Source organism: Pseudomonas vanderleydeniana (assembly GCF_014268755.2).
In the GTDB taxonomy this organism is placed as follows: domain Bacteria; phylum Pseudomonadota; class Gammaproteobacteria; order Pseudomonadales; family Pseudomonadaceae; genus Aquipseudomonas; species Aquipseudomonas vanderleydeniana.
Genome location: NZ_CP077093.1, coordinates 341,180 through 456,522, shown reverse-complemented (window position 1 = coordinate 456,522; position 115,343 = coordinate 341,180). Strand labels below are relative to the sequence as shown.

Below are 115,343 nucleotides of genomic sequence, written 5' to 3'. Positions count from 1 at the left end.
GGAAACGATCAGCCGGCGCATGCGCCAGGGTGAGGTCGAGGTGCAAGGCGTGGTGCGCCAGGGTGCCAAGCGCCTGCGCCTGGGTTTTGCCGGCGAGGACTTCAGCTACGCCATTTCCCTCGGCCTGCCGGAACCCAGCAATTCGTGGTTCTCCCTCGATCCGCAAATCAAGCGCGAATGCATCTGGGCAAGCCCGGTGTATCGCCCGGCCAGCCTGCTGGTGGATCGTTCCGGCCCCATGGTCAAGGCTCGCGGGGAGCCGGGTTGGGAAGTGCTGGCGCAGCACACGCCGAGCTTCGACAGCCTGTTCGACCAGGTCGGCAACCTGCGCAGCTCGCCGGAAGTGCTGTTGCTGCGCGAGCATATTCGCGGCTGGCGCTTCTACGATCACTTTCGCAGCGATGCGGATGCGCCGGCGCGCCAGCCCCAGTTGGGCACGCGCACACCGGTGCTGCATCACGAGGGTCGCGACCTGGCGGCCGCCCTGCGCACCATCATCGAAATTGGCGATCCGCAGGCGCTGCAGGAGGCGATCAGCGATGCCTTCCCCGGCTCACGGCTGGGGATTGCGGTGTCGCCGGGCGCCCGCTTCGCCATCGAGTTCCACCAGGATGGCCTGCTGCGACCGTTGTCCGCCGCCGAGCTGTCGGACGGCACCCTGCGCTACCTGCTGCTGGTGGCCGCCCTGCTGACACCACGGCCACCGACGCTGATGGTGCTCAACGAACCGGAAACCAGCCTGCACCCCGACCTCCTGCCGGCGCTGGCGCGGCTGATCGTTCGTGCATCGCACAGTTGCCAGGTGTGGGTGGTGTCGCATGCCAGCCGCCTGATCGCGGCCTTGCAGCAGGACCCGGCATGCAATGCCATCGTGCTGGAGAAAGTCCTCGGCCAAACCCGGATCGTCGGCCAGGGCATGCTCGACGAACCGGCCTGGAAGTGGCCGGACTGACTGGCCGGTACTGCATTTGCCGGATGCTCGCCGGGGGACTATTTCCTTGCAGCGGGTATGGATCTTTTCCCCGTAGCGACGTTCCAACCACGGACGAAAACGGCCAGCCAAGTGGCCACCCATAACAAGGAAGACAATATGGCCCAGATACAGGCGCCGCAAAGGCTCAATCCCAAGGACATCGTAAAACTGCTGGTGGCGTTGCGCCGTGCGGTGAACGACCAGGCAGGTACCCGCCTGGCTTCGCGGGGCGCCCTTCGCGGATAAACCGGGGCGCCGGACCGCCTGCTCCCCCAGTGTGTCCCCAGGAGAGCAGCGCTGCATACCGTGGGAGCCGGCGGTCCGGCGCCCCGGTTTATCCGCGAAAGCGTCCTTCCAGCCACTACAAAAGTAACGCCTGGCACTTTTGCACAGGCCATAAAAAACGCCGACGCTAATCGCTCGTCGGCGTTAAAACCTTGAAGGGGTTTCGGTCAATCAGAACGCCGGCAGTACCGCGCCCTTGTACTTCGAGTCGATGAACGCTTTCACTTCAGGGCTGGTCAGGGCCTTGGCCAGCTTCTGGATGGCGTCGCTGTTCTGGTTGTCAGGACGGGCCACCAGGAAGTTCACGTAAGGCGAGTCGGCACCCTCGATCAGCAGGGCATCCTTGGCCGGGTTCAGGCCGGCTTCCAGCGCGTAGTTGGTGTTGATCAGGTCCAGGTCGACCTGGTCCAGCACGCGTGGCAGCAGGGCCGATTCCAGTTCCTTGAACTTGAACTTGTGCGGGTTCTTGGCGATGTCCTTGGGCGTCGACAGGGCGTTTTTCGGGTCCTTCAGTTCGATCAGGCCCTTGCTCTGCAACAGCAGCAGGGCGCGACCGGCGTTGCTGCCTTCGTTCGGGATCGCGATGGTCGCGCCGTCCTTCAGCTCGGACAGGCTCTTGACCTTCTTCGAGTAGCCACCGAAAGGCTCGACGTGCACGCCGATCACGGTCACCAGGTTGGTGCCCTTGCCCTTGTTGAAGCCATCCAGGTACGGCTTGGTCTGGAAGTAGTTGGCATCCAGGTGCTTCTCGGCGACCTGGGTGTTGGGCTGTACGTAGTCGGTGAAGACCTTCACTTCCAGGTCCACGCCTTCTTTGGCGAGGGTCGGCTTGATCAGCTCGAGGATTTCCGCGTGCGGGATCGGCGTCGCCGCCACTACCAGTTTTTCCCCAGCCTGGGCCAGGCCGGCGGTCAGAGCAGCCGCCAATGCGGTAAACAACAGAACCTTTTTCATGCAGTGTCCTTATCGAAAATCACGGTCGTCACCGACGACAGCCTGGAGAAGAGAGGTGCAAGCAATTTGATATCGCTTGCATGGAATGGAAGATACCGGGATTTTTTATTCCCGAACAATACCTTTTATTCATCTTCATATTCCATTTTTCTCATACAACCTTCCCGCCTTGCACCACACCTGTAGGAGCGTGGCTTGCCCGCGAACCGCCATCAGCGGCCATTCAAAATAGTTTCGGATGGCCGCCTGCGGCGGTTCGCGGCGGTTCGGCGCCCCGACAAGCCACGCTCCTACAGGGATGAGCAAGCCACAGGGAACGCACACGCCGCAGGAGGAATGAGCGCTCCACAGCATAGACGTTCGATCAATCCAGCAAGCGCTTGAGCGCCGCCCGCTCCTCTGGCGAGCTGCCGGCCAGCAAATGTTCGATCACCGCCAGCGGCTGCGGCAGGTTCAGGTGCTCCGGCAGGATCTCGTCGCCGCTGCTGACCAGCAGGGCGAAGTGGATGACGTTCTCCAGCTCGCGGGTATTGCCCGGCCAGCTGTGCCGCTCCAGGGCGCGCTGGGCGCTTTCGCTGATCAGCGGCACCGGCAGGCTCAGGCGCTGGCTGTAGATGCCAAGGAAGTATTCGGCCAGGGACAGGATGTCGCCGACCCGCTCACGCAGCGCCGGCAACTCCAGGCGCCCTTCGCTGAGGTAGTTGTAGAGCCGCTCGTGGAATTTTCCCACCGCGACCGCCTGCGCCAGGTCGATGCTGGTCGCCGCGACCAGCCGCACATCCACCGGGCTCGGCTGGTGCGCGCCGACGCGGGTGACCTCGTGGTTTTCCAGCGCGGCCAGCAGCTTGACCTGGATCGGCAGTGGCAGGTCGCCGATCTCGTCCAGGTACAGCGTGCCACCGTTGGCCGAACCGAACCAGCCGGCGCGGCTGCTCACCGAACCGCTGTGGGCTCCGGCCGCATGACCGAACAGCTCGGCATCGGCATAGGTCGGGCTGATGGCCCCGCAGTTGACCGAGACGAACAAACCGCCGCGATCACTGGCACGGTGAATATGCCGGGCCAGCAGCTCCTTGCCGCTGCCGGTCTCACCACGGATCAGCACCGGCAGCGCCCTGGGTGCCAGCTGTTCGAGTTCCTCGCGCAGTTGGCGCGAGCGCGGGTCGACGAACACCAGCGCCTTGGCGCGGATGCTCAGCGGACTTTTTTCCGCGTCGGGAAAGGTCAGCAATGGCTGACCGAAGGTTTCATGCAGGCTCATGACAGACTCCCGCCCGGATCCGCCGGGCGGCGGGGGCGTTGAACGAAGAAAAGAATTCAGGCGCGGCGCAGGGAATGTTGTTCCATGCGGGTTTGCAGGCGATACAGGTAGGCGAATCCCTGCTCCCAGCGCTGGTGGCCGGACTTGACGTTGATATGCCCGGCGCCACTGATGATGCCGGCCTCGGCGCCCCACTGGCGGGCCAGTTCCAGGGCACGCGGGGCACTGACCGCCGGGTCGTTGTCGGAGGCGACGACCTGGCTTGGGAACGGCAGCGCCTCGCCGGGGATCGGCGCGAAGTTACGCAACGCTGGCGCGCAGGCGGGCCGCTCGACATCGGCCGGGGCGACCAGCAGCGCACCGTGGACCTGGTGCAGCAGATGTGCCGGGGCGGTGCGCGCCCAATGCGCGACGGTGATGCAACCGAGGCTGTGGGCGATCAGGATCACGGGCGTGCTGTCGGCGGCAATGGCTTCGGCCAGTGCCGCAACCCAGTCTTCACGGCGTGGCGTCAGCCAGTCGGCCTGTTCCACCCGCGCGCTGTTGGGCAGGCTGTTCTGCCAGTGGGTTTGCCAATGATCCTCTGGCGATCCTTGCCAGCCCGGCACGACCAGATAACGAATCGACTCGTTGCGCATGGGGTACACCTCCTCCAGCGTTTGCGTTCCTGATCGAGTATAGGGAGGCGGGACATATTCGTTAAGGAATAAGAAGCTATTTATTAATATCAATATGAAATATAAGAACATCCCCCTGTAGGAGCGTGGCTTGCCCGCGAACCGCCCTTCGGGCGGCCATTCAAACCGTTTCTGATGGCCACCTGCGGCGGTTCGGCGCCCCGACCAGCCAGGCGCCCACAGAGGGAATGCGTCAGGAGCAGAAATAAAAAAGGGCCGCACCCTGCCAAGGAGACGGCCCGAGAAACACGAGGATCGGTTGTGCTCAGCGTGCGGTGATCACCGACAGCTTGGTGATGCCGGCCCGCTCGATGGAAGCCATGGCCCGCGCCACTTCGCCGTAGTTGACGCCATTGTCAGCCTGCAACTGCACGCGCAACTCCGGATCCTTGGCCTTGGCCGCCTGCAGGTTGGTTTCCAGCAGGTCGGGCTGGATCTCGTCCTTGTTGAGGAAGAACTTGCCATTGCCGTCGATGCTCACCACCAGCGGGTCCTTCTGCTCGACCGGCGCCACGGCTTCGGTCTTGGGCAAGTTGATCGGGATCGCGTTGGTCAAAAGCGGCGCGGTGACGATGAACACCACCAGCAGCACCAGCATCACGTCCACCAGCGGCGTGACGTTGATTTCGCTCAGCACTTCATCGCTGTCTTGAGTGGAGAAGGCCATGTCAGGACGCCTCCTTCACTTTCTGCGCCGAGCCCTGGGCAGCGGCCTTGTTCGCGGCCGGGTGCACCAGCACGCGGAACGCGCTCTTCTGCGCCAGGCTGTAGAAATCGTGGGCGAAGTCGTCGAGGTCGGCGGCGGTGAGCTTCAGTCGGCGCAGGAAGTAGTTGTAGACCAGCACCGCCGGCACGGCGACGGCGATCCCGACACCGGTCGCCACCAGCGCGGCACCGATCGGCCCGGCCACGGTTTCCAGGCTGGCGGAACCGGCGGCGCTGATGCCTTTCAGGGCTTCCATGATCCCCCACACGGTGCCGAACAAGCCAATGAACGGCGAGGTGCTGCCGATACTGGCGACCACCGCCAGGCCGGTTTCCAGCGAGCGCCGCTCACGCACGATCTGTTGGCGCAGGGCACGTTCGAGACGATCCTGGTGATTGATCGCCTGGCTCAGGTCGGCGGCATGACTGCCGTCACCGACCTGGATTGCCGCATAGCCGGCCTGGGCCACGCGGGCAGCGGCGCCGGGCTGGGTTTCGCTCAGTTCGGCGGCCGAATCGAGGCTGGAGGCCGCCCAGAACTGCTTGTGGAAGCGGCGATCCTGGCCCTTCAGGCGGCCGAACTGCACGGCCTTGAGCAGGGCCAGGCCCCAGGTCGCGACGGAGAAGACCACCAGCAGCCAGATCACCGCGCTTTCGATGGATTGGAGTGGAGATGCCAGTAAACTCATGATGTGTTCCCTCTTGAAAGCGATTAGCGCGTAGGCGGCCGGTCAGTGGATCTTGAAGTCGATGGGCACGCTGACCCAGCCGACCTGGGCGACATCGCCCTGTTTGGCAGGGACGAAGCTCCAGCGCTTCACCGCTGCCAGGGCAGCGTCGTCGAGTTGCTGGCGACCACTGCTCTTCTGAATCTGGATCTCGCCCGGTTTACCGCTGGCCAGGACCTGCACCCGCAGTACCACCGTGCCCTCCCAACCGCGACGCTGGGCCAGCGACGGATACTCCGGCGCCGGGTTCTTCAGGTACGCGGCGTTGGCCGAAGCCGGGGTCACCGGAGCGGGTGCGGGGGGTGCCGGCGGCGCAGGTGGCGCAGCCGGCTGTGGCGGTGCCGGTGGCTGCTCGACCGGCTTGGGCGCCGGCTTCGGCTCGGGCTTGGGCACCGGTTTCGGCTTGGGTTTCGGAATCGGCTTGGGCGGCGCAGGCTTGGCCGCCAGCTCGTCGACCACCGGGGGTGGCGGCTCCACGACCGGCGGTGGCGGCGGTGGCGGAACCGGTGGCGGCGGTTCGACCACAGGCGGGGCGGGCTGGGAGAACTCGATGGTCATTGGCGGAATTTCCGGCGGCACCACCGGCAACACCGGGGTCTGCTGCTGGCTCAGCCAGTAGATCACCGCACCATGCAGCACCAGGGCGAACGCCCCGAGCAATACCGCCTCGCGCCGGCTGAGAATGCCCTTGGGGGCTTTCTGCAGGCGCAGTTGCCCCAGCGGCGCACGGTGCGGCCGGCCGAGATCGACCAACTCGCCACCCGGTGCCTGGCGCCAGGGCACCTCGTGTGCACTGGCAGCGGTCTGGACATTGCCCATTGAATCACTCCTGCGGTCTTCAGCTAAAAATCGTCGCGGCGCACTTTGGCGACGTCGAGGTGCCGATGATCCCCGCAGGCTGCTTAGTCCTTAAAGTAATCTTTGAAGTTATGGATATACCCGAAACGAATATAAGTTTTCCCCAATCCGCGCAAAGCCACGTGTTTCAAGGGCTGTAGCCGATCGACGAAAAACCGATGCTTTTCAGGCATGAAAAATATTCCCGAAAGGCATGAAGTCGAGCCTCGAAAACCCCTGCGACGGGCAAAGGTAATGTGCACGACAAGTATTGGCAGTTGGGTACTCAATACCGATGGAAATAATCGAGGAGGGGAAAAGGGGGACAGGAACGAGTTAAAAACAGCAAAACCTTATTTTGCATCAGAAACAACAAAACATACCGCCGACGTCGCCACCCGGCAAATGGAAAGTTCCACTTGCGCGAGGACTTCCCCGGCAGTATGTCGTGGTGCTTTTATTACTGTTTGACGAACTCGCCACCCAGGCCGACCACTTCACCGTCAAAGGTGGTTCGCGATCCGCTGGCTCTCAGTTTCGCGTAGTTGTGGTCCGGCGAGAATGCCGCGAAGGTAACGTAGCCGTGACCATCATTGTAGCCGGTGAAGGCGATGATCGTAGGCTGGCCGGTGCTGTTCTGGAAGTGGTAGTGCCCGGTGACGTTGTAGTTCACCCCCGCCTGGGTGATCTGTCCACTGAAGGAACCGTTGGCGTCGTTGCCGTCGGTAACCACCAGCTTGGCGTTCGAGTTCGAGTTCACATAAGTTCCATTGATGCTCGACATGATGCGTGCTCCTTATGTCGTTAATACACTCTTCCGATGAAAGTGAGTCTCTCCTGAAACTCACGGATTCCAGAATGGTCGGACTTGTAGTTTCTGTCCAATACGCCACCACGTTATTTTCCAATCGATTGGCTATATGCACTATTTAAGTTGCGAATAACTTATTGCCCTGCGTTGTTTCATGACAACCGACATGCGATTGCGCTGGATCAGAAGTCATAACGCCCGGTAACTCCGAGGGTCCGCGGCGTACCGAGCAGGCCCTCATAGCCACCGTTGCTGGCGGTCCAGAGGGTGGTGTAGTAGGTCTTGTCGAAGGCGTTCTTCAGCCACAGCGAGACGTCCCACTGGCCCTGGTTGAAATCGCCACGCAGGCCGGTGGACAGGTTGACCACGGCGTAGCTGGGGATCTGCCCATAGGCGGAGTCCTCGACCGTGCCGACCGCCTTGGAGCGGAAGGCGTAGCTGGCGGTGACATAGGGTTCCAGGCCGTTGTCCAGGTTCCACTTGTACTCGCCGTTGGCGTTGGCGATCCATTTCGAGGCACCGACCACCTGGTGCCCGGTGAGGTCGCAGGAGGCCGGCGCGCCCGGGCGCAGGCTGACTTCCGGCGGGCATGGCGCATCCTTATAGGACAGGTACCGCACATCGTTGTAGGAACCATTGAGGTTGAGCGTCAGCCCGCGCACGGGGATCAGCGTGCTCTCGACTTCCACCCCGCGTGAGCGCACCGAACCGGCGTTGGTCAGGTACTGCACGCGGTTGGCGTCGTCATAGGCGTTGGTCTGGTAGCCGTTGACCTGGGTCCAGAACAGGTTGGCGTTGAGCTGCAGGCGCTTGTCCCACAGGGTGCTCTTGAAGCCCAGTTCGGCGTTGTTCGCCCGTTCGGTGCCGATCAGCAGCGAGTCGGCGCCAGCGGTCGGGGCCGAGCCCACCGCCAGGTTCACCCCGCCGGACTTCTCGCCGTGGGACAGGGTCGCGTAGCCGAGCAGGTCGTCGGTGAAGCGATAGCTCAGGTTGAGCAGGCCGGACGGGCTGGTACTGTACTGGCTCAGGTTACCGGAGTCGTAGGCACCGGCACGGGCACGTCGGGCGTTGGCGGCGGCACCGGTGACCGCATCGCCGCCAATCGGTGCATCACGGCTCACCCAGGCGCTTTTCTCCTCGTAGCTGCCGCGCAGGCCGGCGGTGAAGTCCAGGCGCTCGGTCAGGTGCCAGGTGCCCTGGGCGAACAGCGCGAAGCTGTCGGTCTCGATATGCCCGTTGCCGATACTGGTGACGTTGTTCAGCGCGCCGGTGGCGGTGCCGTTCCAGATATCGGCCTGCGGCCCATAGTAGTTGAAGCTCTTGTTATCGAGCTTGGAGCCGAAGTAGTAGGCCCCCAGCACGTAGTCGAAGAAGCCGCCGGTGGGCGATGCCAGGCGGATCTCCTGGGACCACTGCTTGTCCTCCACCGAAACCCCGGCGTTGTAGTACGCGGTCGTGTTGAGGCCATCGTCGTTGCGCGGGGTGAAGTTCCACCAGCGATAGGAACTGACCGAGGTCAGGGTGAAGTCGTTGGGCAGGGTCCAGTTGGCCTCCAGGGAATTGCCGCCCTGGAACACCGTGACCCGCTGCTGGCCATTGAGATTGACCTTGCGGTCCGCGCCGTTGACCAGGGTCGCCCCGGCGGCAGTGGCCCGCGACTGGTAGAGGTTGACGCCGTTGATGGTCGGCCCGGTGCTGTACAGCACGCGGGTCCCGGCGCTGGAGTCCTCCTCGTTGTAGTCGCCGATCCAGCGCAGGTTGAAATTCTCGTTGGGTTTGAACAGCAGTTGCGCACGGAAGCCATCGCGCGCGCCGCCGTTGAGGTCATGACCGTCGTACTCGTTCCTGATGTCGCCATCGCTGCGGGTGCGGTAGACCGACAGGCGCCCGGCCAACTGGTCGTTGATCGGCCCGGAGATACTGCCCTTGGTCTGGAAGTAGCCGTCCTCGCCCACCGAGGCCTCGATGCTGCGTTCCGGAGTGAAACTCGGCGCGCGGGTGTTGATGTTGATCACCCCCGCCGTGGTGTTCTTGCCGAACAGCGTGCCTTGCGGGCCACGCAGCACTTCCAGCTGTTCGATGTCCATCAGGTCGAACACCGCCATGCCCGGCCGCCCCAGGTAGACGTTGTCGATGTACAGCCCGACGCTGCCTTCCAGGCCGTCGCTGGCCGGGTTGTTGCCCAGGCCACGGATCGACACGCTGGACTGGCGCGCATGCATGTAGGCGACGTTGACGCTGGGCACCAGTTGCTGCAGGTCCTGGATGCGGTAGACGCGCTGGCTTTCCAGGGCCTGGCCGCTGACCACGCTGATCGGCGTCGGCACGCTCTGCGAACTTTCCTCACGCCGACGGGCCGTGACCGTCACGGTTTCCAGCCGGCCGCTGTCGGCCTTGGCCTTGCTGGTGCTGCTGGTCGCCGGTGCCGCCTCCTGGAGCGTCTCGCTCTCGGCAGCGTGGCCCAGCGACCAACTGGCGCTGCCGGCCAGCAGCAGGGCCAGGGGCAAGCGCTTGAGCCGTCGTGAAGGGTGATGCACTGCAGGATTGGGCGAAGTCATGGGCGGCTCCTGATCAAAAAACATACGGAACGTATATTCTTTAAAGTTATTTATTTATGTTTTCTAAAAGATTTACTGCATAAGAGATTGCCTTTATAAGGAGTTGAGCGGATGCATAGCCAATGCATTTCCCCGATATTTTTTATGTGAAAAATGCATATCGATCTGCGCCAACTTCGCCACTTCATCGCCCTCGCCGAGCACCGCAGCTTCGTCGCCGCCGCGTTGACGGTGAACCTGTCGCAGTCGGCCTTCAGCCGCAGCATCCAGGCCCTGGAGCACAGCGCCGGCTGCCAGCTGGTGGACCGCGGACGCAAGGACCTGGCGCCGACCAAGCAGGGCCTGGTCCTGCTCGAACACGCCCGGCGACTGGTCAGTGGAGCCCAGCAGTTGGCCAACGAGATCAGCCAGTTCAACGGCCTGGAGGCCGGCGAACTGCGCTTCGGTTGCGGCCCGGCTCCGGCCTCGGGATTGATCCCGCGGGCCATCGGTCATTTCATCGGCCGCTACCCCAGGGCGCGGGTGCAGTTCCAGGTCGACGACTGGCAGAGCCTGGGCAAGCGCCTGCTCAGCGACGAGTTCGAATTCTTCGTCGCCGATACCCGCCATTTCGAGGCCAACCCGGACTACCAGACCCAGCGCCTGCGCCCGCGCAAATGGCATTTCTGCTGCCGCGCCGGGCACCCGCTGGCAGAGCGCGAGAGCGTGACGGCCGAACAACTGCTGAGTTATCCACTGGCCTCGACGCTTCGCCCGCCGAACCTGCGCAAGGTGATCGCCGACCTCAGCGGCCGCCCGGACTTCACCCCGCAGGTGGAGTGCGAAAGCGCCTTCAGCCTGCTCGGGGTGATCCTGCGCTCGGAGGCCATCGGCATCTGCGGCGAGAACAGCGATGCCTGGGAATATGCCCGGGGTGGGCTGGTACGGCTGAAGGTCGACGGCCTGGCCGATGACCGGGAGGAGCTGTACACGCGCTACGGCATCGTCAGCCGCGCCGGCTATCGGCTGTCGCCGCTGGCCGAGGCGATGGTCGAGCAGATCCAGAGCGAAGATGCGGTGGAGGTGGGTGAGGTGTGCAATCTGGAGCAGGTGGCTGTCTGAGATGGCCTATTCGCGGGCAAGCCCGGCTTCTACATACGGTACGTGAACCCTGTAGGAGCCGGGCTTGCCCGCGAATAGGCCCTCATGCCCCACCGCCATGCACCGGATGCATGAAAAACAGTCACCGAATGCACTTGTCGAAATCCGCCCCACCCCGCGAAATCGCCTACCTGTCTTCCACTGCGGTGAATTCCCATGCCTCATGTGCGCAACGTGCTTTACATCATGTGCGACCAGCTACGTCGCGATTACCTGTCCTGCTATGGCCACCCTCACCTGCACACGCCGAACATCGACCGCCTGGCCGCCGCCGGTGTGCGTTTCAGCCGCGCCTACACCCAGGGCACGATCTGCGGCCCGTCGCGGATGTCGGCCTACACCGGGCGCTACGTCAGCAGCCACCAGGTGGCCTGGAACGCCGTGCCGCTGCCACTGGAAGAATTGACCCTCGGCGACTACCTGCGCCCCCACGGCATCCGTACCGCGCTGGTCGGCAAGACCCATGCGACGCCCAATCTCGATGCCCTGCAACGGCTCGCCATCGACCCCGACAGTCCCCAGGCCGAGCCTCTGAACGAGGTCGGTTTCGAGCCCTGGATGCGCCACGATGGCATCTACCCCGACAGTCCGCTGTTCGCCGACAAGCGCGAGTCGGCGCCCTACACCCATTACCTGCGCGGGCTCGGCTATAGCGGCCAGAACCCCTGGCACGACTGGGCCAACGCCGCCGAAGGCAGCGACGGCGAAATCCTCAGCGGCTGGAAAATGCGCAACGCCCATCGCCCGGCGCGTATTCCCGAGCAGCATTCGGAAACGGTCTACACCACCGACCGGGCCCTCGACTTCATCAGCGAACAGGGCGAGCAACCCTGGTGCCTGCATCTGTCGTACATCAAGCCGCACTGGCCGTACATCGCCCCGGCGCCCTATCACGCGCTGTACGGACATGAGCAGGTGCTCGCGCCGATACGCCCGCAACCTGGCAAGGCCAGCGATCACCCGGTGTACAACGCCTTCCGCCAGCACGAGGAGAGCCGGAACTTCTCCCGTGACGAGGTACGCCTGAACGTGGTGCCGACCTACATGGGCCTGATCAAGCAAGTGGACGACCAGCTCGGACGGCTGTTCGATGCCTTGCAGTCGAGCGGACGCTGGGACGATACGCTGATCGTCTTCACCAGCGACCATGGCGACTTCCTCGGCGACCACTTCCTTGGCGAGAAGGAATTCCTGCTCGAGCCGGCGGTGGGTGTGCCACTGATCGTCCGAGATCCGCGCGCAGCGGCGGATGGCACCCGGGGTACGGTGGACGAGCGACTGGTGGAAACCATCGACGCACTGCCGACCTTTCTCGACGCATTGGGGCTGCCGGGAGCGGAACACCGGCTGGAGGGGCGCTCACTGGTGCCGCTGTTGCACGGTGATCAACCGGACTGGCGCCGCTACGCCGTTGCCGAGTACGACTACGCCTTCCAGGCCCCGGCGCGGGAGCGGCTGGGCCAGCCGATCGACCGTTGCCGGATGACCATGGTCCGTAGCGAACGCTGGAAGTACCTGGCCTACGACGGCTTCCGCCCGCAGTTGTTCGACCTGCGGAACGATCCGCAGGAACTGCACGACCTGGGCGCCGACCCGGCGTTCGCCACGGTGCGCGAGGAACACCTGGGCTATCTGCTCGACTGGCTGCGTGGCCTCAAGCGCCGGACCACCATCAGCCACGAGGAAATCGACCTGCGCGGGCAGCGGTTCCGCTATGGCGAGCCGGAGACGGAGAAGGTGGTGCAGATCGGGGTTTGGTGACTGAACAAACGAGTCCTGGCTCAACAGGAACCTGTGGCGAGCGGGCTTGCCCGCGCTGGGGTGCAAGGCACCCCTGAAACCAGACATCGTGATATATCCGATAAAACGCGGTAGCAGGTTTTGGGGACGCGTTGCGTCCCAGCGCGGGCAAGCCCGCTCGCCACAGACCGATACCACCACAGTCGGCATCCCTTCGGGTTCAAGCCCCGCGCAGGGTCTGGCTACGCTGCCCCTGCACCCCCACCGGCACCTCGCCCTTGAGCGTCACCCGGCGCACGATGCGTTCCTGGGTGCCGTAGTCGTCCACCGCGTAGTGCTGGGTCGCGCGGTTGTCCCAGATCGCCACGTCACCCGTCTGCCAGCGCCAGCGCACGGTGTTCTCCAGGCGTGTCACATGGCTCTGCAGCAGGCCGAACAGGTGCGCCGAGTCCGCGGGCACGTACCCCTTGATGCGCTTGACGAAGTGCCCCAGCAGCAGGCTGCGCTCGCCGCTGATCGGGTGCACACGCACCACCGGGTGTTCGGTCTCGTACACGGTGGAGGTGAACACCTGGCGATAGCGCTCCTGTTTCTCCGCCGAAACGTTCGGCCGCAGCCCGGCGTAGTCGTACTCGTTGCTGTGCACCGCCCAGAGCTTGTCCGCCAGCTCGCGCAACTCCGCCGGCAACTCGTCGTAGGCCGCCGCCGTGTTGGCCCACACCGTGTCGCCACCGGACGCCGGGGCCAGCACCGAGCGCAGGATCGAGGCTTTCGGATAGGCGTCGACGAAGGTCACGTCGGTGTGCCAGGAGTTGGCGCGCTGGCCCTGGGTGCCGTCCAGTTCCATCAGGTAGCGGGTGCCATCGCGCACCGGCACCGTCGGGTGCGCCACCGGCTCGCCGAGCAATTGGGCGAACGCCTCCTGGCTCTGGTCGTCGAGGTGGGTCTGGCCCCGGAAGAAGATCACCTTGTACTGCAACAGCGCCTGCTGGATCGCCTCGATGACGCTGGCATCCAGCTCGCCGGAAAGCGCGATCCCACGGATCTCGGCTCCGATACGACCGGCCACCGGATGAATGTCCAGGGCGTGTACGGCAGGTTTTACAGCAAGTGCGGCATTGCTCATGGAAGGACCCTCGTCGACTGCTTACGGTTTGAGCCGCAGCGAAACAACGCTCTATCTATATTCAATTTAGATCTAATAGATATTCACATGCTTCGTTGACGGAATAAGAGCTTGCATTTAAAACCTCAAGCCCAGCTCGTCGCAAATACCTTCGAGCTATTTTTCGGATGCCGGGAAAGCATATGGATCTTCGCCAGTTGCGTTACTTCATCGCCCTCAACGAACACCGCAGCTTCGTCCGTGCGGCGGACGCGATGGGCATCACCCAGCCGGCCTTCAGCCGCAGTATCCAGGGCCTGGAACAGGAGTTCGGCTGCGTGCTGGTGGACCGTGGCAACAAGGACCTGCGCCCCACTCCCGAGGGCCAGGTGGTGCTGCAGCACGCGCTGAGTCTGGTGCAGGGCGCGGCGCTGCTCAGTGCCGAAGTGACGCAGATGACCAAGCTCGATGCCGGCGAACTGCGCTTCGGCTGTGGCCCGGCTCCGGCGGTGAAGCTGGTGCCGGAGGCGGTGGCGCGGTTTCTCAATGCGCACCCGAAGGTCCACACCCGCTTCCGTGTGGATAACTGGGAACGGCTCAGCCGCAGCCTGAGCCGCGAGGAGATCGAGTTCTTCATTGCCGACATTCGCCATTTCGAGGCCGACCCGAACTTCCAGACCCAGGCACTGCGGCCCCGTGGCGGCGTGTTCTTCTGCCGGCCCGGACACCCGTTACTGGCCAAGGAGAGCCTGTCGACCAACGACATGTTCGATTACCCGCTGGCGGCCACGCTGATTCCGCCGGGTATCCGCAAGCTGTTGGCGAACCTGAGTGGTCGCATGGACTTTTCGCCGAATATCGAGACCGAGCATTTTCCGGCGTTGGTGAAGATCGTCCGTCGTTCCAATGCGATCGGCCTGGGCAGTCGCGAGGCCTTCGAGGAGGATGTGGAAAAGGGTTCGCTGGTGCAGTTGCACTGGCGCAACCTGCCGCAGAACATCGAGAACCTGAGCGCGCGCTGCGGCATCGTCAGCCGCACCGGATTCCGCTTGTCACCGGCGGCGCGGGCGATGATCGAAACGCTGGTGGCTGTGGATAACCTGGAGGAGCGGGTGGCGGTCTGAAGACCCCTTTCGCGGATGAATCCTGCTCCCACAAGGTACTGTGCCGACCACAAATCTTGTGATCGACGCAAAACTGTGGGAGCCGGCGGTCCGGCGCCCCGGTTTATCCGCGAACAGGCCCTAGGCTGTGTACGAAATTGTTTGAAACGCAGGTTAGGCAAGGCAAAAACCGGCGAGGAACGCCCGGGGTCGCGCCCGACTTGACTGGTTGTCAATGAGCATTCCGAGCCGGTTTTTAACGCCGCATAACCAAGTTTCAAGCGATTTCGTTCATAGCCTAAAGAACAGCGCTGGTCAGAGCCCCGCCGCCGCCAGGTTCGGCGCCACCCAGTCCGCCACCTTGAACGGCTTGCGAATCAGCTTCTGCTGCGCCGCCAGGTCCACCGAGTCCTGCAGCTTGCCGAGGAACACCGGGTCGAGCTGCGAGGGGAAGATCTCGCTCAGTTTCTCGTCCTTGAGGTCCTGCTGCAGAATCAGCTGTGGATAACTCGCCAGCCCGGACACCAGCTGGACATAGGCGTCCCTGTTGCTCTCCTGCGTCAGCCAGTCCACCGCCTGCTGTTGCGCCTTGAGCAGCTTGGCGACCAGCTCCGGATGGGCATCGACGAAGGCTCCCGAGCCCAGCAGCACGCTCTGGATGCTGCCTGCTCCACCCAGGGTCCTGGTCGTCACCGGCAGCTCCGCCAGGCCCTTGGCCTGCAGCGCTGTCAGGTTCGAACCGCCCCAGGAGGCATCGACCTGTTTCGCCGCCAGTGCCGCCACCGCCGCGCTGAAGTCCAGGTTGATGACCTTGATGTCCTTCTCGCTCAGGCCCTGGCTGGCCAGCGCGGCATCGAAGGACAGCTGGCAGGCGGTTCCCCGGAACACCGCCACGCGCTTGCCCTTGAGGTCCTGCAGGGAATTGATCCCCGAACCCGGGACCACGCCCAGGTACTGCTTGATTCCACGCGCGGTGGCACTGAGCAGCCGTGTATCCAGCCCGTTGGACTTGCCGATGATGGCTGCCAGGTCACCCAGGTAGGCGAAGTCCACCTGGCCGTTGGCGATCGCCTCGTTGATCACCGGGCCCGCTCCCTTGAAGAAATTCCACTGGATTTTGATGCCCTGGTCGGCAAAGGCCTTTTCCAGGATCTGCTGGCTGCGCAGCACATCCACCACGCCACCGCCGCTGTGCTGGGTACCGGCGCTCAGGTCGGGCACCGCGATACGGATTTCCTTGACCTCGGCGGCGGCTGCGGTCAGCGACAGGCAGCCGAGCACGCCAGCCAGCGCGGTGCTGGCGAAGAGCCGGGTGAGGCGGCCGTTGAACAGGGTTTTCATCGTGGTGCTCCTTGGCGAAAGGCTTCGAGGCGCTGAAGGTAGGCACAGTTCGAACCAACAATAAAATACTAATAATTCACATTTTAGTAACTTTTGGAAATATAAGCAGTGAAACCGCCACCCTGCGGGGATATGCGGGAAATGCATGGAAAATATTCTCCGAATGCATTGGATGCCGGCTCCCCACAGGCCTTAAATGGCTTTTTCTTATCTCCCAATAGCATCGATAAGATTATTTATAGATCTAACAAGCATATAGATCCTGACGCCGTGCATCGCCCGGAAAACCGACAACGGAGGTCTGCCATGGCCCGTGTTTCTCTCCTCAGCCTGCCGCTGACGCTGCCACCCGACGGGAACCGCAAACCGTGGCCCAACCTCGGCCAGCGTCTGTTGCCCTGGCTGCTGCCCCTGGCCCTCGCCGCCCTGTGGTGGACCGCCAGCCGCCAGCACTGGATGAGCGAGCAGGTCCTGCCGTCACCGGCGCTGGTCGCGCAGAGTGCCCTGGAGCTGGGCAGCGGCGAGTTGTGGAGCCACTTGTGGATAAGTCTGCAACGGCTGCTGTACGGGCTGCTCGCCGGGGTCGGCATCGGTGCGCTGTTCGGCGCCAGTCTCGGTTTCAGCCGCCGCGCCGAACGCCTGGTGCTCCCCACCTTCAACGCCCTGGCGCAGATTCCGACGCTGGCCTGGATTCCGCTGTTCATGGTGTTCTTCGGCATCGGCGAACTGCTCAAGCTGGTGGTGCTGATCAAGGCCATCGTGGTCCCCGTGACCCTGCACACCCTGGTCGGCGTGCGCGATGCCCAGCCGCGCCTGCGCGAAGCGGCGGTGGTGCTGCGGCTGTCGCCGTACCTGCTGGTGCGCCGGCTGATCCTGCCGGCCGCACTCCCCGCATTCATGGCCGGCCTGCGCCTGGCCCTGGCCGCCGGCTGGACCTCGCTGCTCGCGGTGGAACTGCTGGCCTCCAGCGAGGGTATCGGCTACCTGATGGTCTATGCCCGCCAGTTGTTCATGCTCGACATCGTCTTCGTCTGCATCCTGGTCATCGGTGTGATCGGCGTGCTGATGGATCGCGGCATCGCCCTGCTCGACCGGCGCCTGGTGCACTGGCCGCACCCGGCCACCGCGCAGATTCCCCGCGGTCCGCGCTACCACGGCTGGCAACGCCTGCAACCGTGGCTGCTGCCGCTGACGCTGCTGGTGCTCTGGCAACTGGCGAGCGAACTCGAGTGGGTCGACGGCAGCATCCTCGCCAGCCCCCTGGCGGTGCTGCATGGCACCTGGAGCGGCCTGCTCGACGGCAGCCTGCCGGGCAGCCTCGGCCTGAGCCTGAAACGCACCTTCGCCGGCCTGTTGCTCGGCGGTTCGCTGGGCCTCGGCCTGGGCTTGCTGCTGGGGCTGTCGAAGACCGGCGAACGCCTGCTCGGCCCGAGCCTGTCGGCACTGCGCCAGATCGCGATCTTCGCCTGGGTGCCACTGATCACCGCCTGGTTCGGCCTGGGTGAATGGGCCAAGGTGGTGTTCGTCGGTCTCGCGGCGTTCTTCCCGCTGTTCATCGCCACCCAGCGCAGCGTCGCCCACCTCTCGCCCCAACTGACCGAGGCGGCCCGGGTGCTGCGCCTGGGCCTGTGGCAGCGGCTGGGCAAACTGGTCCTGCCCGGCGCCGCGCCAGGGATCTTCGCCGGGCTGCGCCTGAGCCTGATCTATGCCTGGCTGGGCACCCTCGGCGCCGAATACTTCATGCCGTCCAACGGCGGCATCGGCTCACTGATGATCGGCGCCCAGCAACTGCTGCGAATGGACGTGATCATGGCCGGCATGCTCGTGGTCGGTCTCACCGGCGCCCTGATCAACCTGCTCGGACAACGCCTTGAAACCCGCGCCACCCGCTGGAGACACGCATGAACGCACCCTTGGTCAGCTTCAACCAGGTCGGCAAATCCTTCGACGTCGACGGCGCCGAACTGCAGGCCATCGACAATTTCAGCCTGGACATCGCCGAGGGCGAATTCGTCGCCATCGTTGGCTCCAGCGGCTGCGGCAAGTCCACCCTGCTACGCCTGCTGGTCGGCCTGGACACCGCCTTTCGCGGCGAGATTCGCATCGACGGCCAGTTGATCGACGGCATCGGCAGCGAGCGCGGCATCGTCTTCCAGGAACATCGGCTGTTTCCCTGGCTGACGGTCGAGGACAACATCGGCCTGGGCCTGGTCAACGAAGCGCTGGGCAACGACGAACGCCAGCGACGCATCCGTGACTTCATCCAGTTGGTTGGCCTGGCCGACTTCGCCCGCGCCTACCCGCACCAGCTGTCCGGCGGCATGGCCCAACGCGTGGCGATCGCCCGTGGACTGGTGGCCAGCCCGCGCATCCTGTTGCTGGACGAACCGTTCGGCGCCCTCGACGCACTGACCCGCCAGCAGATGCAGGATGAGCTGCTGGCGATCCGCGAGCGCGCCAGCATCACCACGCTGCTGGTCACCCACGACGTGGAAGAGGCGATTTTCCTCGCCGACCGGGTGGTGGTGATGGAGCCGCGCCCCGGACGGATCAAGCGCGTGGTCGAGATCGCCCTGCCCCATCCGCGCCAGCGCAGCGGCTTCGACTTCCATCGCCTGCGCGAGGAACTGCTGCACGAGCTGACCCGCGACGATCACTACCAGCCGCCTGCGCCCGAACAGATCCGCGACCTGCCCCTGACCTTCATCGCCTGCTGAGAGGAACCCCGACATGGCGCAACGCCCGAATTTCCTGGTGATCCTGGCCGACGACCTCGGTTTTTCCGACCTCGGCGCCTTCGGTGGCGAGATCGCCACGCCGAATCTCGATGCGCTGGCCCATGGCGGCCTGCGCCTGACCGACTTCCACACCGCACCGACCTGCTCGCCGACCCGGTCGATGCTGCTGACCGGCACCGACCACCATATCGCCGGCATCGGCACCATGGCCGAGGCGCTGACCCCGGAGCTGATCGGCAAGCCAGGCTACGAGGGCTATCTCAACGATCGCGTGGTGGCGCTGCCCGAACTGCTGCGCGAGTCCGGCTACCAGACCTGGATCAGCGGCAAGTGGCACCTGGGCCTGACCGCCGAACAGGCGCCGCATGCCCGCGGTTTCCAGCGCTCGTTCTCGTTGCTGCCCGGTGCCGCCAACCACTACGGTTTCGAGCCGACCTACGACGAGACCACCCCGGGACTGCTCAAGTCGACCCCGGCGCTGTACATCGAGGACCAGGATTTCGTCGAGCAACTGCCAGAGGATTTCTACTCCTCCGACGCCTTCGCCGACAAGCTGCTGCAGTACCTCAAGGAACGCGACCAGAGCCAGCCGTTCTTCGCCTACCTGCCGTTTTCCGCGCCGCACTGGCCGTTGCAGGCACCGGCCGAGGTGGTCGCTCGCTACAAGGGCCGCTATGACGCTGGCCCTGAAGTCCTGCGCCGGGAGCGCCTGGAAAAACTCCGGCAGTTGGGGCTGATCGACAGCGAGATAGAACCGCACCCGCTGCTCGGTCTCACCGCCGAGTGGAAGTCGCTGAGCGAGGAACAGCGCCAGCGCTCGGCGCGGGCGATGGAGGTCTATGCGGCGATGGTCGAGCGGATGGACTGGAACATCGGCCGGGTCGTGGATTACCTGCGCAAACAGGGCCTGCTGGACAACACCTTCATCCTGTTCATGTCCGACAACGGCGCCGAGGGCGCCCTGCTGGAAGCCTTTCCCAAGTTCGGCCCGGAACTGCTCGGCTACCTGGACCGGCATTACGACAACAGCCTGGAGAACATCGGCCGGGCCAACTCCTACGTCTGGTACGGCCCGGCCTGGGCCCAGGCGGCCACAGCGCCGTCACGGCTGTTCAAGGCCTTCACCACCGAAGGCGGCATTCGCGTGCCGGCCTTGCTGCACTATCCGCCGCTGACCCGGCCCGGGCAGATCAGCCATGGCTTTGCCACGGTGATGGACATCACCCCGACCCTGCTCGACCTGGCTGGCGTGCGTCATCCGGGCAAGCGCTGGCACGGCCGGAATGTGGCGCCGTTGCGCGGCAAGTCGTGGCTGGGTTTCCTGTCCGGCGAGACTGCGCAGGTCCACGACGAGCACACCGTTACCGGTTGGGAGCTGTTCGGCCGCCGGGCGATTCGCCAGGGGCACTGGAAGGCGGTGTACATCCCCGGCCCGGTGGGCCCGGCGACCTGGCAACTGTATGACCTGAGCCAGGACCCGGGCGAGATCCACGACCTGGCCGAGGTCCGGCCGGAGCGGCTGCAGGCCCTGATCGGGCATTGGCAGCAATATGTCGAGGAAACCGGGGTGATCCTGAGCGCCTCGCCATTCCAGCCGGATTGAGCCTTACTCCTGTGGCGAGCGGGCTTGCCCGCGTAGGGCTGCAAAGCAGCCCCAAAACCAATCCATGCGTAGCATCAGGTACACCGTGCGTGCCGACTTTACGACTGCCTTGCAGTCGAGCGCGGGCAAGCCCGCTCGCCACAGGTAACCAACCACACACTCAGGCCCGAGCGCGGCTCACCTCTTGTACACTGCCCCGATCCTCGCGCACAAAGCGATTCGCCCGGCCAAACGTGCCGAAATCATTGAAGCGCACGCCCATCTCGGCCATCACCTGGTGCGCCACCGGCGCGGTCAGTTGGCGGATATAGAACGGTTCCTTGACCACGAAGTGATGAATGCCGTGGGTGCTGCCGAAGTTGAAGCAGAACGCCTGCAACGGCCAGAGCCACCAGGGGTTGAGCACCTGGGTCTGCTGGATCACGTTGCCCGGCTCGACGTCACCGTAGTAGTGCATGTTCGAGCTGATGAAATGCAGGCAGAAGGTGCGCAACACGTTCGGCCCGATGATCACCACCGCGGCGATGTCGATCACCCGCATCGTCGCCAGGGTCCCGGCCGACCAGTCGATCGAACCGCCCAGCAACGCGGCGACGCCGTTGGCGCCATGGAAGCCCAGGAACACATACCACGCCCCCCAGTGCAGCAGCGCCAGCGGTGCATAGACCAACGCCACGCGCTTGAGGATGCTGCGCCGGTGCGCCCAGGTCTTCGCCCGCCCCGCGCGGATCAGCGCCGACATGACGTTGTCGCCGACCATCAGCAGCCGCGCCAGGCCCCAGGGTTCGCCGTTGGTGATCGCCCGTTCCTCCATGTCGGCCTCGGTGCCCGAGACCTTGTGATGGTTGAGGTGCAGGTGACGGCGCACCCACGGGTTGATGGTGCTCGGCCGTGCCAGCCAGACCAGCGCCAGCATCAGGTTGTGCGGCACGCGCTGCTTACGGAAATACATGCTGTGGATCAGGTCGTGCTCCAGCTCGTGGGTCAGCGAAGCCAGGAAGGCGTTGATCAGCAGGCACGCCCACCACGCCAGGTAACCCTCGATGTAGAGCGCCGCCGAGCCGATCATGCCGGCCAGGGCAAAGGCCAGGATGCCCGCGCCGAGGGCGTCCTGGTGGTTGAGCAGCGGGTAGCGCCGGCGCAGCTCGACGCCACGGGCCAGCACCACCTCACGAATGCGCGCGGAACGCTGCTGATCGTCCATGGCCTGAATATTCGCGGCCTGGGGACTTGCGCAAACACCTTCCATGATTCCATCCTCTGGTCATTGATGTTCGCATCTTGCGCCGTAGCATCCCTGGAGGCCGTAGCCGCGAACGCCAACCCGTTGACCGGACGCGCCAACATGCCTGAACCGACCTCGCTTTCCAGCTGGACCCGCGCCCTGCGCAAGCAGCTCGACGCCCTTGGACTCGACAGCGCATCCCTGTGCCGCGAGGCCGGGGTCGACCCGCAGCTGATGGACGATCCCAACGCCCGCTACCCGCTGTCGGCCACCACCCGCCTGTGGCAACTGGCGGTCGCAAACAGCGGCGACCCGGCAATCGGCCTGCGGGTGTCGCGGTTCGTCAGCCCGACCACCTTTCATGCCCTCGGTTATGCGCTGGTCGCCAGCGGCAGCCTGCGCGAGGTATTCGAACGGATCGTGCGGTATCACCCGGTGGTCAGCGACGCCCTGGAGCTGGAACTGAGCCGTGAAGGCGAGCGCTACTGCTTCTACCTGCGGGTCCCCAAGGACAGCCCCGAGCCGGCCCCGGAAGCCATCGACGCGTTCGCGGCGATCTACGTACGCACCTGCCGCAACCGCCTGGGCCGCGAATATGCGCCACTGGCCGTGCACTTGCGGCGCACCGAACCGGCCGATCCCAAGCCCTGGCACACGGTGTTCCGCGCACCGGTGTACTTCGCCGCCGCCGAGGATCGCCTGGAGTTCGCCTGCAGCGACTTCGACAGCCACCTGGACGACGCCAACCCGGAGCTGGCCGAACACAACGAGGCAGTGCTCAATCGCACCCTGGCGCAGCTCAAGCCGCTGACCTGGGAACGCAAGGTGCGCCAGGCCATCGAGGCGCAGTTGCCGGAAGGCGAACCGTCGGCCGAACGCATCGCCCAGGCCCTGCACCTGAGCCTGCGCAGCCTGCAGCGGCACCTGGCCGACGAGGGCTGCCGCTATGACACGCTGCTCAACGAATGCCGGGAGAACCTGGCGCTGCTGCACCTGCGCGATCCGCAGTGCTCACTGAGTGAAATCAGCTACCTGCTGGGGTTTGCCGATACCAGCAGCTTCAGCCGGGCATTCAAGCGCTGGACCGGGCTCACGCCGGGGCAGTTTCGCGACGGTTTGCGTTGAGGCGCTGGAGCCTTGGCAAGGCTCAGGGACGCCTTCGCGGATAAACCGGGGCGCCGGACCGCCGGCTCCCACAGTTGTGGTGTGCACAGCCTTTGCGAAAGTCACGAACCTTGTGGGAGCCAACTGTCTTTAGCCCGCAACTGATGAGCGGCAGAACAGTCTCCCAGGAACTAAGGCAGACGCAGCAGGACCGTGGGAGCCGGATTTATCCGCGAATAGGCCCACAAAGCCTGCCCACAACCATGGAACCTCCACAGATCAGCTTTCAGCGGCAGCCCGCAGGCGCGCCAGGTCGATGATCTCGATTTCGCCATAGTTCAGGTGCACGATGCCCTCGTCCTGAAACCCCTTGAGGATCTGGTTGGTCGTCTGCCGCGTCAGTGACAGCATCGAGGCCAACTGGTCCTGGGACAGCGGGATCAATTGTCGCGAGTGGTTGAGCTCGCCATAACCCTCGGCGATCTGCAGCAGCCGGTGTGCCAGCCGCGCGCGGGCCGGCAGCAGGCTCAGCTGCTCCAGGCCGATGAAGGTCAGCCGCAGTTTCTGGCTCATCAACAGGGCGAAATGCCGCCAGTACTCGGGATGTTCATCCAGCAGTTGCAGCAACACGCCCTGCGGCACCTGCAGCAGGATGGTATGGCCCACCGCATAGGCGTCGTGGGTACGCGGCAGGCCGTCGAACAACGAGATCTCGCCGAACCAGTACGGCAACTCGATCACGCTCAGCAGGGCTTCCTTGCCCTTCTCGCTGACCGCACCGACCCGTACCGAGCCTTCGAGCACCGCGTAAAGGCCGCAGGGCGGGTCGCCGCGCTTGAACAGCCGCTGGCCAGGCGTCAGGCGCCGGCCCTTGGCCGCCGCCAGCAGGCTATCCTGCAAGTGAGCCGGCAGATTGCTGAACCAGTGACCCGTCAGCAGGCGTGAACGCCAGGCAGATACTTCCATGGGAACTCCGAGACGATTGTCGGGTAGCCGACAGCGCAAAGTTTTCGAGCAGGGCATGATCCCATCACCCTACAGGAGGAATAACAATGAAAAACCTCGTCGAGCATCTCAGTCAATATGCGGCGTACCACCGTGATCCGCGGAATATTGCCAGCCATTTCATCGGAATCCCGCTGATCGTGATCGCCGTCGCGACCCTGCTGTCGCGCCCTGGATGGCCGGTGGCCGGGCTCTGGCTGACCCCTGCGGTACTTCTGACGGTGGCTTCGGCATGGTTCTACCTGCGCCTGGAAGTGGCCCTCGGGGTGCTGATGACGGTGCTGCTGGGCCTATCCGTTTGGCTAGGCCAGACGATCGCCGCACAGAGCACGATGGTCTGGTTGAGCGCCGGGATCGGTCTGTTCGTGGTCGGCTGGGTGATCCAGTTCATCGGGCATTACTACGAGGGACGCAAGCCGGCGTTCGTCGACGACATCAGCGGGCTGATCGTCGGGCCGTTGTTCGTGGTCGCCGAGCTGGCGTTCCTGCTGGGGCTGCGCAAGGCGCTCAAGCAGGAGATCGAGGCGCGGGCGGGGGTGGTGCAGTTGCGCGAGAAGCGCGCGGCGGCCTGATTGGAGCGGTAACCGGGTTTGTGGGGAAAGGCTCTCTGTAGCAGAGGGCCTTCTGTGGCGAGTGGGCTTGTCGGGACGCCGCACCGCCACGCTGGGGCGCGAAGCGCCCCTAAAGCCAGGCGCCTCATTCTGTCTGACACAACGCGATCACGGGTTTTAGGGCCGCTTCGCAGCCCAGCGTGGGCAAGCCCACTCGCCACACAAGACCACTCGTCTCAAGAAGGTGACCTGCCCCAAATACCGCCCAGCGCCCTGTCAGACGCTGGCCAGCTTTTGCCAGACCTTCGGCTTGAAGAACAACGTCTCGCCCCGCGCCAGGCCGATCAGACTGTCGTGGTCCTTGACCACCTCGGCCTCGATCAACTCGCTCTGGCCTTCCACCTTCAGCGTCACCCGGGTGGTCGCGCCCAACGGACGGATGTCGCGCACTTCGGCGACGTGGTGATCCTCCAGCTCATGCCGTGACAGCGACACCTCGTGCGGGCGGAACAGCACGTGGTTGTCCTCGCCCAGGTGCAAGCGGTTGGAGTCACCGAGGAAGTGGTAGACGAAATCGCTGGCCGGGTTCTCGTAGACCTCGCCCGGCGAGCCGATCTGCTCGATCACGCCCTTGTTCATCACCACGATGCGATCGGCGACTTCCATGGCCTCTTCCTGGTCATGGGTCACGAACACCGAGGTCAGGTTGATGTCTTCGTGCAGGCGTGCCAGCCAGCGGCGCAGTTCCTTGCGGACCTTGGCATCCAGCGCACCGAACGGCTCGTCCAGCAGCAGTACCTTCGGCTCCACCGCCAAGGCACGGGCCAGGGCGATCCGCTGGCGCTGGCCACCGGACAACTGCTCCGGATAGCGATCGGCCAGCCAGTCCAGCTGCACCATGTTCAGCAGTTCGTGCACCTTGGTGGCGATCTGGCTTTCGTTCGGCCGTTGGTTTTTCGGCTTCATGCGCAGGCCGAAGGCGACGTTGTCGAAGACGGTCATGTGGCGGAACAGCGCGTAGTGCTGGAACACGAAACCGACGTTGCGATCACGCACGTCGTGGCCGGACACGTCTTCGCCGTGGAACACGATGTTGCCGGCATCCGGGGTTTCCAGCCCGGCGATGATCCGCAGCAGGGTGGTCTTGCCGCAGCCGGACGGACCGAGCAGGGCCACCAGCTCGCCGCTGCTGATGTCCAGGTTGATGCTGTTCAGGGCCTTGAAAGCGTTGAAGTTCTTGCTGACGTTACGGACTTCGATCGACATGACTTATTCCTCCGCGGCGCTGGCGCGCAGGCGGTTGATACGGTTTTCGCTCCACTGCTTGAGCAGCAGGATGAAGAGCGCCAGGATCAGCAACAGGCTCGCCACGGCGAACGCGGCCACGTGGTTGTATTCGTTGTAGAGGATCTCGACGTGCAGCGGCAAGGTGTTGGTCACCCCGCGAATGTGCCCGGAAACCACCGACACCGCGCCGAACTCGCCCATCGCCCGCGCCGTGCAGAGCACCACGCCGTAGATCAAGCCCCACTTGATGTTCGGCACGGTGACATGCCAGAACATCTGCCAGCCATTGGCGCCCAGCAACCGGGCGGCCTCTTCTTCCTGGGTGCCCTGTTCCTGCATCAGCGGGATCAGTTCACGGGCGACGAAGGGCACGGTGACGAAGATGGTCGCCAGGACGATGCCCGGCAGGGCGAAGACGATCTGGATGTCATGGTCGACCAGCCACGGGCCGAACAGCCCCTGGGCACCGAACATCAGCACGTAGACCAGGCCGGCGATCACCGGCGAGACCGAGAATGGCAGGTCGATCAGGGTCACCAGGATGCTCTTGCCGCGGAAGCTGTACTTGCTCACGCACCAGGCGGCGCTGACGCCGAACACCAGGTTCAGCGGCACCGAGATCAGCACCGCGATCACCGTCAGTTTCAGCGCCGACAGCGCATCGGGCTCGAAGATCGCGGTGAAGAACGCACCCAGGCCGAGCTTGAGGCCCTGGGACACCACGATGAACAGCGGCAACAGCAGGAACAGCGCGAAGACCAGCCAGCCGAGGCTGATCAACACGAGCCGCGAGGTGGCGCTGCCACGCCGCGCGGCATTGGCCGAGGAAGCGGCCGCAATGGACGATTGGGACATGTTCGCGCCTCCTTATGGGGTTTCGATACGCCGCTGCAGCAGGTTGATCAGCAGCAACAGGACAAAGGAAACCACCAGCATCAGCACGCCGATGGAGGTTGCGCCGGTGTAGTCGTACTGGTCGAGCTTGACCATGATCAGCAGCGGCAGGATCTCGGTCTTCATCGGCATGTTGCCGGCGATGAAGATCACCGAACCATACTCGCCGACGCCCCGGGCAAAGGCCAGGGCGAAGCCGGTCAGCCAGGCGGGCAGCAGCGCCGGCACGAGGATATGGCGGAACACCTGCAACGGCCTGGCACCCAGGCAGGCCGCAGCCTCCTCGACCTCACGAGGGATGTCGGCCAGCACCGGCTGGACCGTGCGGACCACGAACGGCAGGGTCACGAAGGTCAGCGCCAGGGTGATGCCCAGCGGGGTGTAGGCGATCTTGAAGCCCAGGTCGGCGGCGAACTGTCCGACCAGCCCGGTCGGGGTGTACAGCGCGGTCAGCGCGATACCGGCGACGGCGGTGGGCAGGGCGAACGGCAGGTCGACCATCGCATCGATGATCTTGCGACCGGGGAAGGTGTAGCGCACCAGCACCCAGGCCAGCAGCGTGCCGATGATGCCGTTGATGATCGCCGCGTACAGGGCGGTGCCGAAGCTCAGCTTCAGCGCCGCGATCACCCGTGGCGCCGAGATGATGTTCCAGAACTGGTCCCAGGTGAGTTGGGCGGCATGCACGAACATCGCCGCCAGCGGTATGAGCACAATCAGGCTGAGGTACACCAAGGTGTAGCCCAGCGTCAGCCCGAAGCCGGGTATGACGGGGGAGATACGACGCGACATAAGAGTCCTTGGTTTTGATGCACGAAAGCCCCGAATGCAATCCGGGGCCCTGAGCTTGGCTTATTTCAGACTACCGATCCCGGTCACTGGGCCTGGTAGATCTTGTCGAACACGCCACCGTCATTGAAGAATTTCGGTTGGGCAGTCTTCCAGCCGCCGAAGTCCTTGTCGATAGTCACCAGTTGCAGTTTCGGGAACTGCTTCTCGTACTTGGCGGCAACCTTCTCGTCACGCGGACGGTAGAAGTTCTTCGCGGCAATTTCCTGACCGGCCGGGCTGTACAGGTGCTTGAGGTACTCGGTGGCGATCTCGGTGTTGCCCTTCTTCTCGGCGTTCTTGTCGACCACCGCGACCGGTGGCTCGGCGAGGATCGACAGGGACGGCACGACGATGTCGAACTTGTCGGCGCCGCCGTCTTCCTTCAGTGCCAGGAAGGCTTCGTTTTCCCAGGCCAGCAGGACGTCGCCCTGGCCGTTGTTGACGAAGGTGATGGTCGAGCCGCGAGCCCCGGTGTCCAGGACCGGCACGTGCTTGAACAGCTCCTTCACGTATTCCTCGGCCTTGGCTTCGCTGCCGCCGGATTTCAGGCCGTAGGCCCAGGCCGCGAGGAAGTTCCAGCGGGCGCCGCCGGAGGTTTTCGGGTTCGGGGTGATGACCGACACGTCTTTCTTGATCAGGTCGCCCCAGTCCTTGATGCCTTTCGGGTTGCCCTTGCGCACCAGGAACACGATGGTCGAGGTGTACGGGGTGCTGGCGTCCGGCAGGCGCTTCTGCCAGTCCTCGGGCAGGGTCTTGCCGAGCTTGGCGATTTCGTCGATGTCGCCGGCCAGGGCCAGGGTCACCACGTCGGCGCGCAGGCCGTCGATCACCGCGCGGCCCTGTTTGCCGGAGCCACCGTGGGACTGCTGGATCTTCACGTTGTCGCCGGGATGGGCCTGCTTCCAGAAGCTGGTGAATTCGGCGTTGTAGTCCTGGTACAGCTCACGGGTCGGGTCATAGGACACGTTGAGCAGTTCGTAATCCTTGGCAACGGCGGAACCGGCAAACACGGCGCTGGCGAGCGCGGCCAGGGCGTAACGGCGAATCGACGACATGGTGAAGCTCCCGAAAAATATGAGGTATTGGCTTTTTCTTATGGCGCATCAGGTCCGCATTCGAGCCTGAACGCTGCTGTCTTTCGTAGAGGGGGGGCATTGAAGGATGCGCCCTCTGGTTGACCAGTCGGGCCTCTGAGGGCTCAGAGGGTGTAGCGATGTTCAGCTGGGCTTGTTGCCGGGGTTCTGCAGGCGGAATTTTTCCTTGCGCTCGATCTGCACCACCTGGGCGTTGTGCACGGTGATCTCGACCGCGCCGAAACGCAGGTCGCGCAAGGCGCTCTGAATCTCACGCAGAATGGTTGCTTCGTCCTGGCCGTCAACGCTACGCAGAGATGCGCTCATGGTCGTGCTCCTGAAATGAGAGTTGCCGCGGCAGTGGCGGCACTGCTTTATGGCGTTGGAGCAATCTTAGACAGGCGTAGTTATTCTTAAAAATACTATTTAAGAATTTTGATATAACTGAATTCACCTTACGAAAGGGCCGGCAAAACGAAGGGGCTGAAACATTCCGTGCAACAGGCGAGCTCTCGTGGCGAGGGGGCTTGCCCCCGCTGGGGTGCGAAGCGCCCCTGAAATCAGCGACCTCGTCTTTTCAGGTAAACCGCAGCGACAGATTGACGGCTGCTTCGCAGCCGAACGGGGGCAAGCCCCCTCGCCACACCAGTCAGGCGATAGCAGGCGAGTGTTGCCAATCGAGCCTCGGCGCCGGCACCGGCCGGCCGAACCAGTAGCCCTGCCCCAGGTCGCAACCCTGTTCGAGCAGGAAGCGCGCCTGCTCCTGCTGCTCGATACCTTCGGCGTGCACCTGCATGCCCATGCTCTGTGCCAGGGCGATCACCACCCGGACGATCGCCGCATCGTCCTCGTCCCACGGCAGGCCGGCGACGAAGCCCTGGTCGATCTTGAGCTTTTGCACCGGCAACCGCTTGAGCCGCAACAACGAGGAATACCCGGTGCCGAAGTCGTCGATCGCCAGGCTCACGCCCAGCTCGCGCAACCGATGCAGTTGTTCCAACGCCACTTCGGGATCGTCCATCACCGCACTTTCGGTCACTTCCAATTCGAGCAGCGCCGGGTCCAGGCCGGTTTCGTCGAGCACCTTGGCCACCTGCTGGTACAGCTCGCGCCGGGCAAACAGGCGGCTGGACACGTTCACCGCGATGAACGACAGCGCCAGCCCCTCCTGCTGCCACTGGCACATCTGCCGGCAGGACTGCTCCATGACCCAGGCATCGATCTCGGCGATCAGCCCGGTACGCTCGGCGATCGGGATGAACTCACCAGGCGAGACCAGCCCGCGCTGCGGGTGCTCCCAGCGCACCAGCGCCTCGACCCCGACCAGCCGGCTGCCCCGCAGGGCGTGTACCGGCTGGTAGTAGACCCGCAGCTCGCCCTGTTCCAGCGCCCGGCGCAGTTCGCCGGCCATTTCCACGCGGTGCTGGGCGTGGGCGGTCAGCTCCTCGGTGTACAGCGCGTAGCCTTCGCGGCCGGCGCTCTTGGCCTTGAACAGCGCCGAATCGGCGTTGCGCAGCAACTGCTCGGCGTTCAGCGCATCGCTGGGGAACAGGCTGATGCCGATACTGGCGTTGATGAACAACTGGTGGCCATCGAGCTGGAACGGCTCCCTGAGGCCTTCGATCACCCGCTGGGCCAGCGCCGCGGCCTGGACCACCTGCGGGCAGTTCTCGGCCAGCACGGCAAACTCGTCGCCGCCCAGCCGTGCCAGGCTGATACCCGTGCCGAACAGCCCCTGCAGGCGTTCGCCCACGGCCTTGAGCAACTGGTCGCCGATGTTGTGGCCGAGGCTGTCGTTGATGATCTTGAAATGGTCGAGGTCGATCAGCAGCAGGGCGCAACCGCGCTTGTGCACCTGCGCCGAGGCCAGGGCCTGGGCTGCCCGGTCGGAGAACAGCAGGCGGTTGGGCAGGCCGGTCAGCGGGTCGTAATGTGCCAGCTGGCTCAACTCCTGCTGCGAGTTCTTGATCGCACTGATGTCGGAGAATACCGCGACGTAGTGGCTGAGCTGACCGTGGTCATCACGGATCGCCCGGATCGTCTGCCATTGTGGATAGATTTCGCCGCTCTTGCGCCGGTTCCAGATCTCGCCACTCCACTCGCCGCTCGCTTCCAGCGCCTGGTAGACCTTCTGGTAGAACTCCGCCGGGTGACGCCCCGACTTGAACAGGTTCGGGCGCTGGCCCAGTACTTCGGCCTCCTGGTAGCCGGTAATGGCGACGAACGCCCGGTTGACGTGGACGATCAGCCCCTCGCGATTGGTGACCAGCACCCCTTCACGGGTGCAGTCGAACACCGCCGCGGCCTGGCGCAGGCGCTCTCGGTCATCACCGGCATCCGCGGACTGCTGCTCGCGGGCGGCCTGGGCGAACCGCTGGTAACGCGCGTGAATCAGGAAAATCAGCACCGCGCTGACACTGACCCACAGGTAGCCACGCACGATCTGCCAGCGCACCAGTTGCTCTGGCTCATCGAAAAAGCTGCTCAACAGCTGCTGGCTAAGCTGGATCCAAAGGATCGATAACAACAGGTACAACACCCCCGCCTTCAGGGCGTTGCGGTATGAAGTTGTCATAAGCGGTGCTAATTCCCTCTAGAAATGCCAAATTGCCCTACAAACCGGCCGGAATTATAGAGTAAGAAACATCCCGGCACTCTTATCTGAAACGGCGACTGGTTTTCTCTGGTGGCTCGGTGATAATGCAACGGCTGTTCTTTACTTTTTCGAGGGCCATACAGCCTATGTGGTACAACGGTTTTCTTGACCTGTCAGCCTGGCAACTGGTGGCGGTCACTCTGTTGATGACCCACGTGACCATTGTCGGCGTCACGGTTTATCTGCACCGCTATTCGGCCCACCGCTCCCTGGAGCTCAACGGCGGCCTCAAGCACTTCTTCCGTTTCTGGCTGTGGCTGACCACGGCACAGAATACCCGCGAATGGACGGCGATCCACCGTAAACATCACGCAAAATGTGAAACCGTCGACGATCCCCACAGTCCGGTGATCCTCGGCCTCTCGACCGTGCTGCGCACCGGTGCCGAACTGTACCGGGCCGAAGCGGGCAATGCCGAGACACTGCGCATCTACGGCAAGAACTGCCCGGACGACTGGATCGAACGCAACCTCTACAGCCGCTACAAGCTGCTCGGCGTGGCCCTGATGGCCGTCATCGACCTGCTGCTGTTCGGTGCCATCGGCATCACCATCTGGGCGATCCAGATGATGTGGATCCCCTTCTGGGCCGCCGGCGTGATCAACGGCCTGGGCCATGCCGTCGGCTATCGCAACTTCGAATGCCGCGACGCCGCGACCAACCTGATGCCCTGGGGCATCCTGATCGGTGGCGAAGAGTTGCACAACAACCACCACACCTACCCCAACTCGGCCAAGCTCTCGGTGAAAAAGTGGGAGTTCGACCTGGGCTGGGCCTGGATCAAGGTTTTCAGCTTCCTGCGCCTGGCCAAGGTACAGCGTGTCGCGCCGATCGCCCACCGGGTCGAGGGCAAGGGTCACCTGGACATGGACACCGCCATGGCGATCCTCAACAACCGCTTCCAGATCATGGCCCAATACCGCAAGCTGGTGATCGGCCCGCTGGTGAAACAGGAGCTGGCCAAGGTCGATCATTCGGTACGCCAGAAATTCCACCGGGCCAAACGCCTGCTGTCGCGGGAAACCAGCCTGCTCAGCGACAAGCACCACCTGCGCATCGAGGGCATGCTCGAACACAGCCAGGCGCTCAAGACAATTTACGAGAAACGCCTGGCCCTGCAACAGATCTGGATCAAGACCAGCTCGAATGGCCACGACATGCTGGCCGCCATCAAGGACTGGGTCCACGAGGCCGAGGCCAGCGGCATCCAGTCGCTGCGCGAATTCGCCAGCCAACTGAAAACCTACTCCCTGCGCCCCACCACCGCCTGACACCGCTGATCGGCATGCCTCGTCCCGGGGCGTGCCGATTGGAACTTAGCGCCCATTCCTCTATCTCAAATGCACTTCGCCAATCTGGCGGGTTGTCAGTGTCGTCGTGCCCGATCGGGGCGCGACCTACCCTGTGAGATGTGTGCCGATGGTGATAAAAAAACCCAAACCGTCCTTGCTCAAGCAGTGGCCGGAAGCCGCTGAAACCCTGCTCGCACTGGTGCATGCGCAGGGCGAGGTCGCGCGCCTGAGCGAGCGCGAGCAACTGTTCAGTTCCCTGCTGGTCAGCGTCAACGCGGTGCTCTGGGCCTTCGACTGGGAGGCGCGGCAGATGCTCTATGTCAGCCCCGCCTACGAGCGCATCTTCGGCCGTTCGGCCGGGCTGCTGCTGGCCGACTACGACGAATGGCGCAACAGCATCTACCCGGACGACCTGGAGTACGCCGAACGCAGCCTGGCCGAGGTGCTGGAAAAAGGCGCGGTGGAAGATCGCGAGTACCGCATCATCAGCGCCGATGGCGAGATCCGCTGGCTCAGCGACAAGTGCTTCATCAGCCGCCAGGCCGAACCGGGCCAGCGGGTGATCGTGGTCGGGATCGCCGAGGACATCACCGAGAAGAAGGTGCTGGAGGACGAGCTGCAACGCCTGGCGACCACCGACGTGCTGACCGGCAGCAGCAACCGCCGGCACTTCTTCGAATGCGCCCACCGCGAGTTCGAGCAGGCCCGGCTACAGGACTCGCCGCTGGCGTTCCTGCTGCTGGATATCGATGACTTCAAGCTGATCAACGACACCTACGGCCACCCGGCGGGCGACCAGGTGCTGCAGCGGATCGCCGAAACCGGCCGCTCGGCGCTGCGCAGCGGCGACCTGTTCGGCCGTATCGGTGGCGAAGAGTTTGCCGCCCTGCTGCCGGGCTGTGCCCCGGACATGGCCCTGACCATCGCCGAGCGCCTGCAACGGGAGATCCAGCGCCTGGGATTCAGGCACGACGGCGAGAACTTCGGCGCCACCGTCAGCCAGGGGCTGACCAACCTCACGGGGCAGGATGAACTGCTCGACAACCTGTTCGCCCGGGCAGACGGGGCGATGTACAAGGCCAAGCGCCAGGGCAAGAACCAGATCGTGCTGGCCTAGTGGCCGCCGTCAGTTCTTGCGCAGGCGCGCCAGCTCCGGCAGGCCGACCTTGAGCAGCCGGGCAGCACGCGTCTTGACCACGTCCTCGACGCCCTCATTGGGCGTCAGCCGCGCCAGTTGCGCCGCCAGGTTCATCGCCAGCGCCTCGCGGGAATACACCCCGCCACCGAGCTGGTAGATCGCCGCAATCAGCTCGCGCAGCTCCAGCGGCAGGCGCCAGCGGGTACGCAGGGCGGAGCCGTAGCCGGCGCCCTGTTCGAAGAGCGCCTCGCCGATCAGTTCCTCGTCCAGCTCGCCACCGGCCTGGCGCCACTCCTGCATGCAACGCAGCACCGCCAGGTCACCCAGGCGGTGCAGCAGGCCGGCGCAGTAGCAGAGCTCCTGGTCCAGGTCGAACATCCGCGCCAAGGTGCGGCCGAACTCGGCAGTGTGCAGCGACAGATCCCAGTACCGCTCGGCGTAGTCGGCCAGTACCGCATCGCTGAGCTTGGCACAGCGCTTGAGTGCCAGGCCGAGGATCAGGTTCATGCTCTGCGCCGAGCCCAGCCGGTGCAGGGCCTGGGCCAGGGTCTGCACCGAGCTGCCGTGGTGCTGCGCCGCACTGTTGGCGGCAGCGATCAGCACGGCGGTGATCTGCGGGTCGGTACCGATTTCCTGTTCCAGCAGTTTCAGGTCGAGACCGTTGGGGTTGAGGCTGCGTTTGACCGCGACCTGCACGTCGGCCATCAACGGCGCGCCTTCGGACTCCTCGCGGCGCCGCTCGAGGTAGGTCCGCAGGTCCATGCCCGGCGCCAGCGCCGGAATCTCGCAGGACACACTCTGCCCGGCATCGAGCAGCAGGTCCTGCAGGCGCTGGGTCAGGCCTTCGATATTCAGGGGTTTGGTCAGGTAGGCAGTCGGTTGCAGCGGCAGCGCCTCGCGCACACTGGCCACGTCGCTGCGCGAGCTGAGCAGGATGAACGGCAGCAGCGGGTAGCGCTTTTTCTGGCGCATGCTGTACAGCAGGCTCAGGCCGTCGACACCTGGCAATTCACGGTCGGCGATCACCAGGTCGAAAGGCTGCTCGTTGAGCTGGCGCAAGGCTTCCTGACCATGGGCACACAGGGCCAGTTGCGCGTCGCAGCGCACCGTCAACAGCACCTGTTTCAACAGATCCCGCGCCCAGGGATCCGCCTCGGCAATCAACACGCGGGGTACGGCAGGCAAATCCACGGCCATCATCTTGCACTCTCCCAGAGCAGTCCTGACACCTTAGTCAAAACAGCCCTCCAGATACAACCGGGAACCCTCATTGCCCGGCCCTGAAACAAAAAAACCCGCCAGGGGCGGGTCTTTTTGTCTAGCTCATCGCGAGACTCAAGCCAGTTCGGCGAAGCACTCTTCGATGATCGCCAGGCCCTTGTCCAGCTGCTCGTCCGGCGAAGTCAGCGGAACCAGCACGCGCAGGACGTTGCCGTAGGTGCCGCAGGACAGCAGGATCAGGCCTTTTTCACGGGCCTTGGTGACGATCTGCGCCACGGCGGCGGCGTTCGGCTTGTGGGTGTCGCCGTCGTCGAACAGCTCGACCGCGATCATCGCGCCCAGGGCACGCACGTCACCGATCACCGGGTACTTGGCCTGGATCTTCTTCAGGCCGGTCACCAGACGCTCGCCGACTGCCTTGCTGCGGTCCAGCAGCTTTTCTTCCTCGAACACTTCCATCACGGCCAGGGCCGCGGCGCAAGCGATCGGGCTACCGGCGTAGGTACCGCCCAGGCCGCCTGGCGCGATGGCGTCCATGTACTCGGCCTTGCCGCACACACCGGCCAGCGGGAAGCCGCCGGCGATGGACTTGGCGAAGGTGGTCAGGTCAGGCGCGACGCCCATCTGCTCCATGGCGAAGAAGGTACCGGTACGGCCGGCACCGGTCTGTACTTCGTCGGCGATCAGCAGGATGCCGTGCTGGTCGCACAGGGCACGCAGGCGCTTCATGAACTCTTTTGGCGCGACGTAGAAACCGCCTTCGCCCTGCACCGGCTCGATGATGATCGCGGCGATGTCACGTGGCTCGGCGTCGTTCTTGAAGATGCGCTCGATGCTGGCGATGGAGTCGTCGACGCTCACGCCGTGCAGTTCGTTCGGGTACAGCGCGCGGAAGATGCCGCCTGGCATCAGGCCCATCCCGGCCGAGTAAGGCACGACCTTGCCGGTCAGGCCCAGGGTCATCATGGTACGGCCGTGGTAGCCGCCGGTGAAGGCGATCACGCCGGCACGGCCAGTGGCGGCACGGGCGATCTTCACGGCGTTCTCGACGGCTTCGGAACCGGTGGTGACCAGCAGGGTTTTCTTGGCGAAGTCGCCTGGAACGCGGGCGTTCACTTTCTCGCACAGTTCCACGTACGGCTCGTAGGCCAGGACCTGGAAGCAGGTGTGGGTCAGCTTGTTCAGCTGCTCGGTCACCGCGGCGATGACTTTCGGGTGCACGTGACCGGTGTTCAGTACGGCGATACCGCCAGCGAAGTCGATGAACTCGCGGCCTTCGACGTCAGTCACCGTGGCGTTCTTCGCCGAGTCGGCGAAAATCGGGTGGATCTGGCCGACACCGCGTGGAACGGCAGCCTGGCGGCGTTGCATCAGGGATTCGTTGGTCTTGCTCATATTGTCCTCATTCACCGCTCATCGGGCGGCGTGGTTCAAGGATGACGCGGCAGGGAGAGCACTGCGCCAGCATACGATGATCGACTGGCACAGGGTACCGGCCACATTGAAGTGACGTTTGAAACGCGACAGGAACAGCGCTCTCGTGCCCCTGCCGCCGAAGCATCCGACCGGGTTAGACGCCCAGGCAGAGGTATTTGATTTCCAGGTAGTCTTCGATGCCGTACTTGGAACCTTCGCGGCCCAGGCCCGAGGCCTTGATACCGCCAAACGGCGCGACTTCGTTGGAGATCAGACCGGTATTGACGCCGACCATGCCGTATTCCAGGGCCTCGGCCACGCGGAACACACGGCCCAGGTCACGAGCGTAGAAGTAGGAAGCCAGGCCGAACTCGGTGTCGTTGGACATCGCGATGACGTCGGCTTCGTCCTTGAAGCGGAACAGCGGTGCCAGCGGGCCAAAGGTTTCTTCCTTGGCCACGGCAGCGTTGTTCGGCACGTTGATCAGTACGGTCGGCTCGAAGAAGTTGCCTTCCATCGCATTGCCGCCGGTCAGCACGGTGGCGCCCTTGCCCAGCGCGTCGGCGATGTGTTCCTTGACCTTGGCCACGGCTTTCTCGTCGATCAGCGGACCGGTGGTGGTGCCTTCTTCCAGGCCGTTGCCGATCTTGAGCTTGGCGACCGCCGCCTTCAGCTTCTCGGCGAAGGCATCGTAGACACCTTCCTGCACGTACAGGCGGTTGGCGCAGACGCAGGTCTGGCCGTTGTTGCGGTACTTGGAGATGATCGCGCCCTCGACCGCCTTGTCCAGGTCGGCGTCGTCGAACACGATGAACGGCGCGTTGCCGCCCAGTTCCAGGGATACCTTCTTGATGTCCTGCGCACATTCAGCCATCAGCTGGCGACCGATTTCGGTCGAGCCGGTGAAGGACAGCTTGCGCACGATCGGGTTGCCGGTCAGCTCGCCGCCGACTTCGCCGGCGCTGCCGGTGACCACGTTGAACACGCCTTGCGGGATGCCGGCGCGCTGGGCCAGTTCGGCCAGGGCCAGGGCCGAGTACGGGGTCTGCGAAGCGGGCTTGAGCACCATGGTGCAACCGGCGGCCAGGGCCGGGCCGGCCTTACGGGTGATCATCGCGGCCGGGAAGTTCCACGGGGTGATGGCGGCGGTCACGCCGATCGGCTGCTTGATCACGATCAGGCGCTTGTCTGGCTGGTGGCCAGGAATCACGTCGCCATAGACCCGCTTGGCTTCTTCGGCGAACCACTCGAGGAACGACGCGGCGTAGGCGATTTCGCCCTTGGCTTCGGCCAGTGGCTTGCCCTGTTCGAGGGTCATCAGGCGAGCCAGGTCGTCCTGGTTCTCGATCATCAGTTCGAACCAGCGACGCAGTTTGTTCGAACGCTCCTTGGCGGTCAGTGCACGCCAAGCCGGCAGGGCCTTGTCGGCCGCTTCGATGGCACGGCGGGTTTCGGCGGCGCCCATTTTCGGCACGGTACCCAGGATGTCGCCCGTGGCCGGGTTGTTGACCTTGATCGTCTGACCATTGTCCGCGTCGGCCCAGGCCCCGTTGATGAAGGCTTGCTGGCGGAACAACTGGGTATCTTTGAGCTGCATGTAGGCTTTCCTTAACAGCACCGCGCACGCGCGGAGCGAATTATTGATTGTAGAAAGGCGCCTTGGGGGCTGCCGTCAGGAAATTCATTCACCGGGCCGAAGCACATAAATAGCGCACATGCGATCGATGTGCGGTTCAGCACCCAGACAGGAGCGTTTGAAATCTCAAACGAATCCTAGGAGCAATGGGGTCAAAGGACAATAGTCTGTTCGAAAAAAAGAACGAGAATAGACCACTGGCGAGGGCTTTTTCTGATCAGCGTCACCCTGGCCCCGCGCTGCGCCTGGTAGCACGGGGCCAGCTCGGCAATCACTTGGACTGGAAGGATTTCAGCACGGTCAGCAGGCTGGTGAGGTTGTCGGCGACCCCGGCCTGCGCGACCTTCTCGGTAGCGCCTGCGGCAGCGGTGGTATCCATGCTGTAGATCTGCATTACGCCCTGGGTGGTGGCGGCCTGGGCCAGGGAGTTCTGCTGTTGCTGGGCACTGACCGCATTCTCGAACAGGATGCCGGTGGAATGCGCCATCGACTGATAGACATTGCCCAGGGCCATGGCCGGGGCTTCGCCCACTACCTTGACGCTGGATTGGGTCACCGCATCGGTGATCTGGGGGTTCACTTCGGTCATGTGCTGACTCCTTGCGCGGGACGATGGGACAGGTTGCGAATATCGATCACTCGGACGACGTTCGCTCGGAAAGATGCGCGCTGAAGCGGGCGATACTCTGGTCGATGCGTTCGATCGCCCCGGTCACGCTCTCGGCATCCAGCACCCCGGTGGCTGCGGCCACCGCGGCGGCGCCACTGACCAGCAGATGGGTGTTGAGTGCACCCAGGGCACTTTCATTGGCGGCCGTGAGGTCATCCTTGAGGATGCTCTCGGTCATCTGCCGGAGCAACACCCCCTGGGAGGCCAGGGCCAGCTTGGTGACCCCATCGAAATAGCTGGCCGCCGACTGCGCGACCAGGCCGCTGGCCTGGCGAGTCAGCAGCTCCGGGCCCAATGCCGACAGCGCCGGTACCTGAGCCGCCAGTTGGGCATTGATCAGGTTCACCGCCTCGACGATCTGCCGGTTCAGGGCCTCGTTGCCGATGCCGGCAGCGGCCTGCTTGAGCAACTGTTCGTTGAGTTCTCCCAACAACGCCGCGGCCGTGGCGGCCGGGTCGCCCGCCGGTTGCTCCGGGGCGGTAGCCTGGTCGTCGCTCATGTCCGTCCCCCCACCGCGAGAATCTGCTGCACGGCGGAGGCCACCGTCGCATTGCCGATGATGTTCAGCGCCTGCTGCTGGCTGACCGCATTCTGCAGGGCCAGGCTGACCGCGTGACTGCTGACCTGGCACAGCGAAGCGATCGCCGTGGCCGGCGCGCTGCCGACGACCTGGACGTTCGACTGGGTAACGGCGTCGGTGATTTGCGGATTGACGGTGGACATGCATCTCTCCTTGAGACGACGACAACGAGGAAAACGCTCGGCGAACCCGTAGCAGGAGAACGATAGATCAGTTGCGTCAAAGCGCCAGAAAGCCCTTTGCCAGGGAATCCGCGCCAGCGGCGTGCAGGAAAACGAGCCACCGGGACAGGGTAAAGTCAGCGGCTTAAAACCGGCGTGGACGCCCAGGGTCTAGATAGGTATGATGTCGCCCGCACAAGCACTCGTAGCTCAGCTGGATAGAGTACTGCCCTCCGAAGGCAGGGGTCGTGGGTTCGAATCCCGCCGAGTGCGCCATCTTCGAAAAATGCCCCGGATCGTCGATCCGGGGCATTTTTGTTTTCAAGGTCGTGCAACTGCCGCTAGAAATTGTCCATGGCATTGCACATCGAAGCCTTCGCCGTCTGCGGCGCCCCGACGGCCTGCAACTGTCCCTCACTGCCGCGCAGTTCATCCAGTTCGATCCGGCACGCTCCGGCCGTGGTTGCCCGCAGCAGGTAATCCGCGCCGGGACGGGGTACGAAGGTCAGGGTGCTGAAGCACTGCCGGGCGTAGTGCTGCTGGGCCAGGAAATGCAAGGCGATGGGTTTGTTCGCCGCAATGACCAGCTCCGACGAAACGGCATCCACCAAGCGGGGTGCCACACCTGGCATGCCCAGACGTTCGCCGTTACGGTCGGTGAAACCGGACTGCGCCGAGACCATCACGCCGGCGCCCGGGCTCGTCCAATCCAGGCAGTTGCGTCCGGGCACCGCCCGCACCATACCGTCGCTGACGACGCGTAGGCGGGCCGTTTCACCCACCTGCGGCGAGGTATAGGCGGTCGAGAACGACCGAACATTGGACAACTGGCCACAGCCGCTCAGCAGTAGCAGAAGCATGGCAGGGGCAATACGTAGAGTTTTCATGGGCAAGCGACTCGCTGAGTGCCTGTTCACGGCCGGTTGCGTTCGGCTCACACGCCGTAGCGCACCCCAGCGGATGAGCAGGCTTGAGAAAGACAAACCTGTCAGGGCTGGCGGCAGTTCTGGTTGACCGACAGGTTCGGCGCCGGCTCGAAGCTCACGCGCTGCAAGCCATCGGCGCCCTGGAAGAGGAAATACTTGATGCGACAGTCCTTGAACATCGGCGAGTAGCCTTCGGCCCTGAAACCCTCGCCCTTGACCTCCCTGGTCACGGTATTGTTGCGGCTCACAACGGCGAGCACCTGTGGATAACTATCTCCCATCTTCACCCCCGGCTCGCCGGTGGTGGACATCGACGAGGCGCAGCCGCCGAGCCCGAGAGCTGCGCAAAGTGCGATCGCAATCAAATAACCATGACGTGCCTGGTCGACGTTGTTCCTGTTGTTCATTGCCCACTCTCCATCCATAGAATCTTTATCGACGACCTTTGCACACCGGCAGTTCGGCAACGCGTTCCATCTTGCAAAGATCCAAGTTGTCCCGCCGGGAAAAACCGGCGTCCTTCATACAGTAGAAGCGCGTGAGTTGTACCTCAATAGGGTCTCTGTCCCCCACTCCGTCGAGATTACGGTACCCGCAGGCACGCATGGCGCTCTTGACTGCCTCGACGGATACGCCCTCTTTCCTCCATTCAGTAAAGTCTGGTGGTGGCGGTTGAAAAGGTGTGCAGCCGACAAGCGTTAATGCGCCCAAGCAGAAGAGCAAGTTGCCCCTGGTCATAACGCTCTTCCTCAAGGTTTGACTTTGACATAGTGTGCCCTGCCATCAGGCGAGTCCCCCCAGTAGACCCGACATTCAATGCCGCCGTTGCCATAGCAGTTGTGAACCGTATTGTCGCCGCCCAGCACTCTCGGTACTTCCCAAGCAGCATTACTGCCAGGCGGTATCGTGCCGCAGCTATGACCGTCGACGTGCAAGCCGCTCTGCCCGAACTGGGCCATACAGTACTTGGTCTGCTGGGTTGCGGTGGACAAGCCTGAGGTCGAGGGTATTGGTCCCAACGAGTTCACGATGGTTGATCGCCGCCAGCCAGCCGGGCATTCGTCGCCTCTGGACCTCAATCTCGGTGTCGTCGATGAAGTTGCTTGAGGTTCGGCTCCAGCACTGTTGCCAATAGCCGTAGGGCACCGAGTGATGCAGGGTGCCCCCCTGGAGCCGCGATCACTACTCTGTCCGCCGCCCAGGTCATGGTTGAGGCTGATGTAGAAGAGGTCGTTGAGAGTGGCCAGGTTGTCCAGCGACTCGGCCACGCTGCCCTGATAGTTGCCGGTCTGCCGGCTTCCGGGGATCATCGACCGACAAGCTGACTCGCACCGGCAGCGCCTGCTTCCAGGCGATCACTACGTCACTCTCCATCCACTTCTTGCGCCGGAGTGATCTGCACGTCGGCCTCGGCGGTCGGGTAACCCCATCGGCAGTAGAGCATTGAAAGACATTTCTCATCCCTGTGAGTGAAACTTTTCCTGCAAGCGGGCGGTTGGGCAGCACAAGGATGAGAAAGTGCAAAATGAAAATTCGAAAATGTGACGCGGTAGACACGGGTTCGCATCTGGCAATCGACACTCACTGTACCCGGATAAAGAACACCACGATCCGCTGCGAATCCGGCACCCGCTGCAGGCCGGCGACCAGCTTCACCAGCCGCCCCTGCTCCAGCGCCGCCCTGGCCGGTTGCAGCCGGTCGCTGTGGCTGATCGAGCGGGTGTCGACCAATCGGCGCAACCAGGCATCCGACAACTGTACCGGCGCGCCGCGGGAACGGAAAAACTCCAGCGCATCATTGCGCGTCCATTTGAGCAGGAGCAGATAACGGTACTCGGACGCCGGATGGGTGCACTCCAGGTTGACCGAGAGGAAGGAGCGCCCCTTGGGTATCTCGTTGACCACGAAGCCATGCTGCAGAAGGATGTCTCTCACCGCCCGCTCGGTGTGCAGTGACAGGTCCATGACCCGGTGCCGCCCCTCGACATCGAAGAAACGTGGATTGATCACGTGGGCAGGCTCGAAATCCAGCCGGGAAAAGCCTGCGCTCCCCTCCGGCAAACCGATGCGAAAGTAACGCTGGGCAGCCCGGCCATCCAGTTCCCGCAACAGCACATGCAGGTCGACACCCCGTGAACCCCAGGTTTCCAGCGTGCGCTTGAGGGCCACCATACGGCTGGCGGTCACCGCCGCGCTGCCGGTCTCGGAGCGCTCGATCAGTCGATTGAGCGTGCGGGTTCGGCTGCCTGCGCTCATGTGCCCGGTCAGTGGTTCGAGAAGCTGCGGTCCGGGCACCTCGAACAACGGCGCGCGGGGCGTCCAGACGCCGCTCCGTGGATCGAAACTCACCGGCAGTGGCTGCTGGTCCAGGTGGGACCACCAGTGTTCGAAATCGCTCAGGGCCAACTCGGCCAGCGGGCCGGGACGCCTGAGGAAAACGATCTCGGACTCGATATCGGAACCATCGGCCAGCAGTTCGAAGTAGCGGTCATCGAGTTTCAACAGGCGGGCATTGCTGCTCCGGTTTCGATACAGGCCCCTGCCTGGCGGCAGCTCCACCACTTCGCTGTCTGCCAGTGCCAGCCCCCAGGCTCTCCAGTGGGAGGATGAAGCAGCCGGCCGACGGCTCATCCACTCCAGTCGCGACATGGCGACCGGCGCCGTTGATGGCGCAGGTACCGCCTCCCAGGGGCGGTGGAAGAAGCCGCGACTGGGGCCCGGCTGCGGCTCGGGAGCATCGGCACGCAACAGGTGCTCTCCCGACTCGCGGATGTACAGGATCAGCTCATTCGGCTGTTCGGCGGTTTTCTTCAGACGCAAGGCCGACTCGCCCTTGGGTCGATAGACCTCGTAGCGATGGTGGCCATCGCTGATGAACTGCACACCCTCCTTCACCTGGCTGCCGGCATTGACCGGACCGTGTAAAGGCACAGCACCCTCCCCGGCGATGTTCGCGGCATAACCCGGGAGGGCAAGCGCGGGGCGAGCCGTCGTGTTGAACTTCGCCAGGGCGCCCCGGCCCTGCAGCAGACGCCTGCGGCTGATACTTTTCAGGGCCGCACGTGCCCAGGCCCCCAGGGCAACCCGTGCCGGCCGAGCCGCCATGGCGACCGGGTAGAGGGTCGGTGCAATATCCACCAGGGCCATGTGCATCGCCTTGAACAGCTCGAAGGCATCACGCGGATCGCCACTGCGGGAGAACTGGCGCAAGGCCACGGCACTGTCGCGGATATTGACGGCAACACTGATACCCGGCACCACCGACAGCACCCTCAACCAGTAGGCCGTGCGCTGTTCACGCTCATGGGTCTCGCGCTGCTGCGACAACTGTCGGTTGGACTGGGATACCACCCTGGCACGTTGCTGGGCCCGCAACACCAGGGCATGGGCAAGGATCAGCGTCAGGTCCGAACGCCGGGTCCTCTCCAGGCGCAGCCAGTGCCCGGGGTTCTGCTCGATCTCGCGTCGCACCTCCTGTTTCAGTGCCTCAGGCCCCGGAAATGGCTGCTCCACCTCACTGTGCCACCAGCTCTTGATGAGTTTGAACAGCCAGCCGGGCTTGGCCGCCAACAGCGGATGGGTCAGCTCAGGTACCGGCTCCGGCAGCTGATCGGCTGGCGGACAGGTCATCGAGACAGCCGGTTCGGCGGGATACTCCTCGATGACCTGCGCCGCCCAACCCACCGACAACCGTTGCGCAATGTCCTCGATCCGCTGCAACGCCTGCTCGTGGTCGACCAATCCCTGCTGGGCCGCTGCCAGGCCGGGATACTCGGTCAACACCTGGGCATGCGGGGCACCTGGCAGATAGACCAGCGTCAGGCCGGACACCTTGTCGCGGATCGCCACGGCATTGCCAACATGCCGGGCCTTGGCGAACGCCCGCCCGGCGAAGGTGAGGAAGTACAACTCCGGTGCCGGACCGTCATTGCGCGGTTGCAGGCCGCCCCCCTCGTCCAGCGCCCGCTCGAACAACCGCGCGGCCTGCTCGCCAAGCCCCTGTTGCCGCGCACTGAACAGCTCCAGGCGGGCCCGTTGACGTACCAGGCGCGCCAGCAACTGCCGTTCGAAAGCCGGTACGGCTTCACCCCGGGGATCGTCGATACCGTAGAAGGCCTGGTGGATCAGCGTGTCGTATTGCCCGCCCAGGTCAAGGTTGGAAATGCTCGAAATCAGGTAGTCGGGCGTCAGGCGCTCCTGCCAGGCCGGGTCCAGGATCCGCCCATGCTGCAGCCGCAGCCGGGTGGCGGGGGCATGCGGGTCGAGGTTCTCCAGGGCCAGTTGCAGGAAGCTGTAGCGCCGGCGTTGCGGACTGACCTCCGTCTTTGCGGTGGAGCCACCGGCCGGACTTTCCGGGTGCCCGACCCACACCCGCTCGACGCGCTCGGGCAGGTCGAACAGCGGCTTGTCGATCTCCAGGCCGGGATGAAAACCGTCCCGCTCGAGCCGCTCGATGAGCTTGGCCCGGGCGAAGTCATCCAGGTCCGGCAGACGCTGCTCCAGGCGTTGCGTCAGGGCCTGCACGCTCAACAGGTAATGCCTCAGCAGGCGGGCATAGCGCTGGCGCAGGACAAGCGGCGCCTGTGCCAGCCACTCGGGCAGCTCGCGGGCCTGCGCCGCAGTCAGTTGCAGGGCAGCCAGGTTCTCCAGCGCCCGTTCACGGGCGTCATGCCCGGGAACACGCAGGTTCTGCTCCAGCTCATGGGCAAGCATCTGCAACGAGCTGCGGGCGTCACCGATTTCCGAGAAGGGCCGCAGTCCCCCCTCGATCGCCCGGCAGATCCGCAGGTGTTCCTCGATCTGCTGTTTCACGCCTTGCTGCCAGGCGTCCTTGGCAATGACCTGATAGTGCACCGGGACACCCGCGCCCGGCGCCAGCTCGCGCAGCCAGTCACGCAGCTCGCCGCGCCGCTCGCGGGCAATCAGTGGCCAGAGGCTTTCGCATTCGGGGTCAAGCAGGGTCAGGCCGACTCGCTGTGACAGGCTGTCGAGGCTCACGAACGCCTCGAGGCCGCCCAGGTCCCCCGGAACGAACAGCAGTGCCGCGGTATTCAGCCGAGGGTCGGCCAGCGCCTCGCGGGTGCAGATGACACAGGCTCCCGTCAACGCCCAGGGCGCTCCCCGGGGCCCCACCGCGATACTCGCCACCTGGGTCTCGGAGACGACACGGGGTTGCGCCAGCAGCGCCGCAGGCAGCACATCGAGCAGCCGCTCCAGCTCGGCTTGCCCGAACAACCCGAGCTGGCGCTGCATCCGCGCCTCATGCAACAGGGCCTGGCAACGGCCATTGGCAAGCCGGTCGGCCAGCTCGACACCCAGTTCGTCCTTGCCGCTCCAGAAGGATGCGCGGGCGTAGCCGTCCCGATCGACCAGCAGTTTTCGGACCTTGTCCACCTGCGCAAGCCAAGGCTCATGGTCATCCAGCAAGCCCTTGGGCGGCGATGCCTCAATCTGCCCAAGCAACCCCAACAGGCCACGCTCCTGCTCGCGAACCTTGTTGTGGCGCAAGCGCAGGGGGATGCCGGCGGCCAGGCTGCCAAAGGTGATCGCCAACATGCCGCGCCGCTCATCGCTGCGCAGCAATCGCGCGAGTAACGGCCGAATCGCCGGCAGGTGGGCCAGGGCGCAGCGCGTCTGTTGCATGGCCTCCACCGCCTGCAACGGCATCAAGCGCCCGACCGGGCTCGACTGCCGTGGCAACAGATAGGCCGTATTGATCAGCAATGCCCCGGCCCATTCGTTGGCCAGCTGTGTATCCAGCCGGCCCAGAGCGCTGTGGGCCAGGGCATCGTCGTCCAGCGGAGCACACGCCAGGAAGCCATATGGCAGGGCGGCCGGGTCCGCCTGGCCGAACAGTTCATGCCGTTCCTGCACGGGCAGCAATTGCCAGGCCGCATAGTTGCCCGGTGCGTTGAGGTGCCTCGGGAGTTCACGCTGCAATTCGGCAAGGCTGCTGAACTCGAAGAACTCCTCGGCAACGCCCGGCACGAACACCACCTGCCGACCCCGGGCATCACTACCGGAGCTCCACAGGTGCAAGGCACCGCTGAGCACGGGGGCGGTCGGGCCGATACCTGGCCAGGCCAGTTCCGCCACCAGCAGTTTGGCCCAACGCCCGCCGGCCAGCCCCCGGAGGTGGGCAGACGGCGCGTCCAGCAGTCCCATCAGCATCGCTGTCGCCGTGGCGGACAGCACACCTAGCCCCTGTGCCAGCAAGGCCTTGTCGTGAAACATCAACCTGTGCAGCTCGACCACTCGCTGCCGACGGGAAACGTGGCAGCCATCGGCCGGCTGCTGCCAGTAGTCGTGCAGGGTGGTAGTTATCCTGGAGGCCAGTCCCAGCGCCTTGAGGCGCTCCAGCATCTGGGCGGGGGTCAGCGCCGGAATGCCACCCGGCTCGCCAGCAGGGCTCAGCACCACTCCCGATTCCAGGGACAGGAACGGATTGCGCAGCAACGCCAGGGCGACCTGCACCAGATTGCGGCTCGTCGGTTCGTCACTGTCACCCGCCGGCACGCCGAACAACAGGTGCTGCGGGTCATGCCCGAAGGTTTCGCGCAGCAGTTGCCCGAGCACGACACCGATCCGTGGCGCCCGCTCCAGCAGGCGCTTGAGCTCGCGTTGATGGTCGAGTGCACGGTTCAACGCCTCCTGGAGCCGATTGAGCGAAAGGCTGGGATGCGGCGAAGTGGCAAGGTGCTCGAGCAGTCGCTCTTCGAAACGCTTGAGCAGTACGCTGTCGGGCGCAGGTAATATGGCCGCTGCCCCGCCGTTGTCCGGGGCCTGCTGGAGGCTCTCCATGAGCTTTCCCTCTTTCCATGGAAAAGGGAGAAGCCTAAGACGCTAGCGCCCGCGGCCAGGCACTAGATAGTTAGCCTTGCGGCTTGCCATCACCCTCCGACGGCAGGCGGATCACATGGGGATGGGCCGGCGGTGCCAGCGGCGACGGCTGCTCGCCCGGGTCGACCCGGTACAGGTGGGTGATCACCTCGCTCACCCCGCCATGCTCGTCGTTGTGCACGATCATCGAACCCGACTCGCGCATCCGCGCGAACTTGTCCTCGCTGAGCCGGAAGCTGCGGCTCAGGCCATCATCGCCGACCACCGGCGGTGCCAGGCGGCGCTGGGCGAACCCACGACTCTTGCGCTGCTGGTAACGGGCCCAGGCGATCAGCAGCGCGGCATTGAACAGCGCCACCCACAGGTAGATCTGCAGGGTGTCGAGGGCCTTGAAGAACGAGATGTCGATGCGCGGCCCCGCATGCCCGTCGAACAATGGCACCAGGCCTTCGATCAGCAGGTACAACAGTCCCGCCCAGGCCAGCAGGGTGAACAGCGTGTCGATGATCACCATGAGCGGGTGCTGGCGGGTCTTGATGATTTTCATGATCACACCTTCTGCTTGTCGCCATCGAACGGCTTGATGCCCCGGTCCGGACTGACCCAGCGGGCCCGCTTGCCACCCTGGCCGAACAGCACACGGGGGAAGCTGACCAGGGTGGTGAACAGGCTGATGAGCCAGAACACCAGGGGGTACCAGACCACCCAGAACATGATCTTCCACAGGTCTCGCTCGTAACGGCGATCAATCAGCACGCTGACCGCGAACTGCCCCAGGCAGACCACCGCCAGCAGCAACCCGGTAAAGGCCGGGGGCAGGATCCGCTGCACATTGATCGCCGCCGGCAGCTCGATGAACAGTCCCAGCACATAAAAGATGATCGACAGCACGAAGGTGAACGCCCAGCCGGTCGACAGGCAGTACTCGAACAGCAGCGGCCAGAGGTAGCGATGGCGCCAGTGCCAGATACCGCGCACGTTCTTGAACAGCACCTCAGCGCCACCCTGGGCCCAGCGCAGCCGCTGTTTCCACAGCCCGCGCAGGGTTTCCGGCATGAGAATCCAGCACAGCGCCCGCGGTTCGTAGAACACGCTCCAGTGGTCGAGCTGCAGTTTCCAGCTGATGTCGATGTCCTCGGTGATCATGTCCGGGCTCCAGTAGCCGACCCGGTCGAGTGCCGTGCGGCGGAAGGCACAGACCACCCCGGAAACGGTGAAGATCCGCCCGAACACCCGCTGCGTGCGCTTGATCAGGCCGATGATCGAGGAGAACTCGCCGACCTGGACCCGCCCGACCAGGGTCGAGCGGGTACGGATCCTGGGATTGCCGGTGACCGCGCCCAGCCGAGGGTTCTGCAACAGTGGCGCCACCAGGTAGGCCGCGGTATGGGGCGCCAGCAGCGCATCGCCATCGATGCACACCAGGTACTCGCTGCGGGCCGCCACCGCGCCCATGCTCATCGCTACCGCCTTGCCCTGGTTCTGCGCCAGGTGGATGACCCGCAAGCGCGAATCCTTGAGCGCCAGCTCGTCGAGCATCTGCCCGGTGTTGTCGCTGGAGCCGTCGTTGATGGCGATCACTTCGATGTTCGGATAGTGCTGGGCCAGCGCCGCGTCGATGGTCTCGACGACATTGTCACCCTCGTTGAAGCAGGGGATCAGGATCGAGATCAGCGGCTCGCCCGGCAACGGCGGCGGCAGGGTGTCGGCCTCCCATGGCCAGTGCCGCTCCCAGTGCAGCCAGAAATACAGGCCGCCGGCCATCCACAGGCCCGACATGAACAACGGGTAGAAGAACACGAAGTCCATCAGGAATTGCCCGGTGACCAGGAAAATCACGCCCAGGGGAAAACCGAGGACGAGTGCCAGGACGATCAATGCCAGAATGCGATCGATCATGATCTAGGGATTCCACTTGTTGGAGAGTGCCGGGCGCACGACCTGCAGCGATGGACGGCCATCGAGGAAGTTGTCCGGGTAGTAGCCGAAGCTGGTCACGCCCTTGCGCTTGAGCAGCCCCATCCATTGCACCAGTTGTTCGGCCTCCAGGTCCTGCGCCGGCTGGTTGCGCCAGTCGCGCGCCTGCAGTTCGAACACCGTGCGCTCGAGGGCACCGGGCCGTTGCCTGACCTTGTCGGCCAATGCCTGCAGCCAGTCGTCCGCCTGTCGCTCGCCCTGCCCCTCCATCAGCGGCATGGCCATCGGGGCGGTCCAGTCGTAATTGGCGAGGAAATCGTCGAGGTTCTGCGCGAACCAGGCTTCGCTCTGTGGGTCCAGCACCGGCTCGGCGAACAGGTTGCGCGCCGTCTGCACCTGGGGCCCGCGAATGGCCCGGACCTTGGCGGTCAGCTCGCGGGTGAAGTCGACCAGGTAGCGGCTCTTGAAGCGCGTCCAGCGCTGCAGCGTGGCCGGGTCATCGCGCAGGGCACCGATACCGCCGGGCAGGCCGGCGCCGGCGTAGGCCTGCAGCGCCCGTGGGCTGGCGTCCTCGAAGTCGGACAGCACGGCATCGTCGTGATAGAGGATGCCGTCGACCGAGGTCAGCCGGGCCAGGTCCTCGTAGATCTCGCCAATGATCCGCCGTACCTCGGGGTCGAACGGCGACAGGCGCCGGTATTGCTTCGGATCGACCGAAACCTGGCCGGTGGCCGGGTCCCAGCGGGTGACCCGCGGCAGTTTCTCGTCCAGGGCGAAGCTGAGCACCGGCATCCAGGCGAATACCTGCACATGGGCGCGAGTGCGCAACTGCCAGGCGACCCGGTCGAACAGGTCGGCGCGCACCGGCAGGTGACGGTTGGGGAAGTACAGCGAACGGGCCAATCCATCGCCCGTCGGATCGGCGAAGGCCTGCAGGAACACGGTGTTGGCACCCAGGTCGGCCATGCGCTGCACCAGCCGGCCCAGGTTGGCCTCCTGCTGGGCAGGGTTCGGATCGTAGACGTTGTCCAGGTCGACGTGCACCACCCGCATCGGTACATGGGCCTGTATCGCCACGACACTGCCGGCGAAATGGACAAGATCCGGATCGGAGGACACCAGCAGGCGCGGGCTGTTGAGCAACTGGTCGAGGCTGTCGATACCGTCGTCCAGGGTCAGGGCGATCTGGTAGCCCTGGCTTTCGATCACCTTCAACGCCGTGCCATCGGCGACGCCGTAGGGCCAGACCCAGACCCGCGGCGAATAACCGGTGGCCGCGCGGATCTTCTTCGAGATGGCGACCACGTCGGCCCGCAGGCGCGCCTGGAAGTCCGCCTCGCTCTCATAGCGGCCGGTCTTGGCGTCATAGCGACGGGTCGCCGCCGCCGGTTGCAGATTGCCCTGAGGGTTGGCGAGCACGCCCTGGTGGCTGGCGTCGGTGTGGGCGGCGATTTCCACCAGCCCGGAGGCCGCCACTTCGCGGACCTGGGCCCAGGTGAGGAACTGCGAGCGCGGGCGCAGTTGGCCGGCGAAATCCACCGGCTTGTCCGCCGGGGTATCGATCCACACGCCGACCGGCGCCAGCACAGCCGGCCAATGGTAGCTGCGCAGGATCGGCATCACCCGGGTATAGAAGCTCGAGTAGCCATCGTCGAAGGTCAGCAGCACGGCCTTGGGCGGCAACTCGGGTCCGCCACTGCGCGCGGCGAGGATCTGGTCCACGGTCACCGGCCGGTAGTGGTTCTCGCGCAACCAGGCCAGTTGCGCAATCAACCGTTCGGTACGGACCGCGACGACTTCCTGGTCGGGATCGCGGTCCTCGATGTCATGATAGGTCAGGCTGAGGAAGTGGTTCTTCGGCCACGGTGCCTCATTGGCCGGCACCGGTCGCTGCGCCGGGGCGACGAACTCGGCCGGTTTCTGTGCACAGGCGCCGACCAGCAAGGCTCCCAGCAACAGGATGCAACGCGTGATCACAAGCATCATCCACCTCGGCTAGAAGCGGTAGGTCAGGTCGAAGATCAAGCGCACGTCGCGCTCGCGGTTCCCGTCATAAGGTCGGCTGATCCAGCTCAGGTTGGCCCCGGCCTCGAGTACATCGTTCCACATGAACCGCTGGCCGTAGCCCACCAGGGCAACCCCGCCCGTGGAGTAGCCACGCTGGCTGTAGCTACCGGCACCGATCTGGAACTGTTGGCTCCACCGGGTTTCGTAACGGTGATACAGCACATGGTTGATGTTCACCGTCGGCAGCACGCTGAAGTCGGACTTGGGATTGAAGTACGGCACGTCCTCGCTCTTGCTGTTATGGCTGGCGCCGACTTCCAGGCCCAGGTCCACTTGCACGTGGGCGTTGCTGTAGAGGCCCTCGCGCCCGGTGAGCAGGTATTCGGTACGGTTGTTGCCATCGCTGAAATGCGATGGGGTGACCGCCACCTTCCACTCACGGCTTTCATTGGCGCGCCAGCGCAGGAAGGCACTGGCCGAGTTGGCACTGATGTCGTTCTTCAGGGCCCGCAGCGGGGTCGCCGCGGCCAGCCGCTCGAGGCTGCCGCCGTACTGCCAGTGATCGTCGATATCGAAGGCCGCCGCCACGCGCGCACCGAGCTTGTTGCCATAACCGTAGGACTGGTTGGAGATCTCCGCCTGCAGGGTCATGTCGCGGGAACGGTTCTCCACGCCCAGGCGCTGCCAGCGGCGCTGGGCGTCGCCTTCGGTGAAACGGCCGAAGGCATAGCCGGCGCCGGCGAACAGCCGCCAGTTGTCATTGATCGGCGGGCTGTAGAGCACGCTCTCGATACCATAGTCACGACTGCCGGTGACCGCGCCAGCCCCACTGCTGCCACCGCCGAAACTGCGGCCGGTGTAGCCCTCGACCCGCAGCTCGGCCATCTCGTGGACCTGCCGCTCGCGGGCCAGGCGCTGGACCTGCTGGCTCTCCGGATACCGCGCGACGACGTCGTCGGTCAGCACATCGAGCTGGCGCCACTCCTGCAGCGCCAGCGCGGTGTTGGCCTGGGAAAGCTCCAGGCCCAGGTCCCGTGGTGACGCGCTTTCGGTTTCCTTGTTCAGGCTCTCCGCCCGCCGTGGCCAGCTGCGGGCCAGGTAGACGTCGGCCTGGGCCACTCTCACGCCTACGTTACCCGGTGCCTGCTCCGCCAGGGCGTCGAGCTTCTGCTGGCTGCCGGGCAGATCGCCGTTGTGCTGGCCCATCTGGGCCGCCAGTTGCTGGGCGTCGACCCACTCGTCATTCGACACGCCGACGGGCTGGCCCTTGAGTTCGAGCCGGGCCTGGGTGGTACTGGCCAGGTTGTCGGCAACCTCGCGGGCCTCCTCCGGCCGGTCACTTTCGATCAGGGCATAGGCCAGTGCGGAAGTGTCGTCCACCCGATCGGCCGGATCGGCGTCAGGTGAGGCGAGTACCTGGCGGTAGAGTTCCGCCGATTTCTCCGGCTGGCGCAGCCCCAGGTAGGCCGCCGCTACCCAGCGCTGGGCGTAGGTCGGGATCGTCACCCCTTCATCGAGCAGTTTCTGCTGTTCGCTCAGCACCTCGGCGTTGCGCGAACGGGCCTTGAGAGCCCCGAGGCGATCAAGGCGCCAACGCACCCTGTCGTCATGAGCCTGGGGGTCTGCCGACCAGGCGGCAAACAGGCGGTCATAGTCGGCCAGGGCCCGATCGGCCAGGTCGAAGCGCTCCCGCTCGGTCCGGCTCGGCCGTTCGGCCAGGCGTACTCGCTCTGCCGCCAGTTCGCCTTCGAGGCGCCGGGTCGCGGCCGCGTCGATCAGCCCGGGATGCCGCTCGGCCAGGCGCAGGGCCGGCTCCGGCAGCCGCGCCCGCTGCAGGGCGAACACGTATTCACGCAGGACCTGGGGTTTGTCCGGAGCCCGGGCATAGGCCTGGTCGTATTCGAACAGGGCGTCGCTGTCCGCGCCCGAGCGGGTCAGGGCATAGCCCAGCGCCATGCGCCGCGACGGATCGCCGGGCTGGCGGGCAACCTGTTCGCGGGCACGGCGGATCGCGTCCTGGGGATTGCCGTCATCGGCCTCGGTCACTGCCAACCCCAATTGCAGGTCGGCATTGCCCGGCTCGCGCTCCAGCGCCTGGCGGTAGACCCGTTCGGCATCATCCCAGCGCTTCAAATTGCGATAGGCACGGGCCACGGCGCCCAGGGCCTGGGACGGCAAGGCGCGGTGCACGCCCTGGGTTTCGTAGACGCTGACCACCTCGGCATCCAGTCCGGCCCAGCTGGCGATCTGCAGGTGATCGCTGACCTGGCCAGCCGATTGCTGTGCCGGTGGCACTTGTCGCAGGAAGGTCAGTGCCGGCGTATAGCTGCCGTCACGGGCCTGGCGAATCAGTTGATCGTAGGAAGTATCGGCCAGGGCGGTGAGCGGCCAAAGCAGTTGGCTGCACAGTGCCACGCCCAGCAGCGGGCGTAATCTGCCACCTGGGCAGAACAGGGCATTACGCGGCATATCGTTCAATTCCCGAGTGACAGCCGGATTCCAATGCTCCTGCCTGAACCAGACACGCAGGACGCAACCTCGCGACAGCGACCGGAACGAACAGTTCCGCTGTCTTTCAGGAAGGGTAGACGAAAAAAAAGGATGCAGGATCCGAAGTGGAGTGGGCATCGACCCGGGCGGTCGATGCCACGATTGGAGCGTTACTCGGCCGCTTCCGCGCCACCCAGGCCACCGGCCTTGGACATGATCAGGTTGATGAAGTCTTCCAGCGGCATCTTCTGCCCGTTGAACTCCACCTGGCCTGCGGCATAGTGCAGCTTGGAGACGATGTCCATGCCCTCGACGGTGGCCATTTCGGTGGACAGCGCCATGGTGCCGGCCATCTCACTGGTCATCGAGGCCTGCTGGGCGATCAGCTTGGGATCGGTCTGGCCTTCGAGCTGTGCCTGCACGCCCGCGAGGTCGGCAATCATCGGCTTGGACAGCGACAGCTTGGCGTCCAGTTGCGAGACCAGTTGCTTGCCCAACTCCAGCGGTGGCAACTCGGTGGACGACGGGTTGTCCAGGTTCACCTGCAGGTTGAAGCGGCTCTCGCCATTGGCGGTCTTGAACGAAAAGTTCTCTACCGCGATCTGCGGTTTGCCGGCCAGCAATTTCTTGATGTCGGCCTGGGCCTTGATCTGCTGCTCGGCGCTCAGCTCGGGCACCGCCGGGACGTCTTCACCCTGGGCGGAGGCCTGTTGCATGGCCTTCAGCTCGGCCTGGTACAGCTCGGTCAGGGAACGGACCGCCGGGATATCCAGGTTCTTCGCGCTCAGGTTCAGTTTCGCACTGCCCACCGACTTGCCGTTGTAGCCGATATCACCGACGGTGTAGTCCAGGCGGCCAGCCAGGACGTTGCCATTGGCTTCCAGCAGGTCTTTCTGCTCGAAGTCCTTGACCGTCACCACCACCGGTTGTTCACCGTAGGTGACCTTGGCGTTGCTCAGTTCCAGGGTGTTGCCGCCCAGGTAGAAACCGAAGTCGCTCTTGGTCAGGTCGCTGGCCACGGTGAAACCACCGAGCTCGACCGAAACCAGGCCGTCTTCCTTGGATTCGCCGGAGATCTTCAGGCTGTTCATGTAGCCGTTGGCCTTGATCTTCGCACCCTTCTCGGTGCCGGCCACGTTCAGGTTGAGCCCGGAGAACTTCACCGAGCTCTTGTCATCCGGCGCGAAGTCCAGCGGGATCAGTTCGATGTTGCCATCGACCGCACGATCGTAACCCAGGGCGACCACGCCCTTGAGCGGCGCGGCGCCCTTGGCGGCCTCGAACCACTTGGCGGTCAGCTCGTTCTTTTCCAGCTCGTAGTTGCTGTTGAGCATCACCGGCGCCAGCTTGAACGACTTCAGGCGCGACAATGGCAGCGGACCGTGCTCGATGTGGTCGACGAACAACAGTTCGACGTCCTTGTTCTCTTCGCTGAGCTGCAGGTTCTGCAGCTTGAGCCGGTAATGCGCAGTGCTGGTGAACAGGTTGCGCTCCAGCGACACCAGTTCAATGCTCGCACTCGCGCCGCCACTGTTCATGGCTGTCTTGAGTTGGGCGTTGGCCTCCTGGATCGAGGTGTTCAACACACCCTCCAGTTGATTGCCGGTGTACCAGGCACCGGCGGTGCTCACCGCACCGACCACGACGACAAACCCTAACAGCAAGCCTGCTGATTTATTCATGAATGACCCGATCAGATATCCGTTGTGTTGAAAAATGCTGGTCTTCCCTGAACCCTTGACCGGGTTCGGCTCGACGGCGCCCCGAAAGCGCGCAGAGTATCATTTGCACCAATACGGACGCACCTGCCCGCCCCACGTCGACATGTGACACAGAGAGCAAAAATGCACGGAAAGCGGCCCGCCACCGGGCGGCGGCGGGCAGAATGGGCAAGTGAGGACTCAGGAGTACTGGTGTTCCATCTCGTCCAGTTGATGGTCGAACGTCTTCAGCCGGGCGGTCCAGGTGTACACCAGCACCTCGAAATCGCGGTTGATCACCACGCCATCCGGCGAGTCGTTGCGCGGGTCGCAGACATCCAGCTGATAGCGCTCGCGGGCCATGGCACTGGCCACGTCCGCCAGCTCGCGGGCGTTGTTCAACCAGTGGCGCTCGTCATGGGCGACTTCCCGGTCGAGCTTCAGGCATTGGCTCTTGAGGGTCTCCAGGCTTTTTTCCAGGGGGGTACCGGTCAGTTCGCCCATGACCTCCTGGAAGGTCCGCCCGGGCTGCCAGTAGCTGCCCCAGAAATAGCGGTCGAACACGGTTTCGACCCGCCGCAGGGCGACCTTGGTGTCCCAGACCAGAACCAGGGTCTTGCTCTGCGACAGCTGTCGTTTCTTGATCTGCTGGGTCTGGTAGGTAGCCCAGGCCACCACCACGATCGCCATCACCGCGATCAGGGCACTGACGCTGTCGAGGAACACCAGTGCCTTGTCGATCTGGTGGGCGAGCATCACGCCATAGAAGTACGCCGCCGACAGCAGCACCAGGGCGACCACTGCACACCAGAAACCGGGAGCATAAGGGTTTTTCATTATTAGAATCCCCATCAGGCCACGCCGGCCGCGCCAGGGGATTCACCCGAAGCCCCGAACCAGCGGCGGCCAGCCGCTAATTCAGAGCATAGCAATGGACTCAGGGTTTGGCGGGTTGCGCAGGTGGCGTTCGTCCGCTTTCCCAACCACCGCCCAGCGCCAGGAACAGCTCGATCTGACTCATCGCCACTTGGGTGTTGGCCGAGGCCAGCTGCGCGCGCATGTCGGTGTAGGTGCGGGTGGCCTGCAGGTCGGCGAGGAACGAGGCGCGCCCGGCGGTGAAGAAGCGGTGAGTCTGCTCCGCCGCCAGCTTGGCCGACTGTTCGGCATCGGCCAGCGCATCGCGGCGGTCGAGTTGCGCGGTGTACTGGGCCAGGCTGGTCTGGGTTTCGCGAATGGCGTTGAGCACCACACCGTCGAAATGCGCCAGCACGCCCTGGGTCGTCGCCTCGGCTTCGCGGATCCGCGCCCGGGCGCCGTTGGTCGGTACGGTCCAGCTGATCGCCGGGCCGAAGCCCCAGCGATTGGTCGACGGCTCGCCAAGGTCCTTGGCGAAGCCGACCGTGCCGATGGTCGCGCCAATGCTGATGTTCGGGTACAGCTCCCCCGTGGCGACGCCGATCCCGGCGGTTGCCGCCGCCAACCGACGCTCGGCCTGGCGGATGTCCGGGCGGCGCTTGAGCAGTTCGGCACCGTCACCCACCGGCAGCAGCTGGGCGATGTGCGGCAATTGCGCACAATCGGCGACGCCGGCCGGTAGTTGGTCCAGCGGTTTGGCCAGCAGCATCGACAACCGGTAGAGGCCGGCCTGGCGGGCCGCGGTGTAGCGCGGCAGCTCGGCGCGCAGCGATTTGAACTGGGTCTGCGAACGGGTGACCTGGGTCTCGTCGCCCCGCCCGGCGTCACGCAGGCGCTTGGTCAGCTCGGTACTCTGCGCTTGCAGGTCGAGGGAGTGCTCGGCGATCTCGCGTTCTTCGTTGGCCGCGCAGATCTGCGTGTAGGAACGCACCACGTCGGCCACCAGGGTGATCCGCGCCACATCGCCCGCTGCCTGGGTCGCATCGGCATTGGCCTTGGCAGCCTCGACGCCACGCTGCAGCGTCCCCCACAGGTCGAACTGGTAGGACGCGGACAGCGAGATATCGGCGACATTCGCCACCGGGACCTTCTCCGCCAGCAGGAACGCCTGGCCGGACTCCTGCAGGCGCTGTGCGCCGGCCTTGATCCCGGCGCTGAAACCACCGGCCGCCTCGGCCTCTTCCACCTGGGCACGGGCCCGTGCCAGGCTGGCCGCGGCGACCCGCAGGTCGGTGTTGGCAGCCAGCGCCTGTCGGACCAGTTCGTTCAGTCGCGGGTCCTGGTAAAGCCGCCACCAGTCGGCCGGCACCGGGGCCGAGACGACGTTGTCGCTCTCGCCGGCGATCGAACCTTGCAGGTCCTTGCGCTGCATCGCCGCATCACCCGGCAGGTGATAGTCCGGACCGACCATCGAACATGCCGACAGCAACAGGCCCATGCCCAGGGTCGTGACCTTTGCCAGCGGTTTCATTTCGAGGCCTCGGGCTTGGCTTGCGGCTTGGCCGAGTCCTTCGCGGCGTCGTCGATGATCGATACGGTCGCCGTACGCCCGGCGATCATGCGGAAGTCCTGGGGTACCTCGTCGAAGGCGATCCGCACCGGAATCCGCTGGGCCAGGCGCACCCAACTGAAGGCCGGGTTGACGTTGGGCAGCAGGTTCGAGCCGCTGGTGCGATCACGGTCCTCGATGCCGGCGACGATGCTCTCGACATGACCGCGCAGGCGGGCATTGTCGCCGATCACGCGGATATCCACGCTCTGGCCGACGTGAATGCCGTCGAGTTTGGTTTCCTCGAAGTAGCCGTCGATGTGGAACGACGCGCTGTCCACCACCGACAGTACCGGACGGCCGGCGGTGACAAACTCCCGATCACGCGGCGCGCGGTCGTTGACGTAGCCGTCGACCGGGCTGCGGATCACCGAACGGTCGAGGTTCAGTTGCGCGGCATCCACCGCCACCTTGGCCTCGGCCAGGGCCGATTCGGCGCGGGCCACCTTCGACTGGCTTTCTTCCAACTGCTCGCCGGGCACCAGGTTGCCCAGGCCACGGTTACGCTTGTTCTCGCGCTGCGCCTGGGCCAGGGTTTCCTGGCGATCGGCGACGGCTGCCTGGGCCTGGCGCAAGGCCAGCTTGAAGCGGTCCTGGTCGATGCTGAACAGCACCTGGCCACGCTTGACCGGCTGGTTGTCGCGCACCTGCACTTGCTGGATCAGCCCGGAGACATCCGGGGCGATCTGCACGATATCGGCACGGATATGCCCGTCCCGGGTCCAGGGCGCGAACATGTAGTACATCACCATGCGCCAGATCACGAGACAGGCGAAGGCCACCACGAGCAAGGTCAGGACCACGCGGCCAATGGTCAATATAGGTTTTTTCATGTCATCAGGTATCGACTGAACGAATCCACAACGCCCAGCAACAAAGCGTAGAGACCGACGTTGAACAATGCCCGGTGCCAGACCAGGCGATAGAAGTGGATGCGCGTCAACAACCCGTGCACCACGAGGTACAAGCCATAGGTGATGCCCATCAGCACCAGTAGCGTGGGCAGGAACACCCCGCTGATATCCACGTCACCGATCATAACGGCACTCCATTGATCCCATAGGGCACGTTGTCCGACTGATCGCCGCTGTCGACGAACTCCACGCCGGGCAGCAGCGCCAGACGCAGTCCGCTCAGGGCGTGCAGCAGGTGCAGGCGGGTTTCGCCGTCATCCAGCCCCTGGGAACTCAGGGCCCGACGCGTGCGGTCCAGCGTCATCAGCAAGGGCGCGGGTGCCGGCAGGCGCTCGCGGGCCTTGAGGCAGGCGCGGAAATACTCGCCGACCTCTTCCACCACCTGCCTGAGCAGCACGTTGCCCACGCCGAGTACACGCGGGGTGTAGGCCAGCAGGTCGAGCAGGTTGAGCGCGACGCGCAACTCGCGCAGCGCCGCACCGGTGTCCTGACCGGTCAGTGCCAGGCGCGGCAGGTGCTGCATCAACCGGTCGAGCATCTGCACACCCATGTGCCGGTGCTCGGCCAGGGTCGCAGGCTCGGTCAGGCGGACGATGTCGCGCCAGCTGAAACGGGTCAGGCGCTTGCTCGCCAATTCGGCGCCGAAGGGTCGCACCACCAGGGTCCAGACGAAGGCGAACAGCAGGCCCACCGGACCCGCCAGGTTGGCGTTGGCGAAATTCAGGAAGTCGGCGTCATAGGCCCCTGAGATGCTGATGAAGGACGAGGTGTTGACGATGGTCAGCAGGGTGCCGAGGTAGAACGCCGGCTGCAGCGTCAGGGTACCGACGCAGATGAACGGCACGGCGAACGCCAGTACCAGCATCGGGAAGTCGTGCAGGTTGGGCAGCACCACGAACAGGTAGAGGCTGGCGAAGATCACCGACAGCGCCGTCCAGAAGAAGAAGCGGTAGATCTGCGGCGCCGGGTCGTCCATCGCGGCGAAGAAGCTGCAGGCCACGGCGGCGAGGATCACGGCACTGGCGCCGTCGTTCCAGCCGGTCAGGATCCACAGCACCGAGGCGACGGCGATCGCCAGCACGGCGGTGCCGGCCGAATAGAGCATCAGGCCACGATCGAGAAACGGCGACAGGCGCGCCAGCCGCCAGTGCCGGTAGACCGCGCGCCAGTTGTCCTGGCTGTCGCACTGGATGGCATATTGCAGGCTACGCAGGTCCTGCCACAGGTCGATCCATTCGCCAAGACGATAAAGCGCGTTGGAAAACAGCAGTTGCCGGCGGTCATCGAGTTCGACGGCACTCGGCTGCAGGCTCTCGAGCTGGGCGCGCAGGGCCTGCCAGTGTTCGGTCGGTGCTGCGCGGCTGGTGCTTTCCAGCCAGGCCTGGGTCGCCTCCAGCAGCGGCTGGAACCGCGCGACCAGTTCCGGCGTCCGCCGCTCCAGGGCGTACAGCGCGTCGTCCAGGGCATCGACAACCGGCAGCAGGTGGATCATCCGCCCACGCAGCTCCTTGGCATTGCGCACGGTCTGCGGCCGGGCCCCTTCGTGGCTCAACTGGCCGATCATCGGCTCCAGGCTGTTGAAGGTCGCGACCATGGCCGAGCGCAGCGCACTGACTTCATCGGTCTGCAGATTGCGCGCAAGGAATTTCTGGCTGTAGCTGGACGCCGAGCCGAACCACCTGCCAGCGGCATCGAGCAATACCGGCGCCAGCCGGCGCGGCCAGAACATGCTGCCGACCACTGCGGCAACGACGATGCCGAGAAAGATCTCCTCGGTCCGCGACACGGCGATGTCGAACACGTTGAGCGGGTTGTCCACCACCGGCAGGGCGATCATCGGCATGGTGTAGCCGGCCAGCATCAGCGCGTAGCTGTTGGCGGTGCGCAGGTGCAGTGACAGGAACAGCAGGGTACCGGTCCAGAGCGCAACCACCACGGCCAGCAGGAACGGGGTCTGCACGAACAGCGGCACGAACAGCACGGCCGCCGCCGCGCCGATGAAGGTCCCGACCGCCCGGTACAGCGCCTTGGAGCTGGTCGGGCCGACGAAGGGGCTGGAGACGATATAGACCGTCGCCATCGCCCAGTAGGGTCGCGGCATTTCCATGATCAGTGCGATATACAGCGCGATCATCGAGGCGGCGAAGGTCCGCACCCCGTAGAACCAGTCGCGGGCCGGCGGCATGCCTGTCCAGAAACCTTTCACGAATCGGCCACTCCCGATATGTGTCCGGCGGCCTCGAAGGCACGGATCACCCGCAGCGACGCTTCCAGGTCAGCCAGGGGAATGCCGCCCAGCACCTCGTGGCGCAGGCGCACCAGCTGCTTTTCGATATCGTGGAACAAATCCTGGCCGCTTTCGGTCAGGCCGAGCGTCTTGGCCCGGCGATCACTGGGATCCTCGGTGCGCTGCACGTAGCCGGCACCGCACAGTTGATCGAGCAGACGCACCAGCGACGGACTCTCCATCCCGGCGATCTGCGCCACGGTGACCTGGCGTACGCCCGGCCCCATGCGACCGATGATCAGCAGCGGCATGGCGCAGGCCTCGGAGATACCGTAGTTGGCCAGCGTGGTCTGGCAGACCCGCCGCCAATGGCGCGAAGCGAGCACCATACCGGTGCAGATGCTCTGCTGGAGCTGTTCGAGATGCTTGGACACAGGAGGATTCGCATAATGTTAGTTTGCTAACTATCAATATCGCGCATCGATCAGGATTTCGTCAAGTCTTGAAACAAATTTGTGATTTCAGCCGCCTCGCCCTTTCCTCAGCAACACATTCAGTTGGTCGATCACCTCGGCCCAGTCGGCATCCTTCAATACTTCATTGCGCAGGAAATCGGCTTGGGCCTTGCTCCAGAAAAACGCATCGGCCAGGTGCAGCTCCGGCTTGAGCGGCGAATGGGAGGCAATGAATTGATCGATGCTCACCGCGTCGCTGGGCAGGCCCAGTTGTTCAAAAAGAGAGGTGAGGCTGTGGGTCGGGGAATCCATGGAAATCTCCAGTTATCGGGGGGAATATCGGGGCACGGCGTTGCGACATGCCCGTACCCATCAATGGATGGGAGGAGAAACACAAAGGTTCAGCGGCATGTTGCGAACACCCGGAGGATGGCACCACGACCGGCCATGAGTATGAGTCTAGGCCGTCCGGCGCCGAGTGCATCTGAAACCAGGTGGGAGTCCGCACGCTTGTGTCCTTGAGCGGACTTGAGTGGACGATGAATACATGAACAGGCTGGAAGCGTGGCGAGTGGGCTTGCCCACGCTGGGGCGCGTAGCGGCCCTAAAACCAGGCGACGCGTTCTGCCAGGAAGGTTGCATCAGGAGGGTTTACGGCTGCCATGCAGCCGAGCGCGGCGGTGCGGCGTCCCGACAAGCCCGCTCGCCACAGGCAGGCCGTATAGTCGCTACCGGGGAGCACTGGCCTGGCGCAGACGCTCCAGGGCCTGGTACGGGGCGTCAGCCCAGAAACCGACGCGTTCCTTGAGCCGCTCGGAAGCCTCCCGGTGCTTGTCCTCGCTGTCGGGTACGAAGGCCTGGTCAGGCTGCTTGGCATGCTGCCCGGTCACGGCTAACGCCTGGCGGCGCTGCCGGGCGTCAAGACCGAAGCACTCGCCAAGGTGAGCTTCCAGCGCCAGCGGCAGTTCGTGATAGTTGACCGGCAGCCCGCCAAAGGCCCGGCAATGCTCCTGCGCCAACTGGAACAATCGCCCCAGGCGCGCGGCGATGTAGTCTTCCCGAGAATCGTCCTGGCCGGGCGTGTCCAGGCAGCTTGCACCGATCATCCCCGGGACCATGTGCATGCCCGCCCGACGCCAATGGGAAACGGCGATTTCCAGCGGGTCGCGGTACACGAACAGCCACGGCGTGTCGGGGAAACACTCGCGCAGCAGCGGCAGCTCGCCAATGTTCCAGGCATCGAGCTTGATCACCAGCGCCCGCTCGCCGCCGCGCCGACGTTGGCCGTAGGCCGCCAGCAGGCCGCGCAAGGCGGCACGACGCTCGTCGGCATCGAGTGCGGCACGCAGCAGGCTGTCCAGCGCCGGCGGTTCGCTGATGACGATATGATCGTCCAGCTGCACCAGCATCTGGCTGAGCAGGGTCGAACCGCAACGCGAGGCGTGATAGATGAACGCGCTGGGCGCGACGGCCGGCGTGCGCCATTCACTGAGCGCCGCCAGCGGGGTTTCCCGCCGAAACGCCTGGTTGAACGGCAACCGCAACGCCTCGTCCACCGCATCGCAGAAGAACGGCTGCACCAGCTTGCGTTCACCAAACCAGCACCAGTCCACCCGCCAGTCGCCGGCCTGCTGCCAGAGACGGATCGGCAGCCAGTTTTTCAGAAGCTCCATTGTCGGCTCCAGGCATTGCGCCCCTGGCGCATCGCCGCACGCAGGTCCTCGCGACCGAAGCGCAGGCCGCGCTCGGAGGCCAGCGCCAGCGTGCGGGCAATGAAGGCTTCGCTGTCGTCCAGGCCCTGCAGCGCCTCGCACAGCGCCGGCTCGCTCTCCAGCAAGGCGCGAAAGCGCGCGAGATCACCGGCGGCACGACCGACGCCGGCGGCCGGCGTAGTCGCCAGGCCGGCGACAATCTGCTGTTCCAGCCAGGCCTCGGGAAGACAGTCGAGTACCAGGTGAACGCGTTCGCCCTCTCCCCAGTTATCGACGCTGTGCGGCCGGGCCAGGTCGAGAAACCACAACTCGCCGGCCTTCATCGGGATGCGCTGGCCGTCGAGCATGAAATCCACGCCGGGCGGGCTGAGCAGGGGAATGTGCAACCGCCGGTCCGCATCCGGCGCACCGAGGTCGTAGTCGCGATGTTCATGGATGCGCCCGCCTGACCCCAGGCGCAGCAAGCGGGCCGAACGGATCGATAATGGCAGGTCGAGGGCTCTCGCCCAGGCCTCATCCTGCAGCCAGGGATCACGTGCGACTGCCACGCCTGAACCATGGGCCAGTTCGCTCAATGCGTCGGCTGGCGAAATCAGCGCCACCCCACTCCAGTCACCCTCGTAGTAACCGGTATTGAAGTGGGCCTTCCAGGCCTGTGCGGGAATACGCGAAAGCGCCTGCAACAGTTGAGGCAGGTCCACCGCAAGCGGCAGGCGGGAAAAGGCAGGCTGGCTCAGACAATCACCCCACGGCCCCGTAAATGTTCGAGCAACTGAGCGACGCAGTCCTGCACGGAGAAACGCCCGGTATCCAGGATCAGCGCCGGCGAATCGGGGATCTCGTAGGGCGCGGAGACACCAGTGAAGCTCGCCAGCTCGCCACTTCGGGCCCGGGCATAGTTACCCTTCGGGTCACGCGCCTCGCAGACCTGCAACGACGCACTGCACCAGACTTCATGGTAATCCTCGCCCAGACGCCGGGCGAACAGCTCACGCTGCCGGGCCTGTGGCGCGATCATCGCCAGGATCACGATCTGCCCGTTGTCCACCAGCAGGCCGGCCAGCTCACTGGCCCGGCGGATATTCTCCTGGCGATCGCTTTCGGCGAACCCCAGGTCGCTGTTCAAGCCACCGCGCAAGGCATCGCCATCCAGCACCAGGCACTGCAGACCACGCTCGAACAGCGTGGCCTGCAGTGCCTGGGACAGGGTCGACTTGCCCGCTGCCGGCAACCCGGTGAGCAGGATGGCGGCCCCCCGATGACCGTTGCGGGTCTCGCGCTGCAGCCTGTTGACGCTCGCCTGCGGCGCCAGCAGGTTACTGCTGCGTCTTGGCATTGGGCGCTGGCGTACTGATGTTCCCCGCCGCCCACTGCGACTCGCGTGCTGCCAGGGCACCGGCAATGGCCTCGACCTTGGTCGAGGAAACCTCAGGCGGCAGTGGATCCAGGCCGGCACTGGCGAAGATCTGCCCGTAGGCATTGCGCAGGTCGGCATAGGCCAGGTCGCGACGCAGGTCGGCCTGCAGGTTGTTCAGCTCGCCCTGGATCAGCTCCAGTTCGCCGATGCCTGCCGCCTGGTGACGGTTACGCAGTTGGCCGACGATCTGCCCGTCGATGTTCGACAGCTTCTGGCTGGTCTTGAACTGGCGCAGTGCCTCGCGGTAGTTGGCGTTGGCCACGTAGAGCTGGGCCAGCACGGCAATCGACATCGCCTGGCGCCGGGCGCCCGCGACTTCCTCGCCAGCCTTGGCCACGTCGATGGCCGCCGGGGCGGAGATCACGTTGAACAGGTTCCAGGTGACCTTGACGCCGTAGTCGGCCCACTTGTCGTTGACCAGGAACGAGTTGCTGTCGTAGTGCCCACCGGCCGAGAACTCCAGGCCCGGCAGCAGGCGCAGCATGGCCTTGCGGGTCTCGTTGGCGCTGATGCGGGTCTGGTAGTCCTGCTCGCGCAGCTCGGGCCGGCTGGCCAGGGCTTCCTGCTCGAGCCTGGTCATGTCGACCTTGAGCTCCGGAATCGAATAGTCGTCCGTGGTCGCCAGGGTCAGGTTGGTGCCCAGCGGCAGGTTGATCAGGGTCGCCAGTTCGGTCTTGGCCAGGGTCAACGCCCTGCGCTGTTCCTCCAGCTGGCGGGTGGCCTCGATCAGCGCACGCTGGTAGCCCAGGGCCTGGATCGGGTCGCCGATGCGCTGGTCGCTCATCTGCTGGCTGTTGTTCTGGGCCGCCTCGACCCGTGCCATCAGGCTGTCGATCTGCTTGAGCAGACGCTCGGCCGCCACCGCCCGCCAGTAGGCCGAACGCACGTCCTGGACGATGGTGTTGATCACCTTGCGCCGGCGTTCCTGGACGATCAGGCGCTGGTCACCCTGCTGCTTGGCGTTGATGTAGCTGACGCCAAAGTCGAGTACGTTCCAGACCATGGTCAGGTCGGCGACACGACGGTCGCGATCCTGGGAAGTCGACGGTTCCAGGGACTGGCTGCCGGTCTCGACACTGCGGCTACTGGAAGCACTGACGTTGTTACGCCCGGCATAGCCGGCCGACAACGCCATGCGCGGCAGCATGTCGAAGCTGGCGAGGTCCAGCTGACGCTTGGCCAGGGCCTCCTCCATGATCTTCAGCCGGCCTTCGAGGTTGTACTTCACCGCGCGGGCCATGGCCTCGTGCAGGGTCAGCGGGCCCTTGAGTGGCTCCTGATCCTTGTACATGTTCTGCAGATCGCTTTTGGCCCGCTGCTCGCTGACGCTGCGATCGATCGGCTGGCTGGTGACGGCACAACCACTGACTACCAGCGCCAGCAGGCTGACGCTGAACAACTTCTGACTTCTTCTCATCCCTAGCATCGCCCCTGACTGCCGCTTTCTTTTTTATGAGCGCCGACCGCAGTCGGCGCGAACTCCCGATTTGTTTCAGGCCGGTATTTCGCTGACACCGACCTGTTCCAACGCCCAGGCTAGCTCATGCAGTTGTTTCTGCTCGCTGTCCTTGAGTTGCTGCAACTGCTGCCCGAGGGTCGGCGCGCCGAAAATGCCGCGCAGGCCCTTGGCCGGATCACCCAGGCTCTTGCTGCCCTTGCTCTCGAAAGCCTTGGCGCCACCGTTGTCGCTGCCCGACGACTCACGGTTGAACAGGCCCGCCACGGTGCTGCTGCCGAACACACCGCCATCGCCGCCACCAAAGCCGAGGAAGCCGCTGCCATTGCCGTTGCCACCGCTGTCGCTGGAGCTGAACACCTGGGCAATGAAGCTCGGCGCCAACGCACCGTTGTTGATGAAGATGCTGCCGGTCGGCGGCAGCCCCGCGCCCATGTCACGCTGCTCGAACAGCGGCGGGAAGCCCAGCGGCGAACCGAGGTTGCCGGTCGGCGGCCCGAAGATGGTCGGTTGCAGTGGCTGGTTCGGCGTGGTCAGGACCGGTCCGGTCGGGCCGCTGACGCGGAACTGCGGATCGCCGCCCTGGGCCACGGTATTCACCGCGAAGTTGTTGGAGTTGGCGAAACCGACCCCGGCGTTACCGGCCAGGTCAGTGACCAGGCTGGTGTCGAGCGTGATGAAGTTGCTCGGGTCGGTGGTGTTCGCCGTCGGCGTCAAGGTTGCGGTCCAAGTCTTGCCGCCATCGCTGGTGACCAGGTTGGACAACGTGCCACCCGCCACGCTGAGGTCAGACAGATCGAACCCGGTGACCTTCTCGCTGAAGGTGAAGGTCACGGTCGTGGTCTGGCCCGCAGTCAGGTTCGGGTTGGCGACCACGATGGTCGCGGTCGGCCGGTCGTTGTCGATCCCGTAGTTGTTGGAGATCGCGATACCCGAACCGGTGTTGCCCGCGGCATCAGAGACCAGCGCCGTGTCGAGCACGATCAGGTTGGTCGGGTCGGTGAGCCCTGCCGTCGGCGTCAGGGTCGCGGTCCAGGTCTTGCCACCGTCGCTGCTGGTCAGGTTGGACAGCGTGGCATTGGCGACGCTGAGGTCCGTCAGGTCGAAACCGCTCACCGCCTCGTTGAAGGTGATGGTGACAGTAGTGGTCTGGCCGATGCCCAGGTTGGGGTTGGCCACGACGATGGTCGCGTTCGGGCGCTGGGTGTCGATACTGTAGTTGTTGGAGCTGGTGGTACCGCTGCCGGCATTGCCCGAGGCGTTCTGCACACCACTGTTGTCCAGGGTGATGAGGTTGCTGGTATCGCTGACGTTCGTGGTCGGAGTGAAGGTCGCGGTCCAGGTGACGCCACCATCACTGCTGCTGACGGCACTCAGAGTACCGTTCTCGACCGTCAGGTCGGCGTTGGTGAACCCGGTCACCGCTTCGCTGAAGGTGATGGTCACCAACGACGTCGCGCCAGCGTTCAGGGCCGGATTCGCCACGACGACGGTCGCGGTCGGCCGCACGGTGTCGATGCTGTAGTTGCCCGAGTTGGTCACGCCGACACCGCTGTTGCCCGCCAGGTCGGTGTAGCCGGTGTTGTTCAGGGCGATGACGTTGGTGGTATCACGGACGTTGGTATTCGGGGTAAAGGTGCCGGTCCAGGTGATGCCGCCGTCGGTGCTGGTCAGTGTGCTCAGGGTACCGTTGGCAACACTCAAGTCACTGTTGTCGAAGCCGGTGACGGCCTCGCTGAAGGTAATGGTAACGGTGGTGGTCTCGCCTGCGCTCAGGACCGGATCGGCGATCACGATAGTCGCGGTCGGCCGTACGCTGTCGACAGCGTAGGCATTCGAACTGGTGGTGCCGCTGCCGGCGTTGCCGGCCATGTCGGCCACGCCGGTGTTGTCCAGGGTGATGTGGTTGTTGTTCTGGGTGATGCCGGCGGTCGGCGTCAGCGTGGCGGTCCAGGTAATGCCGCCATCGCTGCTGCTGACCGCGCTCAGGGTACCGTTCTCGGTCGTCAGGTCGGCATTGCTGAAGCCGGTCACCGCTTCGCTGAAGGTGATGGTCACCTGCGACGTGCCGCCGATGCCCAGGTGGTCGTTGGCCACCACGATAGTGGCGGTCGGCCGCTGGGTATCGATCACGTAATTGTTGGAAGCGGTGGTGCCGCTGCCGGCGTTGCCCGAACTGGCCGCCTGGACACCACTGTTGTCCAGGGTGATGTGGTTGGTGGCATCGTTGAGGCTGCTGGTCGGGGTGAAGGTGGCGGTCCAGGTGATACCACCATCGCTGGAACTCACCGCGCTCAGGGTACCGTTTTCCACCGTCAGGTCGGCATTGGTGAAGCCGGTCACCGCCTGGCTGAAGGTGATGGTCACCAACGAGCTCTGGCCAATCCCCAGGTTGGGATTGGCAACCACGATACTGGCGGTCGGCCGGCTGGTGTCGATGCTGAAGTTCGCCGAATTGGTGGTGCCCGCCCCACTGTTGCCAGCAAGGTCGGCGATGCCGGTATTGGCCAGGGTGATGACGTTGGTCGAACTGTTGGTGTTCGCGTCCGGGGTGAAGGTCGCGGTCCAGGTGATACCACCATCGCTGCTGCTCAGGTTGCTCAGGCTGCCATGGCTGGCGTTCAGGTCGGCCAGGGTGAAACCGGTCACCGCTTCACTGAAGGTGATAGTCACCTGCGAGGTCTCGCCGAGGGTCAGTACCGGGTCGGCGACAACGATGGTCGCGGTTGGCCGCTGGGTGTCGATCGTGTAGTTGTTCGACGTGGTGGTCCCGGTCCCGGCGTTACCGGCGCCGTCGGTATAACCGGTGTTGTCCAGGGTGATGACGTTGCTGGTGTCGGTGATGTTCGAGGTCGGGGTGAGGGTGGCGGTCCAGGTGATACCGCCATCGCTGGAACTCACCGCGCTCAGGTTGCCGTTGGCCACCGTCAGGTCGGCGTTGCTGAAACCGGTCACCGGTTCGCTGAAGGTGATGGTCACCAGCGAGGTCTGGCCGATGGCCAGGCTCGGGATGGCGACCACGATGGTGGCGGTCGGCCGCACGCCATCGATGGCGACGTTGTTGGACGTGGTGGTACCGCTGCCGGCGTTACCCACGGCGTCCTGCACCCCGGTGTTATCCAGGGTGATGTGGTTGCTCGGGCTGACGAGGCTGGCCGTCGGGGTGAAGGTAGCAGTCCAGGTGACGCCGCCGTCGCTGGAGCTCACCGCGCTCAGGGTACCGTTTTCCACGGTCAGGTCGGCGTTGCTGAAGCCGGTCACCGCCTCGCTGAAGGTGATGGTCACCAGCGAGGTCTGGCCAATGCCCAGGTTGGGGTTGGCGAACACGATGCTCGCCGTCGGCCGCTGGGTATCCACCGAGTAGGTATTGGAGGTGGTGGTGCCGCTACCGGCGTTGCCCGCCTGGTCGCTGACGCCGCTGTTGGCCAGGGTGATGACGTCACCGGTGTGGCTCACCCCGGCCGTCGGCGTCAGGGTCGCGGTAAAGGTGATGTTGTCACTGGTGGTCAGGTTGCTCAGGGTACCGTCGGCCACGGTCAGGTCGGCCAGGGTGAAGCCGCTCACCGCCTCGCTGAAGGTGATGGTCACCAGCGAGGTGCCGCCGATGTTCAGCGAGTTGTTGCTGACCACGATCGTCGCGGTGGGGCGCTGGGTGTCCACGGCATAGCTATTGGACAGGGTCACGCCGCTGCCGGTGTTGCTCGCGGTATCGGTGTAGCCGGTATTGTCCAGGGTGATGACGTTGCCGGCGCTGGTGTTGCCGTTGATCGGCGTCAGCGTGGCGGTAAAGGTGATGTTGTCACTGGTGGTCAGGTTGCTCAGGGTGCCGTTGGATGACGTCAGGTCCGCCAGGCTGAAGCCGGTGACCGCCTCGCTGAAGGTGATGGTCACCTGCGAGGTGCCGCCGATGTTCAGCGTGCCGTTGCTGACCACCACGGTTGCGGTCGGCCGTACGGTGTCGACCGTATAGTTGTTGGACGAGGTGGTCCCGGTGCCCGCCAGGCCGTTCGAGACCCCCGTCACGCCGGTATTGTCCAGGACGATCTGGTTGGTGGCGCTGCTGACACTGGCGTTCGGCGTGAAGGTGGCGGTCCAGGTGATACCGCCATCGCTGGAACTCACCGCGCTCAGGGTGCCGTTGGACACGGTCAGGTCCGCGTTGGTGAAGCCGGTCACCGCCTGGCTGAAGGTGATGGTCACCAGCGAGGTGGTGCCAATGTGCTGGGCGGTGTTGCTGACCACGATGGTCGCGGTTGGCGCCGGGTTGTAGTTGGTATTGATGGTGCCGCCATCGTTGAATATATTGTTCACGGCCGTTGGAACAGCACCCGTGGCACCACCGCCTTTGGTCGTACCGCCAGCACCACTGGCACCGACGTTGCCGCTCATGGCCGAGAAGTTGGCGGCCGTGACCAGCAGTGTCCCCTTGTTCCAGATGGCACCGACACCCCTGCCGGCTGCGCCACCCGCGTCGGCGGAACCACCGGAGGAACTGTCGCCGCCACCGCCACCACCACCGCCACCCGCGGCGATGTTGTTGGAGATGACCGAGGTCCCGACGATAGTCAGGGTACCTGTGCTGGCGTTATAAATGCCGCCACTGGCCGAAGCACCGACACGGCCGACGCTGTCCCAACCGGAGCCGCCGCCACCGCCACCAATGGAAATGGTGCCGTTGTTCGCCGTGCCACCCGCACCGCCATTGCTGTAGCCGAAGGCGCCCGAACCACCCGAGCCTCCCGTGCTGCTGCCGCCCCGGCCGCCCATGACAACCGTGTTGTAACCCCCGCCATTACCACCGGTGTTCGCACTGCCAGCGGTACCGGCATAGGTCCCCGTGCCACTGCCGGCATTACCACCGCGGCCACCGACCTGCCCACCCAGGGCACCGCCGCCGCCGCCACCTCCGCCAACGGAGCCACCGGTGACACCACCGCCGCCGCCACCGCCCGAAGCGGCGTTGGAAGTAACCGTAACGTTGTTCAGGGTCAGGTTACCGGCGTTGACGATGCCGCCGCCCATGGCCGAGGTGGCATCAGCTCCGGCATTGGCGCCCTGCCCGGCCGCCAGGCCCTTGGTGATGATCAGGCCGTCGAACGTCGCGGTGACGCCGGAATTGACCCTGATCACCTGGGTCTTGTACTGGCCGCTAAGGGTCACGTCGGCGACCCCGTCGTTGTTCAGGTCGCCATCGATCGTGAGGTTCTTGGTGACGATCAGTTGCGAGTTGAGGTTGACCGTCATGCCGCTGTTGAAGGTGACGATGTCGCCGGCCACCGCATCGTTCAGTGCCTGACGCAAGCTGCCGGCGCCGGTATCGGCGCTGGTGGTGACGGTGATGGTGGCCAGGCCGTACTGGTAGGCCGCCATCGAATCGCTCGAAAGCAGGTTGCGGCTTTCGATGCTGCCGGTAGCGATTTCCAGGGTCCAGTCACCGCCCAGGCCGGTACGGTTGGTGGACGCGGCGATATCACGCCCGGTGTACTGCGCCAGGGAGTCGACGAAGCTGAGGCCCCTGTCGCCCGCAGCGGTGTTGCAGGCGTAGATCAGGATATCGCCGCCGACGTTCATGTCGCTGCCGATACGCGCCAGCACATCGGCACGGGCCGCGACGTTGTCGGCCGACAGGTAGCTGTTGCCCAGCCACAGGTCGCCGGAGTTGCCGTGGGCGATGATTTCCACGGTGCTCACGCCCTGGTGGGTGTCCAGGTAGTCGGCGATCTGCTGCAGACCGTCCTTGCTGGCATCGAGCACCACCACCTGGGTACCCGGTGCGACACCCTTGAGCAGGCTGTCGAAATCCTTGACCCGCGAATCGACGAACACCACCGACTGGCCGGGCACCGCCGTCGGCGTCGCGGCCGGCGTGGCATCGGACTGCGCATGGGTATCGCTGCTGGTGGCCGCGTGATCGCTGGTCGGCGCCTTCGCCGCATCGGTGGTCGCCGTGGCATGGTCGGTCGGTTGCGCGGCCTCGGCCACGGTCGCCGCCACCGCGCCGTCGAACAGCATGCGCGGCTCAAGCGGGATGATCATGGGTGAAACCAGGGTTCTCACGCCTTGTGCCCGCGCTTTCGGTTTGCTCCACCACATGCTTCACCTGCACTTGAGCGTTCGTGCGCTCAAAGAATTTTTCTGTTGGGATAAAAAACCGCGATCAACTGACCGCGGTGTTGGCTTTCATGCGAATGACATTCGCGGCACTGGCCGTTCCATCATTCCAGAACGACAGCTCCGCATATTTTTCGAACAGATCCGGCGGCAGAATGGTGCGCCGTGATTCCAGCGCCACCTTCGGTTTGACCTTGTGCAGACCAGCCACACCCAGGGCCTGGTCGAAGGCCGGCGCGTCATAGGCCAGGTTGTCAAAATCGTGTTCGAACCACGGCTCGCCGATGAAGTCGTAGACCAGTCGCAGCACCCGCTCCGGGGCCTGGGACAGCAGGTCATAGTCGATCAGCAACAGGGAGTCGGCGTGTTCGCCGTAATAGGCTTCCTTGAGCGCGGTCCAGGCATACCCCACCAGGCGATTGCGCTGTGCCAGGGTTTCGCAGCGGCTGTAGACCGTGTTGCGCTCGATATCGTCGTTGAACAGCTTGGTGTTCTCGAAGGGATTGGCGCGGTACAGCCGCTCCAGGCTGTCCATGACCCAGGCGACGTTGCGCACGCAGACGATGACCTTGGAACGCGGATACAGGTCCATCAGCGCCGGCAGGCGCGCGCACCACTGGCGATTGGTATCGAAGATGACCGACTGGCTGGTCTTGTCGGCGTAGTAGGAATCGAACAAGCCGCGCAGCAGGCGGCGACGGGTGTCGAGGTCGATCACCGAGCCGAATTCGCTGCCGGCGCTGCATTGTTCCAGCACACCGTTGAACAGCACGCCGACCGGGCTGCTCATACCGGCATGAAAACGCGGATTCTGCAGGAGAATGGCGGACAGCAGGGTCGAGCCGGAGCGCGGCAAGCCGGAAATAAAATGGAAACAGCGCAATCCCTTCACCCTAGCCGTAAGTCCTTTTGTAGGACAAAGCGTAGCGTAAGGAAGTGTTTCAGACTAGTAGTGTTTTGACATCAAATTACTGGCCTTTAAGCCGGAAAAGCCCCGTGAACGCGGGCCTTCTCCGACCTTCAACAAGCCTTGCGAACGATCTCATCGCTCTATATCAAGGCCTTAGCGGTTAGTGTCCACTACATGAAGGATGGCAGGTCTCATATAAAATCGCCTGGGTATCCCCCCCTGCTCCCTGATCGATTTTCCGCCAGCCGGTCGGAATCGAGGGGAATTCGTCCGGTGCAACCCGGCTCATCACCAGCCAAACCCGCCCATTACCTGCCGGCAAGTCTTCGAGATGATCCAGATAGACGCCAGCCCTTGCGTCGATCAGGGTACCGAAACCATAGCTGTTGGGCCGGGTCGACATACCGTTGTCGGTCGGCGGCGTATACAGCCGCGGCACTATGGCACTACGGTCGTAGTAACCCCAGGTCAGATACCAGAACATGTCCCCCATCACCACCTGGTCGCCCGCCTGGCTGTGCCGGTTCATGTACTCGACCATGTTGTTGAACTGGTCACCGGCATCCACCGTGTAGTTGTTCTTCAGCCCCATGCCCTCGGCAGCCAGCACCGCCGCCAGCAGCAGCCCGGCGAGGAACCGGCCGTATCGCGCCAGGCGGACGATGGCCAGGGCCAGGATGATCGGCAGGCTCAGCGCCGGTACCGTCAGGTAGCGCTCGATGAACACCGGTGAGACGAACGACACGGCGAACACCAGCAACAGTGGCAGGGCACTGTAGATCACCAGCAGTGTTTCCAGATGGAAGCGGCTGCGATCAGTCCAGACGATGAACACCATCGCCAGCGCGATGACGCTCGGCAGGCTGGTGAGCAGCCACACCGGCATGCCCTCGCCATCGTCCTGGGCCATCACCTGCCAGACCATCGAAGGCAACGAACGCAAGGTCACCGGCGGCTCCCAACCGACATCGCCGCCGACCTTGAGGTCATCCATGTGCAGCACTAGGTCGACCAGGCCCGGCAACCAGGGCAGGAACAGCACCACGATTGCGACGTTGGCCAGCCACCAGTCGCGGCAGGCGATGGGTCTCTGTCCGATTTCGGGATGGCGGCGCAGCAACAACAGCCAGCACCAGTGCGACAGCACGCACAGCGCGGTGAAGTAATGGGTGTAGAACCCGGCCGCCATCAGCAGCACATAGCCCACCAGGTAGCGCTTGCGTTGCGGATTGTGGACCCAGTAGACCAGGGCCAGGGTCGCCCCCAGCAACCACACGCCCAGCAGCGAATACATGCGGATTTCCTGGCTGTAGCGCACCGCCGTGGGCAACAGCGCCAGCAACAGGCCGGCCAGGATCGTCACCCGGCGCCCGGCGGCCAACAGGTGCGCCAGCCAGATGCCGAGAAACACCACCACGACGCCGGGTATGGCGCTGGCCAGGCGAATCGACAGGATCGAGTCGCCGAACAGGCCGATCCAACCGCGCAACAGGGCGAAGTACAGGGGCGGGTGAACATCGCGGGCAGCGTGCACCCACAGCTCGGTCAGCGGGTACTGCGCCAACAGTACACTGGAACCTTCGTCGCCCCAGATCGCCGCTGCCGTCAGTTGATACAGCCGCAACGTCAGGGCCAGGGTCAGCAGCGGTATCAGCCAGGGTTCACGAAGCAGTTGCACCAGGGATTGCGGGGGTAAGACAGGCCGATCATAAAGCTGCTTTATCGTTTCACTACTACCGAGAACGCCCATCACCACCCTCAACAAGTCAACTACTGCCCCACACGGAAGGCATGACGCGATGAATTGTAGGCTAGAACGACCTCGACTTGCCTGGCTGTTCCATTCGCGACTCTTGTCCTACAAAAAAAACCTGAATGTCAAAGACAACGGCTACTCTGTCATCCGGTGCACAACAGACTTGGGCAAAACCAGGCGAGGCACCTCACTCAACACAGCTGAAGGAAAGGGATCCATGGAAGTTTTTGTCGGTACTATCCAGATGTTCGGATTCAACTATGCCCCCCGTGGCTGGGCACTCTGCAATGGTCAAATCCTGAGCCTCGCGCAGAACCAGGTGCTGTTCGCCCTGATCGGCACCTACTATGGCGGCAACGGCACCACCAACTTCGGCCTGCCCAACCTGCAGAGCCGACAGCCGGTCGGCTTCGGCACCGGGCCAGGCCTGTCCCCACGCGTCATCGGCCAGAGTGCCGGCACCGAAAACGTCACGCTGCTGAGCAGCAACATGCCGCCGCAAGCGATCTCGACAGCCAATCTGACCGTGAACACCAGCATCCAGCTGGCAAGCGCACCGAGCACGGTTGTGACCACGGCACCGACCGCCGCCAACTCCTTCCTCGGCGCCTCTCCGACGGGCGGCCCGACTTCGGCCGCCATCTACTCCACCGAAGTGGGGACCGCTGTCAACCTCCAGGGCGTGAGCAGCACCATCGGTGGCACCCTGGTGACACCAGGCAGCAACCTGCCGGTCAGCGTGCTCAACCCATACCTGGCAGTAAACTTCAGCATCGCCCTGGAAGGGCTGTACCCTTCGCGTAACTGATCGAGCCCGTGGGGGCCGGCTGGCCGGCCTCTCACACCAACGGAGAGCATCGATGCTGCAACATGTTTCAAGCGAACATTTCCAGTCCCTGCTGGACCAACCCTGCCCGCTCTACCTGCCCGATGGCAGCCAGTTGCAGATCCTGATCGAGGCCATAGAACCGCGCCCGAAAGCGCAGTTGCCGGAAATGAGCCGCGTACCGTTCAACGTCCAGTTGCACAGCCTGCACCCGACGGACTTCGTCGATGGCCTGTGCAACCTGGAACTGCCGGGGATAGGGCTGCTGGAGGGGATTTTCGTATCGCGGGAGCCAGCCCTGGGCCGGGACCAGGCCCTGGGCTACTTCAACATCGTCTTCAACTGATACCCGGGTACCACACCAGCCGTTCGGCGCCCGGTGTGCTTTCCTCGACCCGGAACCCCAGCGCCAGGTAATGCTGGCGCGCCTGGGGGTTGCTGGCCCAGACCGTGGTCGCGACCGGGCAGCGTACCTGTGTCGCCGCCTTCTGCACGTCCTGCAGCACCATCCGCCCGAAGCCCTTGCCTCGTGCCGCCGGAATGAACGCCAGGTACAGCACGCGGATTTCATTGGGCCCGAAATCGGCACTCAACACACCAATCGGCGTATCGAGCTTCTCCACCACATAGTGCATCGCGTTGGGGAACTGCTCGCCGATGCCCTGTTCCTGCACCTGGAACTGCTGGGCGATCACCTGCTCGATCAACTCCGGCTCGGCATCGATCCACTGCAACTCCGGCCGGGCCGACTGGTAGAGGCTTTGCAGAAAGGGCGCGTCGGTAGGCCGCGAGGGCCGCATGGACAAACCGGCAGCCGACGAACTGTTCAACATCGGTGTATTTCCCTGTACCTGGTTAATGATCAGAAGCCACTTTCACGCACGCCCAAGGCTGCCATCCGCCGCCAGGCGATGCCCAGCAGCGACTCGCTGCGGCCCTGCAGGACTGCGACACCGCGTAGCGGATGGCTGGGCGTGGGGACATCTTCAAGCAGTTTGAGCCGGGCACCGTATTGTGCCTGCACCGGCTCCGGACGACGATTCTCGTCACGGCGCACGGCAATCGGCCCGTGGTGATCGGAAGTCAGCGCTTCCTGGTCGATGACCGACACACCGTTGGCGTCGATATCCAGCAACTCCACCGGCCAGGCCGGGCGCATCGGGTCGTCGGCGACGAAGCGCCCGCTCGCGCCGGGCGCGACTCGCCACAGGTCCTCTTCGGCCAGGTAGCCGCGCAAGCGCGTGCCGTCCTCGACGATCCGCGCCAGCGGATCACGGGTCGAGACCCAGCGGCCGGCACGCAGGTTCGGCATCAGGTCACGCACCTGGCCGGCCTGCGGGGCCCGCAGCAGCAGGCGCTCACGCCGCGCCTGCAGACCGCGATACTCGGCCACCGACTCGGCCAGCCGCTGTTCGAGAATGCCGACATCCGCCGCCGTTTCACTGCGCCCGGCCTGGCGACGCAACTGCAATTGCAGGATATCGATCTCGCGTCGAACGATGACCGAGCGCGATTCGATATCCGGCGACTCCAGCTCCACCAGCACCGTGCCCTGCTCGACCTGCTGGCCATCCTGCACATTGATTTGGCGGACCCGCGCCGCCACCGGCGCATGCAACGCCGTGACCCGTCCGGCTTCGAGCATCGCCGGCACTTCCACGCTGCTGCGCCAGGGTACCGCCACCAGCAACAGCAGGCCCAGCAGCCCCAGGCCGCTGAGCAGCACCCGCGGGGTGTGCGCCTGCTCGTGGCGCTCCCACCATTCGCGGGTCTCCTTGAAAATCGGCAGGAAGATGAACCAGCCCAACTCCACCAGCATCAGGAAGATACCCAGCAACTTGAAGAACAGGTGATAGACCGCCAGGGCGATCCCGAAGAACAGCGCCGCCCGCCACAGCCAGGACATGAAGCCCCAGCCCAGCAGCCGCCGGCGCATGCTCGGCGACCAGGGCTCGGGGGCCGGCTCGCCGTAGCCGAACAGCGCCTCGCGCAGGCGCCAGCGGCACAGGGCGAAGGCGCGGCCCTGAAGGTTGTCGACCTCCCAGAAGTCACTGAGCAGGAAGTAGCCATCGAAACGCATGAACGGGTTGAGGTTGACCGCCAGGGTCGTCAGCCAGGTGGCGCTGGCGAGCATGAACGCCGCCGTGCGCGCCGCTCCGTCGGGCAGCAGCGACCAGGCCAGCAGGGCGATGCAGGCCAGCAGCATTTCCGCCAGCACCCCGCCGGCGCCGATCAGCAGCCGCGCCTTGCGGTCGTTGACCCGCCAGGCATCGCTGACATCGGTATAGAACAGAGGCAGCAGGACCATGAACGCCACGCCCATGCTCTGCACCCGACAGCCGGCACGCTTGGCCATGAAGGCATGGCCGAACTCGTGGCAGAGCTTGGCAAAGAACAACGCCACGCCAAAGGCCATCGCCCCGCCGAGGCTGAACAGGTGCGGAAAGGTCGCGAGAAAGCGCTCCCAGTCGCGCGAGACCAGGAACACGCCCAGGCCGAGCGTCAGCGGCAGGCCGTAGCGCAGCAATCGCGGGCCGAAACGCGCCAGCCACGGCCAGGCGCGATTGAGAAAGGCGTCCGGTCGCCATAGCGGAATACGGAAGAACAGATACTGGTGCAGCGCCATCTGCCACAGGCTCTGCCGCGAGGCAGCGGCTTTCCAGGCATAGCTGGCACGCTGTTGCGGGTCGAGGGCGGCGATCAGGTCGTGGCTGCGCAGGAAAGCCAGCATCTGCTCCAGCTCCGGCTCGCCCAGCGGCAGGCCCGGTTCATCGTTCGCCGCCTGCAGCACCCGCGCCGGATCACCCAGCGACCAGTGCCGCAGCAAGCGGATGGCCTGGGCACCGAGCTTGAAATAACGCCCGCGCACCGGGTCGGCCAGGGTCCAGCGTGGCGACCCGTCGAGGGCCGCCGAGGCGGGCGTGAGCTGCAGGTCCGCGCGCAGGCTGGGCAGGTTCATTACAGGCCGACGCTCTGGCGCAACCCGGCCAGCGGCCGGCGCAGCAGGTACAGGGCCAGCGGCGCGCGCTGGCCGAAGATCTTCGCGGTGCCGCGCAGACCGATCCGCGGTGGCGGCGAATCACTGAAGCCGGCGTCCAGCCGATAGGCCAGTTGCCCGGCCGGGGTCGCCTGGGCCTCGTAGGCCACCCGCTCGAGCCTGGCCGAATGACGCTGCAGCGGGTCACTGTCGAGGAACAGTGCCACCTCGGCATCCGGCTCCAGCGCGATGGCGTCGCCCACGGCCAGTTCGATGCGCAGTTCGGCCTGGGTCGGGTCGGCGATTTCCATCAGTCGCTCGCCGGTCTGCACCGGCTTGCCGGTCCAGCGCTCGGCATCGGCGAACACCGCGATGCCATCACGCTCGGCACGCACCTCGCTGCGCTTGAGCAGTTCGGCGGCATAGTCGCGCTCGGCGCGCTTCTGCTCGACCCGCGCAGCGAGCAGGTCGATCTTCGAACTTGATTCGGCATCAGCGAAGGCCCGCTGGGAGTTGGCCTTCAACTCCGCCTCGGCCACGCCGAGGGCACGCTGGGCCACATCGGCCTGGGCCTTGAGCGTGGTGCTTTCGAAACGCACCAGCAGGTCACCGGCCTTGACCGTCTGGTTGGGCTTGACCAGGAACTCGGCGATCACCCCATCCAGCGGCGCCGCCACCACCCGGCCGGCCAGCGGCACGACTTCCGCCGGCGCCAGCACCGACTGGCGCACCGGAATCAGCAGGCTCAGCAACACCAGGGCGACCAACAGCACCTGGCGCTTGCGCGTCAGCCGCAAGCGCCACGGCCGGCGGGGCTGCAGCGCCAGCCAGGCGTGGCTGTAGGTGTCGCCCAATTGCGCCAGCAGTACCTGTTCAGAGGGGGTCCAGGGGTTGTCGCGGGCCAGCCAGAGGCCGCCGAACACCTCGCCCTTGTGGTCGAGCAGCGGCAACCAGAACACCTGGGGGGCCGACAGGCTGCGCCAGTCCTCGACGACCGAGGCACTGAACGCGTCCATCGGCACCACGGTGGCAGGCTGGGCCCGTTCCAGCTTGAACAGTTGCGCCACGGCGTGCTCGACGAAGGCCACGAAGGGCGCATTCGGCTCCACCGCACTGACGCCGGTCACCGCGCGCACCTTGCCGGCAATCAGCAGGGCGGCATGGCGAAAGCCGAACAGCGCCTGGCCATCGTTGACCAGGCTGTAGGCCAGTTGCTCAGGGGTACGGGCAGCACGCGTCAGCCGTTCCAGGTCGAGGAACTGGGCAAAGACCCGCTCCGCCGCGCCTGCGACCGGTGCGTTCATTTCAGCTCCGCGAAATGCGCCGTGCCGCTCATGCCCGCCAACAGGCCTTCGGCCTTGGGCAGGCTGGCCACCAGCAACAGGGTCTGGCTGCCTTCGTCGATGCGCGCTCCCAGGCGCTTGATGGTCGCGGTCAAAGACTGACCGGTTTCATCCGGAACGAAACTGAAAGTCTGCCCGGGCTTGAGCTTGCCCATCCAGCGCGACGGCACCAGCAGGTGGATTTCCAGGGTGCGGTTGTCGACGATCTCCAGCATTGGCGAGCCGACCGAAACGCTTTCGTAACGCTGGACCTTGCGCTGCACGACCTGCCCGTCATAAGGCGCGATCACGCTGCAACGCTTGACCTGGACCTGATAGACCTGGGCCTGGGCCTGGGCCTCGGCGACCTTGGCTTCGGCCCGCGCCACTTCGAAACGACCGACCGAATTGAGCGAGGCGAGCTGGCGGTTGTGCGCCAGTTCCTCGTTGGCCCCGCGGCCGGCGGCCTGGGCGGCGGCCAGCTGGGCCTGGTAGGCCGAACAGTCGAAACGCGCCAGGGTCTCGCCCTGCTTGAACGTCTCGCCTTCGCTGAACGGCAGTTCGACGATGCGCCCGGACAGCTCGCTGGCGAGCATGGCCTGGTCACGTGCGCGCAACACGCCACGGGCCTCGCTGGCCGTGGTCGCGTGGGCAGCAGGCGCAGCCGTGTCCAACAGCGGATCCGTCTCGGCCGCCTGGGCCTGAGCCATGTGCGCCACACAGGACAACCCGAAAACCAAACCCCAAAAACGCTGCATCACAGTGACTCCTTGTCGGACAATCGCGAGTCTACGGTAGCCAGGGTTAGCGTCAAGCAAATTGCCAGCATCGCGCCCCGGCTTGCCGATGTGCGGCAGGTCACAGCCTGCACTGCCGCGTGCGGTACAAGCATAGGTGGACTTGCCGCGCTTCGGTATGATGGCGGCCCTCCCCGGCCTCGGCGCCGCACGTTTACGGATTAAGGACAATTCATGCGTATCGCTCTTCTGACATCCCTGGCGCTGGGCGTTGCCTTCTCCTCTCAGGCCCAGGCCAGCTCCGACGATTTCTGCTATCCACGCTGGTCGATGATGCAGTACGGGCTGGACCGCTGCAGCAACCTGGCCTTCCTCGCCCCGGGCAACGACAGCCGGGTCAACCTGCGCCTGCTGCTGGCCGACCAGGGCAAGCTGCCGCTGGCCCCCGACGAGTTGAACGAGGAAGAGCTCGCCGAAGGCTACGGCCCGGTGCCCTTCGCCAATACCCGGCTGCAATCGAGCGTGCCGGACGCCAGCGGCGAAGTGAGCAACGCCGAGAGCGTCGAGCTGGACGAAACCCTGGAAAAACTCGGGATCAAGCGCGGCGACGAGGCTCCGGCCGGCGATGCTTTCCTCTCCGGCGAAGGCAGCCGCTGCCGCAGCAACTCGGAGGAAAGCACCAGTGCCTTCATCGAGGCGCTGCTCGCCACCGGCGAGCTGTCCGAGGCCGAACGCCAGGCCCTGGCGCGCTCGCGGGTACAGATGCTCACCACCTGCAACTGGGACCCGGCGCAGCAGGCCGCCTTGTTGCCCACCGACGTACAATCGGCGCCAGGCCAGGCGTTCGTCAGCTACCTGCGCGCCGCCAGCGACTTCTACAGCGGCCGTTTCAGTGAAGCGGCCGGCGGTTTCGCCAACCTGGCGCAGAACAGCCAGCCCTGGCTGAAGGAGACCGCGCTGTACATGCAGGCGCGTACCGCCCTGAACATCGCCCAGCAGAACCTCTTCGACGCCGAGGGCATGCCCACCGACAAGGAGGCGGACCCGGCGCAGTTGAAACAGGCCGAGGACGGTTTCAACAACTACCTGAAGACTTATCCACAGGGTGCCTACGCGACCTCCGCCCGTGGTCTGCTGCGCCGGGTCTACTGGCTGGCGGGTGACAGCGACCGGCAGGCGGCCGAATACCTGTGGCAGTTCAACCTGCCCGAAGACGCCCCGCGCAACGTGTCCTCGGACAGCCTGGTGCAGGAAATCGACAGCAAGCTGGTGTTCGGCGTCGGCGAAATCAACGACCCGCTGTTCCAGGCCGTCAACGACCTGATGGCCATGCGCACGACAGGCGACTACGAAACCAGGAAACAGCTGACACTCGACGCCCTGCAAGCCCATAAGGCGATCTTCGCCGCGCAACCGGCGCTGCATGACTACCTGCTGGCGGCGTTCCACCTGTATGTCGAGAAGAATCCGGAGCTGGCGCTCAAGGCGCTGCCGACCGAAATCCCGCCGAAGCTCGACTACTTCGCCTTCAGCCAGCAGATGCTGCGGGGCCTGGCACTGGAAGCCAAGCAGGACTGGCCGGCCGCCGAGACGCTGTGGCTGCAACTGCTGGCCCAGGCGAAACAGCCGCTGCAACGTGAACAGCTGGAACTGGCGCTGGCCAACCACTACGAACGCAGCCAGCAGGTGGGCAAGGTGTTCGCCGCCGACTCGCCGATCAAGACCCCGCAGGTACGCGCCATCCTGCTGCGCCATGTGGCCGACGCCGCACTGCTGCGCCAGCAGGTCAAGCAGGGTCCGGACGCCACCGAGCGCGACAGCGCGCTGTTCGTGCTGCTGTACAAGGACCTGCGCCTGGGTCACTACCAGGACTTCAGTGAAGACCTGAAGCAACTGCCCGCCGAACCGGCCGACACCAAGCTGGGCACCAGCCTGGGCTACGTCTACAGCAGCGGCCAGTCGCTGCAGCTGTTCCGCTGGAACGGCGCCAAGGCCGAGTCCGGCTACACCTGCCCGGCCATCGCCGAGACCGTCGCCAGCCTGCAGGCCGATGCCAAGGCACCGGCGGCACTCAACTGCCTCGGTGAATTCATCCTGCGCAACGGCCTCGACGGCATGCCGCTGGACAGCCAGCGCAACAAGGACGAGTTGGGCGGTACGCCGTCGCTGTTCAAAGGCCCGGTGTACTCGCGCCTGGACGGCTACCAGCACGTCCTGGCCGATGCCAAGGCCTCGCGCACGGACAAGGCCTACGCGCTGTTCCGGGCGATCAACTGCTATGCCCCTGCGGGCTACAACAGCTGCGGCGGCAAGGAAGTCGAGCCGGCGCAACGCAAGGCCTGGTTCAAGCAGTTGAAGGGCAGCTACGCCGACACCCAGTGGGGCAAGTCGCTGCAGTACTACTGGTAAGTGTCGATGGGCCGAGGGTGCTGGCTGTTGCTGGCCGCCTGGCTGAGTACCAGCCAGGCACTGGCAGCGGTCGATGCGCGCGAGCATGACGCCTTCTGGCTGTGGAGCGGCGTCGCGCCACAACCGGTGCTGGCCCAGGCGCGCAGCCTGTACGTACTGCAGGGCCAGGTCAGCCAGTCACGCCAGCGCGGCATCAGCTTCATCGCCCAGGGCATCGCGATTCCGCGCCTGAGCCGGGGCGAGGTGTGGGTGGTCTATCGCGCCCATACCCTGCACTGGCCGGAGTCGGTCTATCGCCAGTTGCTCGGCCAGGTCAAGCGCTGGCAGCAGGCGGGCAACCCGGTGGTCGGCATCCAGATCGACTTCGATGCCCGCACCCGCTACCTCGACGAGTACGCCGACTTCCTGCGTGACCTGCGCCAGCGCCTGCCGGCCGATCTGCGCCTGAGCATCACCGGGCTGATGGACTGGAGCAGCAATGCCGATCCGAAGGCCATCGCCCAGCTCAAGGGCGTCGTCGATGAAGTGGTGGTGCAGACCTACCAGGGACGCCGCAGCATTCCCGACTACGCCGCGTACCTGCCCCGCATGAATCGCCTGGGGTTGCCGTTCAAGATCGGGCTGATCCAGGGTGGCGAGTGGCAGGAGCCCTCGTATCTCAAGAACAGCGAGTGGTTTCGCGGCTACGTGGTGTTTTTACAGAATCCTTGAGTCAGGCGGTGCCTGGGCCGACGTCTTCGCCGGCAAGCCCGGCTCCTACAAGGCTGCGTCGACCATAGATTTTGTGTACGGCGCGGCGTTGTAGGAGCAGGGCTTGCCCGCGAAGACGTCAGACCGGACAACACCACTTAACGCTGCATGCCCCAGCGCTTCACGGTCACCCGCTCCAGGCTGTCGAACACCAGGTTCTCCACCAGCAGGCCGATCAGGATCACCACCGCCAGCCCGGCGAACACCTTGTCGGTATAAAGCTCGTTGCGGTTCTGGAAGATGTACCAGCCCAGTCCGCCCTTGCCACTGGTGGCGCCGAACACCAGTTCCGCCGCGATCAGGGTGCGCCAGGCGAACGCCCAGCCGATCTTCAGTCCGGCGAGAATCGACGGCAACGCCGCCGGAATCAGGATGAACAGCACGAAACGCAGGCCCTTGAGGCCATAGTTGCGCCCGGCCATGCGCAGGGTTTCCGATACGCCAAGGAAGCCGGCGTAGGTATTGAGCGCCAGCGCCCACAGCACCGAGTGCACCAGCACGAAGATCAGGCTGTTCTGCCCCAGCCCGAACCACAGCAGCGCCAGCGGCAACAGGGCGATGGCCGGCAAAGGGTTGAACATCGAGGTCAGGGTGCCGAGCAGGTCGCGGCCAAAACGGCTCGACACCGCCAGCGTGGTCAAGCCGAACGCCAGCACCACGCCCACCACATAACCCTTGAGCAGCACGACCAGGGAAATCCATACCTTGCCCAGCAACTCGCCACTGAGCAAGCCGTCGTAGAGGGCGCTGGCCGTCTGCAGGAAGCTCGGCAGCAGCAGGTCGTTGTTCTGGTAGCGCGCCACCGCTTCCCAGAGCACCGCCAGCAGCACCAGGATCAGGCTCTTGCGCAGCCAACCCTGTTGCCACAGTCGTTGCGCCAGCGACAGGTCGCGCTCCAGCGGCACTTCGAGCAGCGGCTCCAGGGTGACTTCGTATTCTTCACGCACGGGGGATGAAAGACTCATCGGCAATTCTCCAGCCGCTCAATAGGCAATGCGGATATCGGCGAAATCCAGTTCGGTTTCGGCCTGCGGGGTTTCGTCGAACAGCAGCCGGTGGATGCGCCGGGCCGACGCCTGGAAAGCCGTGCCGCCCAGGCTGTGCAGGTCGTACTGATGACTGTGGATTTCCGCCCGCACCCGCCCTGGGTGAGGAGACAGCAGCAGGATGCGGTTGCCCACCACCAGCGCCTCCTCGATCGAGTGAGTGACGAACAGCAGCGTGAAGCGCACTTCCTCCCAAAGCTGCAACAACTCTTCCTGCATCTTGCGCCGGGTCAGCGCGTCGAGGGCGGCGAAGGGCTCGTCCATCAGCAGGATCTTCGGTTGCATGGCCAGGGCCCGGGCGATCGACACCCTGGCCTTCATGCCGCCGGACAAGGTGTGCGGGTAGGCATCGGCGAAGGCCGCCAGGCCAACCTTCTCCAGATAATGCAGGGCGCGCTCCTCGGCCTCGCGGCGCTTGAGCGTGCCGGAAGCGAGTAACGGGAACATGACGTTCTGCTTGACCGTTTTCCACGGTGGCAACTGGTCGAACTCCTGGAACACCACGATGCGGTCCGGACCCGGCTCGGTGACCACCTGCCCCTGCAGACGGATCTCGCCTTCACAGGGCCGGATGAACCCGGCGGCGGCCTTGAGCAGGGTCGACTTGCCGCAACCGGAGGGCCCGAGCAGGACGAAACGGTCCTGCTGGTCGACTTCGAAACTGACCCGGTGCGTGGCCCGCACCACCCGCTCAGGGGTGCGGTACTCCAGGCTGACCCGGTCGACCGCCAGCAACGCGGGGGTCGTGGCGATCGGTTTGCTGGCCGTGTGGCCTGGCAAGGGGGCATTCATGGCGATCAGCTCCCCTGCAACGGCTTGGCGTCCTGGAAGAAATAGTCCTTCCACGACTCGGGCTTGTGCTTGATGGCGCCGACACGATGGAGGAATTCGGCCAGCGGATAGGTGTTCTTCGGTGTCACGGTGAACTCGAACTGCGGGTTGTCGATGATCTTCAGCAGCGCCGCCCGGTCGATCTTGGCCTTGGTCACCCGCAGGTAGGTGTCCGCCGCCGCGCCCTTGTCCTTCTGCGCGAAGTCGGCGGCTTCGGCCAGGGCCTCGACGAAAGCCTTGTAGGTCTTGGGGTTGTCGTTGCGGAATTTCTCGGTGGCGAACAGCACGGTCGGCGAGTTCGGCCCGAACAGGTCGTAGCTGTTGAGCACTACGTGGACGTTGGGGTTCTCCAGCGCCTGCTCCTGGAACGGCGGGTTGGAGAAGTGCCCGGTCAGCTCGGTGCCGCCGGCGATCAGTGCGGCGGTGGCGTCCGGGTGCGGGACGGCGACGGTGTACTTGTCCAGCCGATTGAACTCCTTGTCGCCCCACAGCTTGGCCGCCGCGTACTGCAGGTAGCGCGACTGCACCGAGACGCCCACCGCCGGCAGGGCGATGCGGTCCTGCTCGGTGAAGTCGGCAATGGTCTTGACCTTGGGGTTGTTGCTCACCAGGTAGTAGGGAAAGTTGCCCAGCGAGGCCACGGCCTTGACGTTCTGCCGGCCGTAGGTGCGGTCCCAGATGGTCAGCAGCGGGCCGACGCCGGCCCCGGCGATGTCCACTGAACCTGAGAGCAGCGCGTCGTTGATCGCCGAGCCACCGGACAGCTGGGTCCAGTCCACCTTGATGTCGAGGCCTTCGGCCTTGCCGTGCTTCTCGATCAGGTGCTGGTCACGAACCACGTTGAGCAGCAGGTAGACGATGCCGAACTGTTCGGCGATGCGGATTTCGCCTTCGGCCTGGGCCGTGGCCGGAGCCAGCAGGCTGCTGGCGAACAGACTCAGGCTCAGGCCGAGGGTCGTGGTGAAGCGGCCGAGTTTCGGCAGCAGCGCAAAGGGTGCAGGCATGGGGATGCTCCTTGAAAGCGATCGGGTCAGAACGGGGCATCGCCCTGGATAGTGGTGCGGTACAGCTTGCGGCGCAGATGGTTCGGGCAGCCGGCGGCCAGGTGGATCAGCGAGCGGTTGTCCCAGAACACCAGGTCGTGTGGCTGCCATTGATGGCGATAGACGTTGTCCGGGAGCACGCTGTGGGCGTACAGCTCACTGAGGATCTGCCGGCTTTCGTCTTCCGGCAGGCCGATGATCCGTGTGGTGAAACCTTCACTGACGAACAACCCCTTGCGACCGGTTTCCGGGTGGGTGCGGACGATCGGGTGCACCACCTCGGCGACCTGGGCCAGTTGTTCCGGGGTCAGAGTCGGACGCCAGTTGCCCTCGAACTTGGTCTCGCTGTAGCGCGCGGTGTAGGAGTGCGCCGCCGAACGTCCCTCGATCGCCTTGCGCAGCGCTTCGGGCAGGTTGTCCAGGGCCTTGTGCTGGTCGGCGAACAGCGTGTCACCGCCCTCGGTCGGCAGTTCCTGGGCGTGCAGCATGGACCCCAGGCTCGGCAGTTCCTTATAGGACAGGTCCGAATGCCAGAACTTGCCGGCGTCGCCCAGGCCGATGTTCTGGCCGTTCTCGATGATGTTGGAGACGATCAGGATTTCCGGGTGCCCGGCCAGGAGAAACTGTTTCAGTACGTGAATCTGCAACACGCCGAAACGCCGGCTGAAGGCGATCTGTTGCTCGGGGCTGATGCGCTGGTCACGAAACACCAGCACATGGTGGTCCAGGTGGGCACGGTGGATACGGGCGAAGTCCTGCTCATTGACCGGCTGGCGCAGGTCCAGGCCGATGATTTCGGCACCTGTCGCGCCAATGAAGGGGCGGACCTCGAAGGATTGGGACGCCGCCACGGGCGCCGGGGAAACCGCAGAAACCAAAGACATGTATTCAACTCCCACGCAGAGCACGCCCGATAGCGCGCCTCGATCAGAAACTCACGGTGGTCCCGTGTTGGTTCAGTTCGTGCGGCGCACCGATTGGTCGGTGGGTACGCAGTGGGGTGACGATATAGTCATAAGAGATATAATTTAAATACTATTTAGGAATATGCATAGGACATCGGCAAGCGCCGGTCCTGTCGGCCAGCTGCCGCTGTGCAAAATACGCCGCCGTTGCAAAGTAAAACGTACTTACAGAATGACGGAGACCTACACTGATTCGAGAAACGCTTGATAGTTACGCGGGGTTTGCTGGAAGAAAATGGCACCTTGCAACTATCCGCTGTGGAAGGACCCCAATATCCGGCAGCGGTTTGAAAAGCGTCCGGGCGGCAGCAGGTATTGCGTCGAACTCGACTTGAGCTGCCCTTTCGAGCAGCAGGTGGTTCCAAAGTGGCAAGAAAACCAAACCCCTTGAGCAGCATCCTCGTCAGCGAGCCGATACCCGCCCATCTCGCCCGGGCCGTGATCGAGGAAACCTTGCGCGGCGCCATTCTCGATGGACGCCTGCCCTGCGGCATGGCGTTGCGCCAACAGGAATTGGCGACGCTGTTCGGCGTCAGCCGGATGCCGGTCCGCGAAGCCCTGCGCCAGCTCGAGGCGCAGTCGCTGCTGCGCGTCGTCCAGCACAAGGGCGCGGTAGTCGCCCCGCTGATCGACGATACCTCGACGGAGAACTACGACCTGCGCATCCTGCTCGAATCGGAAGCCCTGCGCCTGTCGGTGCCGCGACTGAGCGAAGAGGACCTGGCCCGCAGCGCCGCCTATATCGACGAGCTGGAGGCCCAGACCGACTACAACGACGTCGGCCGGCTCAACCGCCTGTTTCACATGAGCCTCTATTGCAAGGCGCCCAACCACAAGCTGCTGGCCCTGATCGAACAGGGCCTGGTAGAGGAGGAACGCTTCCTGCGCTTCAACCTGTCAGCCATGGGCCTGGGGAAACTCTCCCAGGACGATCACCGGGAACTGCTCCGCTCGGCTCGTGCCGGCCAGGTCGATGCCTGCGTGACGCACCTGCAGCAGCACCTGCGACGAGGTATCGAGGTCATCCGGCGCTACCTTGGCCAGCCTTGAACGATCCGCCGAGGCACGGGTCGATCACCGTCTTTCCCTGAACGTATTCACGGAGGTCAGTCCCGGACCACCCCGGCTGACTGCGGGACGACCGGCCCCGGACGAGGCATCGGGTGCGCCTGTCTCCCCAGGCGCTAGCCGAGTCACGCGGTTGGACACACCCTTGTCAATCGGCACGGTGCCCCCTCGCTACGCAATACCCGGACAGGAGACTCACCAGAAGGAGCTTTGCCACAGGTTGCAAGGCACGGATGAAGCGTGCCCCGACCCTATCGACCAAACCACTGCCCCATCCATTAAAGAGCGACCGGAGTGAGGCATTCACTCGTTGTTTTCATTCTGCCCGTTATAGGCTGGAAGATGTTCGCTCACGCCAATAAAACAAACCCGGTTTGTTTTACAAGGAACTTTCGCCCTTTATAAAACGAAAACTTCAACAAACTTAAAAACAACTTGATTGAAACTTGTACCCTGTACTAGTTTTAAACAGCCGGAGACGCACAGCCGCCGTGACACCCACGCCGCGCCGCAGCGCTTGATCAGTACCGGCTATCAGCGAACACCACGACACGGGCATCAACAGCGTCGCCCAGGGCCTCTCGGTTTTCAACTGTCGAGTGCGGCCGCCGTTCGCCTGTTATTTAGTCATATGGCTTCACGGCATTGAACACGGGTGTTTATCGCTATCCAACTTACCAACCACCAAGGTGGCCAATGAATACTTATGACCCGCACTTCGAATATAAACAGGCACAATTACTTGCACACCTCGTGTTCAGCGAAATCCATTCACTGCCGCAACTGCGACGCTTCATGGAAACCCATGTCTTCGCGGTGTGGGACTTCATGTCGCTGACCAAGCGGCTGCAGCGGGAACTGACCTGCCTGCGGTTGCCCTGGCTGCCACCCGAGGACGCGGCGGCGGCCCGTGCAATCAACGAGATCGTGCTCGGCGAGGAATCGGACACGCGTCCCGGGGCAGGCCATTGCAGCCATTTCGAGTTGTACCTGCAGGCCATGGCGGAAATCGGTGCGAGTACGCAGGTCATCGACGGTTTTATCCGCCTGCTGCGTGAAGGCGCCACCGTCGACAGCGCCCTGCAACGCGCCGGTGCCACGCCGGGTGCCTGCCGCTTCGTCAACCAGACCCTGGCGGTCGCCCTGCACGGCACCCCGCACTGCGTCGCCGCAGTCTTCCTGCATGGCCGGGAAAACCTGGTGCCGCGGATGTTCCGCCGCCTGCTCGAACAATGGCATATCGACCAGGCCCAGGCGCCCACCCTGCACTACTACCTGCAACGGCATATCGAGCTGGACGCCGCCGACCATGGCCCGGCCGCCACACAACTGCTGGAACGGCTGGTCGACGGTGACCGGCAGCGGCGCCAGGAGGCCGACATTGCCGCCCTGGGAGCGCTGGAGAGTCGCTGCCGGCTCTGGGACGACGTACTCGTGGCACTGCGGGCCGAGCCCATTGGAGTGGGGTCATGAACGCCGCCGACTATAGCGCCTTCGTCGAGGCCTGGGAAAACCGTGCCAGCATCCGCACCCGCCCGCGCCGATTGCTGGAGGACGATGACCGGCTGATCTATCCGCTCAGCCGCCAACCGTTGGCCAACAGCGGCACGCTGCTCGCCCACTGCCCCGAACAGCGCGATTTCGTGCTGACCCAGAGCCTGTACAAATTCATCAACGACGTGGTGATTTTCGAGACCGATATCGTCGACCGCACCGCCCGGCGCATCGCCAAGGACCGCTTTCCGGTCCGCTTCCCGCTGGCCTGCCGCTATGCCGCCATGACGGTGGTGGTCGACGAGGACTACCACGCGCTGGTGGCAATGGACTTCATGCAGCAGGCCATCGCGCTGACCGGCATCCAGCCGCTGGCCATGCCCAACGAGATCGAGTTGAGCCGGGCCATACCGGTAGCCCTGGGGATGGCGCCGGAGCATCTGTCGGGCGCCGTCGAACTGCTCTGCGTGGCAATCGCGGAAAACACCGTGACCCACGATGTCGCGGCCTTTGCCCAGGATGCGACCGTCAAGGCGTCGGTCAAGGGACTGATGGCCGACCACCTGCTCGACGAGGGTCGCCATGCCGGCTTCTGGACCCGGCTGGTACGGCTCTACTGGCAGGACGCAGGCGAGGCGGACCGCGAGACGATCGCCGAGATCCTGCCGGTGTTCATCGTCCATTACCTGACCAACGATATCCAGAAAGCCTTCGACTTCCGGGTGATCGAGCACCTGCCGGTCGCCGAGCCGGTTCGCCAGGCCCTCAGGAGCGAGGCCGCGAGCCTGGCCTACCCGCTCAATCGTCATCACCCGCTGGTGATCAATATCATGCGTTTCCTGCGCAACAGCTCGCTGCTGGACTCGCCCTGCGTACAGGACACGCTGGGCGACTACCTGCTCCAGCCCGGGAGCCACCCGTGAGGCGCCTCGACATCCTGCTGGCCGGGCACAGCCAGGTGCTGGAGCCACTGAGGCTGGAGCTGGAACAGCACGGTCACCGGCTCCATCGCCTGACGCCCGGTGAAAGCCTGCCCTGCGTAGCAGACCTGCTGATCGAGGATGGCAGCCAGCGCCTGCCTGCCGCGGCTGACAAGCTGCTCCGCCTGCGCCTGCGCCTGGAATACGGCCAGCCGACGGCCAGCGGCCTGCCGGAACTGGCGCTGCGCTGCTGGCAGGGCGAACGGCTGATCCTGCGCCAGCCGATAGCCGCGGAAGACTCCGGCAATGGCCAGGCCCTGCGCCGGGCGGCTGACAGCGCCCTGCTGGAGTTCGGTGCGCTGCTGGTCAGCCGCTTCGCCCGGGACAGCGGCTGCTTCCTGGCGGACACAGGCATGGCTCCCACGCCAGCAAGCGTCGAGCAACCACTGTCGGCCCTGGCGTCACTGGCCTTCGAACATCGCTTCAACCGTACCGCTCGCCCCGAGCTGCTGGCCCTGGCAGCCGTGCCGGTGATCCAGCGTATCGAAGACAGCCTGCGGCGCTTTGCCGATCGGCCGGCCCTGGACGTAGCCGGAGCGACAACCTGCTACCGTCAATTGCATCGCCACAGCCTGGCGATCCAGCAGCGCCTGCTGGCCGCCCTCGCCCCACGGCCCCATCGGGAACCGCCCCCGGTGGTCGCCCTGTGCCTGGCGAAAACGCCGGCCTTCTACGCCAGCCTGCTAGCCATCCTCGGTTGTGGCGCGATCTACCTGCCGCTGGACCCGAACCATCCGCCGGCGCGCCAGCGGTTCATCCTGGAGGATGCCGGGGCCAGCCTGCTGCTGCACGATGGCCGGCACACGCTTGGCGAGCGCTTGCCCGCGCTGGATGTCAGCGCCGTGCCGGTCGACGAGGCATGCGTGGGCGCATCGCTGGTGCGTCAGCCCCTGCCCGCGCAGAGCCCGTGCCTGGCACTCTACACCTCGGGAACCACCGGTCGCCCCAAGGGCATCCTGCTCAGCCAGGCCAACCTCGCGCACTTCTGTGCCTGGTATGCCGATTACATCCAGCTCGGCGCCCGGCATCGCGTGCTGCAATTCTCGACCCTGGGCTTCGATGCGGCGCTGATCGATATCTTCCCGAGCCTGATCCAGGGCGCCACGCTGGTGGTCGCCAGCGAGGACCAGCGGCGCGACCCCGCCCAGCTCGCCGAGCTGATCCGCGAGCGGCGGGTCAGCCATGCCTTCCTGCCCCCTACGCTGCTCGGCCTGCTGCCACTGGAGCCGCCGCTGGGCCTGAGCCACCTGCTGACCGGCGGTGATGTCTGCGAGCCCTGGGTCATCGAACGACTCGCCCGGCAGACAACCCTGCACAACCTCTATGGCCCCAGCGAGGCGACAGTGCTGGCCACCGCGCGGCGGCTGCACAGCGATACCGGCAACCGCAGCCTTGGCGGGCCGATCGCCAACAGCCAGGTGTTCATTCTCGATGAAGGTGGCCAGCCGGTGGCCGAGCAGGTCGTTGGCGAGCTGCATATCGTCGGGCCGGGCGTGAGCCTCGGTTATCTGAATGCCCCGGAGCGAACCGCCGAGCACTTCGTCGAGTTGCGCCCCGGCAAGGGTCCGGCGCTGCGAGCCTACCGTACCGGCGACCTGGCCCGGTGGACCGCCGACGGCATCGAGTTCTGCGGGCGCCTGGATCACCAGGTGAAGATCCGCGGCTTGCGGGTCGAGCCAGCGGAAATCGAGCACTGCCTGCGCAGCAGCGGGCTGTATCGCCAGGTGGCCGTGCTCATCGACAGCCAGCAACGGATCCTTGCGTACGTGGCGCAGCCGGCCAACGCCGACAGCTCCCGGGCTGCCCTGCGACACCACGCCGAATGCCACCTGCCGGACTACATGCACCCGGCGACCTATCTTGAGCTGAGCGGGCTGCCGATCGCAGGCAACGGCAAGCTTGACCGCCAGGCCTTGCTGCAGACGCCGGTTGATGAGGGCGGCAGCCCTGCCTTGCGACAGCCGGCCAACGCCGACGAAGCCTGGCTGCAAGCGCTGTGGGCCGAGCTGCTGGAACGGCCGGTCGAGGGGATCGCCACCGACGAAAGCTTCTTCAACCTGGGCGGGCATTCGATCCTGCTGTCAAAGATGCTGCTGGGAATCCGGGCCCACTACGGGCATGGCATCTCCATCAACCGCTTCATCGAGCAACCGACCCTGTGCCGACTGGCGATCCTGGTCAGGGGCGAATCGGCCAATGGCGCATTGAGCCCGCAGGTTTTCACCGATGCCGCACGCGAGTTGGACTGGCAGCCACTACCGGCGCAGCGTGCCGGTGACCGCGGCAAGGTACTGCTGACCGGTGCCAACAGCTTCGTCGGCGTGCACCTGGTCGAGGCCCTGCTCGCCGCCGGTGTCCGCGAGGTCGCCTGCCTGGTCCGCGACAGTGCCGGCGAATCCGCGGCCGAGCGTTTTGCCCGGGCGCTGCGCAACAACCGCCTGGAGCATCTGGACCTGGGCCGGGTGCGGGTCTACCCGGCGGACATCCGCCAGCCTCGCCTAGGGCTGGCCGCCGATGTCTACGAGCGGATCGACCGCGAGTTCGGCGTGCTGATCCACAACGCCGCCCACGTCAATCACGTTCTCGACTACGAGGCCCTGGCGCCCGACAACGTCGGCCCGCTGTTCGAATGCCTGCGCCTGTGCGAGGGGCGGAGCAAGAAGGTGTTCAACTTCATCTCCAGCCTGTCCGCCTGCAGCCGTATCAGCGACCAGGGCCGGGTGCTGGAGCAGCCTGCGGCCGAGACGCCGCCGATCTACATCAGGAACGGCTACAACCTGTCCAAGTGGGTCGGTGAGCGGATTGTCCAGCGGGCCCGCGAACAGGGTGCGTGGGTCAATCTCTATCGCCCCGGCAACATTGCCTTCAACAGCCGCAACGGCGTCTGCCAGCCGCATCGCAACCGCCTGCTGCTGATGCTCAAGGGCTCGCTGCAGTTGGGCCAGGTGCCGGCTCTGGCGCTCAACTTCGACCTGATGCCGGTGGACTTCCTCGCGCGCTTCATCGCCCGGCAAAGCTGCTGCCTGCCGGGCACGGGCGGGGTGTTCAACCTGCACAACCCGCAGCCACTGAGCTGGCATGACTATATGGCGGCGTTCCGCGAGGCCGGGCACGACTTCCAGCTGGTCAGCGTGGCCGACTGGCAGCGACAGCTGCAGCGGGTCGACCGCGACAACGCGCTGTTCGAAGTCCTGGGTTTCTATCTCAACGGTTTCGAGGAGGACATCGGCGACATCTCGGCCATCGAGCACGGGCAGGCCGAGGCCGGCGTACGGCGCATGGGCGAGCCCTATCCGGTCAAGAGTGCGGCGTTGCTGCGCAAGGGCTGCGACTACCTCAGGCAGATCCGATTCATCTGATTCACCCCAACCACCCGGAGCACATCATGCATTCCCCGCAACCCGATACCCTGATTCGCAACCCCCAAGGCCAGGCAGTGACGTCCACGGTCGAGATCCCCGGGGCCGCCGCCAGCGCCTGGGCCCTGGTCGGTGACTTTGCCGGCTTTGCCAGGTTCGTCCCGGCGCTTTCGCAGATCGAGATGATCGGTGAGGGCGTGGGCGCGCTGCGCAAGAAGTCGTTCCAGGATGGGCACCTGGTGGTCGAACAGCTCAACAGCCGCAACGAGCAGGCGATGTGCATGACCTGGACCACGCTCTACAACACCCTCGGCGTCGGCCAGCTGTGGGCGATGATGAGCGTCGAGGCACTCTCGCCAGAGCGTTGCCGCGCGACGTGGACGATCATTGCCGAGCCGGTGGCGGCCAGTGCGCAGGACATGCCGGGGTTCCGGCGCTTCATCCAAGAGTTCGCCGATGAGGCGATGGCGAATGTGCGGACGTTGTTGAGTTGAAGGAGAGGGCGGTACGGTGGTTCACGCGCAAGCCCGGCTCCTACACTTTGGCGTCATTCAGCAACGCTGCATACGACACAAGTCTGTAGGAGCCGGGCTTGCCCGCGAACAGACCCTCTGAGACACCGCCCCAGCAACCTCGCCGGGGGGATGTCTCAGCCCTCAGATCTTGAAGCTGTCGACCAGCTGCTTCAGGCGACCCGCCTGCTGCGACAGGGCATCGCAATCCTTCAGCGTTTCGTTGAGATTGGCCACGCCCTGCTGGTTCAGCAGGTTGATCTGGCTGATGTCCATGTTGAGGGCTTCCACCACCGCCGTCTGCTCTTCGGTGGCGGCCGCGACCGACTGGTTCATGCCATCGATCTCGCCGATCCGCTGGGTCACGCTGACCAGGCGCGCACCGGCCTGGTTGGCGACCTCGACGCTTTCCTCGCTGGAGACCTGGCTGGCGTTCATGGTCGTCACCGCCTCGCGGGAGCCAACCTGCAGCGAGGTGATCATCTTGTGGATCTCTTCCGCCGACTCCTGGGTACGGTGCGCCAGGTTGCGGACTTCGTCGGCGACCACGGCGAAACCACGCCCGGCTTCACCCGCACGGGCCGCCTCGATGGCGGCGTTGAGGGCCAGCAGGTTGGTCTGCTGGGAGATGCCCTTGATCACATCGAGGATGTGCCCGATGTTGTCGGTGCTGGCGTTCAGGGTCTCGATCTGGGTGCAGGACAGGCTGATCTTCTGCGACAGCTCGGTCATGGCCTGGATGGTCCGCTCTACCACCTGGCGACCATCATCGGCCTGCTCGCTGGCGCCACTGGCGTGCTCCGAGGCATCGGCGGCGTTGCGGGCGATTTCCTGGGTGGCGGCACCCAACTGGTTGATCGCGGCGGCGACGCTGTTGGTCCGCGCACTCTGCTCGTCCGAGCCGATGATCGAGGCGTTCGACGAGTTCATCACCCGCTGGGACAGGTCGTGCACCTGGCGCGTGGCCGAGGACACTTCGGCGATCGAGGCATGAATCCGCTCGACGAACTGGTTGAAGGAACCCGCCAGCTCGCCGAACTCGTCCTTGTGAACGATGTGCAGGCGACGGGTCAGGTCGCCCTCGCCCTGGGCGATATCCTGCATGGCGCGGCCCATGGTGGTCAGCGGACGCATCAGCACCTGGATCAGCAGGGTCAGCAGCACGGCGATGGCGGCCACGGCGATGAACATCGCGATCAGCGCCGAGGTGCGGAACTTGCTCAGTGGCGCATAGGCCTTGTCCTTGTCGATGGACAGGCCGATGTACCAGTCAGCCGATGGCAGGCCGACCACCGGGGTGAACGACAGGATACGTTCCTGGCCGTTCAGGGTGACTTCCTGGATGCCCTTGGCGATGCGCGGGGCGGAACCCGGATAGATGTCCTTCAGGTTCTTCATCACCTGGTCCTTGTCCGGGCTGACGATCACCTGGCCATCACCGCTGACCAGGAAGGCCTGGCCGATCCCGCCGAAGTCCACCGAGTTGATGATCTTCACCAGGGTTTCCAGGCTCAGGTCGCCACCGACCACACCGAGCAGCTGACCGCTGCTCTTCACCGGCATGGCGATGGTCACCACCAGGCCACCGACCGAAGCCATGTAGGGTGGGGTGAGCATGGTCTTGTCAGCCGCCACGGCGGCCTTGTACCAGGGACGCTGGCGTGGGTCGTAGCCATCCGGCATCTTCGCGTCGGGACGCTGGGTGAAGGTGCCATCGGTCTGGCCGACGTAGGTGAACTGGAAGTTCGAGGTGAAGGCCGGCTGGTCCACCAGGCCCGGGTAATCGGCCTTGCTGCCCTGGTGGGCAATGTTCTGGGCGAGGTTCTCCAGTACCAGGATTCGCCCGCTCAGCCAGTTCTGCACGCTGCTCGCGGTCAGGTCGCCCGCCTGCTGGACCGAGGATTCGAGGTTCTGTCGAATGGTGCTGCGTTGCAGGTAGTCGTTGTAGAAGGTGAACAGCGCAAACGCCAGAACCACGACACCGGAGGCGGCCAGTAGAATTTTATGGCTGAATTTCAGGTTCATTTCACGGAGCTTCTCATGCCGAAGGTTGGGGGTGCGTACACGATGCGACAGTCCTTCATGCAACTGGTATGACCGTCCATGGGTGCTCCACTTTGGTGCACGCACGACTCATCCTCTTGTCGGCACCATCGGCGGAAAACTTAATGGCCTTCTCGCAAATGTCGCGGTTCGCCGACGAGAGGGTGAGATCCCGTGCTGATCTTGTGCGCCTAGCTCAGGGCAAAATACGGGGGACAGGCGGGAGATGTCCAGAGAGGACAGGCCTGAAAGACAAAACCCCTACCTGCCTGCGCAGATAGGGGTTTCGGAATTCAATCTTGACGATGACCTACTCTCACATGGGGAAACCCCACACTACCATCGGCGATGCATCGTTTCACTTCTGAGTTCGGGATGGGATCAGGTGGTTCCAATGCTCTATGGTCGTCAAGAAATTCTGTAGCCAGCTCGTTGCCTGGGCAACGCTCCAGCGAAATGAGGAACTTCTATAAAAAGACAAAACCCCAACTGCTTTCGCAATTGGGGTTTCGGAATTTAATCTTGACGATGACCTACTCTCACATGGGGAAACCCCACACTACCATCGGCGATGCATCGTTTCACTTCTGAGTTCGGGATGGGATCAGGTGGTTCCAATGCTCTATGGTCGTCAAGAAATTCTGTAGCCGGCTCGTTGTTTGGGCAACGCTCCAGCGAATCGGGTATGTGACAGTCTTCGGTGCTTTGTGCGTGGCAAACTTTCGGTTCACTTCGTCTTCATACACCGCAATCTGCTTCGTTTCGCAAATTGCTTGGGTGTTATATGGTCAAGCCTCACGGGCAATTAGTATGGGTTAGCTCAACGCCTCACAGCGCTTACACACCCCACCTATCAACGTCGTAGTCTTCGACGGCCCTTCAGGAACTCAAGGTTCCAGTGAGATCTCATCTTGAGGCAAGTTTCCCGCTTAGATGCTTTCAGCGGTTATCTTTTCCGAACATAGCTACCCGGCAATGCCACTGGCGTGACAACCGAACACCAGAGGTTCGTCCACTCCGGTCCTCTCGTACTAGGAGCAGCCCCTCTCAAATCTCAAACGTCCACGGCAGATAGGGACCGAACTGTCTCACGACGTTCTAAACCCAGCTCGCGTACCACTTTAAATGGCGAACAGCCATACCCTTGGGACCGGCTTCAGCCCCAGGATGTGATGAGCCGACATCGAGGTGCCAAACACCGCCGTCGATATGAACTCTTGGGCGGTATCAGCCTGTTATCCCCGGAGTACCTTTTATCCGTTGAGCGATGGCCCTTCCATACAGAACCACCGGATCACTAAGACCTACTTTCGTACCTGCTCGACGTGTCTGTCTCGCAGTCAAGCGCGCTTTTGCCTTTATACTCTGCGACCGATTTCCGACCGGTCTGAGCGCACCTTCGTACTCCTCCGTTACTCTTTAGGAGGAGACCGCCCCAGTCAAACTACCCACCATACACTGTCCTCGATCCGGATAACGGACCTGAGTTAGAACCTCAAAGTTGCCAGGGTGGTATTTCAAGAATGGCTCCACGCAAACTGGCGTTCACGCTTCAAAGCCTCCCACCTATCCTACACAAGCAAATTCAAAGTCCAGTGCAAAGCTATAGTAAAGGTTCACGGGGTCTTTCCGTCTAGCCGCGGATACACTGCATCTTCACAGCGATTTCAATTTCACTGAGTCTCTCGGGTGGAGACAGCGCCGCCATCGTTACGCCATTCGTGCAGGTCGGAACTTACCCGACAAGGAATTTCGCTACCTTAGGACCGTTATAGTTACGGCCGCCGTTTACCGGGGCTTCGATCAAGAGCTTCGCTTTCGCTAACCCCATCAATTAACCTTCCGGCACCGGGCAGGCGTCACACCCTATACGTCCACTTTCGTGTTTGCAGAGTGCTGTGTTTTTAATAAACAGTCGCAGCGGCCTGGTATCTTCGACCGGCATGGGCTTACGGAGCAAGTCCTTCACCCTCACCGGCGCACCTTCTCCCGAAGTTACGGTGCCATTTTGCCTAGTTCCTTCACCCGAGTTCTCTCAAGCGCCTTGGTATTCTCTACCTAACCACCTGTGTCGGTTTGGGGTACGGTTCCTGGTTATCTGAAGCTTAGAAGCTTTTCTTGGAAGCATGGCATCAACCACTTCGCGTCCTAAAGGACACTCGTCATCAGCTCTCGGCCTTAAGATCCCGGATTTACCTAAGATCTCAGCCTACCACCTTAAACTTGGACAACCAACGCCAAGCTGGCCTAGCCTTCTCCGTCCCTCCATCGCAATAACCAGAAGTACAGGAATATTAACCTGTTTTCCATCGACTACGCTTTTCAGCCTCGCCTTAGGGACCGACTAACCCTGCGTCGATTAACGTTGCGCAGGAAACCTTGGTCTTTCGGCGTGGGTGTTTTTCACACCCATTGTCGTTACTCATGTCAGCATTCGCACTTCTGATACCTCCAGCAAGCTTCTCAACTCACCTTCAGGCTTACAGAACGCTCCTCTACCGCATCACTTACGTGATACCCGTAGCTTCGGTGCATGGTTTGAGCCCCGTTACATCTTCCGCGCAGGCCGACTCGACTAGTGAGCTATTACGCTTTCTTTAAAGGGTGGCTGCTTCTAAGCCAACCTCCTAGCTGTCTAAGCCTTCCCACATCGTTTCCCACTTAACCATGACTTTGGGACCTTAGCTGACGGTCTGGGTTGTTTCCCTTTTCACGACGGACGTTAGCACCCGCCGTGTGTCTCCCACGCTCGGCACTTCCAGGTATTCGGAGTTTGCATCGGTTTGGTAAGTCGGGATGACCCCTAGCCGAAACAGTGCTCTACCCCTGGTGATACGTGAGGCGCTACCTAAATAGCTTTCGAGGAGAACCAGCTATCTCCGAGCTTGATTAGCCTTTCACTCCGATCCACAGGTCATCCGCTAACTTTTCAACGGTAGTCGGTTCGGTCCTCCAGTCAGTGTTACCTAACCTTCAACCTGCCCATGGATAGATCGCCCGGTTTCGGGTCTATACCCAGCGACTAAGCGCCCTATTAAGACTCGCTTTCGCTACGCCTCCCTATTCGGTTAAGCTCGCCACTGAATATAAGTCGCTGACCCATTATACAAAAGGTACGCAGTCACAGAACAAAGTCTGCTCCCACTGCTTGTACGCATACGGTTTCAGGATCTATTTCACTCCCCTCTCCGGGGTTCTTTTCGCCTTTCCCTCACGGTACTAGTTCACTATCGGTCAGTCAGTAGTATTTAGCCTTGGAGGATGGTCCCCCCATATTCAGACAAGGTTTCTCGTGCCCCGTCCTACTCGATTTCATGACTAAGAGACTTTCGCGTACAGGGCTATCACCCACTATGGCCGCACTTTCCAGAGCGTTCCGCTAATCTCAAAGCCACTTAAGGGCTGGTCCCCGTTCGCTCGCCACTACTAAGGGAATCTCGGTTGATTTCTTTTCCTCAGGGTACTTAGATGTTTCAGTTCCCCTGGTTCGCCTCTTGTACCTATGTATTCAGTACAAGATAACCAGCTTATGCTGGTTGGGTTCCCCCATTCAGAGATCTCCGGATCAAAGTCTGTTTGCCGACTCCCCGAAGCTTATCGCAGGCTACCACGTCTTTCATCGCCTCTGACTGCCAAGGCATCCACCGTATGCGCTTCTTCACTTGACCATATAACCCCAAGCAATCTGGTTATACTATGAAGACGACATTCGCCGAAAATTTGCCGCTCAATTAAGAGTACTCACAAATTTTACCTTAGCCTGATCCACTACCAGTGAAAGTAGTGTTCAGTCTTCTTTCTATCACATACCCAAATTTTTAAAGAACGATTCTGATAAAGTTCAGAAATCAATATTCGTCATCGAATATTCATTTCTAAGCTCTACGATCTGGCCAACTGCATGGTGGAGCTGAATATGGTGGAGCCAAGCGGGATCGAACCGCTGACCTCCTGCGTGCAAGGCAGGCGCTCTCCCAGCTGAGCTATGGCCCCGTATCGACTACAGGGTGCACCAGGTAATTGGTGGGTCTGGGCAGATTCGAACTGCCGACCTCACCCTTATCAGGGGTGCGCTCTAACCAACTGAGCTACAGACCCAATCGTCTTCTTCAATGAATCAAGCAATTCGTGTGGGAACTTATGGTGCAGCTGATGTCGTCGATTAAGGAGGTGATCCAGCCGCAGGTTCCCCTACGGCTACCTTGTTACGACTTCACCCCAGTCATGAATCACACCGTGGTAACCGTCCTCCCGAAGGTTAGACTAGCTACTTCTGGTGCAACCCACTCCCATGGTGTGACGGGCGGTGTGTACAAGGCCCGGGAACGTATTCACCGCGACATTCTGATTCGCGATTACTAGCGATTCCGACTTCACGCAGTCGAGTTGCAGACTGCGATCCGGACTACGATCGGTTTTGTGGGATTAGCTCCACCTCGCGGCTTGGCAACCCTCTGTACCGACCATTGTAGCACGTGTGTAGCCCAGGCCGTAAGGGCCATGATGACTTGACGTCATCCCCACTTCCTCCGGTTTGTCACCGGCAGTCTCCTTAGAGTGCCCACCATAACGTGCTGGTAACTAAGGACAAGGGTTGCGCTCGTTACGGGACTTAACCCAACATCTCACGACACGAGCTGACGACAGCCATGCAGCACCTGTGTCAGAGTTCCCGAAGGCACCAATCCATCTCTGGAAAGTTCTCTGCATGTCAAGGCCTGGTAAGGTTCTTCGCGTTGCTTCGAATTAAACCACATGCTCCACCGCTTGTGCGGGCCCCCGTCAATTCATTTGAGTTTTAACCTTGCGGCCGTACTCCCCAGGCGGTCAACTTAATGCGTTAGCTGCGCCACTAAAGTCTCAAGGACCCCAACGGCTAGTTGACATCGTTTACGGCGTGGACTACCAGGGTATCTAATCCTGTTTGCTCCCCACGCTTTCGCACCTCAGTGTCAGTATCAGTCCAGGTGGTCGCCTTCGCCACTGGTGTTCCTTCCTATATCTACGCATTTCACCGCTACACAGGAAATTCCACCACCCTCTACCATACTCTAGCTCGCCAGTTTTGGATGCAGTTCCCAGGTTGAGCCCGGGGATTTCACATCCAACTTAACGAACCACCTACGCGCGCTTTACGCCCAGTAATTCCGATTAACGCTTGCACCCTCTGTATTACCGCGGCTGCTGGCACAGAGTTAGCCGGTGCTTATTCTGTCGGTAACGTCAAAATTGCACGGTATTAACGTACAACCCTTCCTCCCAACTTAAAGTGCTTTACAATCCGAAGACCTTCTTCACACACGCGGCATGGCTGGATCAGGCTTTCGCCCATTGTCCAATATTCCCCACTGCTGCCTCCCGTAGGAGTCTGGACCGTGTCTCAGTTCCAGTGTGACTGATCATCCTCTCAGACCAGTTACGGATCGTCGCCTAGGTGAGCCATTACCTCACCTACTAGCTAATCCGACCTAGGCTCATCTGATAGCGCAAGGCCCGAAGGTCCCCTGCTTTCTCCCGTAGGACGTATGCGGTATTAGCGTTCCTTTCGAAACGTTGTCCCCCACTACCAGGCAGATTCCTAGGCATTACTCACCCGTCCGCCGCTGAATCGAGGAGCAAGCTCCTCTCATCCGCTCGACTTGCATGTGTTAGGCCTGCCGCCAGCGTTCAATCTGAGCCATGATCAAACTCTTCAGTTCAATACTGCTTGGGTTTTGAGAAAACCCTAAACTTGGCTCAGCATACTCAAATGACTCATTTGATTTCTCGCATGGTCACTTGTGCTGCTGATAATCTAGTGACTATTCAGTCTTACACCACAAGCACCCACACGAATTGCTTGATTCAGTTGTTAAAGAGCGTTTGGTGAGCTGTTCGCTCAACCGAGGCGCGCATTCTACAGCAGCCTCATTTGCTGTCAAGTGATTATTTTCAGAAGTTTTCAAGATTTCTCTTTAAGCTTCAACCACTTGCGCTTCCGATCTCTCGTTAGCGGGAGGCGAATTCTACAGCGTTACACGCTGCTGTCAACACCTCTTTTACAGCCACTTCCGTGTTTCGATGATTTGAAACTGCGCTGCCTGAAACTGGTTAACTCATTGAATTTCAAGGAGTTTTCCGTTCAGTCTGCGCCGGAAGTGGGCGCATTATAGGCCCCTGGGAACCAGCGTCAACCGTTATTTTCAGATTTCTGTCATAAAGGTCAAAAACCCCGGAAACACGGAGCGAGCGCCTAAGCCACTGATAGGACAGGAATTGCGGGTAACCGATTCTGTAGGAGCCGGGCTTGCCCGCGAAGAGGCCCGCAAGTCCTGCATCGCCAGAAAGGACGCCTTCGCGGATAAATCCGGCTCCCACAACATCGATAGCGTGCCAGTGTCTATATAGAAGAGAGCAGGGCGCCTAGAGCACCCCGGACTCCCTTAGCGTGGCTACCGCCTGCGGACTCAGGCTCAACACCCGCTGCAGAATCTCCTGCGTATGCTCGCCCAATAGAGGAGGAGCATTACGATACTCCACCGGCGTCTCGGACAACCGAATAGGGCTCGCCACCTGTGGCACCCGCCCGGCCAGGGCATGGGGCAGCTCGACCGCCAGCCCACGCGCCTGCACCTGTGGATCGGCGAACACCTGCGACAGATCGTTGATCGGCCCGCACGGTACCCCCACCTGCTCCAGCTGCGCCACCCACTCGGCCGTCGTCTTGAAGACAGTCGCCTGGCGAATCAGCGGAATCAGCACCGCACGGTTGGCAACCCGCGCGACATTGCTGGAGAACCGCGGATCGTCCGCCCATTGCGGCTGGCCCGCCACCTCGGCGAACTTGCGGAACTGGCCGTCATTACCCACCGTCAGGATGAAGTCGCCATCGGCGGTCGGGAAGTCCTGGTACGGCACGATGTTCGGATGGGCATTGCCGAGCCGCTTGGGCGCCACCCCGGAGGTCAGGTAGTTCATCGCCTGGTTCGCCAGGCACGCCACCTGGACATCGAGCAGGGCCATGTCGATATGCTGCCCACCACCATCACGATCCCGATGGGCGAGGGCGGCCAGGATCGCCACGGTCGAGTACAGCCCAGTGAGGATGTCGGTCAAGGCCACGCCAACCTTCACCGGTCCAGCCCCTTCGTCACCTTCAGGCTTGCCTGTCAGGCTCATCAGCCCACCCAGGCCCTGAATCATGAAGTCGTAGCCGGCACGCTTGGCATAGGGCCCGAACTGACCGAAGCCGGTGATCGAGCAATAGATCAGGTTTGGGTTCAGCGCCTTGAGCGACTCGTAGTCCAGCCCATAGGCTGCCAACCCGCCGACCTTGAAGTTCTCGATCAGGATATCGGACTTCATCGCCAGCTCGCGCACCAGCCGCTGACCCTCAGGCCGGGTGAAGTCGATGGTGACCGATTGCTTGTTGCGGTTGGCCGACAGGTAATAAGCCGCCTCGCTGGTGTTCTCGCCATGGGCGTCCCTGAGGAAGGGCGGCCCCCAGGCGCGCGTGTCATCCCCGTTGCCGGGGCGCTCGACCTTGATCACCTCGGCCCCCAGGTCCGCGAGGATCTGACCGCACCAGGGCCCGGCCAATACCCGCGACAAATCCAATACCCGCAGATGCGAAAGCGCGCCCATGAGCCCAGCTCCTGTCAGTAGAACGCCTGGAGACCGGTTTGCGCGCGCCCGAGGATCAGCGCATGCACGTCATGGGTACCTTCATAAGTGTTGACCACTTCCAGGTTGACCAGGTGACGGGCCACCCCGAACTCGTCGGAAATGCCGTTGCCACCGAGCATGTCCCGCGCCATGCGGGCGATTTCCAGGGACTTGCCGCAGGAATTGCGCTTCATGATCGAGGTGATTTCCACCGCGGCGGTCCCTTCGTCCTTCATCCGCCCCAGGCGCAGGCAACCCTGCAGGGCGAGGGTGATCTCGGTCTGCATGTCGGCCAGCTTCTTCTGGATCAGTTGGGTAGCCGCCAGCGGCCGACCGAACTGCTGACGGTCCAGGGTGTACTGGCGAGCAGTGTGCCAGCAGAACTCGGCAGCCCCCAGCGCCCCCCAGGAGATGCCGTAGCGGGCGGAGTTGAGGCAGGTGAACGGGCCTTTCAGGCCACGCACATCCGGGAAGGCGTTCTCTTCAGGCACGAACACGTTGTCCATGACGATCTCGCCAGTGATCGAGGCGCGCAGGCCGACCTTGCCATGAATCGCCGGGGCGCTCAGGCCTTTCCAGCCTTTCTCCAGGACAAAGCCGCGGATATCACCGGCATCGTCCTTGGCCCAGACCACGAACACATCGGCGATCGGGCTGTTGGTAATCCACATCTTGGTGCCGGTCAGGCTGTAGCCGCCCTCGACCTTGCGTGCACGAGTGATCATCGCACCCGGATCGGAACCGTGGTTTGGCTCGGTCAGGCCGAAGCAGCCGATCCACTCACCGGTGGCCAGCTTGGGCAGGTACTTCTGCTTCTGTGCCTCGGTACCGAATTCGTTGATCGGCACCATGACCAGCGAGGACTGCACACTCATCATCGAGCGATAACCCGAATCGACGCGCTCCACCTCACGGGCAATCAGGCCGTAGCTGACATAGTTCAGGCCGCTGCCGCCGTACTCCACCGGAATGGTCGCACCGAGCAGGCCGACTTCGCCCATTTCGCGGAAGATCGCCGGATCAGTCTGTTCATGACGGAAAGCTTCGAGCACCCGGGGTGCGAGCTTGTCCTGGGCGAACTGCTGGGCGGTGTCGCGAATCATCCGCTCCTCTTCAGTGAGCTGTTGATCCAGCAGCAGCGGATCGATCCAGTTGAAGCTAGCTTTAGCGCCCATCAGAGACTCCTCGCAAAACAGGTCAGATAACGTGGATTGATCCTAGGCGCCGCCAGCGGATCCGGCAAACGAGGATTTCGCATACTGTTGTGCTAATTTCTCACTCCGAAAGCTTCTCGCCAGCCTTTTTCCCGCACCTTTAGTGAGATTGCCGTACATGCGCAGGAAGATCCCCAGCACCGCCGCACTGATCAGCTTCGAAGCCGCCGCCCGTCACGAGAGCTTTACCAAGGCCGCAGTCGAGCTGTCCCTCACCCAGGGCGCCATCTGCCGACAAATCGCCAGCCTGGAGGAGTTCCTCGGCGTCGAACTGTTCCGTCGCTCGCGGCGCGGGGTGAAACTCACTGAAGCGGGGCTTTCCTACAGCCGCCGGGTCGCCACGCAACTGGATGCGGTCGAGCGCGACACCCTGTCCGTCATGGGCCAGCAGGGCGCCAACGTGATCGAACTGGCAGTGGTGCCCACCTTCGGCACCCAGTGGCTGCTGCCGCGACTCAAGGACTTCCAGCAACAGCACCCGGAGGTCACGGTCAACCTGACCAACCGCACCCGGCCATTCCTCTTCGCCGATACCGATTTCGACGCCGCCATCTACTTCGGCGACGCCGACTGGTCGGGTACCGAGTCGCATCGCCTGATGGGCGAAAACCCGATGCCGGTGTGCAGCCCGGCACTACTGGGCAATCGACCGGAGCTGAGCGCCGCCGAGATCGCCGAACTGCCGCTGCTGCAGCAGACCACGCGTCCCTATGCCTGGCGCCAATGGTTCAACGCCCAGGGGCTGAGCATCCCCCGCGACATGACAGGCCCGCGCTATGAACTATTCTCGATGCTGGCCCAGGCAGCCATGCATGAGATGGGAATTGCGCTGATCCCACCGTTCCTGATTCAGCGGGAACTGTCGGAAAAACGCCTGGTGATTGCCAACCCCAGCGCACTCTCCAGCATCAAGGCCTATTACCTGATGATTCCCGACCGAAAAGTCGAATCCGCCTCGCTTCGGGCATTCCGTGACTGGCTGGTAAACCAGGCACAAGGCTACAGCCTTCTGAATTGAAGGCCTTCAGCGATATCTGACCCCGTAGTCAAATACCCACAAAACCTACAGACATAACAATATGTCGCCTTTCTGCAAACCGTATCGGCGATGTCGTTTTTTGTACGAAAGTGCCTAATGGCAAGGCCTGCAGACGCTTTTCAGTGCAATACCGAGCTATTCACGTCGCCGATTCGAAATTTCTCCATTTCCGACCAAAATCCTTCCAAGGCCTCTATTTTGCTGGTCTGAGCCTTACCTGTGCGACATTCGGTCACGGGGTGACTTGTAGTTAATTTTGCGTCACCTTTCAGAATCTCTTGTAGGGTGTGGTTTTCGCCTGCAAAATGCCGCGCCCCGGCCGGAAAAAGCCGGGATCGTGCTGATCGGCCGCTCCAGTCGCACCATTCGTAGTGCGCTGGCCTTCTTATAAAAAAGATCACGCAGGAGATTTGACGTGCACATTGGTGTTCCTCTCGAAACCCAGACAGGTGAGACTCGGGTTGCTGCAACTCCGGAAACCATCAAGAAGCTAGTCGGCCAGGGTCACAAGGTCACTGTTCAGAGCGGCGCCGGCGTACGTGCCAGCGTCATCGACAGTGCCTATGAGACGGCCGGTGCCCATATCGGCAGCGCAGCCGAGGCTTTTGGCGCCGAACTGATTCTCAAGGTGGTAGCCCCCAGCGACAGCGAACTGATGCTGATCAAGCCCGGTACCGTGCTGGTCGGCATGCTCAATCCCTTCAACAACGAGACCATCGGCAAGCTCGCCGAACGGGGCATCACGGCCTTCGCCCTGGAAGCCGCACCGCGCACCTCGCGCGCGCAAAGCCTCGATGTGCTCTCGTCGCAGGCCAACATCGCCGGCTACAAGGCGGTGCTGCTGGCCGCTCACCACTACCCGCGCTTCATGCCGATGCTGATGACCGCCGCCGGTACCGTGAAGGCCGCCCGCGTGCTGATTCTCGGCGCCGGCGTCGCGGGGCTGCAGGCCATCGCCACGGCCAAGCGCCTGGGTGCGGTGATCGAAGCCTCGGACGTACGTCCTGCGGTGAAGGAACAGATTGAGTCCCTGGGTGCGAAATTCGTCGATGTGCCGTACGAAACCGACGAGGAACGCGAGTGTGCGGTCGGCGTAGGCGGTTACGCCCGGCCAATGCCGGCCAGCTGGATGCAACGCCAGGCCGTGGCCGTGCATGAGCGGGCCAAACAGGCGGATATCGTCATCACCACCGCCCTGATTCCCGGGCGCAAGGCGCCGGTATTGCTGAGTGCCGAGACCGTCTCGCAGATGAAGCCCGGCTCGGTGGTGATCGACCTGGCAGCCGCCCAGGGCGGCAACTGCCCGCTGACGGTCGCCGACCAGGTGGTGGTGGCCCATGGCGTGACCATCGTCGGCCCGACCAACCTGCCCGGCGAAGTCGCCGCCGACGCCTCGGCGTTGTACGCCCGCAACCTGCTGGATTTCCTGAAGCTGGTCTTCAACAAGGAAAAACAGTTCGAAGTGAACCTCGAAGACGACATCGTCGCCGCGTGCCTGATGTGCCGCGACGGCCAGGTCATCCGCAAGAACGCCTGAGCAGAGGATCCAGAAGATGGAAGAGCTTATCTCCCCCGGTATCTACAACCTGATCATCTTCGTGCTGGCGATCTATGTCGGTTACCACGTGGTCTGGAACGTCACACCCGCGCTGCACACCCCGCTGATGGCCGTGACCAACGCCATCTCGGCGATCGTGATCGTCGGCGCCATGCTCGCCGCCGCCCTGACCGTGACCCCGTTGGGCAAGATCATGGGCACCCTGGCCGTGGCCCTGGCGGCCGTCAACGTGTTCGGCGGCTTCCTGGTGACGCGCCGCATGCTTGAGATGTTCAAGAAGAAAGCCCCGAAAGCCGTAAAAGAAGAGGCGCCCAAGTCATGAGCATGAACCTGGTAACGACGCTCTACCTGATCGCGTCGGTTTGCTTCATCCAGGCCCTCAAGGGCCTCTCGCATCCCACCACCTCGCGGCGCGGCAACCTGTTCGGCATGCTCGGCATGGCCCTGGCGATCGCCACCACCGTGGGCCTGGTGTTCAAGCTGGGAGCCGAGCTGGCCACCGCCGGCATCGGCTACGTGATCGTCGGCCTGCTGATCGGCGGCAGCGCCGGTTCGATCATGGCCAAGCGCGTGGAAATGACCAAGATGCCCGAGCTGGTGGCATTCATGCACAGCATGATCGGCCTGGCCGCGGTGTTCATTGCCATCGCGGCGGTAGTCGAGCCGCAGTCACTGGGCATCGTCAAGCAACTGGGCGACTCGATTCCGGCCGGTAACCGCCTGGAGCTGTTCCTCGGCGCAGCAATCGGTGCCATCACCTTCTCCGGTTCGGTGATCGCCTTCGGCAAGCTCTCGGGCAAGTACAAGTTCCGCCTGTTCCAGGGCGCACCGGTACAGTTCGGCGGCCAGCACAAGCTGAACCTGCTGCTGGGCCTGGCGACCCTGGGCCTGGGCGTGACCTTCATGCTCAGCGGCAACCTGCCAGCCTTTGCCCTGATGCTGGCCCTGGCGTTCGTGCTCGGCGTGCTGATCATCATCCCGATCGGCGGCGCCGACATGCCGGTGGTGGTGTCGATGCTCAACAGCTACTCCGGCTGGGCAGCGGCGGGGATCGGCTTCTCGCTGAACAACTCGATGCTGATCATCGCCGGCTCCCTGGTCGGTTCGTCCGGTGCGATCCTCTCGTACATCATGTGCAAGGCGATGAACCGTTCGTTCTTCAACGTCCTGCTCGGCGGTTTCGGCAATGCGGCGGACGCCGGCGGCCCGGCCGGTGCGAAAGAGGCACGGCCGGTGAAGTCCGGCTCGGCCGACGACGCGACCTTCCTGCTGACCAACGCCGATACCGTGATCATCGTCCCCGGCTACGGCCTGGCGGTGGCCCGTGCCCAGCACGCGCTGAAGGAACTGACGGAAAAGCTGACCCACCATGGCGTGACCGTGAAATACGCGATCCACCCGGTGGCCGGGCGCATGCCCGGGCACATGAACGTACTCCTGGCCGAGGCCGAGGTGCCCTACGACCAGGTGTTCGAGATGGAGGACATCAACTCCGAGTTCGGCCAGGCCGACGTGGTGCTGGTACTGGGCGCCAACGACGTGGTCAACCCGGCGGCGAAGAACGATCCGAAGTCGCCGATCGCCGGCATGCCGATCCTCGAGGCGTTCAAGGCCAAGACCATCATCGTCAACAAGCGCTCGATGGCCAGCGGCTACGCCGGTCTGGATAACGAACTGTTCTACCTCGACAAGACCATGATGGTCTTCGGCGACGCGAAGAAAGTCATCGAGGACATGGTCAAGGCCGTCGAATAAGCCTTGCTCCAGCGCAATACCGAAAACCCCATCCTTGAGTAGGCTGGGGTTTTTCTTTGCCCGCTAGAAACCGACCAAAGGCTCTGAAACAGGGGTCGGCATTCGACCTTGGTCGCGCGGCGAAACTTTTTGAAACCTCTAGACTGCGCATCTTGCTTCCGTTGCCTGAGAAAAAAATCCATGTACCGTGATCGTATTCGCTTGCCTTCTCTTTCCAGTAAGGTGATGAGCGCGGCTGACGCTGCCGCACTGATCCAGGACGGCATGACCGTCGGCATGAGCGGTTTCACCCGCGCGGGTGAAGCCAAGGCCGTCCCCCATGCACTGGCTGAACGCGCCAAGCAGGAACCGCTGAAAATCACCCTGATGACCGGCGCCAGCCTGGGCAACGATCTCGACAAGCAACTGACCGAAGCCGGCGTACTGTCGCGCCGCATGCCGTTCCAGGTGGACAGCACCCTGCGCAAGGCGATCAACGCAGGCCAGGTGATGTTCATCGACCAGCACCTGTCGGAAACCGTCGAGCAGCTGCGCAACAAGCAGCTCAAGCTGCCGGACCTGGCGGTCATCGAGGCGGTGGCGATCACCGAAGACGGGCATATCGTGCCGACGACCTCCGTGGGCAACTCGGCCAGCTTCGCGATCTTCGCCAAGCAGGTGATCGTCGAGATCAACCTGGCGCACAACCCGAACCTGGAAGGCCTGCACGACATCTATATCCCCAGCTACCGCCCGACCCGTACACCGATCCCGCTGGTAAAGGTCGACGACCGCATCGGCAGCACCGCGATCCCGATCGACCCGGCGAAGATCGTCGCCATCGTCATCACCGAACAACCCGACTCGCCGTCCACCGTGACCCCACCGGACAGCGAAACCCAGGCCATCGCCAACCACCTGATCGCCTTCCTTAAAGAAGAAGTGGCCGACGGCCGCATGACCAACAAGCTCGGTCCGCTGCAGGCAGGGATCGGCAACATCGCCAACGCGGTGATGTGCGGCCTGATCGACTCGCCATTCGAAGACCTGACCATGTACTCCGAGGTACTGCAGGACTCGACCTTCGACCTGATCGACGCCGGCAAGCTGTCCTTCGCCTCCGGCAGTTCGATCACCCTGTCGAGCCGCCGCAACAGCGACGTGTTCGGCAACCTGGAACGTTATAAAGAGAAGCTGGTGCTGCGCCCGCAGGAAATCTCCAACCACCCCGAAGTGGTTCGGCGCCTGGGCATCATCGGCATCAACACCGCCCTGGAGTTCGACCTGTACGGCAACGTCAACTCCACCCATGTCTGCGGTACGCGGATGATGAACGGCATCGGCGGCTCCGGCGACTTCGCCCGCAACGCGCACCTGGCGATCTTCGTCACCAAGTCGATTGCCAAGGGCGGCGCCATCTCCAGCGTGGTGCCGATGGTCAGCCACGTGGACCACACCGAGCATGACGTCGATATCCTCGTCACCGAGATCGGCCTGGCCGACCTGCGCGGCCTCGCGCCGCGGGAGCGGGCACGGACGATCATCGACAACTGCGTGCACCCGATGTACCGCGACGCGCTCAATGACTACTTCGAGCGCGCCTGCGCCCTGGGCGGGCACACGCCACACATCCTGCGTGAAGCACTGAGCTGGCACATGAACCTGGAAGAAACCGGGAAAATGCTCGCCGACTGATGGAAACAGTTCCCCGCTGACGCCAACACAGTTTCGTCAGCGGGTGGACCGCCCCACACAAACTAGAAAAAACTGTACTGCTGTACCGGTGTTTTTCCCCTCCAATTTCCCTCTCCACTTCCACAACTGCACAAAAATGCACCAATATCGTGCGGACAGGTACAGTTGCCTCAATTTCGAGCAGTACAGCCCCTATAAACAGTTAACTGGTCCCTCACAATACAGGTGAACTGTATCTAGAGAGACTGGGCAAATGAGAGGATCATTGGCATCAGTCGAAGTTAAACCACTCCCTAATCCCGCCAAAAGCGGAAGGATGTCAACCATGGAACGTACACTCAGTTCCGAACTGTTCTACGAAAACACCGCTACTGAAGCCAAAGCTTCCCTGCCTCTGCGCATTCTGGCCAACCTGATGCTGTGGCAGCGCCGTATCGCCAGCCGCCATCAACTGGCTCGCCTGGACGCTCGCCTGCTGGCTGACGCCGGTATCAGCGAAGCCCAGCGCTACGAAGAGCTGAGCAAGCCGTTCTGGCGCTAAGCAGCGCCCGCTGGCCCTGACCTTCCGGGTCCACCGCCAGCAACCGAATTGAACACACAGAACCCGTCGCGGGAAACCGCGACGGGTTCTGTCGTTTCAGGGCGACGGATTCTTGCGGAAAACCCGTCGAAATCGACGAACAGGTACAATTTCAAAAATAATAAAAACAGACCAGTACAGTTTATGAAATCCGACGAAAAGGCTCTAGAACGGCCATCAGGGCGGCGAAACCGGCTTCCGGAGCCCATGGAACTCCGCCTAATATCGCGGTCATAGGTAGCCCGCAGCGCGGAATGTGCGTCTGAGGTTCATCGTTACCGTGTTCGACTGGCTGCTTCTACCGGGCCATCGTTCCTCTTCATGTCCAGGAGATTCACCATGTCCCGTCTTCGCCTGCTCGGCGCTGCCAGCCTGTTGTGCATGGCCGCCACCGCTCATGCCAGCAGTTTCCTCGTCACCACCGATGCCCTGGTCGGCGCGCTCCAGGCCACCACCGACACCACTTCGGACGCGACCTCGTCACTGCGTGACAACAAGATCGTGCGTGCCGCCCGGGACGACGCCGCCAGCTTCGTCGCCAGCGAAGGCCGCATCCGCGGCGTGAAGCTGGAGAGCGCCTTCGACACCATCCGCCGCCAGGCGCCACAGCTGCAGGCCAGCGATGCGCAACTGGCCCAGGCGATCCTGGCGATCTGACAAACACCCTGTGCCTGAAGGAGCGTGGCTCGCCCGCGAAGAGGCCGGCAAATCTTGCCCACAACCCTGGAATCGCCCACAAAGAGCAGCCACCCCAGGTCCTCACCAGCGCGGCGCAGACCGCTGCGCTGGTCCTGGCCGGCTCATTCCGCTAGCCTTGACGCTCGTTCAATCAGCCATCGAGACTCATGCGTTCATTATCCTTATTGCTCATAGCCCTCAGCTGGATCACTCAGGCCCACGCATTCGACATGACGACCCAAGGCGTCGTGGTCAGCGGTTATGTCACCAGCCAGGTGACCACCGCGCCCTTCGACCATAAACTGATACTGGCGGCCCGGGATGATGCCGCCGCCTTTGTCGCCAGCGACGGCCAGATGCGGGGAGCACAGCTGGAGTCGGCCTTGACCTGGTTACGCCAGAGCCGGCCAAAACTTCATGCAAGCGACCTTGAACTGGCCGAGGCAATTCTCGTCCAATAGCTACTTCTGTATCCGGAGACACTTCATGCGTACCCCCCTGATCGCCGCCACCCTCGGCTTGTTGTTGCTGGCCGACGTGGCCTCGGCGCACACCCTGGTGGCCACCAGTAACATCATCGTCCGTGCCTCGGGTCGCACCATCGACTTCACCTCGGACACCACCACCTCGATCCGCGACTCGAAAGTGGTCCGCGAAGCGCACGACGACGCCGCCAGCTTCGTCGCCAGCCACGGTGAAATCCGCGGCGCACAACTGGAAGCCGCCTTCAACGCCCTGCGCACCCAGGTACCGGAAGCCCGCGACGCCAGCGACCAGACCCTCGCCGAAGCCATTCTCGCCCTGTGAAGCCACTTGCCGGCTGGCTGCTGGCCTGCGCGCTGTTGCTGGTCGGCAACGCAGCCCAGGCCAGCCTGCAATTGCAGCTCGACAGCAAGGGGCTGAGCCCGGCCGAGCAACGCGCCAGCCAGGCCCTGCTGGATGAAGCCATCGCCCACCTGCCGCCCAGTTTCATCGAACGGCTGGACCGACGCATCACCCTGAGCTGGTCCACCCGGATGCCGGAGAACGCCTATGGCGAGGCGTCCCTGGTCTCGGAAGTGGAGCTCAACCGCAACCTGCTGCCCGGCCTGGTCGACGGCTCGGCGGCCACGAAGAAGACCAACCGCCCGCATGGCACCGTGCGCGAGGAAATGCTCGCCACCGTGTTGCACGAGCTGACCCATATCTACGACCGCGCCCGCCTGTGGCCCGACGCCGAGCGCACGCTGATCCAGCGCTGCCGCCGCCAGGGCGACAACACCGGCCTGGTCGGCCTGCCCGATCGTTGCCGTGGCCAGACCGATCGGCGCTTCACCCTCAGTGACGACCCGCGCCTGCTGGACCTCGCCGGCTGGCAGCAGTCGGTCGGCACCCGCGGCCAGCGCGAGGACCACAACAAGCAGGTGGCCCGCAGCCCGGATCTCTACGAGACCACCAACCCCAAGGAGTTCGTCGCGGTCAACATGGAGTACTTCCTCCTCGACCCGGCCTACGCCTGCCGCCGCCCGGCGCTGTACCGCTACTACCAGGAACACTTCGGCTGGGCGCCACCGGCGAAGGACACCTGCGACAAGGCCTTCCCGTTCCTCAATGCCGGCAACGACTTCGGCAAGACCCCGCTGGGCAAGATCGACCCGGAACGGGTCTATGAGGTCGACTACCTGCTGGCCGAAGCCAACCAGAACTGGGTCAGCCGCTGGGGCCACAGCATGCTGCGCCTGGTGATCTGCGCACCCGGCCGCCCACGCGGGCCGGATTGCCGGCTGGACCTGGACCAGCACCTGGTGCTGTCCTACCGTGCCTTCGTCAACGACGTGCAGCTCTCGACCTGGGGCGGCCTGACCGGCGCCTACCCATCGCGGCTGTTCGTGCTGCCGCTGGCCCAGGTCATCGACGAGTACACCAAGACCGAACTGCGCAGCCTGGCCTCGGTGCCGCTGAAACTGTCGCGCCGGGAAATCGAGGAAGTGGTCGAGCACGCCGCCGAGATGCACTGGAGCTACGACGGCAACTACTACTTCATCACCAACAACTGTGCGGTCGAGACGCTCAAGCTGCTGCGCAGCGGCACCGACAACGCCCAGCTCAAGGGCCTGGACAGCATCATGCCCAACGGCCTGCTGGAAGTACTCAAGGGCCGTGGCCTGGCCGACACCAGCGTGCTCGACGACCCGCGCGAGGCGCTGCGCCTGGGCTATCGCTTCGACTCCTACCGGGACCGCTACCAGGCGATGTTCG

Annotated in this window: 90 protein-coding genes, 3 tRNA genes, 4 rRNA genes and 1 pseudogene (2 of these 98 running past the window's edge); 32 read left to right on the top strand and 66 right to left on the bottom strand. The window is 63.7% G+C overall.

Annotation, left to right across the window (positions count from 1 at the left end; translation table 11 throughout):
• Window positions 1–952: the 3' portion of an AAA family ATPase gene (locus HU752_RS02045; protein WP_186684154.1), read on the top strand. Its footprint begins 209 nt before the window's first position; 952 of the gene's 1,161 nt are visible here — the last part of the coding sequence; its start codon lies off the left edge, out of view; it ends in the stop codon at window positions 950–952.
• 138 nt (window positions 953–1,090) lie between these two features.
• Window positions 1,091–1,219, top strand: a complete 129-nt coding sequence (locus HU752_RS31875; protein ID WP_264084010.1) for a hypothetical protein — start codon at window positions 1,091–1,093, stop codon at window positions 1,217–1,219.
• Window positions 1,220–1,429: 210 nt separating this feature from the next.
• On the opposite strand, the gene HU752_RS02040 is transcribed toward HU752_RS31875, so the two are convergent.
• The 8 genes from HU752_RS02040 to HU752_RS02005 all read right to left on the bottom strand — a co-directional run bounded on the left by HU752_RS02040 (window position 1,430) and on the right by HU752_RS02005 (window position 9,789).
• Entirely contained in the window at window positions 1,430–2,212 is a 783-nt protein-coding gene (locus tag HU752_RS02040; protein ID WP_186684156.1) for a MetQ/NlpA family ABC transporter substrate-binding protein, read from the bottom strand.
• A gap of 364 nt (window positions 2,213–2,576) precedes the next feature.
• The gene (locus tag HU752_RS02035; RefSeq protein ID WP_186684158.1) at window positions 2,577–3,473 is read right to left on the bottom strand and encodes a sigma 54-interacting transcriptional regulator; all 897 of its coding nucleotides are present in this window, start codon (window positions 3,471–3,473) and stop codon (window positions 2,577–2,579) included.
• A 56-nt stretch (window positions 3,474–3,529) separates the two neighbouring features.
• Window positions 3,530–4,111: an alpha/beta hydrolase gene (locus tag HU752_RS02030; RefSeq protein WP_186684160.1), complete on the bottom strand. Its 582-nt coding sequence runs from the start codon at window positions 4,109–4,111 to the stop codon at window positions 3,530–3,532.
• A 304-nt stretch (window positions 4,112–4,415) separates the two neighbouring features.
• Complete coding sequence (locus HU752_RS02025; protein ID WP_017901974.1) at window positions 4,416–4,817, bottom strand: ExbD/TolR family protein; 402 nt, start codon at window positions 4,815–4,817, stop codon at window positions 4,416–4,418.
• A gap of 1 nt (window position 4,818) precedes the next feature.
• Entirely contained in the window at window positions 4,819–5,544 is a 726-nt protein-coding gene (locus HU752_RS02020; RefSeq protein ID WP_186684162.1) for a MotA/TolQ/ExbB proton channel family protein, read from the bottom strand.
• A gap of 42 nt (window positions 5,545–5,586) precedes the next feature.
• A complete protein-coding gene (locus HU752_RS02015; protein WP_186684163.1) occupies window positions 5,587–6,402 on the bottom strand; it encodes an energy transducer TonB in 816 nt (271 codons plus the stop codon).
• A gap of 478 nt (window positions 6,403–6,880) precedes the next feature.
• Entirely contained in the window at window positions 6,881–7,204 is a 324-nt protein-coding gene (locus HU752_RS02010; protein WP_017901970.1) for a hypothetical protein, read from the bottom strand.
• A 209-nt stretch (window positions 7,205–7,413) separates the two neighbouring features.
• Window positions 7,414–9,789 carry a TonB-dependent receptor gene (locus tag HU752_RS02005; protein WP_186684165.1) on the bottom strand — a complete coding sequence of 792 codons (2,376 nt, stop codon included), beginning with the start codon at window positions 9,787–9,789 and terminating at the stop codon, window positions 7,414–7,416.
• Window positions 9,790–9,942: 153 nt separating this feature from the next.
• Between HU752_RS02005 and HU752_RS02000 the strand changes: the two genes are divergently transcribed.
• The gene (locus HU752_RS02000; RefSeq protein WP_186684168.1) at window positions 9,943–10,890 is read left to right on the top strand and encodes a LysR family transcriptional regulator; all 948 of its coding nucleotides are present in this window, start codon (window positions 9,943–9,945) and stop codon (window positions 10,888–10,890) included.
• 195 nt (window positions 10,891–11,085) lie between these two features.
• The gene (locus HU752_RS01995; protein ID WP_186684170.1) at window positions 11,086–12,690 is read left to right on the top strand and encodes an alkaline phosphatase family protein; all 1,605 of its coding nucleotides are present in this window, start codon (window positions 11,086–11,088) and stop codon (window positions 12,688–12,690) included.
• 199 nt (window positions 12,691–12,889) lie between these two features.
• Here the strand turns inward: HU752_RS01995 and HU752_RS01990 are convergent, their stop codons facing one another.
• Complete coding sequence (locus tag HU752_RS01990) at window positions 12,890–13,795, bottom strand: TauD/TfdA dioxygenase family protein (protein WP_186684172.1); 906 nt, start codon at window positions 13,793–13,795, stop codon at window positions 12,890–12,892.
• 182 nt (window positions 13,796–13,977) lie between these two features.
• Here HU752_RS01990 and HU752_RS01985 point away from each other — a divergent pair, with 182 nt between their 5' ends.
• The gene (locus HU752_RS01985; RefSeq protein ID WP_186684174.1) at window positions 13,978–14,898 is read left to right on the top strand and encodes a LysR family transcriptional regulator; all 921 of its coding nucleotides are present in this window, start codon (window positions 13,978–13,980) and stop codon (window positions 14,896–14,898) included.
• A 294-nt stretch (window positions 14,899–15,192) separates the two neighbouring features.
• On the opposite strand, the gene HU752_RS01980 is transcribed toward HU752_RS01985, so the two are convergent.
• Window positions 15,193–16,218, bottom strand: coding sequence for an ABC transporter substrate-binding protein (locus HU752_RS01980; protein WP_186684176.1), 1,026 nt, complete (start codon window positions 16,216–16,218; stop codon window positions 15,193–15,195).
• A 306-nt stretch (window positions 16,219–16,524) separates the two neighbouring features.
• Here HU752_RS01980 and HU752_RS01975 point away from each other — a divergent pair, with 306 nt between their 5' ends.
• Genes HU752_RS01975 through HU752_RS01965 form a run of 3 tightly spaced genes read left to right on the top strand, consistent with a single transcriptional unit; the run spans window position 16,525 to window position 20,559 of the window.
• Complete coding sequence (locus tag HU752_RS01975; RefSeq protein ID WP_186684178.1) at window positions 16,525–18,123, top strand: ABC transporter permease; 1,599 nt, start codon at window positions 16,525–16,527, stop codon at window positions 18,121–18,123.
• On the top strand, window positions 18,120–18,935 hold the full coding sequence (locus HU752_RS01970; RefSeq protein WP_186684181.1) for an ABC transporter ATP-binding protein: 816 nt from the start codon (window positions 18,120–18,122) through the stop codon (window positions 18,933–18,935). The genes HU752_RS01975 and HU752_RS01970 overlap by 4 nt, the downstream gene beginning before the upstream one ends.
• A 13-nt stretch (window positions 18,936–18,948) precedes the next feature.
• On the top strand, window positions 18,949–20,559 hold the full coding sequence (locus HU752_RS01965; protein WP_186684183.1) for an arylsulfatase: 1,611 nt from the start codon (window positions 18,949–18,951) through the stop codon (window positions 20,557–20,559).
• Window positions 20,560–20,719: 160 nt separating this feature from the next.
• On the opposite strand, the gene HU752_RS01960 is transcribed toward HU752_RS01965, so the two are convergent.
• Window positions 20,720–21,808 carry a fatty acid desaturase gene (locus HU752_RS01960; RefSeq protein ID WP_186684185.1) on the bottom strand — a complete coding sequence of 363 codons (1,089 nt, stop codon included), beginning with the start codon at window positions 21,806–21,808 and terminating at the stop codon, window positions 20,720–20,722.
• A gap of 96 nt (window positions 21,809–21,904) precedes the next feature.
• On the opposite strand from HU752_RS01960, the gene HU752_RS01955 reads away from it, so the two are divergent.
• Window positions 21,905–22,909, top strand: coding sequence for an AraC family transcriptional regulator (locus HU752_RS01955; protein WP_186684187.1), 1,005 nt, complete (start codon window positions 21,905–21,907; stop codon window positions 22,907–22,909).
• Window positions 22,910–23,167: 258 nt separating this feature from the next.
• Here the strand turns inward: HU752_RS01955 and HU752_RS01950 are convergent, their stop codons facing one another.
• A complete protein-coding gene (locus tag HU752_RS01950) occupies window positions 23,168–23,854 on the bottom strand; it encodes a Crp/Fnr family transcriptional regulator (RefSeq protein ID WP_186684189.1) in 687 nt (228 codons plus the stop codon).
• A gap of 86 nt (window positions 23,855–23,940) precedes the next feature.
• Between HU752_RS01950 and HU752_RS01945 the strand changes: the two genes are divergently transcribed.
• Entirely contained in the window at window positions 23,941–24,465 is a 525-nt protein-coding gene (locus tag HU752_RS01945) for an Mpo1 family 2-hydroxy fatty acid dioxygenase (RefSeq protein WP_186684191.1), read from the top strand.
• Window positions 24,466–24,720: 255 nt separating this feature from the next.
• Here HU752_RS01945 and HU752_RS01940 read toward each other — a convergent pair whose 3' ends face one another.
• From HU752_RS01940 to dibA, 6 genes are all read right to left on the bottom strand, one after another.
• A complete protein-coding gene (locus HU752_RS01940) occupies window positions 24,721–25,710 on the bottom strand; it encodes a sulfate/molybdate ABC transporter ATP-binding protein (protein WP_186684193.1) in 990 nt (329 codons plus the stop codon).
• 3 nt (window positions 25,711–25,713) lie between these two features.
• Window positions 25,714–26,586, bottom strand: a complete 873-nt coding sequence (gene cysW / locus HU752_RS01935) for a sulfate ABC transporter permease subunit CysW (RefSeq protein ID WP_186684195.1) — start codon at window positions 26,584–26,586, stop codon at window positions 25,714–25,716.
• Between the two features lie 12 nt (window positions 26,587–26,598).
• The gene (gene cysT, locus HU752_RS01930; protein WP_186684197.1) at window positions 26,599–27,417 is read right to left on the bottom strand and encodes a sulfate ABC transporter permease subunit CysT; all 819 of its coding nucleotides are present in this window, start codon (window positions 27,415–27,417) and stop codon (window positions 26,599–26,601) included.
• Window positions 27,418–27,500: 83 nt separating this feature from the next.
• The gene (locus HU752_RS01925; RefSeq protein ID WP_186684199.1) at window positions 27,501–28,511 is read right to left on the bottom strand and encodes a sulfate ABC transporter substrate-binding protein; all 1,011 of its coding nucleotides are present in this window, start codon (window positions 28,509–28,511) and stop codon (window positions 27,501–27,503) included.
• A 162-nt stretch (window positions 28,512–28,673) separates the two neighbouring features.
• Window positions 28,674–28,856: a sulfur starvation response protein OscA gene (gene oscA / locus HU752_RS01920; RefSeq protein ID WP_007941032.1), complete on the bottom strand. Its 183-nt coding sequence runs from the start codon at window positions 28,854–28,856 to the stop codon at window positions 28,674–28,676.
• 322 nt (window positions 28,857–29,178) lie between these two features.
• Window positions 29,179–31,104, bottom strand: a complete 1,926-nt coding sequence (dibA, locus tag HU752_RS01915; RefSeq protein ID WP_186684207.1) for a phosphodiesterase DibA — start codon at window positions 31,102–31,104, stop codon at window positions 29,179–29,181.
• 167 nt (window positions 31,105–31,271) lie between these two features.
• On the opposite strand from dibA, the gene desA reads away from it, so the two are divergent.
• Entirely contained in the window at window positions 31,272–32,456 is a 1,185-nt protein-coding gene (gene desA / locus HU752_RS01910) for a delta-9 fatty acid desaturase DesA (RefSeq protein ID WP_186684209.1), read from the top strand.
• Between the two features lie 148 nt (window positions 32,457–32,604).
• Window positions 32,605–33,594 carry a GGDEF domain-containing protein gene (locus HU752_RS01905; RefSeq protein WP_186684211.1) on the top strand — a complete coding sequence of 330 codons (990 nt, stop codon included), beginning with the start codon at window positions 32,605–32,607 and terminating at the stop codon, window positions 33,592–33,594.
• Window positions 33,595–33,603: 9 nt separating this feature from the next.
• Here the strand turns inward: HU752_RS01905 and HU752_RS01900 are convergent, their stop codons facing one another.
• The 6 genes from HU752_RS01900 to HU752_RS01875 form a co-directional block, all read right to left on the bottom strand.
• The gene (locus HU752_RS01900) at window positions 33,604–34,815 is read right to left on the bottom strand and encodes an HDOD domain-containing protein (protein ID WP_186684213.1); all 1,212 of its coding nucleotides are present in this window, start codon (window positions 34,813–34,815) and stop codon (window positions 33,604–33,606) included.
• Window positions 34,816–34,950: 135 nt separating this feature from the next.
• Window positions 34,951–36,231, bottom strand: coding sequence for a 4-aminobutyrate--2-oxoglutarate transaminase (gene gabT / locus HU752_RS01895; RefSeq protein ID WP_186684215.1), 1,281 nt, complete (start codon window positions 36,229–36,231; stop codon window positions 34,951–34,953).
• A 175-nt stretch (window positions 36,232–36,406) separates the two neighbouring features.
• Complete coding sequence (gene gabD, locus HU752_RS01890; protein WP_186684217.1) at window positions 36,407–37,849, bottom strand: NADP-dependent succinate-semialdehyde dehydrogenase; 1,443 nt, start codon at window positions 37,847–37,849, stop codon at window positions 36,407–36,409.
• Window positions 37,850–38,159: 310 nt separating this feature from the next.
• Entirely contained in the window at window positions 38,160–38,477 is a 318-nt protein-coding gene (locus HU752_RS01885; RefSeq protein WP_186684219.1) for a RebB family R body protein, read from the bottom strand.
• A gap of 46 nt (window positions 38,478–38,523) precedes the next feature.
• On the bottom strand, window positions 38,524–39,057 hold the full coding sequence (locus HU752_RS01880) for a hypothetical protein (protein ID WP_186684221.1): 534 nt from the start codon (window positions 39,055–39,057) through the stop codon (window positions 38,524–38,526).
• Window positions 39,054–39,281 carry a RebB family R body protein gene (locus HU752_RS01875; protein ID WP_186684228.1) on the bottom strand — a complete coding sequence of 76 codons (228 nt, stop codon included), beginning with the start codon at window positions 39,279–39,281 and terminating at the stop codon, window positions 39,054–39,056. Before HU752_RS01875 ends, HU752_RS01880 begins: the two co-directional genes overlap by 4 nt.
• A gap of 217 nt (window positions 39,282–39,498) precedes the next feature.
• On the opposite strand from HU752_RS01875, the gene HU752_RS01870 reads away from it, so the two are divergent.
• Window positions 39,499–39,575: transfer RNA gene (locus tag HU752_RS01870), tRNA-Arg, on the top strand.
• A gap of 65 nt (window positions 39,576–39,640) precedes the next feature.
• On the opposite strand, the gene HU752_RS01865 is transcribed toward HU752_RS01870, so the two are convergent.
• The 25 genes and pseudogenes from HU752_RS01865 to HU752_RS01755 form a co-directional block, all read right to left on the bottom strand.
• Window positions 39,641–40,159, bottom strand: a complete 519-nt coding sequence (locus tag HU752_RS01865) for a hypothetical protein (RefSeq protein WP_186684322.1) — start codon at window positions 40,157–40,159, stop codon at window positions 39,641–39,643.
• Window positions 40,160–40,287: 128 nt separating this feature from the next.
• Complete coding sequence (locus HU752_RS01860) at window positions 40,288–40,632, bottom strand: hypothetical protein (RefSeq protein ID WP_186684230.1); 345 nt, start codon at window positions 40,630–40,632, stop codon at window positions 40,288–40,290.
• A 25-nt stretch (window positions 40,633–40,657) separates the two neighbouring features.
• Window positions 40,658–40,963 carry a hypothetical protein gene (locus tag HU752_RS31675; RefSeq protein ID WP_225920095.1) on the bottom strand — a complete coding sequence of 102 codons (306 nt, stop codon included), beginning with the start codon at window positions 40,961–40,963 and terminating at the stop codon, window positions 40,658–40,660.
• Between the two features lie 177 nt (window positions 40,964–41,140).
• Window positions 41,141–41,371: a ShlB/FhaC/HecB family hemolysin secretion/activation protein gene (locus HU752_RS31670; RefSeq protein WP_225920094.1), complete on the bottom strand. Its 231-nt coding sequence runs from the start codon at window positions 41,369–41,371 to the stop codon at window positions 41,141–41,143.
• A gap of 74 nt (window positions 41,372–41,445) precedes the next feature.
• Window positions 41,446–41,535: pseudogene (locus HU752_RS31870) on the bottom strand (hypothetical protein); the annotation flags it as partial.
• 271 nt (window positions 41,536–41,806) lie between these two features.
• Entirely contained in the window at window positions 41,807–47,026 is a 5,220-nt protein-coding gene (locus HU752_RS01850; protein ID WP_186684237.1) for a dermonecrotic toxin domain-containing protein, read from the bottom strand.
• A gap of 70 nt (window positions 47,027–47,096) precedes the next feature.
• The gene (pgaD, locus tag HU752_RS01845) at window positions 47,097–47,612 is read right to left on the bottom strand and encodes a poly-beta-1,6-N-acetyl-D-glucosamine biosynthesis protein PgaD (protein ID WP_186684238.1); all 516 of its coding nucleotides are present in this window, start codon (window positions 47,610–47,612) and stop codon (window positions 47,097–47,099) included.
• A 2-nt stretch (window positions 47,613–47,614) separates the two neighbouring features.
• Window positions 47,615–48,964 (bottom strand): poly-beta-1,6-N-acetyl-D-glucosamine synthase, encoded by a 1,350-nt coding sequence (pgaC, locus tag HU752_RS01840; RefSeq protein WP_186684240.1) that lies wholly within the window; start codon window positions 48,962–48,964, stop codon window positions 47,615–47,617.
• Window positions 48,965–48,967: 3 nt separating this feature from the next.
• Complete coding sequence (pgaB, locus tag HU752_RS01835; protein WP_186684242.1) at window positions 48,968–50,965, bottom strand: poly-beta-1,6-N-acetyl-D-glucosamine N-deacetylase PgaB; 1,998 nt, start codon at window positions 50,963–50,965, stop codon at window positions 48,968–48,970.
• Window positions 50,966–50,977: 12 nt separating this feature from the next.
• Entirely contained in the window at window positions 50,978–53,458 is a 2,481-nt protein-coding gene (gene pgaA, locus HU752_RS01830; RefSeq protein WP_186684251.1) for a poly-beta-1,6 N-acetyl-D-glucosamine export porin PgaA, read from the bottom strand.
• 191 nt (window positions 53,459–53,649) lie between these two features.
• Window positions 53,650–55,161, bottom strand: a complete 1,512-nt coding sequence (locus HU752_RS01825; RefSeq protein ID WP_186684253.1) for a YdgA family protein — start codon at window positions 55,159–55,161, stop codon at window positions 53,650–53,652.
• 219 nt (window positions 55,162–55,380) lie between these two features.
• A complete protein-coding gene (locus HU752_RS01820) occupies window positions 55,381–56,016 on the bottom strand; it encodes an NADH:ubiquinone oxidoreductase subunit N (protein ID WP_186684255.1) in 636 nt (211 codons plus the stop codon).
• 100 nt (window positions 56,017–56,116) lie between these two features.
• Complete coding sequence (locus HU752_RS01815) at window positions 56,117–57,565, bottom strand: efflux transporter outer membrane subunit (RefSeq protein WP_186684257.1); 1,449 nt, start codon at window positions 57,563–57,565, stop codon at window positions 56,117–56,119.
• A complete protein-coding gene (locus HU752_RS01810; protein ID WP_186684259.1) occupies window positions 57,562–58,476 on the bottom strand; it encodes an efflux RND transporter periplasmic adaptor subunit in 915 nt (304 codons plus the stop codon). The genes HU752_RS01815 and HU752_RS01810 overlap by 4 nt, the downstream gene beginning before the upstream one ends.
• Window positions 58,473–58,682, bottom strand: coding sequence for a DUF1656 domain-containing protein (locus tag HU752_RS01805; RefSeq protein WP_010447385.1), 210 nt, complete (start codon window positions 58,680–58,682; stop codon window positions 58,473–58,475). The genes HU752_RS01810 and HU752_RS01805 overlap by 4 nt, the downstream gene beginning before the upstream one ends.
• Window positions 58,679–60,763, bottom strand: a complete 2,085-nt coding sequence (locus HU752_RS01800) for an FUSC family protein (RefSeq protein WP_186684261.1) — start codon at window positions 60,761–60,763, stop codon at window positions 58,679–58,681. Before HU752_RS01800 ends, HU752_RS01805 begins: the two co-directional genes overlap by 4 nt.
• Window positions 60,760–61,173, bottom strand: a complete 414-nt coding sequence (locus HU752_RS01795) for a MarR family winged helix-turn-helix transcriptional regulator (RefSeq protein ID WP_186684324.1) — start codon at window positions 61,171–61,173, stop codon at window positions 60,760–60,762. Before HU752_RS01795 ends, HU752_RS01800 begins: the two co-directional genes overlap by 4 nt.
• A gap of 132 nt (window positions 61,174–61,305) precedes the next feature.
• Window positions 61,306–61,551 carry a DUF2789 domain-containing protein gene (locus tag HU752_RS01790; RefSeq protein ID WP_186684263.1) on the bottom strand — a complete coding sequence of 82 codons (246 nt, stop codon included), beginning with the start codon at window positions 61,549–61,551 and terminating at the stop codon, window positions 61,306–61,308.
• Window positions 61,552–61,967: 416 nt separating this feature from the next.
• Window positions 61,968–62,912 carry a sulfotransferase family protein gene (locus HU752_RS01785; RefSeq protein WP_186684265.1) on the bottom strand — a complete coding sequence of 315 codons (945 nt, stop codon included), beginning with the start codon at window positions 62,910–62,912 and terminating at the stop codon, window positions 61,968–61,970.
• Window positions 62,900–63,688, bottom strand: coding sequence for an aspartyl/asparaginyl beta-hydroxylase domain-containing protein (locus tag HU752_RS01780; protein WP_186684326.1), 789 nt, complete (start codon window positions 63,686–63,688; stop codon window positions 62,900–62,902). The genes HU752_RS01785 and HU752_RS01780 overlap by 13 nt, the downstream gene beginning before the upstream one ends.
• Entirely contained in the window at window positions 63,685–64,287 is a 603-nt protein-coding gene (gene cysC, locus HU752_RS01775; protein ID WP_186684267.1) for an adenylyl-sulfate kinase, read from the bottom strand. Before cysC ends, HU752_RS01780 begins: the two co-directional genes overlap by 4 nt.
• Window positions 64,268–65,785 (bottom strand): TolC family protein, encoded by a 1,518-nt coding sequence (locus HU752_RS01770; RefSeq protein WP_186684269.1) that lies wholly within the window; start codon window positions 65,783–65,785, stop codon window positions 64,268–64,270. Before HU752_RS01770 ends, cysC begins: the two co-directional genes overlap by 20 nt.
• Window positions 65,786–65,860: 75 nt before the next feature.
• Window positions 65,861–71,860, bottom strand: a complete 6,000-nt coding sequence (locus HU752_RS01765; RefSeq protein ID WP_225920093.1) for an Ig-like domain-containing protein — start codon at window positions 71,858–71,860, stop codon at window positions 65,861–65,863.
• Between the two features lie 121 nt (window positions 71,861–71,981).
• Entirely contained in the window at window positions 71,982–72,827 is an 846-nt protein-coding gene (locus HU752_RS01760; protein ID WP_186684280.1) for a sulfotransferase family protein, read from the bottom strand.
• A gap of 178 nt (window positions 72,828–73,005) precedes the next feature.
• Complete coding sequence (locus HU752_RS01755; RefSeq protein WP_186684282.1) at window positions 73,006–74,595, bottom strand: glycosyltransferase family 39 protein; 1,590 nt, start codon at window positions 74,593–74,595, stop codon at window positions 73,006–73,008.
• A gap of 223 nt (window positions 74,596–74,818) precedes the next feature.
• On the opposite strand from HU752_RS01755, the gene HU752_RS01750 reads away from it, so the two are divergent.
• Both HU752_RS01750 and HU752_RS01745 read left to right on the top strand, forming a co-directional pair.
• Window positions 74,819–75,409: a phage tail protein gene (locus HU752_RS01750; RefSeq protein WP_186684285.1), complete on the top strand. Its 591-nt coding sequence runs from the start codon at window positions 74,819–74,821 to the stop codon at window positions 75,407–75,409.
• A 52-nt stretch (window positions 75,410–75,461) separates the two neighbouring features.
• Window positions 75,462–75,773, top strand: coding sequence for a hypothetical protein (locus HU752_RS01745; RefSeq protein WP_186684287.1), 312 nt, complete (start codon window positions 75,462–75,464; stop codon window positions 75,771–75,773).
• Here the strand turns inward: HU752_RS01745 and HU752_RS01740 are convergent.
• Genes HU752_RS01740 through HU752_RS01725 form a run of 4 tightly spaced genes read right to left on the bottom strand, consistent with a single transcriptional unit; the run spans window position 75,766 to window position 80,484 of the window.
• Window positions 75,766–76,260: a GNAT family N-acetyltransferase gene (locus tag HU752_RS01740; protein ID WP_186684289.1), complete on the bottom strand. Its 495-nt coding sequence runs from the start codon at window positions 76,258–76,260 to the stop codon at window positions 75,766–75,768. The two genes, HU752_RS01745 and HU752_RS01740, sit on opposite strands and share 8 nt — an antisense overlap.
• A gap of 29 nt (window positions 76,261–76,289) precedes the next feature.
• Complete coding sequence (locus HU752_RS01735) at window positions 76,290–78,386, bottom strand: site-2 protease family protein (RefSeq protein WP_186684291.1); 2,097 nt, start codon at window positions 78,384–78,386, stop codon at window positions 76,290–76,292.
• The gene (locus HU752_RS01730; protein WP_186684293.1) at window positions 78,386–79,708 is read right to left on the bottom strand and encodes an efflux RND transporter periplasmic adaptor subunit; all 1,323 of its coding nucleotides are present in this window, start codon (window positions 79,706–79,708) and stop codon (window positions 78,386–78,388) included. The genes HU752_RS01735 and HU752_RS01730 overlap by 1 nt, the downstream gene beginning before the upstream one ends.
• Entirely contained in the window at window positions 79,705–80,484 is a 780-nt protein-coding gene (locus HU752_RS01725; RefSeq protein ID WP_186684295.1) for an efflux RND transporter periplasmic adaptor subunit, read from the bottom strand. The genes HU752_RS01730 and HU752_RS01725 overlap by 4 nt, the downstream gene beginning before the upstream one ends.
• A gap of 213 nt (window positions 80,485–80,697) precedes the next feature.
• Between HU752_RS01725 and HU752_RS01720 the strand changes: the two genes are divergently transcribed.
• Window positions 80,698–82,872, top strand: coding sequence for a PA5441 family protein (locus HU752_RS01720; RefSeq protein WP_186684297.1), 2,175 nt, complete (start codon window positions 80,698–80,700; stop codon window positions 82,870–82,872).
• 6 nt (window positions 82,873–82,878) lie between these two features.
• Window positions 82,879–83,583: a DUF3142 domain-containing protein gene (locus HU752_RS01715; protein WP_186684299.1), complete on the top strand. Its 705-nt coding sequence runs from the start codon at window positions 82,879–82,881 to the stop codon at window positions 83,581–83,583.
• A 137-nt stretch (window positions 83,584–83,720) separates the two neighbouring features.
• Here the strand turns inward: HU752_RS01715 and HU752_RS01710 are convergent, their stop codons facing one another.
• Genes HU752_RS01710 through HU752_RS01695 form a run of 4 tightly spaced genes read right to left on the bottom strand, consistent with a single transcriptional unit; the run spans window position 83,721 to window position 87,426 of the window.
• Complete coding sequence (locus tag HU752_RS01710) at window positions 83,721–84,587, bottom strand: ABC transporter permease (RefSeq protein ID WP_186684300.1); 867 nt, start codon at window positions 84,585–84,587, stop codon at window positions 83,721–83,723.
• Between the two features lie 18 nt (window positions 84,588–84,605).
• Complete coding sequence (locus HU752_RS01705; RefSeq protein ID WP_186684302.1) at window positions 84,606–85,460, bottom strand: ABC transporter ATP-binding protein; 855 nt, start codon at window positions 85,458–85,460, stop codon at window positions 84,606–84,608.
• Window positions 85,461–85,465: 5 nt separating this feature from the next.
• Window positions 85,466–86,503: an ABC transporter substrate-binding protein gene (locus tag HU752_RS01700; RefSeq protein WP_186684304.1), complete on the bottom strand. Its 1,038-nt coding sequence runs from the start codon at window positions 86,501–86,503 to the stop codon at window positions 85,466–85,468.
• A gap of 26 nt (window positions 86,504–86,529) precedes the next feature.
• Window positions 86,530–87,426: a TauD/TfdA dioxygenase family protein gene (locus tag HU752_RS01695; RefSeq protein WP_186684306.1), complete on the bottom strand. Its 897-nt coding sequence runs from the start codon at window positions 87,424–87,426 to the stop codon at window positions 86,530–86,532.
• Between the two features lie 447 nt (window positions 87,427–87,873).
• Between HU752_RS01695 and HU752_RS01690 the strand changes: the two genes are divergently transcribed.
• The 5 genes from HU752_RS01690 (at window position 87,874) to HU752_RS01670 (ending at window position 94,902) form a co-directional block, all read left to right on the top strand.
• The gene (locus HU752_RS01690; RefSeq protein WP_186684308.1) at window positions 87,874–88,557 is read left to right on the top strand and encodes a GntR family transcriptional regulator; all 684 of its coding nucleotides are present in this window, start codon (window positions 87,874–87,876) and stop codon (window positions 88,555–88,557) included.
• Window positions 88,558–89,271: 714 nt separating this feature from the next.
• Window positions 89,272–90,048, top strand: coding sequence for a DUF3050 domain-containing protein (locus HU752_RS01685; RefSeq protein ID WP_186684310.1), 777 nt, complete (start codon window positions 89,272–89,274; stop codon window positions 90,046–90,048).
• Window positions 90,045–90,992, top strand: a complete 948-nt coding sequence (locus HU752_RS01680) for a diiron oxygenase (protein WP_186684312.1) — start codon at window positions 90,045–90,047, stop codon at window positions 90,990–90,992. The genes HU752_RS01685 and HU752_RS01680 overlap by 4 nt, the downstream gene beginning before the upstream one ends.
• Window positions 90,989–94,408 carry an amino acid adenylation domain-containing protein gene (locus tag HU752_RS01675; protein ID WP_186684314.1) on the top strand — a complete coding sequence of 1,140 codons (3,420 nt, stop codon included), beginning with the start codon at window positions 90,989–90,991 and terminating at the stop codon, window positions 94,406–94,408. The genes HU752_RS01680 and HU752_RS01675 overlap by 4 nt, the downstream gene beginning before the upstream one ends.
• Window positions 94,409–94,434: 26 nt before the next feature.
• On the top strand, window positions 94,435–94,902 hold the full coding sequence (locus HU752_RS01670) for an SRPBCC family protein (RefSeq protein ID WP_186684316.1): 468 nt from the start codon (window positions 94,435–94,437) through the stop codon (window positions 94,900–94,902).
• Between the two features lie 162 nt (window positions 94,903–95,064).
• Here the strand turns inward: HU752_RS01670 and HU752_RS01665 are convergent, their stop codons facing one another.
• The 9 genes from HU752_RS01665 to HU752_RS01625 all read right to left on the bottom strand — a co-directional run bounded on the left by HU752_RS01665 (window position 95,065) and on the right by HU752_RS01625 (window position 105,782).
• The gene (locus HU752_RS01665; protein ID WP_186684318.1) at window positions 95,065–96,945 is read right to left on the bottom strand and encodes a methyl-accepting chemotaxis protein; all 1,881 of its coding nucleotides are present in this window, start codon (window positions 96,943–96,945) and stop codon (window positions 95,065–95,067) included.
• Between the two features lie 315 nt (window positions 96,946–97,260).
• A 5S ribosomal RNA gene (rrf, locus tag HU752_RS01660) occupies window positions 97,261–97,376 on the bottom strand.
• A 107-nt stretch (window positions 97,377–97,483) separates the two neighbouring features.
• A 5S ribosomal RNA gene (rrf, locus tag HU752_RS01655) occupies window positions 97,484–97,599 on the bottom strand.
• A 148-nt stretch (window positions 97,600–97,747) separates the two neighbouring features.
• Window positions 97,748–100,631, bottom strand: a 23S ribosomal RNA gene (locus HU752_RS01650).
• Between the two features lie 249 nt (window positions 100,632–100,880).
• Window positions 100,881–100,956: transfer RNA gene (locus tag HU752_RS01645), tRNA-Ala, on the bottom strand.
• Window positions 100,957–100,984: 28 nt separating this feature from the next.
• A tRNA-Ile gene (locus tag HU752_RS01640) sits at window positions 100,985–101,061 on the bottom strand.
• Window positions 101,062–101,126: 65 nt separating this feature from the next.
• A 16S ribosomal RNA gene (locus HU752_RS01635) occupies window positions 101,127–102,662 on the bottom strand.
• Together the 16S, 23S and 5S rRNA genes with 2 tRNA genes alongside form the textbook arrangement of a ribosomal RNA operon.
• A 703-nt stretch (window positions 102,663–103,365) precedes the next feature.
• A complete protein-coding gene (locus HU752_RS01630; protein ID WP_186689119.1) occupies window positions 103,366–104,586 on the bottom strand; it encodes a CaiB/BaiF CoA transferase family protein in 1,221 nt (406 codons plus the stop codon).
• Between the two features lie 14 nt (window positions 104,587–104,600).
• Window positions 104,601–105,782, bottom strand: coding sequence for an acyl-CoA dehydrogenase (locus HU752_RS01625; RefSeq protein ID WP_186689118.1), 1,182 nt, complete (start codon window positions 105,780–105,782; stop codon window positions 104,601–104,603).
• Window positions 105,783–105,939: 157 nt separating this feature from the next.
• Between HU752_RS01625 and HU752_RS01620 the strand changes: the two genes are divergently transcribed.
• The 10 genes from HU752_RS01620 to HU752_RS01575 all read left to right on the top strand — a co-directional run.
• Window positions 105,940–106,839, top strand: coding sequence for a LysR family transcriptional regulator (locus HU752_RS01620; RefSeq protein ID WP_186689116.1), 900 nt, complete (start codon window positions 105,940–105,942; stop codon window positions 106,837–106,839).
• 436 nt (window positions 106,840–107,275) lie between these two features.
• Entirely contained in the window at window positions 107,276–108,397 is a 1,122-nt protein-coding gene (locus HU752_RS01615) for a Re/Si-specific NAD(P)(+) transhydrogenase subunit alpha (protein ID WP_186689114.1), read from the top strand.
• 16 nt (window positions 108,398–108,413) lie between these two features.
• Window positions 108,414–108,740: an NAD(P) transhydrogenase subunit alpha part 2 gene (locus tag HU752_RS01610; RefSeq protein WP_010448722.1), complete on the top strand. Its 327-nt coding sequence runs from the start codon at window positions 108,414–108,416 to the stop codon at window positions 108,738–108,740.
• Entirely contained in the window at window positions 108,737–110,173 is a 1,437-nt protein-coding gene (locus tag HU752_RS01605) for an NAD(P)(+) transhydrogenase (Re/Si-specific) subunit beta (protein ID WP_186689112.1), read from the top strand. The genes HU752_RS01610 and HU752_RS01605 overlap by 4 nt, the downstream gene beginning before the upstream one ends.
• Before the next feature lie 180 nt (window positions 110,174–110,353).
• Window positions 110,354–111,847 (top strand): succinyl-CoA:acetate CoA-transferase ScpC, encoded by a 1,494-nt coding sequence (gene scpC / locus HU752_RS01600; protein ID WP_186689110.1) that lies wholly within the window; start codon window positions 110,354–110,356, stop codon window positions 111,845–111,847.
• Window positions 111,848–112,172: 325 nt separating this feature from the next.
• Window positions 112,173–112,388: a DUF1127 domain-containing protein gene (locus HU752_RS01595; RefSeq protein WP_017902681.1), complete on the top strand. Its 216-nt coding sequence runs from the start codon at window positions 112,173–112,175 to the stop codon at window positions 112,386–112,388.
• Window positions 112,389–112,766: 378 nt separating this feature from the next.
• Window positions 112,767–113,084, top strand: a complete 318-nt coding sequence (locus HU752_RS01590) for a DUF2388 domain-containing protein (RefSeq protein WP_017902680.1) — start codon at window positions 112,767–112,769, stop codon at window positions 113,082–113,084.
• Between the two features lie 188 nt (window positions 113,085–113,272).
• Complete coding sequence (locus tag HU752_RS01585) at window positions 113,273–113,566, top strand: DUF2388 domain-containing protein (protein ID WP_186689108.1); 294 nt, start codon at window positions 113,273–113,275, stop codon at window positions 113,564–113,566.
• A 25-nt stretch (window positions 113,567–113,591) separates the two neighbouring features.
• Entirely contained in the window at window positions 113,592–113,912 is a 321-nt protein-coding gene (locus HU752_RS01580; protein WP_017129178.1) for a DUF2388 domain-containing protein, read from the top strand.
• Window positions 113,909–115,343 carry the 5' portion of a DUF7844 domain-containing protein gene (locus HU752_RS01575; protein ID WP_186689106.1) on the top strand. Its footprint extends 527 nt past the window's final position, so 1,435 of the gene's 1,962 nt are visible here — the first part of the coding sequence; its start codon is at window positions 113,909–113,911; its stop codon lies beyond the right edge, outside the window. The genes HU752_RS01580 and HU752_RS01575 overlap by 4 nt, the downstream gene beginning before the upstream one ends.

Bases quoted from the DNA above. Each gene is read 5' to 3' on its own strand.
- HU752_RS31875 (WP_264084010.1), top strand. From the start codon at position 1,091: ATGGCCCAGATACAGGCGCCGCAAAGGCTCAATCCCAAGGACATCGTA.
- HU752_RS02040 (WP_186684156.1), bottom strand. From the start codon at position 2,212: ATGAAAAAGGTTCTGTTGTTTACCGCATTGGCGGCTGCTCTGACCGCC.
- HU752_RS02035 (WP_186684158.1), bottom strand. From the start codon at position 3,473: ATGAGCCTGCATGAAACCTTCGGTCAGCCATTGCTGACCTTTCCCGAC.
- HU752_RS02030 (WP_186684160.1), bottom strand. From the start codon at position 4,111: ATGCGCAACGAGTCGATTCGTTATCTGGTCGTGCCGGGCTGGCAAGGA.
- HU752_RS02025 (WP_017901974.1), bottom strand. From the start codon at position 4,817: ATGGCCTTCTCCACTCAAGACAGCGATGAAGTGCTGAGCGAAATCAAC.
- HU752_RS02020 (WP_186684162.1), bottom strand. From the start codon at position 5,544: ATGAGTTTACTGGCATCTCCACTCCAATCCATCGAAAGCGCGGTGATC.
- HU752_RS02015 (WP_186684163.1), bottom strand. From the start codon at position 6,402: ATGGGCAATGTCCAGACCGCTGCCAGTGCACACGAGGTGCCCTGGCGC.
- HU752_RS02010 (WP_017901970.1), bottom strand. From the start codon at position 7,204: ATGTCGAGCATCAATGGAACTTATGTGAACTCGAACTCGAACGCCAAG.
- HU752_RS02005 (WP_186684165.1), bottom strand. From the start codon at position 9,789: ATGACTTCGCCCAATCCTGCAGTGCATCACCCTTCACGACGGCTCAAG.
- HU752_RS02000 (WP_186684168.1), top strand. From the start codon at position 9,943: ATGCATATCGATCTGCGCCAACTTCGCCACTTCATCGCCCTCGCCGAG.
- HU752_RS01995 (WP_186684170.1), top strand. From the start codon at position 11,086: ATGCCTCATGTGCGCAACGTGCTTTACATCATGTGCGACCAGCTACGT.
- HU752_RS01990 (WP_186684172.1), bottom strand. From the start codon at position 13,795: ATGAGCAATGCCGCACTTGCTGTAAAACCTGCCGTACACGCCCTGGAC.
- HU752_RS01985 (WP_186684174.1), top strand. From the start codon at position 13,978: ATGGATCTTCGCCAGTTGCGTTACTTCATCGCCCTCAACGAACACCGC.
- HU752_RS01980 (WP_186684176.1), bottom strand. From the start codon at position 16,218: ATGAAAACCCTGTTCAACGGCCGCCTCACCCGGCTCTTCGCCAGCACC.
- HU752_RS01975 (WP_186684178.1), top strand. From the start codon at position 16,525: ATGGCCCGTGTTTCTCTCCTCAGCCTGCCGCTGACGCTGCCACCCGAC.
- HU752_RS01970 (WP_186684181.1), top strand. From the start codon at position 18,120: ATGAACGCACCCTTGGTCAGCTTCAACCAGGTCGGCAAATCCTTCGAC.
- HU752_RS01965 (WP_186684183.1), top strand. From the start codon at position 18,949: ATGGCGCAACGCCCGAATTTCCTGGTGATCCTGGCCGACGACCTCGGT.
- HU752_RS01960 (WP_186684185.1), bottom strand. From the start codon at position 21,808: ATGGAAGGTGTTTGCGCAAGTCCCCAGGCCGCGAATATTCAGGCCATG.
- HU752_RS01955 (WP_186684187.1), top strand. From the start codon at position 21,905: ATGCCTGAACCGACCTCGCTTTCCAGCTGGACCCGCGCCCTGCGCAAG.
- HU752_RS01950 (WP_186684189.1), bottom strand. From the start codon at position 23,854: ATGGAAGTATCTGCCTGGCGTTCACGCCTGCTGACGGGTCACTGGTTC.
- HU752_RS01945 (WP_186684191.1), top strand. From the start codon at position 23,941: ATGAAAAACCTCGTCGAGCATCTCAGTCAATATGCGGCGTACCACCGT.
- HU752_RS01940 (WP_186684193.1), bottom strand. From the start codon at position 25,710: ATGTCGATCGAAGTCCGTAACGTCAGCAAGAACTTCAACGCTTTCAAG.
- cysW (WP_186684195.1), bottom strand. From the start codon at position 26,586: ATGTCCCAATCGTCCATTGCGGCCGCTTCCTCGGCCAATGCCGCGCGG.
- cysT (WP_186684197.1), bottom strand. From the start codon at position 27,417: ATGTCGCGTCGTATCTCCCCCGTCATACCCGGCTTCGGGCTGACGCTG.
- HU752_RS01925 (WP_186684199.1), bottom strand. From the start codon at position 28,511: ATGTCGTCGATTCGCCGTTACGCCCTGGCCGCGCTCGCCAGCGCCGTG.
- oscA (WP_007941032.1), bottom strand. From the start codon at position 28,856: ATGAGCGCATCTCTGCGTAGCGTTGACGGCCAGGACGAAGCAACCATT.
- dibA (WP_186684207.1), bottom strand. From the start codon at position 31,104: ATGACAACTTCATACCGCAACGCCCTGAAGGCGGGGGTGTTGTACCTG.
- desA (WP_186684209.1), top strand. From the start codon at position 31,272: ATGTGGTACAACGGTTTTCTTGACCTGTCAGCCTGGCAACTGGTGGCG.
- HU752_RS01905 (WP_186684211.1), top strand. From the start codon at position 32,605: ATGGTGATAAAAAAACCCAAACCGTCCTTGCTCAAGCAGTGGCCGGAA.
- HU752_RS01900 (WP_186684213.1), bottom strand. From the start codon at position 34,815: ATGATGGCCGTGGATTTGCCTGCCGTACCCCGCGTGTTGATTGCCGAG.
- gabT (WP_186684215.1), bottom strand. From the start codon at position 36,231: ATGAGCAAGACCAACGAATCCCTGATGCAACGCCGCCAGGCTGCCGTT.
- gabD (WP_186684217.1), bottom strand. From the start codon at position 37,849: ATGCAGCTCAAAGATACCCAGTTGTTCCGCCAGCAAGCCTTCATCAAC.
- HU752_RS01885 (WP_186684219.1), bottom strand. From the start codon at position 38,477: ATGACCGAAGTGAACCCCCAGATCACCGATGCGGTGACCCAATCCAGC.
- HU752_RS01880 (WP_186684221.1), bottom strand. From the start codon at position 39,057: ATGAGCGACGACCAGGCTACCGCCCCGGAGCAACCGGCGGGCGACCCG.
- HU752_RS01875 (WP_186684228.1), bottom strand. From the start codon at position 39,281: ATGTCCACCGTCAATCCGCAAATCACCGACGCCGTTACCCAGTCGAAC.
- HU752_RS01865 (WP_186684322.1), bottom strand. From the start codon at position 40,159: ATGCTTCTGCTACTGCTGAGCGGCTGTGGCCAGTTGTCCAATGTTCGG.
- HU752_RS01860 (WP_186684230.1), bottom strand. From the start codon at position 40,632: ATGAACAACAGGAACAACGTCGACCAGGCACGTCATGGTTATTTGATT.
- HU752_RS31675 (WP_225920095.1), bottom strand. From the start codon at position 40,963: ATGACCAGGGGCAACTTGCTCTTCTGCTTGGGCGCATTAACGCTTGTC.
- HU752_RS01850 (WP_186684237.1), bottom strand. From the start codon at position 47,026: ATGGAGAGCCTCCAGCAGGCCCCGGACAACGGCGGGGCAGCGGCCATA.
- pgaD (WP_186684238.1), bottom strand. From the start codon at position 47,612: ATGAAAATCATCAAGACCCGCCAGCACCCGCTCATGGTGATCATCGAC.
- pgaC (WP_186684240.1), bottom strand. From the start codon at position 48,964: ATGATCGATCGCATTCTGGCATTGATCGTCCTGGCACTCGTCCTCGGT.
- pgaB (WP_186684242.1), bottom strand. From the start codon at position 50,965: ATGCTTGTGATCACGCGTTGCATCCTGTTGCTGGGAGCCTTGCTGGTC.
- pgaA (WP_186684251.1), bottom strand. From the start codon at position 53,458: ATGCCGCGTAATGCCCTGTTCTGCCCAGGTGGCAGATTACGCCCGCTG.
- HU752_RS01825 (WP_186684253.1), bottom strand. From the start codon at position 55,161: ATGAATAAATCAGCAGGCTTGCTGTTAGGGTTTGTCGTCGTGGTCGGT.
- HU752_RS01820 (WP_186684255.1), bottom strand. From the start codon at position 56,016: ATGAAAAACCCTTATGCTCCCGGTTTCTGGTGTGCAGTGGTCGCCCTG.
- HU752_RS01815 (WP_186684257.1), bottom strand. From the start codon at position 57,565: ATGAAACCGCTGGCAAAGGTCACGACCCTGGGCATGGGCCTGTTGCTG.
- HU752_RS01810 (WP_186684259.1), bottom strand. From the start codon at position 58,476: ATGAAAAAACCTATATTGACCATTGGCCGCGTGGTCCTGACCTTGCTC.
- HU752_RS01805 (WP_010447385.1), bottom strand. From the start codon at position 58,682: ATGATCGGTGACGTGGATATCAGCGGGGTGTTCCTGCCCACGCTACTG.
- HU752_RS01795 (WP_186684324.1), bottom strand. From the start codon at position 61,173: ATGGTGCTCGCTTCGCGCCATTGGCGGCGGGTCTGCCAGACCACGCTG.
- HU752_RS01790 (WP_186684263.1), bottom strand. From the start codon at position 61,551: ATGGATTCCCCGACCCACAGCCTCACCTCTCTTTTTGAACAACTGGGC.
- HU752_RS01785 (WP_186684265.1), bottom strand. From the start codon at position 62,912: ATGGAGCTTCTGAAAAACTGGCTGCCGATCCGTCTCTGGCAGCAGGCC.
- cysC (WP_186684267.1), bottom strand. From the start codon at position 64,287: ATGCCAAGACGCAGCAGTAACCTGCTGGCGCCGCAGGCGAGCGTCAAC.
- HU752_RS01770 (WP_186684269.1), bottom strand. From the start codon at position 65,785: ATGAGAAGAAGTCAGAAGTTGTTCAGCGTCAGCCTGCTGGCGCTGGTA.
- HU752_RS01765 (WP_225920093.1), bottom strand. From the start codon at position 71,860: ATGATCATCCCGCTTGAGCCGCGCATGCTGTTCGACGGCGCGGTGGCG.
- HU752_RS01755 (WP_186684282.1), bottom strand. From the start codon at position 74,595: ATGGGCGTTCTCGGTAGTAGTGAAACGATAAAGCAGCTTTATGATCGG.
- HU752_RS01750 (WP_186684285.1), top strand. From the start codon at position 74,819: ATGGAAGTTTTTGTCGGTACTATCCAGATGTTCGGATTCAACTATGCC.
- HU752_RS01745 (WP_186684287.1), top strand. From the start codon at position 75,462: ATGCTGCAACATGTTTCAAGCGAACATTTCCAGTCCCTGCTGGACCAA.
- HU752_RS01740 (WP_186684289.1), bottom strand. From the start codon at position 76,260: ATGTTGAACAGTTCGTCGGCTGCCGGTTTGTCCATGCGGCCCTCGCGG.
- HU752_RS01735 (WP_186684291.1), bottom strand. From the start codon at position 78,386: ATGAACCTGCCCAGCCTGCGCGCGGACCTGCAGCTCACGCCCGCCTCG.
- HU752_RS01730 (WP_186684293.1), bottom strand. From the start codon at position 79,708: ATGAACGCACCGGTCGCAGGCGCGGCGGAGCGGGTCTTTGCCCAGTTC.
- HU752_RS01725 (WP_186684295.1), bottom strand. From the start codon at position 80,484: ATGCAGCGTTTTTGGGGTTTGGTTTTCGGGTTGTCCTGTGTGGCGCAC.
- HU752_RS01720 (WP_186684297.1), top strand. From the start codon at position 80,698: ATGCGTATCGCTCTTCTGACATCCCTGGCGCTGGGCGTTGCCTTCTCC.
- HU752_RS01715 (WP_186684299.1), top strand. From the start codon at position 82,879: ATGGGCCGAGGGTGCTGGCTGTTGCTGGCCGCCTGGCTGAGTACCAGC.
- HU752_RS01710 (WP_186684300.1), bottom strand. From the start codon at position 84,587: ATGAGTCTTTCATCCCCCGTGCGTGAAGAATACGAAGTCACCCTGGAG.
- HU752_RS01705 (WP_186684302.1), bottom strand. From the start codon at position 85,460: ATGAATGCCCCCTTGCCAGGCCACACGGCCAGCAAACCGATCGCCACG.
- HU752_RS01700 (WP_186684304.1), bottom strand. From the start codon at position 86,503: ATGCCTGCACCCTTTGCGCTGCTGCCGAAACTCGGCCGCTTCACCACG.
- HU752_RS01695 (WP_186684306.1), bottom strand. From the start codon at position 87,426: ATGTCTTTGGTTTCTGCGGTTTCCCCGGCGCCCGTGGCGGCGTCCCAA.
- HU752_RS01685 (WP_186684310.1), top strand. From the start codon at position 89,272: ATGAATACTTATGACCCGCACTTCGAATATAAACAGGCACAATTACTT.
- HU752_RS01680 (WP_186684312.1), top strand. From the start codon at position 90,045: ATGAACGCCGCCGACTATAGCGCCTTCGTCGAGGCCTGGGAAAACCGT.
- HU752_RS01670 (WP_186684316.1), top strand. From the start codon at position 94,435: ATGCATTCCCCGCAACCCGATACCCTGATTCGCAACCCCCAAGGCCAG.
- HU752_RS01665 (WP_186684318.1), bottom strand. From the start codon at position 96,945: ATGAACCTGAAATTCAGCCATAAAATTCTACTGGCCGCCTCCGGTGTC.
- HU752_RS01630 (WP_186689119.1), bottom strand. From the start codon at position 104,586: ATGGGCGCGCTTTCGCATCTGCGGGTATTGGATTTGTCGCGGGTATTG.
- HU752_RS01625 (WP_186689118.1), bottom strand. From the start codon at position 105,782: ATGGGCGCTAAAGCTAGCTTCAACTGGATCGATCCGCTGCTGCTGGAT.
- HU752_RS01620 (WP_186689116.1), top strand. From the start codon at position 105,940: ATGCGCAGGAAGATCCCCAGCACCGCCGCACTGATCAGCTTCGAAGCC.
- HU752_RS01610 (WP_010448722.1), top strand. From the start codon at position 108,414: ATGGAAGAGCTTATCTCCCCCGGTATCTACAACCTGATCATCTTCGTG.
- HU752_RS01605 (WP_186689112.1), top strand. From the start codon at position 108,737: ATGAGCATGAACCTGGTAACGACGCTCTACCTGATCGCGTCGGTTTGC.
- scpC (WP_186689110.1), top strand. From the start codon at position 110,354: ATGTACCGTGATCGTATTCGCTTGCCTTCTCTTTCCAGTAAGGTGATG.
- HU752_RS01595 (WP_017902681.1), top strand. From the start codon at position 112,173: ATGGAACGTACACTCAGTTCCGAACTGTTCTACGAAAACACCGCTACT.
- HU752_RS01590 (WP_017902680.1), top strand. From the start codon at position 112,767: ATGTCCCGTCTTCGCCTGCTCGGCGCTGCCAGCCTGTTGTGCATGGCC.
- HU752_RS01585 (WP_186689108.1), top strand. From the start codon at position 113,273: ATGCGTTCATTATCCTTATTGCTCATAGCCCTCAGCTGGATCACTCAG.
- HU752_RS01580 (WP_017129178.1), top strand. From the start codon at position 113,592: ATGCGTACCCCCCTGATCGCCGCCACCCTCGGCTTGTTGTTGCTGGCC.